92 protein-coding genes, 4 tRNA genes and 2 pseudogenes (1 of these 98 running past the window's edge) are annotated in these 115,343 nt (G+C 72.7%); 44 read left to right on the top strand and 54 right to left on the bottom strand.

Annotated features, from left to right (window positions below; translation table 11 throughout):
• Positions 1-1,802 carry the 5' portion of an AMP-dependent synthetase/ligase gene (locus ABZ851_RS04885; RefSeq protein WP_361122218.1) on the bottom strand. Its footprint begins 97 nt before the window's first position, so only the first 1,802 of its 1,899 coding nucleotides appear in the window; its start codon is at positions 1,800-1,802; its stop codon lies beyond the left edge, outside the window.
• Between the two features lie 160 nt (positions 1,803-1,962).
• Here ABZ851_RS04885 and ABZ851_RS04890 point away from each other — a divergent pair, with 160 nt between their 5' ends.
• From ABZ851_RS04890 to ABZ851_RS04900, 3 genes are all read left to right on the top strand, one after another.
• Positions 1,963-2,268, top strand: coding sequence for a DUF6412 domain-containing protein (locus ABZ851_RS04890; protein ID WP_088797820.1), 306 nt, complete (start codon positions 1,963-1,965; stop codon positions 2,266-2,268).
• Between the two features lie 201 nt (positions 2,269-2,469).
• Positions 2,470-3,585 (top strand): YidC/Oxa1 family membrane protein insertase, encoded by a 1,116-nt coding sequence (locus ABZ851_RS04895; RefSeq protein ID WP_361122221.1) that lies wholly within the window; start codon positions 2,470-2,472, stop codon positions 3,583-3,585.
• Between the two features lie 138 nt (positions 3,586-3,723).
• Complete coding sequence (locus ABZ851_RS04900) at positions 3,724-4,581, top strand: fumarylacetoacetate hydrolase family protein (RefSeq protein ID WP_361122224.1); 858 nt, start codon at positions 3,724-3,726, stop codon at positions 4,579-4,581.
• Between the two features lie 93 nt (positions 4,582-4,674).
• Here ABZ851_RS04900 and ABZ851_RS04905 read toward each other — a convergent pair whose 3' ends face one another.
• Both ABZ851_RS04905 and ABZ851_RS04910 read right to left on the bottom strand, forming a co-directional pair.
• Complete coding sequence (locus ABZ851_RS04905) at positions 4,675-5,166, bottom strand: heme-degrading domain-containing protein (protein ID WP_361122227.1); 492 nt, start codon at positions 5,164-5,166, stop codon at positions 4,675-4,677.
• 61 nt (positions 5,167-5,227) lie between these two features.
• Complete coding sequence (locus tag ABZ851_RS04910) at positions 5,228-6,349, bottom strand: Gfo/Idh/MocA family oxidoreductase (RefSeq protein ID WP_361122230.1); 1,122 nt, start codon at positions 6,347-6,349, stop codon at positions 5,228-5,230.
• A 56-nt stretch (positions 6,350-6,405) separates the two neighbouring features.
• On the opposite strand from ABZ851_RS04910, the gene ABZ851_RS04915 reads away from it, so the two are divergent.
• Positions 6,406-7,566, top strand: a complete 1,161-nt coding sequence (locus ABZ851_RS04915) for an ROK family transcriptional regulator (RefSeq protein ID WP_361122233.1) — start codon at positions 6,406-6,408, stop codon at positions 7,564-7,566.
• A gap of 112 nt (positions 7,567-7,678) precedes the next feature.
• Positions 7,679-7,771 (top strand): annotated as a pseudogene (locus tag ABZ851_RS04920) (GntR family transcriptional regulator); the annotation flags it as partial.
• A 79-nt stretch (positions 7,772-7,850) separates the two neighbouring features.
• Here ABZ851_RS04920 and ABZ851_RS04925 read toward each other — a convergent pair.
• The 4 genes and pseudogenes from ABZ851_RS04925 to ABZ851_RS04940 form a co-directional block, all read right to left on the bottom strand.
• Positions 7,851-9,190, bottom strand: a pseudogene (locus ABZ851_RS04925) (MFS transporter).
• A complete protein-coding gene (locus ABZ851_RS04930) occupies positions 9,187-9,870 on the bottom strand; it encodes a helix-turn-helix domain-containing protein (protein ID WP_361122236.1) in 684 nt (227 codons plus the stop codon). The pseudogene ABZ851_RS04925 and the gene ABZ851_RS04930 overlap by 4 nt, the downstream one beginning before the upstream one ends.
• Positions 9,871-10,095: 225 nt before the next feature.
• Positions 10,096-10,881, bottom strand: coding sequence for a GntR family transcriptional regulator (locus ABZ851_RS04935; RefSeq protein WP_361122239.1), 786 nt, complete (start codon positions 10,879-10,881; stop codon positions 10,096-10,098).
• Positions 10,878-11,420, bottom strand: a complete 543-nt coding sequence (locus ABZ851_RS04940) for a UTRA domain-containing protein (RefSeq protein ID WP_361122242.1) — start codon at positions 11,418-11,420, stop codon at positions 10,878-10,880. Before ABZ851_RS04940 ends, ABZ851_RS04935 begins: the two co-directional genes overlap by 4 nt.
• A gap of 596 nt (positions 11,421-12,016) precedes the next feature.
• On the opposite strand from ABZ851_RS04940, the gene ABZ851_RS04945 reads away from it, so the two are divergent.
• From ABZ851_RS04945 to ABZ851_RS04960, 4 genes are all read left to right on the top strand, one after another.
• A complete protein-coding gene (locus ABZ851_RS04945) occupies positions 12,017-12,796 on the top strand; it encodes an HAD-IIA family hydrolase (RefSeq protein ID WP_088797813.1) in 780 nt (259 codons plus the stop codon).
• Between the two features lie 156 nt (positions 12,797-12,952).
• A complete protein-coding gene (locus tag ABZ851_RS04950) occupies positions 12,953-13,357 on the top strand; it encodes a hypothetical protein (protein WP_361122245.1) in 405 nt (134 codons plus the stop codon).
• A gap of 388 nt (positions 13,358-13,745) precedes the next feature.
• Positions 13,746-14,438, top strand: a complete 693-nt coding sequence (locus ABZ851_RS04955) for a class F sortase (protein WP_361122248.1) — start codon at positions 13,746-13,748, stop codon at positions 14,436-14,438.
• Positions 14,439-14,580: 142 nt separating this feature from the next.
• A complete protein-coding gene (locus ABZ851_RS04960) occupies positions 14,581-15,660 on the top strand; it encodes a glycoside hydrolase family 6 protein (RefSeq protein ID WP_361122251.1) in 1,080 nt (359 codons plus the stop codon).
• A 70-nt stretch (positions 15,661-15,730) separates the two neighbouring features.
• Here the strand turns inward: ABZ851_RS04960 and ABZ851_RS04965 are convergent, their stop codons facing one another.
• The 3 genes from ABZ851_RS04965 to ABZ851_RS04975 form a co-directional block, all read right to left on the bottom strand.
• The gene (locus ABZ851_RS04965) at positions 15,731-17,686 is read right to left on the bottom strand and encodes a kelch motif-containing protein (RefSeq protein ID WP_361122253.1); all 1,956 of its coding nucleotides are present in this window, start codon (positions 17,684-17,686) and stop codon (positions 15,731-15,733) included.
• A complete protein-coding gene (locus ABZ851_RS04970; protein WP_361122256.1) occupies positions 17,683-19,761 on the bottom strand; it encodes a cellulose synthase catalytic subunit in 2,079 nt (692 codons plus the stop codon). The genes ABZ851_RS04965 and ABZ851_RS04970 overlap by 4 nt, the downstream gene beginning before the upstream one ends.
• Before the next feature lie 1,179 nt (positions 19,762-20,940).
• Positions 20,941-21,014, bottom strand: a tRNA-Lys gene (locus tag ABZ851_RS04975).
• Between the two features lie 455 nt (positions 21,015-21,469).
• Here ABZ851_RS04975 and ABZ851_RS04980 point away from each other — a divergent pair.
• The 4 genes from ABZ851_RS04980 to ABZ851_RS04995 all read left to right on the top strand — a co-directional run bounded on the left by ABZ851_RS04980 (position 21,470) and on the right by ABZ851_RS04995 (position 26,002).
• Positions 21,470-21,889, top strand: coding sequence for an SsgA family sporulation/cell division regulator (locus ABZ851_RS04980; RefSeq protein ID WP_336052432.1), 420 nt, complete (start codon positions 21,470-21,472; stop codon positions 21,887-21,889).
• A gap of 158 nt (positions 21,890-22,047) precedes the next feature.
• Entirely contained in the window at positions 22,048-23,208 is a 1,161-nt protein-coding gene (locus ABZ851_RS04985) for a hypothetical protein (protein WP_361122259.1), read from the top strand.
• A gap of 293 nt (positions 23,209-23,501) precedes the next feature.
• Positions 23,502-24,095, top strand: a complete 594-nt coding sequence (locus tag ABZ851_RS04990) for a lytic polysaccharide monooxygenase auxiliary activity family 9 protein (RefSeq protein WP_361122262.1) — start codon at positions 23,502-23,504, stop codon at positions 24,093-24,095.
• Positions 24,096-24,238: 143 nt separating this feature from the next.
• Positions 24,239-26,002, top strand: a complete 1,764-nt coding sequence (locus ABZ851_RS04995; RefSeq protein WP_361122265.1) for an AMP-binding protein — start codon at positions 24,239-24,241, stop codon at positions 26,000-26,002.
• Between the two features lie 80 nt (positions 26,003-26,082).
• Here the strand turns inward: ABZ851_RS04995 and ABZ851_RS05000 are convergent.
• The 6 genes from ABZ851_RS05000 to ehuB form a co-directional block, all read right to left on the bottom strand.
• Positions 26,083-26,156: transfer RNA gene (locus ABZ851_RS05000), tRNA-Lys, on the bottom strand.
• Positions 26,157-26,229: 73 nt separating this feature from the next.
• Entirely contained in the window at positions 26,230-26,988 is a 759-nt protein-coding gene (locus ABZ851_RS05005; RefSeq protein WP_361122268.1) for an IclR family transcriptional regulator C-terminal domain-containing protein, read from the bottom strand.
• 471 nt (positions 26,989-27,459) lie between these two features.
• Positions 27,460-28,215 (bottom strand): ectoine/hydroxyectoine ABC transporter ATP-binding protein EhuA, encoded by a 756-nt coding sequence (ehuA, locus tag ABZ851_RS05010; protein ID WP_361123720.1) that lies wholly within the window; start codon positions 28,213-28,215, stop codon positions 27,460-27,462.
• Between the two features lie 76 nt (positions 28,216-28,291).
• Positions 28,292-28,909 (bottom strand): ectoine/hydroxyectoine ABC transporter permease subunit EhuD, encoded by a 618-nt coding sequence (ehuD, locus tag ABZ851_RS05015; RefSeq protein ID WP_361123723.1) that lies wholly within the window; start codon positions 28,907-28,909, stop codon positions 28,292-28,294.
• A gap of 32 nt (positions 28,910-28,941) precedes the next feature.
• Complete coding sequence (gene ehuC / locus ABZ851_RS05020; protein ID WP_361122271.1) at positions 28,942-29,673, bottom strand: ectoine/hydroxyectoine ABC transporter permease subunit EhuC; 732 nt, start codon at positions 29,671-29,673, stop codon at positions 28,942-28,944.
• On the bottom strand, positions 29,670-30,608 hold the full coding sequence (gene ehuB / locus ABZ851_RS05025) for an ectoine/hydroxyectoine ABC transporter substrate-binding protein EhuB (RefSeq protein ID WP_361122274.1): 939 nt from the start codon (positions 30,606-30,608) through the stop codon (positions 29,670-29,672). Before ehuB ends, ehuC begins: the two co-directional genes overlap by 4 nt.
• 110 nt (positions 30,609-30,718) lie before the next feature.
• On the opposite strand from ehuB, the gene ABZ851_RS05030 reads away from it, so the two are divergent.
• On the top strand, positions 30,719-31,219 hold the full coding sequence (locus tag ABZ851_RS05030) for a DUF3830 family protein (protein ID WP_088802066.1): 501 nt from the start codon (positions 30,719-30,721) through the stop codon (positions 31,217-31,219).
• A gap of 65 nt (positions 31,220-31,284) precedes the next feature.
• On the opposite strand, the gene ABZ851_RS05035 is transcribed toward ABZ851_RS05030, so the two are convergent.
• Positions 31,285-32,706, bottom strand: a complete 1,422-nt coding sequence (locus ABZ851_RS05035; protein WP_361122278.1) for an amidase — start codon at positions 32,704-32,706, stop codon at positions 31,285-31,287.
• Between the two features lie 76 nt (positions 32,707-32,782).
• The gene (locus ABZ851_RS05040; protein ID WP_361122281.1) at positions 32,783-33,748 is read right to left on the bottom strand and encodes a D-2-hydroxyacid dehydrogenase; all 966 of its coding nucleotides are present in this window, start codon (positions 33,746-33,748) and stop codon (positions 32,783-32,785) included.
• A 208-nt stretch (positions 33,749-33,956) separates the two neighbouring features.
• Here ABZ851_RS05040 and ABZ851_RS05045 point away from each other — a divergent pair, with 208 nt between their 5' ends.
• The 3 genes from ABZ851_RS05045 (at position 33,957) to ABZ851_RS05055 (ending at position 37,161) form a co-directional block, all read left to right on the top strand.
• Complete coding sequence (locus ABZ851_RS05045) at positions 33,957-34,871, top strand: decarboxylase (protein WP_361122284.1); 915 nt, start codon at positions 33,957-33,959, stop codon at positions 34,869-34,871.
• 259 nt (positions 34,872-35,130) lie between these two features.
• On the top strand, positions 35,131-35,856 hold the full coding sequence (locus ABZ851_RS05050; protein ID WP_311627632.1) for a decarboxylase: 726 nt from the start codon (positions 35,131-35,133) through the stop codon (positions 35,854-35,856).
• A gap of 126 nt (positions 35,857-35,982) precedes the next feature.
• The gene (locus ABZ851_RS05055; protein ID WP_361122287.1) at positions 35,983-37,161 is read left to right on the top strand and encodes an LLM class flavin-dependent oxidoreductase; all 1,179 of its coding nucleotides are present in this window, start codon (positions 35,983-35,985) and stop codon (positions 37,159-37,161) included.
• Positions 37,162-37,210: 49 nt separating this feature from the next.
• Here ABZ851_RS05055 and ABZ851_RS05060 read toward each other — a convergent pair whose 3' ends face one another.
• Positions 37,211-39,025, bottom strand: coding sequence for an EAL domain-containing protein (locus tag ABZ851_RS05060; protein ID WP_361122290.1), 1,815 nt, complete (start codon positions 39,023-39,025; stop codon positions 37,211-37,213).
• A gap of 359 nt (positions 39,026-39,384) precedes the next feature.
• Between ABZ851_RS05060 and ABZ851_RS05065 the strand changes: the two genes are divergently transcribed.
• Positions 39,385-40,626 (top strand): M6 family metalloprotease domain-containing protein, encoded by a 1,242-nt coding sequence (locus tag ABZ851_RS05065; RefSeq protein ID WP_361123726.1) that lies wholly within the window; start codon positions 39,385-39,387, stop codon positions 40,624-40,626.
• 95 nt (positions 40,627-40,721) lie between these two features.
• On the opposite strand, the gene ABZ851_RS05070 is transcribed toward ABZ851_RS05065, so the two are convergent.
• The 6 genes from ABZ851_RS05070 to ABZ851_RS05095 form a co-directional block, all read right to left on the bottom strand.
• Positions 40,722-40,795: transfer RNA gene (locus ABZ851_RS05070), tRNA-Lys, on the bottom strand.
• A 56-nt stretch (positions 40,796-40,851) separates the two neighbouring features.
• Positions 40,852-41,490: a bifunctional DNA primase/polymerase gene (locus ABZ851_RS05075; protein ID WP_361122292.1), complete on the bottom strand. Its 639-nt coding sequence runs from the start codon at positions 41,488-41,490 to the stop codon at positions 40,852-40,854.
• 186 nt (positions 41,491-41,676) lie between these two features.
• Complete coding sequence (locus ABZ851_RS05080) at positions 41,677-42,060, bottom strand: hypothetical protein (protein WP_256331499.1); 384 nt, start codon at positions 42,058-42,060, stop codon at positions 41,677-41,679.
• A 173-nt stretch (positions 42,061-42,233) separates the two neighbouring features.
• Positions 42,234-43,628, bottom strand: coding sequence for an AAA domain-containing protein (locus ABZ851_RS05085; protein ID WP_361122295.1), 1,395 nt, complete (start codon positions 43,626-43,628; stop codon positions 42,234-42,236).
• Between the two features lie 40 nt (positions 43,629-43,668).
• The gene (locus tag ABZ851_RS05090) at positions 43,669-45,228 is read right to left on the bottom strand and encodes a hypothetical protein (RefSeq protein WP_361122298.1); all 1,560 of its coding nucleotides are present in this window, start codon (positions 45,226-45,228) and stop codon (positions 43,669-43,671) included.
• Positions 45,219-46,406, bottom strand: a complete 1,188-nt coding sequence (locus ABZ851_RS05095) for a hypothetical protein (RefSeq protein WP_361123729.1) — start codon at positions 46,404-46,406, stop codon at positions 45,219-45,221. The genes ABZ851_RS05090 and ABZ851_RS05095 overlap by 10 nt, the downstream gene beginning before the upstream one ends.
• Before the next feature lie 517 nt (positions 46,407-46,923).
• On the opposite strand from ABZ851_RS05095, the gene ABZ851_RS05100 reads away from it, so the two are divergent.
• A complete protein-coding gene (locus ABZ851_RS05100; protein WP_361122301.1) occupies positions 46,924-47,517 on the top strand; it encodes a histidine phosphatase family protein in 594 nt (197 codons plus the stop codon).
• A 238-nt stretch (positions 47,518-47,755) separates the two neighbouring features.
• Here ABZ851_RS05100 and ABZ851_RS05105 read toward each other — a convergent pair whose 3' ends face one another.
• Complete coding sequence (locus ABZ851_RS05105) at positions 47,756-49,207, bottom strand: tetratricopeptide repeat protein (RefSeq protein WP_361122304.1); 1,452 nt, start codon at positions 49,205-49,207, stop codon at positions 47,756-47,758.
• A 245-nt stretch (positions 49,208-49,452) separates the two neighbouring features.
• On the opposite strand from ABZ851_RS05105, the gene ABZ851_RS05110 reads away from it, so the two are divergent.
• Positions 49,453-49,899, top strand: a complete 447-nt coding sequence (locus tag ABZ851_RS05110; RefSeq protein ID WP_176956518.1) for a hypothetical protein — start codon at positions 49,453-49,455, stop codon at positions 49,897-49,899.
• 24 nt (positions 49,900-49,923) lie between these two features.
• On the opposite strand, the gene ABZ851_RS05115 is transcribed toward ABZ851_RS05110, so the two are convergent.
• The 5 genes from ABZ851_RS05115 to ABZ851_RS05135 all read right to left on the bottom strand — a co-directional run bounded on the left by ABZ851_RS05115 (position 49,924) and on the right by ABZ851_RS05135 (position 55,462).
• On the bottom strand, positions 49,924-51,183 hold the full coding sequence (locus tag ABZ851_RS05115; protein ID WP_361122307.1) for an NAD(P)-binding domain-containing protein: 1,260 nt from the start codon (positions 51,181-51,183) through the stop codon (positions 49,924-49,926).
• Positions 51,184-51,286: 103 nt separating this feature from the next.
• Positions 51,287-52,609, bottom strand: coding sequence for a glycosyltransferase (locus ABZ851_RS05120; protein WP_361122309.1), 1,323 nt, complete (start codon positions 52,607-52,609; stop codon positions 51,287-51,289).
• Entirely contained in the window at positions 52,606-52,785 is a 180-nt protein-coding gene (locus ABZ851_RS05125) for a hypothetical protein (RefSeq protein WP_361122312.1), read from the bottom strand. The genes ABZ851_RS05120 and ABZ851_RS05125 overlap by 4 nt, the downstream gene beginning before the upstream one ends.
• Positions 52,782-54,278 carry a sugar transferase gene (locus ABZ851_RS05130; RefSeq protein ID WP_361122315.1) on the bottom strand — a complete coding sequence of 499 codons (1,497 nt, stop codon included), beginning with the start codon at positions 54,276-54,278 and terminating at the stop codon, positions 52,782-52,784. Before ABZ851_RS05130 ends, ABZ851_RS05125 begins: the two co-directional genes overlap by 4 nt.
• Positions 54,275-55,462, bottom strand: coding sequence for a glycosyltransferase family 4 protein (locus tag ABZ851_RS05135; protein ID WP_361122318.1), 1,188 nt, complete (start codon positions 55,460-55,462; stop codon positions 54,275-54,277). The genes ABZ851_RS05130 and ABZ851_RS05135 overlap by 4 nt, the downstream gene beginning before the upstream one ends.
• 622 nt (positions 55,463-56,084) lie before the next feature.
• Here ABZ851_RS05135 and ABZ851_RS05140 point away from each other — a divergent pair.
• Both ABZ851_RS05140 and ABZ851_RS05145 read left to right on the top strand, forming a co-directional pair.
• Positions 56,085-56,402, top strand: a complete 318-nt coding sequence (locus ABZ851_RS05140) for a chaplin (RefSeq protein WP_361122321.1) — start codon at positions 56,085-56,087, stop codon at positions 56,400-56,402.
• Positions 56,403-56,590: 188 nt separating this feature from the next.
• Complete coding sequence (locus ABZ851_RS05145) at positions 56,591-57,451, top strand: fused MFS/spermidine synthase (protein ID WP_361122324.1); 861 nt, start codon at positions 56,591-56,593, stop codon at positions 57,449-57,451.
• A 40-nt stretch (positions 57,452-57,491) separates the two neighbouring features.
• On the opposite strand, the gene ABZ851_RS05150 is transcribed toward ABZ851_RS05145, so the two are convergent.
• A complete protein-coding gene (locus tag ABZ851_RS05150) occupies positions 57,492-58,052 on the bottom strand; it encodes a hypothetical protein (protein WP_361122327.1) in 561 nt (186 codons plus the stop codon).
• 118 nt (positions 58,053-58,170) lie between these two features.
• On the opposite strand from ABZ851_RS05150, the gene ABZ851_RS05155 reads away from it, so the two are divergent.
• The 3 genes from ABZ851_RS05155 (at position 58,171) to ABZ851_RS05165 (ending at position 61,611) form a co-directional block, all read left to right on the top strand.
• On the top strand, positions 58,171-58,863 hold the full coding sequence (locus tag ABZ851_RS05155) for a response regulator transcription factor (protein WP_361122330.1): 693 nt from the start codon (positions 58,171-58,173) through the stop codon (positions 58,861-58,863).
• 115 nt (positions 58,864-58,978) lie between these two features.
• Positions 58,979-60,382, top strand: a complete 1,404-nt coding sequence (locus ABZ851_RS05160) for a HAMP domain-containing sensor histidine kinase (protein WP_361122334.1) — start codon at positions 58,979-58,981, stop codon at positions 60,380-60,382.
• Between the two features lie 176 nt (positions 60,383-60,558).
• On the top strand, positions 60,559-61,611 hold the full coding sequence (locus tag ABZ851_RS05165) for a chitinase (RefSeq protein ID WP_361122336.1): 1,053 nt from the start codon (positions 60,559-60,561) through the stop codon (positions 61,609-61,611).
• A gap of 190 nt (positions 61,612-61,801) precedes the next feature.
• On the opposite strand, the gene ABZ851_RS05170 is transcribed toward ABZ851_RS05165, so the two are convergent.
• Positions 61,802-62,713 carry an AraC family transcriptional regulator gene (locus ABZ851_RS05170; RefSeq protein WP_361122339.1) on the bottom strand — a complete coding sequence of 304 codons (912 nt, stop codon included), beginning with the start codon at positions 62,711-62,713 and terminating at the stop codon, positions 61,802-61,804.
• A 130-nt stretch (positions 62,714-62,843) separates the two neighbouring features.
• Here ABZ851_RS05170 and ABZ851_RS05175 point away from each other — a divergent pair, with 130 nt between their 5' ends.
• Positions 62,844-63,494, top strand: coding sequence for an NAD(P)H-binding protein (locus tag ABZ851_RS05175; RefSeq protein WP_361122342.1), 651 nt, complete (start codon positions 62,844-62,846; stop codon positions 63,492-63,494).
• 111 nt (positions 63,495-63,605) lie between these two features.
• Here ABZ851_RS05175 and ABZ851_RS05180 read toward each other — a convergent pair.
• The 4 genes from ABZ851_RS05180 to ABZ851_RS05195 all read right to left on the bottom strand — a co-directional run bounded on the left by ABZ851_RS05180 (position 63,606) and on the right by ABZ851_RS05195 (position 66,411).
• A tRNA-His gene (locus ABZ851_RS05180) sits at positions 63,606-63,681 on the bottom strand.
• Positions 63,682-63,846: 165 nt separating this feature from the next.
• A complete protein-coding gene (gene orn / locus ABZ851_RS05185) occupies positions 63,847-64,464 on the bottom strand; it encodes an oligoribonuclease (RefSeq protein WP_361122345.1) in 618 nt (205 codons plus the stop codon).
• A 5-nt stretch (positions 64,465-64,469) separates the two neighbouring features.
• A complete protein-coding gene (locus tag ABZ851_RS05190; RefSeq protein ID WP_361122348.1) occupies positions 64,470-65,756 on the bottom strand; it encodes a helix-turn-helix domain-containing protein in 1,287 nt (428 codons plus the stop codon).
• Between the two features lie 349 nt (positions 65,757-66,105).
• On the bottom strand, positions 66,106-66,411 hold the full coding sequence (locus ABZ851_RS05195; protein WP_361122350.1) for a hypothetical protein: 306 nt from the start codon (positions 66,409-66,411) through the stop codon (positions 66,106-66,108).
• A gap of 367 nt (positions 66,412-66,778) precedes the next feature.
• Between ABZ851_RS05195 and ABZ851_RS05200 the strand changes: the two genes are divergently transcribed.
• A complete protein-coding gene (locus ABZ851_RS05200; protein ID WP_018093093.1) occupies positions 66,779-67,300 on the top strand; it encodes a universal stress protein in 522 nt (173 codons plus the stop codon).
• A 297-nt stretch (positions 67,301-67,597) separates the two neighbouring features.
• Here the strand turns inward: ABZ851_RS05200 and glmS are convergent, their stop codons facing one another.
• Together glmS and ABZ851_RS05210 are read right to left on the bottom strand one after the other, a co-directional pair.
• A complete protein-coding gene (glmS, locus tag ABZ851_RS05205; protein ID WP_361122354.1) occupies positions 67,598-69,427 on the bottom strand; it encodes a glutamine--fructose-6-phosphate transaminase (isomerizing) in 1,830 nt (609 codons plus the stop codon).
• A 66-nt stretch (positions 69,428-69,493) separates the two neighbouring features.
• The gene (locus ABZ851_RS05210; RefSeq protein ID WP_328386687.1) at positions 69,494-69,784 is read right to left on the bottom strand and encodes a hypothetical protein; all 291 of its coding nucleotides are present in this window, start codon (positions 69,782-69,784) and stop codon (positions 69,494-69,496) included.
• A gap of 189 nt (positions 69,785-69,973) precedes the next feature.
• Between ABZ851_RS05210 and ABZ851_RS05215 the strand changes: the two genes are divergently transcribed.
• Complete coding sequence (locus tag ABZ851_RS05215) at positions 69,974-71,578, top strand: beta-N-acetylhexosaminidase (RefSeq protein WP_361122357.1); 1,605 nt, start codon at positions 69,974-69,976, stop codon at positions 71,576-71,578.
• 165 nt (positions 71,579-71,743) lie between these two features.
• On the opposite strand, the gene ABZ851_RS05220 is transcribed toward ABZ851_RS05215, so the two are convergent.
• From ABZ851_RS05220 to ABZ851_RS05235, 4 genes are read right to left on the bottom strand one after another with little or no spacing between them, the layout of a single operon-like run.
• Positions 71,744-72,904 carry an acyl-CoA dehydrogenase family protein gene (locus ABZ851_RS05220; protein WP_336052384.1) on the bottom strand — a complete coding sequence of 387 codons (1,161 nt, stop codon included), beginning with the start codon at positions 72,902-72,904 and terminating at the stop codon, positions 71,744-71,746.
• Positions 72,905-72,909: 5 nt separating this feature from the next.
• Positions 72,910-73,851 carry a hydroxymethylglutaryl-CoA lyase gene (locus ABZ851_RS05225; RefSeq protein ID WP_361122361.1) on the bottom strand — a complete coding sequence of 314 codons (942 nt, stop codon included), beginning with the start codon at positions 73,849-73,851 and terminating at the stop codon, positions 72,910-72,912.
• Positions 73,848-75,863: an acetyl-CoA carboxylase biotin carboxylase subunit gene (locus ABZ851_RS05230; RefSeq protein WP_361122364.1), complete on the bottom strand. Its 2,016-nt coding sequence runs from the start codon at positions 75,861-75,863 to the stop codon at positions 73,848-73,850. The genes ABZ851_RS05225 and ABZ851_RS05230 overlap by 4 nt, the downstream gene beginning before the upstream one ends.
• Before the next feature lie 17 nt (positions 75,864-75,880).
• Positions 75,881-77,512, bottom strand: a complete 1,632-nt coding sequence (locus tag ABZ851_RS05235) for a carboxyl transferase domain-containing protein (protein WP_361122367.1) — start codon at positions 77,510-77,512, stop codon at positions 75,881-75,883.
• Positions 77,513-77,647: 135 nt separating this feature from the next.
• Here ABZ851_RS05235 and ABZ851_RS05240 point away from each other — a divergent pair, with 135 nt between their 5' ends.
• The 3 genes from ABZ851_RS05240 to ABZ851_RS05250 all read left to right on the top strand — a co-directional run bounded on the left by ABZ851_RS05240 (position 77,648) and on the right by ABZ851_RS05250 (position 80,636).
• Complete coding sequence (locus tag ABZ851_RS05240; protein WP_361122370.1) at positions 77,648-78,304, top strand: TetR/AcrR family transcriptional regulator; 657 nt, start codon at positions 77,648-77,650, stop codon at positions 78,302-78,304.
• Positions 78,305-78,487: 183 nt separating this feature from the next.
• Positions 78,488-79,645, top strand: a complete 1,158-nt coding sequence (locus ABZ851_RS05245; RefSeq protein ID WP_129296241.1) for an acyl-CoA dehydrogenase family protein — start codon at positions 78,488-78,490, stop codon at positions 79,643-79,645.
• Positions 79,646-79,664: 19 nt separating this feature from the next.
• Complete coding sequence (locus ABZ851_RS05250; protein ID WP_361122373.1) at positions 79,665-80,636, top strand: acyl-CoA thioesterase II; 972 nt, start codon at positions 79,665-79,667, stop codon at positions 80,634-80,636.
• 65 nt (positions 80,637-80,701) lie between these two features.
• Here the strand turns inward: ABZ851_RS05250 and ABZ851_RS05255 are convergent, their stop codons facing one another.
• Both ABZ851_RS05255 and ABZ851_RS05260 read right to left on the bottom strand, forming a co-directional pair.
• Entirely contained in the window at positions 80,702-81,562 is an 861-nt protein-coding gene (locus ABZ851_RS05255) for a hypothetical protein (RefSeq protein ID WP_361122376.1), read from the bottom strand.
• A gap of 168 nt (positions 81,563-81,730) precedes the next feature.
• Entirely contained in the window at positions 81,731-82,282 is a 552-nt protein-coding gene (locus ABZ851_RS05260) for a flavoprotein (protein ID WP_361123732.1), read from the bottom strand.
• Positions 82,283-82,400: 118 nt separating this feature from the next.
• On the opposite strand from ABZ851_RS05260, the gene ABZ851_RS05265 reads away from it, so the two are divergent.
• The 4 genes from ABZ851_RS05265 (at position 82,401) to ABZ851_RS05280 (ending at position 85,534) form a co-directional block, all read left to right on the top strand.
• Entirely contained in the window at positions 82,401-83,585 is a 1,185-nt protein-coding gene (locus ABZ851_RS05265) for a helix-turn-helix transcriptional regulator (RefSeq protein ID WP_361122378.1), read from the top strand.
• A 227-nt stretch (positions 83,586-83,812) separates the two neighbouring features.
• Positions 83,813-84,100, top strand: coding sequence for a hypothetical protein (locus ABZ851_RS05270; protein WP_361122381.1), 288 nt, complete (start codon positions 83,813-83,815; stop codon positions 84,098-84,100).
• Between the two features lie 112 nt (positions 84,101-84,212).
• A complete protein-coding gene (locus ABZ851_RS05275; RefSeq protein ID WP_361122384.1) occupies positions 84,213-84,365 on the top strand; it encodes a hypothetical protein in 153 nt (50 codons plus the stop codon).
• Complete coding sequence (locus ABZ851_RS05280) at positions 84,362-85,534, top strand: methyltransferase domain-containing protein (RefSeq protein WP_361122387.1); 1,173 nt, start codon at positions 84,362-84,364, stop codon at positions 85,532-85,534. The genes ABZ851_RS05275 and ABZ851_RS05280 overlap by 4 nt, the downstream gene beginning before the upstream one ends.
• 40 nt (positions 85,535-85,574) lie before the next feature.
• Here ABZ851_RS05280 and ABZ851_RS05285 read toward each other — a convergent pair whose 3' ends face one another.
• A complete protein-coding gene (locus ABZ851_RS05285; protein WP_361122390.1) occupies positions 85,575-86,141 on the bottom strand; it encodes a dihydrofolate reductase family protein in 567 nt (188 codons plus the stop codon).
• 311 nt (positions 86,142-86,452) lie between these two features.
• On the opposite strand from ABZ851_RS05285, the gene ABZ851_RS05290 reads away from it, so the two are divergent.
• A complete protein-coding gene (locus ABZ851_RS05290) occupies positions 86,453-87,370 on the top strand; it encodes an NADP-dependent oxidoreductase (RefSeq protein WP_361122393.1) in 918 nt (305 codons plus the stop codon).
• A gap of 185 nt (positions 87,371-87,555) precedes the next feature.
• On the opposite strand, the gene ABZ851_RS05295 is transcribed toward ABZ851_RS05290, so the two are convergent.
• Complete coding sequence (locus ABZ851_RS05295) at positions 87,556-88,356, bottom strand: phosphatase (protein WP_361122396.1); 801 nt, start codon at positions 88,354-88,356, stop codon at positions 87,556-87,558.
• Positions 88,357-88,616: 260 nt separating this feature from the next.
• Here ABZ851_RS05295 and speB point away from each other — a divergent pair, with 260 nt between their 5' ends.
• A complete protein-coding gene (speB, locus tag ABZ851_RS05300; protein WP_361122399.1) occupies positions 88,617-89,612 on the top strand; it encodes an agmatinase in 996 nt (331 codons plus the stop codon).
• Here the strand turns inward: speB and ABZ851_RS05305 are convergent.
• Complete coding sequence (locus ABZ851_RS05305; protein WP_361122402.1) at positions 89,563-91,035, bottom strand: MFS transporter; 1,473 nt, start codon at positions 91,033-91,035, stop codon at positions 89,563-89,565. The genes speB and ABZ851_RS05305 overlap by 50 nt on opposite strands.
• Before the next feature lie 118 nt (positions 91,036-91,153).
• Between ABZ851_RS05305 and ABZ851_RS05310 the strand changes: the two genes are divergently transcribed.
• Positions 91,154-91,606 carry a helix-turn-helix domain-containing protein gene (locus tag ABZ851_RS05310; protein ID WP_361122405.1) on the top strand — a complete coding sequence of 151 codons (453 nt, stop codon included), beginning with the start codon at positions 91,154-91,156 and terminating at the stop codon, positions 91,604-91,606.
• 61 nt (positions 91,607-91,667) lie between these two features.
• Here the strand turns inward: ABZ851_RS05310 and ABZ851_RS05315 are convergent, their stop codons facing one another.
• A complete protein-coding gene (locus ABZ851_RS05315; RefSeq protein WP_361122408.1) occupies positions 91,668-93,338 on the bottom strand; it encodes a helix-turn-helix domain-containing protein in 1,671 nt (556 codons plus the stop codon).
• A gap of 203 nt (positions 93,339-93,541) precedes the next feature.
• On the opposite strand from ABZ851_RS05315, the gene ABZ851_RS05320 reads away from it, so the two are divergent.
• The 3 genes from ABZ851_RS05320 (at position 93,542) to ABZ851_RS05330 (ending at position 98,916) form a co-directional block, all read left to right on the top strand.
• The gene (locus ABZ851_RS05320; RefSeq protein WP_361122411.1) at positions 93,542-95,203 is read left to right on the top strand and encodes a sodium:solute symporter; all 1,662 of its coding nucleotides are present in this window, start codon (positions 93,542-93,544) and stop codon (positions 95,201-95,203) included.
• 148 nt (positions 95,204-95,351) lie between these two features.
• The gene (locus ABZ851_RS05325) at positions 95,352-97,109 is read left to right on the top strand and encodes a thiamine pyrophosphate-binding protein (RefSeq protein ID WP_361122414.1); all 1,758 of its coding nucleotides are present in this window, start codon (positions 95,352-95,354) and stop codon (positions 97,107-97,109) included.
• A 253-nt stretch (positions 97,110-97,362) separates the two neighbouring features.
• Positions 97,363-98,916, top strand: coding sequence for an IPT/TIG domain-containing protein (locus ABZ851_RS05330; RefSeq protein ID WP_361122417.1), 1,554 nt, complete (start codon positions 97,363-97,365; stop codon positions 98,914-98,916).
• A 127-nt stretch (positions 98,917-99,043) separates the two neighbouring features.
• On the opposite strand, the gene ABZ851_RS05335 is transcribed toward ABZ851_RS05330, so the two are convergent.
• The 3 genes from ABZ851_RS05335 to ABZ851_RS05345 are packed head-to-tail and all read right to left on the bottom strand — an operon-like array spanning position 99,044 to position 102,661.
• Positions 99,044-99,703 carry a TetR/AcrR family transcriptional regulator gene (locus ABZ851_RS05335; protein WP_361122420.1) on the bottom strand — a complete coding sequence of 220 codons (660 nt, stop codon included), beginning with the start codon at positions 99,701-99,703 and terminating at the stop codon, positions 99,044-99,046.
• Positions 99,704-99,705: 2 nt separating this feature from the next.
• Entirely contained in the window at positions 99,706-101,826 is a 2,121-nt protein-coding gene (locus tag ABZ851_RS05340; protein ID WP_361122423.1) for a YhgE/Pip domain-containing protein, read from the bottom strand.
• Positions 101,798-102,661: an ATP-binding cassette domain-containing protein gene (locus ABZ851_RS05345; protein WP_361122426.1), complete on the bottom strand. Its 864-nt coding sequence runs from the start codon at positions 102,659-102,661 to the stop codon at positions 101,798-101,800. Before ABZ851_RS05345 ends, ABZ851_RS05340 begins: the two co-directional genes overlap by 29 nt.
• A gap of 235 nt (positions 102,662-102,896) precedes the next feature.
• Here ABZ851_RS05345 and ABZ851_RS05350 point away from each other — a divergent pair, with 235 nt between their 5' ends.
• From ABZ851_RS05350 to ABZ851_RS05360, 3 genes are all read left to right on the top strand, one after another.
• Positions 102,897-105,812 (top strand): discoidin domain-containing protein, encoded by a 2,916-nt coding sequence (locus ABZ851_RS05350; RefSeq protein ID WP_361122430.1) that lies wholly within the window; start codon positions 102,897-102,899, stop codon positions 105,810-105,812.
• 220 nt (positions 105,813-106,032) lie between these two features.
• Positions 106,033-110,034, top strand: a complete 4,002-nt coding sequence (locus ABZ851_RS05355; protein WP_361122433.1) for an ABC transporter ATP-binding protein — start codon at positions 106,033-106,035, stop codon at positions 110,032-110,034.
• Positions 110,035-110,219: 185 nt separating this feature from the next.
• Positions 110,220-111,638 carry a S28 family serine protease gene (locus ABZ851_RS05360; RefSeq protein WP_361122436.1) on the top strand — a complete coding sequence of 473 codons (1,419 nt, stop codon included), beginning with the start codon at positions 110,220-110,222 and terminating at the stop codon, positions 111,636-111,638.
• A gap of 236 nt (positions 111,639-111,874) precedes the next feature.
• On the opposite strand, the gene ABZ851_RS05365 is transcribed toward ABZ851_RS05360, so the two are convergent.
• Positions 111,875-113,719, bottom strand: a complete 1,845-nt coding sequence (locus ABZ851_RS05365) for a glycoside hydrolase family 3 protein (RefSeq protein ID WP_361122439.1) — start codon at positions 113,717-113,719, stop codon at positions 111,875-111,877.
• Positions 113,720-114,247: 528 nt separating this feature from the next.
• Entirely contained in the window at positions 114,248-115,111 is an 864-nt protein-coding gene (locus ABZ851_RS05370; protein WP_361123735.1) for a sugar phosphate isomerase/epimerase, read from the bottom strand.
• Positions 115,112-115,343: the final 232 nt, after the last annotated feature.

The following is a 115,343-nucleotide window of genomic DNA, read 5'->3' on the forward strand; positions in this document are numbered from 1 at the left end:
GCCGCGTAGGTGGTGACGATCGCCGCCCGGCGCAGCTTGAGCGACGGCGTCATCAGCCCGGACTCCTGGCTGAACTGGCCCGGCAGCACCCGGAAGGCGCGGATCGACTCGGCCCGCGACACCGACGCGTTGGCGCGCGCCACCGCCCGCCGCACCTCCGCCTGCAACTGCTCCTCCGGCGTCGGTGCCGTGCTGTCGGCGCTGGGCTCGTCCCGCAGCTTGCGCCAGTGCTCCAGCGCCTCGGGGTCCAGCGTGAGCAGCGCGGTGACATAGGGCCGGTTGTCGCCGACCACCACGGCCTGCGAGATCAGCGGATGGGAGCACAGCCGCTGCTCCAGCCCCTGCGGGGCCACACTCTTGCCGTTGCTGGTGATGAGCATGTCCTTCTTGCGGCCGGTGATGACGAGGTAGCCGTCGTCGTCCAGATGCCCCAGGTCGCCGGTCGGCAGCCAGCCGTCGTAGAGCCCGCTGCCCGTGGTGCCGTCCTCGTCGAGGTAGCCGGCGAACACCACCGGACCGCGCACCCACACCTCGCCGTCCAGCGCCAGATGCACCGCGCTGCCCGGCAGCGGGCGGCCCACCGTCCCGAACCGCACCTTGCCGGGCGGCTGGACGGTGATCGCGCCGCTGGTCTCCGTCAGGCCGTAGCCGTCGTAGACGGTGATGCCCATCCCGGCGAAGAGCAGGCCCAGTTCACGCAGGAGCGGTGAGCCGCCGGAGACCGCGGTGCGCACCCGGCCGCCCAGCGTCTGCCGGATGCGGGAGTAGACCAGCCGGTCGTAGAGCGCGTGCCGGGCCCGCAGGAAGGGGTCAGGTCCGCGCCCGGTGCCCCGCGCCTCCTCGGCCATCGCCTCCGCGTAGCGCACCGCCACCGTCATCGCCGCGTCGAACGTCCGCCGCCGGCCCGCCGCTTCGGCGGCCAGCCGGGCGCGGGCGCAGATCTTCTCGAAGACGTACGGCACCGCGAACAGGAACGTCGGACGGAACGAGGCCAGGGCCGGCAGCAGCTCCTCCGACGACACATCGGGCTGGTGGGCGAGCTTCACCCCGCCGCGCAGACATGCCACCTGCACCATCAGCCCGTAGATCTGCGCGAACGGCAGGAAGGCCAGCAGCGACGGGCGTTCGCCGGGCGCGGCCAGCAGTCCGCCCCAGCCCGCGTAGAGGGTGTCGCACTCGGCGGCGAGATTGGCATGGGTGATCACACAGCCGCGCGGGCGCCCGGTGGTCCCCGAGGTGTACACGATCGCCGCGATCCCCTCCGGGGAGACCATGTGGCGCAGCCGGTGCACCTCCGCCTCGGGCAGCCGGGTGCCCTCCTCCGTCAGCCGCCGGACGCAGTCCAGGTCCAGCTGCCACAGCCGGCGCAGTCTGGCCTCCTCGTTGCAGGCCTCGGCCACGGTCATGGCCTGCGCCTCGTTCTCGACGACGATCGCGGTGACCTTCGCCCCGGCGAGGATGCAGCGCACCTGCTCGGCCGATGCGGTCGGATAGACCGGTACGAGCTGTCCGCCGATCGCCCACAGCGCATAGGTGAACAGCGTCCACTCGTAGCGCGTACGGGACATCAGCGCGACCCGGGTGCCGGGCCGTACCCCGGCCGCCAGCAGCCCCCTGGCCAGGGCCATGACTTCGTCCCGGAATTCCGCCGCGGACACCTCCTGCCAACCATCGGACGCTCTGGCGTCGCGGCGGGCGAGCTGAGCGAAATCCGGCTGGTGGGTCGCGGTGTCGAAGACGGAATCGGCAAGACCGCCGGTCCGCAGTCGAGCCGCCACGGCCGGAACGCTGATGTCGCGCACAGCACCTCCTAGGTGTTCCCCCTTGGCCCCCTGGTCCTGCCGACGTCCCGACGGCAGGGGGGCAAGTTATCGGCCGGGCTCCCGGCTGCCCAGATCTGTGGCTACTCTTGAGCGGAAGCCGATAAGTCTTGACGACCGGACAACCCCAGGAGGCCGCCGGATGTACCGCATCCTCGATGTCTGGCGCCTGTACACCTCGGCACTCCTCTTCGTCCTGGCCGGCTTCCTGCTCACGCAGACCGGGCTCACCGCCGCCCTGACCGCGGCCGCGACCACCGGTGCGCTGCTGCTCCTGTGCCGCGCCTTCCTGATCGCGGCCTGCGCCCGGCCGCTGCCGCCGGGCCGGATCCGTACGGCCCTGCGCGACCGCGAGCGGCGCACGGCGTTCCTGCCCCAACGTGATCCCGACGCGGCCGGCCGCCCGCGCCCCCGAGCACCGGGCCGCGCCCTCCCGACGGCCGCGTAGACGCCCGGTCCGCTCACCGCACCGCATCCGGTCCGCACCACCGCACCGCAGGTCCGCAGCACCACATCCGGTCTGCACCACCGCACCGCAGGTCCGCGGCACCGCATCCGGTCCGGTCACCGCACCGCATTCCGCGTCCGCGCGGCTCGTCACGCCGAAATTCTCTTCCCGGCACGACGAAACCCCGTGGAGGGCTCACCCATGTCCTTGTTCGGCTTCCTCGGCGACGCGCTGGCGCACGGCGCCGCGGCGCTCGCCCCGCTCTTCGGCAGCGCGGCCATGGCCGCCACCATCGTTCTGTGCACCCTCGGCGTCCGCGCCGCGCTGCACCCGCTCGCCCGCGCCGCGGCCCGCGGCGAGCAGGCCCGTACGGCGCTCGCCCCGCAGCTCGCCGCACTGCAGCGCAAGCACAGGGGCCACCCCGAGCGCCTGCAGAAGGCGACGTCCGAGCTGTACGCCGAGACCGGCTCCTCGCCGCTGGCCGGCTGTCTGCCGACCCTGCTGCAACTGCCCGTCTTCTTCGTGATGTACCACCTGTTCTCCACCGGGGGCGGCGGCCTCCTGCACCACACACTGCTGGGCGCGCCGCTCGGCGGCCACTGGAGCCAGGCGCTGGCGGACGGCGGGCCCTTCGGACCGCAGGGACGGGTCTACCTCGCCCTGTTCGCGCTCATCGCGGCCGTCGCCACCTGGAACTTCCGCCGGGCCCGCGCCACGATGGCCAAGGCCCCGCAGCCGGCCGCGGGCGCCGGCGCGGCACTGCCCGGGATGGCCTCCATGGCCAAGGTGATGCCGCTGCTGTCCTTCGGCATGCTGATCACGGTGGCCGTGGTGCCGCTGGCCGCCGGGCTCTACACGGTCACGACGACGATCTGGACGGCCTGCGAGCGGGCGCTGCTGCACCGGGACCGGGAGCGGGAACGGGAGCGCGGCGAGGGGGACGCGGCCACCGCGGCGGTGCCGTCCGAGGGGAAGCCGGCCGAGGGGAAGCCGGCCGAGGGGAAAACGGCCCGCACCAAGGCGAAGACCGCCGTCCCGTCCGGGGACCAGGCACCCGCCCCGGCTGACGGCACCCCGGGCACGCGGACCCCGCAACAGGGTCCGTCGTCGCAGCGCCCGTCGCCGCAGCGAACGGACCGCAAGGGCGCGCCGAAGACCCGCGCGGCCCGGCAGCGCGCGGCCCGCGCGAGGGCCAACTCCCAGGCCGGGACCGGCGACCGGACACCCACCGGGAAGGCCGTCGGAAAGACCCTCGGAAAGCCCACCGGGACGACCGTCGGGAAGACCGTCGAGGAGGCCGCCACTACCACCCGGTAACGGTCCAGTCCGTGAACGGGGTCTTGCAGACCGGACCCCGTTCTTGGACGATCGGCCGCATCGCTCGATGGCCGTCCCCCATCGGACGGCCCGGAATTCCCTTTGCCGGGCCGACCTTCGACCTCGGGAGTGGAACCGATGAAGCTGATGCGTGTCGGAACGGTGGGGGCGGAACGCCCGGCGCTGCTCGATGAGGCCGGGGTCCTGCGGGACCTGTCCGGCCTGGTGCCGGACATCGACGGAGCGCTGCTCGCCGACGACGGAACACTGGCGCGCCTTGGCGCCGCCGCCGCGTCCGGTGAGCTGCCACCGCTCGATGCGGCCGGGCTGCGCACCGGTCCGCCGCTGGCCCGGATCGGCAAGATCGTGTGCATCGGGCTGAACTACCACGACCACGCCCGGGAGACGGGGGCCACGCCCCCCGAGGAGCCGATCCTCTTCATGAAGGCCCCCGACACGGTCGTCGGCCCCGAGGACACCGTGCTGGTCCCGCGCGGCAGCGTGAAGACCGACTGGGAGGTGGAGCTGGCGGTCGTCATCGGCCGCCGGGCCCGCTACCTGGAGAGCGACGCACAGGCACGGGCGGCGGTGGCCGGCTACGCCGTGGCACACGACGTCTCCGAGCGCGCCTTCCAGATCGAGCGCGGCGGCCAGTGGGACAAGGGCAAGAACTGCGAGACGTTCAACCCCCTGGGCCCCTGGCTGGTGACCGCCGACGAGGTCCCCGACCCGCAGGCCCTCGGCCTGCGGCTGTGGGTCAACGGCGACCTGAAACAGGACGGCACCACCGCCGAACAGATCTTCCCGGTGGCCGAAGTCGTCCGCTACGTCAGCCAGTTCATGACCCTCCACCCCGGCGACATCATCAACACCGGCACCCCGGCCGGCGTCGCCATGGGCCACCCGGACCCCAAGCCGTACCTGCGCCCCGGCGACATCGTGGAACTGGAAATCGACGGCCTGGGCCGGCAGCGCCAGCAGCTCAAGGGGGCCTGAGGGGGCGGTGGTACGACGGAACGGGGGCGGCTCCGGCCCGCCGCCGGGCCACCCCTCTTCCGTATGACGCCAGTTGGGGCCGGGGAGTCCCGCTCACCCCGCCGCCAGAAACCGCTCCAGGCCCTCCACCACCAGCGCATGGTCGTCGGCTTGGGGCAGGCCCGACACCGCGATGACGCCGACCACGCCGGTGCCGCGCAGCCGGACCGGGAAGGCTCCGCCGTGTGCCGCGTAGCGGTCCGGGTCGAGGCGGGAGGAGTCCTCGAAGGTGCGGCCCTTGGCGCGGAACCGGGCGCCTACCAGGTAGGAGGACTCGCCGTAGCGTTCGACGACGGCGGATTTGCGGGCGATCCAGGCGTCGTTGTCGGCGGAGGTGCCCGGCAGTGCGCAGTGGAACAGGTGCTGGGCGCCGCGCCGGATGCCGATCGTCACCGCGGCGCCGCGCTCCCGCGCCAGCTCCACCAGCAGGGAGCCCAGGTGCCAGGCCTCCTCGTTGCTGAAGGTGTCGAGGACCAGGCGGTCTTCCTGCGCCGCCAGTTCGCGGATCTCGTCGTTCGCCGCAGCCGGGGTGCCGGCCGCGCTCATGGGCGTGCCCCGATCCGTCCGTGCGTGCTCATGCGGGCTTCCCGACCCGGGCCGGCCGCGCTCATGCGGACGCTCCGAGGTGGACCGTACGGCCTTCGGCGGCGGAGAGCTTTGCGGCCTCCAGGGCGCGGAGGGCGGCCGCGGCCTCGGTGGCGGTCACCGGGGGGCGGCCGCCCTCGCGCAGTGCTCGTGCGATCGCGGCGTAGTAGGCGGGGTAGTCGCCCGGCAGCGTCGGTACCCGCTCGCCGCCACCGCTCTGCGGGGAGGACCCGGCACCGATCCTGCCCCAGCGGGACTCCGGCTCCACGCCCCAGTCACCGTCTCCGTCACCGGGCCGGCGGCCCTCGCGCAGTGCGGCCTCCTGCGGGTCCAGGCCGTGCTTCACATAGCCCGCCCGGCTGCCCAGCACCCGCAAGCGCGGGCCCAGCATGGCCGCGGTGGCGCTCATCCACAGGTGGGAGCGGACGCCGTTCGCGTGCGTGAGGGCGATGAAGGAGTCGTCGTCGGCCTCCGCGCCGGGGCGGCGGACCACGGACTCGGCGTAGACGGAGACGGCCGGGCCGAAGAGGACCAGCGCCTGGTCGACGAGGTGGCTGCCGAGGTCGTAGAGCAGTCCCCCGAGCTCCGCCGGGTCGCCGGACTCGCGCCAGCCGCCCTTGGGCTGCGGCCGCCAGCGCTCGAAGCGGGACTCGAAGCGGTAGACGTCGCCGAGCTCGCCCTGCTCGATCAGCGTGCGGGCGGTGCGGAAGTCGTTGTCCCAGCGGCGGTTCTGGAAGACGGAGAGCAGCAGGCCGCGGTCCTCGGCGAGCGCCGCCAGCTTCTCGGCCTCGGCGGCGGACGCGGCCAGCGGCTTGTCGACCACCACCGGCAGACCGGCCTCCAGGGCGGCGGTGGCGAGCGGCACATGCGTCTTGTTCGGCGTCGCCAGCACGATCAGATCGAGGTCCGCGGCACGGGCGAGCACCGCCTCGGGGGCGTCGACCGTACGGACCCCGGGGTGCTCGGCGCGGGCCTGCGCCTGCCGCTCCGGGTGGGTGGTCGAGACGGTGTCGAGCCGCAGGCCCTCGGTGGCCGCGATCAGCGGGGCGTGGAAGACCGAACCCGCCAGGCCGTAGCCGATGAGGCCGACGCGGAGCGGGTCGTGGGAGGCGGCGGTGCCGGTGGAGTCGCGCTTCTCGCTCATGGCTCCCACTTAAGCAACGCTGTTGCCAAAGTGCAAGCGATGCGGACAATGGGTGGGTGAGCAGCAACGACACCCCCCACGCCGGCCCCGCAGCCGCTCCGCCGGGCGCCAACCTCCCCGCCCTGCGCGGCCACAATGCCGCGCTGGTGCTCGGGCTGCTGCGCGCGGCCGGCGAGGAGGGCGTCAGCCGGCGGGAGCTCGCCGGCCGCACCGGGCTGACCCCGCAGGCCGTCAGCAAGATCACCGCCCGGCTGCGGGCCGAGGGCCTGGTCGCCGAGGCGGGCCGCCGCGCCTCCACGGGTGGTAAGCCCGCCACCGTCCTGCGGCTGGTCCCCGGCGCCCGGCACGCCGTCGGACTGCAGCTGGACCGCGATGAGCTCACCGCCGTCCTCGTCGACCTCGCGGGCGAAGCGGTCGGCGTACGGCGTGCCCCGCTCGCCTTCGAGGCGGGCGCCGGGCAGGTGCTCGCCACCGTCGGACGGGAGGTCGCCGCCTTGCGCGATGAGGCCGGCGGGCCGCCGGTGCTGGGCGCCGGGGTGGCCTGCCCCGGCCCCCTCGACCACACCGCCGGCGTCCTGCACCGGGTCACCGGCGCGCCCCGGTGGGACGGCTTCCCGCTGCGGGACGCGCTCGCCGAACGCCTCGGCCTGCCCGTCGTCCTCGACAAGGACACCAACGCGGCGGCACTGGGCCTGGCCGAGGGGATACCGTCGGGCGCCGGCTCCTTCGGATACCTCCACCTGGGCACCGGCCTCGGCGCCGGGCTCGTCCTGGGCGGCCGCCTCTACCGCGGCCCGCGCACCGGCGCCGGTGAATTCGGCCACCAGATCGTGCAGTGGGACGGTCCGCGCTGCGGCTGCGGACGGCGCGGCTGCATCGAGGCGCTGTGCCTGGCGGCGGTGGCCCGCGGCGATCTGCCGGGCGCCGCACGGGCGTTGGGTGTGGGCGCCGCCAACCTCGTCGAACTGCTGGACATCGACCGGGTGCTGCTCGGCGGCCGCACCGTACTGGACCACCCCGACGCGTTCCTCGCAGGCGTGACCACGGCACTCGCCGAGCAGGCGCGCACCCGCGGCAGGGCCGGGGCCGCGGAGGCGGTGCCGGTGGCACTCGCCCGCGGCGGTGCGCGGGTGGTCGCGGACGGCGCGGCGGAACTGGTGCTGGCGCCGCTGTTCGGGGGGCGGCAGTCCGGCCTGGGGGCCGGGCGGGCCTCCTGAGCCGGGCGGACCCCATGGGTGCCTCGCGGCCCTGGCCGCCCCGCACCGCCCCCGCCCGTAGTGCGAGGATCACCGCGGGGAGTTCCCGTACGGTCAGGATTCGGGCGCACCCATCCGGTCCGGCCTCCGCGAGCACGGACGCCTTCCCAAGTACTACGCGGCCAAGGTCGAGATCGCCGCGCTGCCGGCGGAGTGGGGCGAGGGCATCTGGGGATGGGGGCGGGGGCTGAGGTCCGGCGCACGGGGGCACCCCGGGGCCGTGCCCGTTCCGCCGTCCGCGGTGGTCACGCGACGGTGTCGCGGTGCGGTGTCCGCTCGTCCGCCGTGGGGCGGCGCTCGGGGACGCGGTGCTCGCGCGGAGTGCCCATCCCGCGCCATTCCGGCCGCAGCCCGGTCGCGTTCGTGGTGACGAAGTAGGCGGCCCCGCCGGCCAGCAGCACCGGCACGAGCCCGAAGGAGGCCACCGCCGCTCCGGCGATCAGTCCTCCGAGCGGAATACCGGCACAGGCGAGCGAATCCCCCAGCGCGTTGACCCGGCCCAGCAGCCGCCGCGGTATCCGTTCGAAGGTGACCGCCGCCAGCACCGGGTTGAGGAACCCCGCCCCGAACCCCCCGACGGCGAACACCGGGAGCACCGCCCCCATCGGGGCGTGGCAGGCAAGGATCAGGAACTTCGGCGCCCAGGCGAGCAGGAACCCGGTGAAGAACACCACGCGGCGCCGCAATCGGTGCGCGGCCGCCGCGGCGACCAGACTCCCGGCGATCGCGGCAACGCCCCCCACGCTGCTGGTCAGGCCGATCACGGCCGCTCCGCCACCGGACGTGCGGGCCCACACGGGCACGAGCACCGAACTGAACGCAGCTTCGAGGAGGTTGGTGATCCCGACCATGACGATGATGGTCAGGAGCAGCGGTTCGCCGCGCAGGAACGCGAACCCTTCGCCGAACCGCTTCCAGTAGCCCCACTCCGTCGTGCCGTGGGGCGACGGGACGTGCTCCGTCGCCCGCCCCATGCCGCGCGGCAGGGTCAGCAGCATGATCACCGGGCCGAGCAGGAAGCATCCCGCGTTGACGGCAAGGCCCGCCAGAGGGCCCAGCAGCGCCACCAGTACGCCGCCCGCGGCGGGACCCACAGTGGCGGCGAGCCGTTCGGTCACGCCGGCCAGTCCGGTGGGCACGCTCCAGGGGTACGCCGCTGCGGTCGGCCGCCTCCGGCACCATGACTTCCTTCGCCAGGTCCCCGGGCCCGCGGGCGGCGCCGATCAGGGCGACCAGCGGCAGCAGTAGCGGCAGCGAGAGCAGATGCAGGGCGTGCAGCAGGGGGAACGGTGCCGGCGGCGATCGCGCTGACCAGGTCGGTGGACCAGGAGACGACCCGCGCGCCGACCCGGTCCACCACCGGGCCGGAGAGGGCCTTGACCAGGACGTAGGGGGCCATCTCGCAGAAGGCCACCAGACCGGTCCGGGTGGGGCTGCCGGTGGTGGCGAGCACGAACCAGGGTAGTGCGATGGCCGAGATGCGGGTCCCGGTCAACGACACCGCCATCGCCGCGAGCAACCCGCCCAGTGTCCGCAGGGTCCGCCCGCCGGATAAGCCGTCGGTCGCCGGGGCGGCCCTCGTCACGACCCCTCCGTTCCCGGCCCGGCCCCCGGGCCGGACGAGTCCGCCGGTGCGGACGAGGCGGCCGGTGCGGACGAGGCGGCCGGCTCGGGCAGGAGGTGAGTGATCACGGAGACCCGCTCGGTGCCCTCGGGGGCCGCGGCGGCCCCCTCCGGGGTGTCCCGCCGGTATCGGGCGACGACCGCCCGCAACTCCTCCTGCAGGGCCGAGGCTTCCCCGGGGGTGAGGCGCAGGGGCCAGCCGCTCATGTCGAAGGTGTCCCGCCATGCGCGGGGCATGGTCTGCAGCTCGTTGAGCGCCCGTTGGACACGCAGGGTGTACGTGGCGGCGACGGACTGGAGGTAGGCCAGCGTGGCCTCCGGCTCCCGCTCCGCCAGCTCCGGATCGTCGAAGCATGTGGACTGGTGCACCGCGCGCCACCAGCGCTCTCGTGCGTTGCCGCGCTCGGCGTCCTCCGCGACGAACCCGGCCGCGCCCAGCTGGCGCAAGTGGTAGCTGGCCGTACCGGAGTTGACGCCCAGCCGCTCGGCGAGCCGGGTGGCGGTGGACGGGCCGTGCTTGCGCAGCAGCGCGACCAACTGCAGGCGCACCGGGTGCGCCAGGGCCCGCAGCCCCTTCGCGTCCAGGAAGGCCTCGTTCGTCTCGGCGCCCGGGCCGTACGGCCGCTCGCTCGATTCAGTCATGCCGCGCACGCTAGACCGCAAACACTTCTCCGCAAAGGCTTCTTCGCGAAGAAGTGTTTGCAATTCCGCTTGCGCGCTTCATGGGGTATCTGGAAGGCGTGAGGGCGAGTGAAGTGGCCTCGGGAAGCACTTCGAGGCGTGGCGCACGGCCACGGGGAGCTGACGCGACGGGCACGGACGCACCGGGCCCCGCGCACCCGCCCACGCGGCGGCCGGGCCTGCCGCTCACTCCGCCCTGAACTCGTACTGCATCTCGTAGAGATGACCTGCCTTGACCATCACGGTGACCTCGATGGGGCGGTCGGCGTCGTCGCCGTGGACGACGCGCAGGGTGCGCAGCACCGGGAGGTCCCCCGGCAGCCGGAGCGCGGTGAACTGCTCCTGCGTGGGCACCCGCGCCGAGAGCCGGTCCACGCTGACCCGGGGCGGATATCCCAGTTCGGCGAGGAGGGCGGGCGTACCGCCCCTGATCTTCCGGCGCTCCTCGATCGCCGTGCCGCGGGCGATCTCCGGCGGGTAGTAGGAGCTGACCAGCTCCACCGGCTCGTCGTCGATCAGCAGGAGCTGGTGACGGAGCAGGGCTGTCCCGCCGTCCCGGAGTCCGAGTGCCGCGGAGACATCCGCCGGCGGGGCGACTTCCGCGACCCGCAGCAGCTTGCTCCGCGCATGGGTACCCAGCTTCTCGGCCTCGGTCAGCCAGCGGTAGCGTTCGCCGTCCGCGGCCGGCGCCATGTACGAGGCCGGGCGCATGGTCCGCTGCCGGTGATCCCGCACGGTGACGGCGGCTCCGGCCCGTCCGACGACCAGCCGTTCGTCCTTCAGCAGGCCCAGCGCCTTCTGCACGGTGGCGTTCGAGGCGGCGAAGCGCTCCTTGAGCTGCGCCGTGGAGGGCACCTTGGCGCCGGGCGCCAGGTCGCCGTTCATGATCTCGTCGCGCAGATCGGCGGCGATCCTCTCGTGCAGCGGCCGGTGGTCGTAGGGGCCGGTCTCGTCGCCGGTCACTGGGGTCACCCGATTCTCATGTCGTAGCGCAGTTGCTGGAGTTGTGCGGGCATGACCATCCGGTCCGCCTGGACCGGGCGGTCCCGGGCGTCGAGCGACAGCCGGACCACCTGCAGCACGGGCTGCGTCACGTCCGACTCCAGTGCCTCAGCCTCCTCCTGACTGGGAAGCCGCGCGCTGACGTCCTCGCGGGCCCGGACCCCGGCGTATCCGAGCTCGGCGAGCAGCGTGATCGCCCCGCCCGGGATCTTCGCCGTCCCGGCGAGCCGGGTACCGCGGGCGATCGACAGCGGGTAGTAGGTGTCCGTCAGCTCACACGGCCGGCCGTCGAGGTACATGATGCGCCGCCGCGCGATGACCTCGGCACCCGGCTGCAGACCCAGCACCTCCGCGATCCCGGCGGGCGCGACGGTCTCTCCCGCCTGCACGATGCGCTGGCTGCCCCGGCGCCCTTTGGCTGCCGTCTCGGCGCTCCACGCGTCAGGCTGCCCCGGCTGACGCGCGGTCAGATACGGCACTGACGTGGTGATCCACTCGACGCTGCTCACGGCATCCTCCGGCACGGATATCTCCCGACCCAACTGTGCTGCCTTACCGGACAAGTGACAAGCCTCAGCGTACTGGCACCTTGCTGCAATTCGCGAATAGCGATACTGTCTCGAAGCGTGAACAGCCCCGAGAGCAGGCGGTGGTCCACCATGTATGTGCCTCAGCATCAGCAGCCTCGACTGCTTCCGTGGTCCGGCTCCGAGGGCAAACCCTGCTACCTCATAGGAGAAGGGGACGGCCCTGTCTCGCGCCTGGCCGACGAGGTGGAGGCGACGCAACTCGGGATGGGTGTCGAATTACTCGGGCATGCGCGCGCGATGCTCCATTCCCGCCGGGTATCGGATGGTGAGCTGCGCTTTCTCGCGGAGCGGCTCGCCGAGTCGCTCTCCGATGTGCTTCGGATCGCCGAGAGCCGGGGTGCGGAGGTGCCGACGGGAGCCGGAGATCAGGAGTCACCGCCGGGTCAGGGGTACCGCCCGCTGACTTAGGGTGGTGGCGTCGGCCGTACGTACGAGGCGTGGGTCACTCGCATGGCCCACGGCACGGGCGGAGACGGCCGGCGCCCCTGGTCAACACGCACGGCAGGAGTCCGGCAGTGGCAGAGCGCAAGCCGATCGAGTCATGGCTCACCGACATGGACGGCGTCCTGATGCACGAGGGCATTCCGGTTCCCGGGGCGGACGCCTTCATCAAGCGGCTGCGAGAGTCGGGCAAGCCCTTTCTCGTGCTGACCAACAATTCCATCTACACCCCGCGTGACCTGCACGCCCGCCTGAACCGCATCGGGCTGGAGGTGCCGTGGGAGTCCATCTGGACCTCCGCGCTGGCCACCGCCCAGTTCCTGGACGACCAGCGGCCCGGCGGCACCGCGTACGTCATCGGGGAGGCGGGCCTGACCACCGCCCTGCACGACATCGGCTACGTCCTGACCGACCACTCCCCGGACTATGTCGTCCTCGGTGAGACCCGCACCTACAGCTTCGAGGCGCTGACGAAGGCGATCCGGCTGATCAACGAGGGGGCGCGGTTCATCGCCACCAACCCCGACGAGACCGGCCCCTCCCCGCAGGGCGCGCTGCCCGCGACCGGCTCGGTGGCCGCGCTGATCACCAAGGCGACGGGCGTCGACCCGTACTTCGTCGGCAAGCCCAACCCGCTGATGATGCGGCACGGGCTCAACGTCATCGGCGCCCACTCCGAGACCTCCGCGATGATCGGCGACCGGATGGACACCGATGTGCTGGCCGGACTGGAGGCGGGCATGGAGACCTTCCTCGTACTGACCGGACTGACCCGTCCCGAGGAGGTCGACCGGCACCCGTTCCGGCCCTCCCGTGTGGTGGACTCGATCGCGGACCTCATCGACCTGGTGTGAGCGGCGCCGAGGGGGCGTGAGCCGGGGCGATCGGCGTCCGGCGGCCACGGGCGTCCTGCGCTGGTCCCGCAGCCCACCCGAACGGCGCAGCCCCGGCCGTTACCGGATGCGGCCGGGCTCGCACGGGCGGACCTTCGGAGGTATCGGAGGTTCACCATGCGCTCACGGCACCTTGCTCTCTGCGCCGCGGTCGCGGCCTGCGCGGTGATGACGTCGCCCGTGTACGGCGGGGACGCTCGCGCCACCGGGACCGGAACGGTCGCCGCGGCCCTTGCCCCGGCGGCCCTTGCCCCGGCGACGCCTGCCTCGGCGGCTCTTGTCCGGGCGAGCCCTGCCGCGGTCGCCCCCGTGCCGGCCGCCCACCCCGCTCCCACGGTCCGTCCCGCGCGGGCCCCCCGCACCGGCGTACCCGCCGAGGCCTCGCCGAGTCGCGAGCTGAGCAGCACCTCGGCCGTGGGCCTGGTGCTGGCCGGCGGCGCGGTCCTGGTCATCGCGGGCCAGCTGCTCCGGCTCCGGATGCGACTGCGCCGCGAGCGGCGGGGTGAGGCCGATGAGCACTGAGGAACGGGTGAGTAGTGACGGGCAAGTGAGTACTGAGGAGCAGGGGAGGGCCGAGGCCAGGGCTGGGGCAAGGGCCGGGGCAAGGGCCGGGGGGCCGGCCCTGTCGGGCACACGCGGCACCTCCACCCCTTCCGGCACCTTCACCCCGTCCGGCGCCCTCCGCGCCCATGCTCCTCACAGCCCCCACAGCCCCTTCGCCCCACCCGGCACCAACCTCGGCCTCGCCCCTGGCCACAGCCCCCACAGCCGCCGCCCCGGCCCCAACCCCAGCCTTAACACCGGCACCAGCTCCGCCCCCGCCCCCGCTCACACCCCCTGCCTCAACCGCCGCCCCAGCCGCCACCCCGGTCGCCATCCGGCCACCGCCCCCGGAAAGCTCCTCGCCGGTGTGGCCTGGGCCGTGCTGCTGCTGGGGCTGTGGCTGTGGGGGCGCGACCTGGCGGACGGGGTGGCCGCGCAGCTCGCCACGACGGGTGATGTCGCCGCCGTCGGGCGCCCGTTGGGCCGTCAGGCCCCTCCGCAGGCGCATGCGCCGCTGCCCGCCGCCGTGAAGGCGGAGCCCGTGGGCCTCACCATCGACGCCCTCGGTGTACGGGAGGGCGGCATCGTCGCACGGGGCCTCGACGCGCACGGCATCCTCACCCCGCCCCCGGACACCTCCCCGGCCCTCGTCGGCTGGTACGCCGACGGGCCGCGACCGGGCGAGGCGGGCGTGGCGCTGCTCGCGGGCCGGGGCGGCGCCGACCGCGACCCAGGTGCCCGGCACGCCCTCGTGCACCGCCTGACCGCCCTCAGGCCGGGGGAGCGGGTGGACATCCAGCGCTCCGACGGCAGTACCGCACGCTTCACCGTCGAGGACGTCCACCTCTACGACCGCGACCACTTCGACGCGCGCCGGACCTACGCCGCCCGCGACCGGGGCCGCTCCGAACTCCGGCTGATCGTCTTCGACGACGGCGGCGACGGCAACGGCGGTCATGGCCACGCCGCCCCGCCTGTTCGTGGCAGCGAGGCCTCGAACGTGGTCGTGGTGTCGGCCTATTTGACGTCCCTTCAGGCCGAGGGCACACGGGGCGGCTGAACCACCACGAGCGCCATTCGTCAAGCGTCTTAGCAGCCTGTGGACAGCCCGTCCACAGGCCGACCCCGGCGGATGCCCGTGTGCCACGATGGTGAGACCGGCGGTCCCCGCCGGCCCTGTTCGATGTTCCGAGGGGGAGTGGATGTACGGCGATCTGCGACGGACGGCCGGTGCCGGTCCGCCCGGCGGGCCCCGCGGCGGCCGGCGGCGGACCGCGCATGCCGGGGCGGCCTCGACGAGGACGGCGGTGGGGGCACTGGCCCTGCTGCTGCTCGCCGGCTGCTCCTCGTCCGGCGACAGTGACGACAGCGTTCCGGCCAGACCGGGCCAACGCCCCAAGGCCGTCGCCCCGTTCTGGGTCAACCCCGACAGCAAGGCGGCCCGTCAGGTAGCCGACTACGGCGACGAGGGCAAGGCCGCGGACGCCCGCCTGGCCAACAAGATCGCGGCGCAGCCGGTCGCGGAATGGATAGGTGTCGACGACCCCCAGGGGGAGGCGCGCGGCTTCACCCAGGCGGCCGCCAAGGCCGACCGCGAGGCGCTGCTCGTCCTCTACAACATCCCGCACCGCGATTGCGGCCGTTACTCCCAGGGCGGCGCGGCCGACGGCAACGCCTACCGGAGCTGGCTGGACGGCGTACTCAAAGGCATCGGCGACCGCGCGACCACCGTCATCCTGGAGCCCGACGCGCTGCCGCACATCGCGGACAAGTGCACACCGCAGCAGTTCCACGAGGAGCGCTACGCCCTGCTGACGGAGGCGGTCGGCAAGCTCAAGGCGCTGCCCCGCACCAAGGTCTATCTGGACGCCGGCAATCCCCACTGGATCAAGGACCCGGGCCAGATGGTCGAACCCCTCAAGCGGGCCGGCATCGACCGCGCCGACGGCTTCGCGCTGAACATTTCCAACTACCAGACCACAGCGGAGAACACGAAGTACGGCAAGCGGCTGTCCGCCATGGTCGGCGGCAAGCCCTTCGTCATCGACACCAGCCGCAACGGCAACGGCCCGGCCCCCGGCGGGGACGACCCGGAAAACTGGTGCAACCCGCCCGGCCGCGCCCTGGGCACCGCGCCGACCACCAAGACCGGCGACCCCCGAATAGCCGCCTACCTGTGGATCAAACGCCCGGGGGAGTCGGACGGCACCTGCAAGGGCGGCCCCAAGGCGGGCACCTGGTGGCCCCAGTACGCCCTCGGGCTGGCCCGGAGCGCCGAATAGCGGCCGCAGCGGGCGGCAGATGCCGCAGCAGGCCCGGCCGGGCCCCCTGCGGCATCTGCCGCCCTCACCCTCACCGACTCTGAGTCGCCGGCACCTTCACCCACACCGCCTTGGACGGCGTGCCGTGCCCGTCGACCGCGTTCAGCATGTACCACCCGGGCGGCACCAGCGACGGGTCCTTGGGCAGGGTGACCGTCACGCCGTCCCCGCCCTTGGCCACCGTGAAGTCCAGTGCGATCGAGCGCTGTTCGACATTGGTGACATGGGTGAACGAGCCGGGGCGCATCAGCCGCATCTTCTTGATGCCGTCGGCGTGCGGGGAGCCGAAGGTCGCGCTGCTGCCGAGCGAGACCGTCTTCGGCCCCTTCTCCGTCAGCTCGGGGCGCGACTTCCGGTAGAGGTACGGCGGGGTGTAGAGGTCGATCTGCTGCTGGAAGACGCCCGGCTTGGTGTTGTCCTTGTCGGCGTAGAGGGAGTCCGAGCCGAAGGTCATCACCCGGCCGTCGGGCAGCAGCAGCGCACCCGAGTGGTAGTTACGGCCCACCAGCGGGTCGGCCACCTGGCGGGCGGAGTTGGCCGCCGGGTCGTACAGCTCCGCCTTGAGGATGTTGGAGTCGCTGCGGCCGCGGTAGTCACCGGAGCCGTTCGTGGTCAGCACGGTGTCGTCCGGCATGATCACGCTGCTCGGGTAGCGGGCCTTCGCATACAGCGGAGGACCGTCCTTGAAGCGCGGCGACGGGGCGTGCAGATCCACGATGCGGGTCTTGTCCGTGGACTTCGGGTCCTCGCCGACCCCGCCTCCGCCCAGCACCATGTACCGCTGCTCCTGGGCCGGCGGCAGCAGCACCGACATCGAGGTCTCCAGGATCTTCGGATCGCTCATCCCGGGCACGACCTGGAACTTGTTGGACTTCAGGTCCCAGATGCCGGGGGTGCGGCCGATGTTGTCCGGGCCGTAGCCGGCGTTGGAGCCGGTGTAGAAGATCCGGCCCTGGTCGGTGAGGAAGAGCGCCGGGTAGGTCGGGAAGAAGCGCCGCTTGGGCAGGTAGGTCCACTCCTTAGTCTTCGGGTCGTAGACCTCCTGCTTGCCGGGGACGACCTGCCCGATCTCGTCCAGCCCGGAGACGGAGAGGACCTTGCCGTCCTGCAGCGTGGTGAGCGTCGGGTACCAGCGGGCCTCGTTCATCGGGTCCACGGGTACGTAGCGCTCGGCCACCGGGTCGAACTCGAAGGAGTCCTTGATCCCCTGGAAGTCCTTCTTGTCGAAGGACAACTTCTGCGCGATGCCGTAGAAGTTGTGGGCGGCCGCGCCGGTCAGGCCGTGGATGCGGTAGTTGTCCTGGGAGCCGGTGGAGTAGCCGCGGCCGTCCTTGAGGGCTTCGACATAGACCCGCGCCTCGCTGTGCACCACCGTGACCTTGCCGGTCTTCGGGTCGGTCTTCTTCTTCGCCCGCGGCACCACGACCGGGTCCTTGGAGGCGAAGGTCTTGCCGTTCTTCTTGCCGGTGAAGAGCGTGCCGGCCGGGAAGGTCCTCGGGGCGTCCGGGTCCTCGTTGTAGACGATCATGAGGCCGCCGGCCTTCTTCACATCGCCGTTCAGCTTCTCGTAGCGCTGGGTCCCGCCGGCCACCAGCAGCTTGCCGTCGGGCAGCTGGGTGTGCCCGGAGCAGAAGAGGTCCTTGGGCGTGGGGATGTTCTTGAAGGTGTTCTTCTCCGGATCCCACAGGACCGTACGGAACGACTTGGCCTTGAAGTTGGCCGCGTTGTTGCCGGAGCCGGCGACCAGCAGCACCTTCCCGGTGTGCAGCAGGGCCGCGTGGATGGTGTTGATGCGGTACTTGTCGGGGACGTTGACGACGTCCCAGTGGCCGTTCGCCGCCTTGTAGCCGGGCTCGTTGATCTTGTACTGGTGGTACTGCTCCGAGGCGAAGCCGTAGAGGGCCGGCCCGTTCATCGCGGCGAGCGCGAGCACCACCGCCGCCGCTATCGCCACTCGGCGGGTGCGACGGTTCGGACGGTACTTCATGTGTGACGTCCCCCAAGGGCGATCTGCAGGGTTTGTTCGGAGCTGACGGCCGGGGCGTCGGCCTGCTCAGTGGTCTGACCATGGCCCTGGTCAGGGGCCTGGCCGGGAGCCTGGTCGGGGCCCACGGACGGGCCCACGGACGGGCCGGCGGAAGGGCCGGTGGAAGGAGCGGCCGACCGGCCGGCGTCCGGAGCGGCGGAAGGCACCGCACCGTCCGTGGCACCACCGGCGGCTCCGTCGGCACCCACGCCCTCGGCACCCCCGGGAGCAGCCGCCGCCCTCCGCTTCCGCTCCTCACCCCGTACGGACACCCGCCAGGCGATGATCGGCGCGGCGGTGATCAGCATCGCGAGCGTGGCCCAGGTGACCATCGCCGGGTGGCTGTGCCCCAGCACGAACGACGCGACCAGCGAGCCCCCGAAGACGAGCAGGAAGAACAGGTGCACCCGGAACGTCCCGAAGAGCGTGTCCGGGCTGGACGAGTCGCCCTTCGGCGTGACCACGAACTTGCTCTTGCGGCGCAGCACCGTATCGAACAGCGACCGGGCGTAGATCGGCGCGGACAGCGCGGACATCACCATGCCGGCGACCCCGCCGGAGCCCTCCGGCTCGTGCGGCGAGACATTGTGCCGCCGGTTCCAGATGTACAGGCCGATCTGCAGCGCCGAGGCATTGCCGTAGAGCATCATCCACACCGCGGGATCGATCTGCACGCCCGAGGCCCCCAGGCCCAGGAACAGCGCACAACTGAGCGCCGCCAGGATCCAGTTCAGCGCCGACATCGGGTAGAAGATCACCATCATGGTGTAGTTGAAGAGCCGGCCCGCGGGCAGCGTGAACGGCGCCTTCCAGAACTGCTTGAGGATCGTTTCGTACGTCCCGCGCGACCAGCGCAGCTGCTGGGTGAAGAAGTCCGTCCAGGCCGTGGGCCCCTCGCCGACCGCGAGCACGTCGGGCGTGTAGACCGAGCGCCACTTCTTCCCGGTCTGCGGGTTGCTGTGCCGGTGCATCTCGAAGCCGGTCGCCATGTCCTCGGTGATCGAGTCGTACAGCCCGCCGATCTGCTTCAGCGCGCTGATGCGCACGGCGTTGGACGTGCCGACGAACATCGGGGCGCCATAGCGGTTGCCGGCCCGCTGGACCAGCGCATGGAAGAGGAACTGCTGCGACTCGGCGGCCTTGGTGACGAAGGTGTCGTAATTGCCGTACACCTGCGGGCCGATGACGAAGCCGACGTCCGGGTCGCGGAAGAAGCCCAGCATCCGCTCCAGGTAGTTGGGCAGCGGCACATGGTCGGTGTCGACGGAGGCGAAGTAGTCATAGGCGTCGCCGTGCGCCTGCAGCCAGGCGTTGTAGTTGCCGTGCTTGGTCTTGGCGCGGTGCGGGCCCTTGGCCTGGTTCCACTCCGGGACGCCCTTGCGGCTGAAGTGGTGGACGCCCAGGCGCCGGCAGACCTCCTTGACCTCGGGGTCGTCGCCCTCGTCCAGCAGCCAGACGTGCAGCAGACCGCGGTGGCGGATCTTGACCGCCGCCTCCAGCGTCTTCGTCACCATGGCGAGGGGTTCCTTGCCCGGTACGAACGAGGTGAGGAAGGCGACCCGGGTGCCGCTCTCGGGTATGACCGGGACGGGGTCGCGGGCGACCAGGGTGGCATGCGCGTTGGACAGCACATTCATGCACCGGAACAGCTCGATCAGCCCGATCGAGACCAGCATGACGACGTCCAGCGCCGGCAGGAAGTCGTAGGCGGGGTAGTCGCGTTCTGTCCAGTGGTTCGGCTGCATCAGCCAGACCAGCAGCCCGAACGAGACCAGCGGCGCGGCGCCGAGCAGCAGGGCTGCCCGTATGCGGTGCGGTTCGTCCGCGAGCAGCGAGCGGTAGCGGACCTTGTAGGGCTTGTCCGGGTCGGGCCGGGTGAGCGGCCCGGCCAGCCGGCTGTAGTGCTCGTAGTCATAGCGCGGCAGCGGTTTGCGCTGGGTCCGCCGCTGCCGCTGCTGGCGTGGCACGCGCAGGCGCGTCGTGGCCGACGGGTCGTACGGGCGCTGCGGCCGGGAGCCGTCAGGCGGCGACGTCATGAGTCCATCCCCCCGCACGCAACACTGGCTGCGTGCCGTCTGTACTGATGGCCCGAGTCCGCGGTCCCCCGCGACCGACTCGGGCGCTTTGCTGTCGGCCGCCTGCACCGTCGAACGGTTGGCAGCCGTCCTCCGGTTGCGTTTGCAACGCTGCCGCGATCCTGCCAAGCGGCGATTTCCCCGTGTTCACATCACGCCATCCGGCGTTCCCGACTGGTCCCACTCGGCTGGATGCGGCCCTCATTTCGCCGAGTGATCAGGTCAGGTTCCCTAACCGCCGTCGTGATGGCAAGAGTTGTCCAGGGAATTGTGTACAAGAGTGCGCAAGACGGGGCCGGGGGTGGCACGTGGCACGTCACTTTGATACGGGACTGGCGTCAATTCTCCCGCTGTCAACGGTTATCGGGGCAATTGCCGACGCCTCATCGCTCTGAGTGTTCGGGGGAACCCCGTGCGTAAAGAGAGTACTCCGGACCGGTAATTCCCCGGCCGATCCGCCATCAACCGGTAAAGGCGGCCGGCGCACCGAGGGATTCCCGGGTGGGGTACGGAGGAGGGTGCGGAGGTCGCCATCTCCTGAACAAACCTCCTGCTCAAAGGACTTGACGGGTCGGAGGTGCGGTGCGGGCCGGCGGCTGCGGGAATGCGCCGGCCGGGCGGGCGAGGGGCAGTTCCATGGCGCGTTGGGCCCGTTTGTCGACTCTGGTGAAGTTACCTCCGAGTATGCCGATTTGGCCGAAGGTGTGGCCACTTCCCGGGAGGGGGCGAGGAAAACTCCGCTTGCCCGGCCTATTGGCGACCGTCGTCGGGGGGAGTGCCGGAAGCGCCTTCCGTGGGTGAGGGTGCCGCGATTTCCGGAGTCCTGTTGCTATGACTTCGTCGCCGCCGCCTCGGTCCGGCTCGTCCGCCGTGGTCGCCGGGATCGCGGCCGTCGGCCGAGGGCGGGGCCGGGGGTGAGGGCGGAAAGGCGTGGGCGGTGGAGCGGTGAGTCCGAGTGAAAGTGAGGGTGTCGCCGACGGGTGAATCTGTGCGCGATCGGGTCATTACCGTTTGTGATCGCAAGGAAGCCGACTGCCGCCGTCCGGGGTGGGGGAGGGCGGGAGGAGGGGCGGGGCGGGCGTCCGTCCGGTCGGCCCCATGACTGAGGCCCCCCGCATGGCGAGGGGCCTCAGTCTTACGTGCGCCGCCAGGGACTCGAACCCCGGACCCGCTGATTAAGAGTCAGCTGCTCTAACCAACTGAGCTAGCGGCGCGCGCTGACCTGAAGAACTTTACACGAACGCGAGGGGTGCTCCGTACCCCCGGCCGCCGCACTCACGCGCTCGTCCCATGTGATCCCCGCCACTCGCCCTGACGTCCGGCCGTCCCCCTGCCTCATCGGACAGTCGCCCCATAGCGGGCAAAAGACTCTTGGTGCGAGGACCTTCGTCCCATGGTCCGCCCGCCTTGCTCCACGAAGATCGATTTCGTGGGCTCCATGGCGGTAAGCCATCAGTTGCCCCGTCAACATGCGATATCTCCTGCCGGTTGAGAGGCTGAAGCGACCGTCGGGACAAAAGAACGGAGCGCGCCCGGAGGGCGTCGGCCATGGCGTCCGTCACTCCTCCTCTCCCCTTTGCAACCCCATCCTCCACAGCAACGTCTGCCAGGACGCGCGCCCCGGACCGGGTCCCCGGGACTCGCCCCTCCGTCGGAAAGGTTGATCGTCGTGGTGTCGACAGCCAAGCGCACCCTTGAGATGCAGCTCCTCCTCGGGCCGGACGAAGCGGTTCCGGTGGCCGGCCGGTTCAGCTATCGCAGTGACCGCCCCTACGAGGTCGAGGTCGCGTTCATCAGTCGTGGCCAGAAGGTGGCCACCTGGCTGTTCGCCCGTGATCTGCTGCTGGCGGGGCTGTACGACGAAGCAGGTGAGGGGGACGTACGGGTGTGGTCCTTCCGCCGGCCGGGCGCATCCCGTCGGGTGCACATCGAGCTCTCCACCGATGACAGCGTGTGTGAGCTGTCGGTGCGTGCGGTCGAGCTGACCGCCTGGCTGGAGCAGACCACGGCGATCGTCCCGCCCGGCCACGAGGACCGCTATCTCGACATGGACACTCACCTGGCCCGGCTGTTCGCCGGGAAGTGCTGAGGGGGGACAGGGCGATCATGATCACGACTACGACTACGACTGCGACTGCCACCACGGCTGCGGCCACGGCCGGGACTGCGGCGGGTGCCGTGAGCCCCACCGGGGCTGCGGGTGTGCCCGCGGCCCGGTCCGCGGGCACGGCTACGGGCGGGGGCAGGGTGTCGACGGGACCTGCGGGCGTGGCGGCGACCGCTCCCGGCGCCGGCATACCGTCGGCCACCCAGGCCACCCAGGGCGCCCCCGCCTCTTCTGCCGCGTCCGCCGAACCTGCCTCCGTCTCCCCGCACGACCCCTGTGCCCACGGCTTTCTGCCCGAGCGGCCGCCCGTCCGTTCCATGATCGGGACCTGGACCCGGCTGGACGCCATGGCACGCGCGGCCGCGGTCGCGCCCGACCGTGAGGCCGCCATCGCGCTCGTCGAACGAGCTCGCCGTGCCGGGGAGTTGTCCGCCCTGCGGCAACGCGTCTCCCGCCTCTCCCTACGCAACGCGGAGGCCGCCGCCCTGCGGATCGCGGTGATCGCGGTCTCCTGCGGCTGGGGTGGACTCGACCCGCAGGCTCCGGCCGCTCGCGAGGTCGCCGACGAGGCGTTTCTCGACCTGTGGGCGGCGATCGCCCACCGCATCGACCACGATCAGTTCGTCGCCCTGCCCACTCTCGCGCTCCACAACTGGGTCCCCGAACGCAAGCCCCGCCGCCATATCCCCATAGACCAACTGGCCCGCACCGAAGTGCTCGTGCCGATCGTCCGCTGGGCGCCGGAGGGCCAGCCGCTCAGCCGTCTGGACCGGCTGATGCTGGCCGCGACCCGTCTGGAGGCGCACGGGATCTGGCTCTTCCGGCTCGCCGAAACCCTTGCGGGCCGGTCACCCGACGATTCCTCCACCCCGACGGCGCTGCGCCGCCTGGTCCGTGTCCAGCATGCGCTGCGCGCCCAGCTCCTCGCCGAAGCGGCGGAACTGACGGCCGCGCCGGCCACACCGCAGCAGCGTGCGGTGCTCGGCGCGCTCGCCGAACAGGGTGCCCTGGAGCCGCCGGTCCTCCAGGCGGCCGAAGCGGTGCTGGGTATCGGCGGACGCCGTATGGGCGAGGGCAGGCGCCAGTTGCTGCGGCGCCATCTCCCGGCGCAGCACCGTGCCTGGCTCAGCGCGATGGACCGCCACTGTGCACCCGTACGGACCCTCGCCCACCGCGGCGGTCCCGACGCCGCCGTCTACCGTGAGGCCCAGGAGTCCCTGATCGCCCTCCGCCGCACCTATACGGCCCTCGTCCAGGCCGCCGCCCGCCCCACCACGGCCCCGCTCACGACGGCAGCCTGACCTGGCCAGCATCGGCTGGGTCTGGCTTCACCTTGACCCGACCCGACCCGACCCGACCTGACCCGACCCGGCCTGACGTGACCTGACCGGACGCGGCCGGGGGTCGCTCCGCGCCCACACGGATCCTCCCCACCCCCGGCACGGAACCGCGCCATACCGCGCGCGGTGATTGGTCTGGACATGCCAATGCCCCAGTCCTACTCTGCTACTTGGTCTAGACCGCACGGTTCGGCATCGCAGTGCACTGCATTTCTCCCGGCACGGAACTCCCCCACGTTCTTCAGGAGCGAAGCATGCGCAAAAAGATCAGTGCGGCCGTGATCGGCCTCGGCGTCCTCGGTGTCTCCCTCCTCTCGACGGGCAGCGCCTCCAGCCACGGCTACAGTGACGCGCCGCCCAGCCGGCAGGCGCTCTGCGCCAAGGGCACCGTCAAGGATTGCGGCGCGATCCAGTACGAACCGCAGAGCGTCGAGGGCCCCAAGGGCTTCCCGTCCGCCGGCCCGGCGGACGGCAGGATCTGTTCCGGCGGGCAGCGGAACTTCGCCCAGCTGGACGACCCGCGCGGCGGAAGGTGGCCCGGCACCAAGCTCTCGTCGGGGCAGGGCTACACCTTCACCTGGCGGCTGACGGCGCGCCATGCCACCACGGACTTCAAGTACTTCATCACCAAGGACGGCTACGACCCCGGCAAGCCGCTCACCCGCGCCGACCTGGAGCCCCAGCCGTTCATGACGGTCCCCATGGGCGGAGCCCGGCCGGGCGAAACCGTCCAGCACCAGGGCACCGTCCCCGCCCGGAAATCCGGCCGCCACATCATCCTCGGCATCTGGAACATCGCCGACACGGGCAACGCCTTCTACGCCTGCTCGGATGTCGACCTCTCCTGACGCCCACGACGCCCACGACGCCACGGCGGGGGACACGGCACCGCACCCCCGCCGGGCCACCCCGGCTCCCCCCCGGCCAGGCTCCGGGAAGGCGGGGCCTCACCCCTCCCCACCTGACGCAACGTCAGCTACCCTCCGACGCCATGGCAGCCAACGGCACCAGCGGTCAGGAACGTTCCGGCGCCGCCACCGTCGCGGGGCTCGTCCGGGCGCAGTGGGGTGATCACCGGGTGGGAGCGAAGTACGAGGACCTGGTGCTCACCCATCACCAGCTGGCGGGCGGCGCCGCGGCGCGGGCGGCACTGCTGGAGGAGCTGCTGCCGCGCGGTGCCGAGCCGCATCTCGGGGTGTTGCTGGGCAATGTGCCCGAGTACCCGCTGTGGCTGAGCGCGGCGGCACTCGCCGGGGCCGCGGTCGCCGGGATCAACCCCACCCGCCGCGGGCCGGAACTCGCCCGCGACATCAGTCATACCGACTGCGCGCTGCTGATCACCGAACGCGCCCAGCTGCCCCTGCTCGCGGGCCTGGACCTCCCGATCCCGCCCCGGCGGATCCTCGTCGTGGACGACCCGGCCTACCGGGACCTGCTCGGGCCGTACGAGGGCGCGACACCCGACGGGATCACGGCCGGCGGACGCGGACACGGCGCCACCCGCACCCCGGGCCCCGCCTCCCGGATGCTGCTCTACTTCACCTCCGGCTCCACCGGCGCGCCCAAGGCCGCCCTGTGCACCCAGGGCCGGCTGGCCGCCGCCGGACACTCGCTGGCCAGGTACTTCGGGGTGCGCCGGGATGACGTCCACTACCTCTGCATGCCGATGTTCCACGGCAATGCCGTGATCGCCGGCTGGGCCCCGGCGCTGGCCGGAGGGGCCGCGGTGGCGCTGCGCCGCCGCTTCTCGGCCTCCGCCTTCCTCCCCGATGTGCGCCGCTACGGGGCCACCTACTTCACCTACGTCGGCCGGGCCGTGCAGTACCTGCTCGCCACCCCGCCCGCCCCCGACGACCGGGACCACACGCTGCGCTGCGGCTTCGGCACCGAGGCGGGCGCCGTCGACGCCGCCCGCTTCGCCGAACGGTTCGGCGTCCGCCTGACCGAGGGATACGGCTCCTCCGAGGGCGGCGCCTCGATCCAGCGCACCCCGGACACCCCGCCCGGCGCCATCGGCCGGGCGGCCCCCGGGGACGATCTCGCCGTCGTCGATCCGGAGACCGGCGTGGAGCTGCCGCGCGCCCGCCTCGACCCGGCGGGCCGGCTGCTGAACGGGGGCGAGGCGACAGGTGAGCTGGTCAACCGCGGCCGCAGCTCCTTCGAGGGCTACTGGCGCAACCCCGAGGCGACCGCCGCCCGCACCCGCGGCCGGGGCGAAGGCCGGGCCGGCGCGGGCTGGTACTGGACCGGCGACCTCTTCTTCCGGGACACCGAGGGGTTCTTCCACTTCGCCGGGCGGACGGATGACCGGCTGCGGGTCGACAGCGAGAACCTGGCCGCCGCGGTGATCGAGAACATCCTCGCCCGGTACGCCCCGGCGGCCGGTGCGGCCGTGTACGCGGTCCCCGACCCGGTCGCGGGGGACCAGGTCATGGCGGCCCTGGCGCTGCGGGACGGCGCGGCGTTCGACCCGGACGGCTTCGTGGCCTTCCTCGCCGCCCAGCCCGATCTCGGGACGAAGATGGCTCCCCGGTTCGTACGGACCCTGGACGCGCTGCCGGTGACCGCCACCCACAAGGTGCACCGGGCCGCCCTGCGCCGGACCGGATTCCGGTGCCCGGAGCCGGTCTGGTGGTCCCCGGTCACCTCCGCCGGCCCGGCCGGCAGCACCTATCGCCGCTTCACCGCCGCGGACCGCGCCGCACTGCTGGCGCTGTACCGCGACCACGACCGGGCCCACCTCCTGGACCGGTGACCCACGACGGACGGCCCGCCCGACGGCCCGGCACAACGAAGTGGGCGTCCCCGGAGAACCGGAAACGCCCACTTCATACGTGCGCCGCCAGGGACTCGAACCCCGGACCCGCTGATTAAGAGTCAGCTGCTCTAACCAACTGAGCTAGCGGCGCGCGCTGACGAAAGAAATACTACCTGGTCGAGAAGGGTGCTCATGACCACGGAAGCGGGTCGGGGCGAAGGACCTCAGATCGCCAGCGACAGCAGTACCGGCGCGGCCTGGCGGTTGAGGGTGTCGGCGGCCTGGCGCAGGCGGTGGGCGTGCTCCAGCGGCATGGAGAGGGCGAGGCAGCCGACCGTCGCACCGGCGGTGATCGGTACGGCCGCGCAGACCGTGCCGACGGCGTACTCCTGGAGGTCGAGGACCGGGACCGTGGGCGGCTGGCTGTCGAGCTTGTGGAACAGGACCTTCTCGTTGGTGATCGTCCGGGAGGTGAGCCGGGCGGTCTTGTGGCGCGAGAGGTGATCCTTGCGGCCGTCGTGGTCGAGCTGCGCCAGCAGGCACTTGCCGACCGCGCTGGCGTGCGCCGTGCGGTGGAATTCGGCCCACTCGTTGACCTTGGGGGCCAGCGGTCCGTCGGCGTAGTGGAGGATCTTCACCTCGCCGTCGATGTACCGGCTGATGTAGACCGCCGCGCCGACCGAGTCGCGCAGGTGGTCGAGGGTGAGCTGGAGCTTGTCGTGCAGCGCCTGGTCGTGGTCGCCGCCCGCGCCCAGGAGCAGGAGCGATTCCCCTACGACGTACGCGCCGTCGGTGGTCTGCTCGACGTAGCCCTCGCGCCGGAGCATCGAGAGCATGTGGGTGAGCTGGCCCGGGGACAATCCCGTCTCGCGGGCGATCTGCGCATCGGTCACACCGTTGGTGTGCCTGGAGACCGTTTCGAGCACGCGAAGGGCGTACTGCACCGAATGGAACGGCGCGGTCGGCTCGGGCTTCAGCGCCACGGTGTCCCCCCAGCAGGTTGTTACCGCTTGCGGCATGACGGTCGTTGGCGGTCTCGGCCGGCGCTTGTGCGGCCGGTCCCGGACAACGGCGTTGTCCTCACGATAGCGGTCAACGGCCCTCGGGGGAGGGGGTCTTGACTGAAAAGAAGCGTGCTTGCCGTTTCTGTACCGGGGCTTGAGACTTCGGCATATGCCAAGGTCAAGGTGCCCCCGGTGTCCTGGTGCTTTGCGCCCCACGGCACCCGTATACCCCGGGACGGGGGAGGGGGAGCGCCCCGGAAGGGTACGGAACCGGCCACATCTGTGGCCGGTTCCGTGAGTCGGTCCGAAAGCCGGACGCCCGGTCCCCCGAAACCCGGGGAGCCAAATCCGGCCGTACGACTCCGGCCGTACGACGCCGGGTCAGCTCACGACACCGGACCCGGCGCCCGGCGGGGCTGCCCTGCTCCGGCGCCGTTCTCCGGCACCGCGCTACAGCACCGCGCTCAGGAATTCCCGGGTGCGCTCGTGCTCCGGCTCGCTGAAGATCTTCTCCGGCGGTCCGAATTCGATCACCCGCCCCTGGTCGAACATCATCACGCAGTCGGAGATGTCCCGGGCGAAGTTCATCTCGTGGGTGACGCACAGCATGGTGATGTCCGTGGTGTGCGCGATGTCCCGCAGGACGTCCAGCACCCCGGCCACCAGCTCCGGGTCGAGCGCGGAGGTCACCTCGTCCAGCAGCAGCACCTGCGGGCGCATCGCCAGCGCCCGGGCGATGGCGACCCGCTGCTGCTGGCCGCCGGAGAGCTGGGTGGGGTACTTGTCGAGGTGCGCGGTCAGGCCCACCAGTTCGAGGAGGTCGCGGGCCCGCTCCTCGGCGGCGTCCTTGTCCAGCCCGAGGACGTGTACCGGCGCCTCGGTGATGTTCCGCAGCACCTTCATGTTCGGGAAGAGGTTGAACTGCTGGAACACCATGCCGATGTTCTTGCGGACCTCGCGGCAGTGCTTCTCCCCGGCCGGTACGAGCTTGCCCCCCTTCTCCTCGTGGGTCAGGTACTTGCCGCCGACCTGGATGGTGCCCTCGTCCGGCTTCAGCAGCGTCATCAGCAGCCGCAGGATGGTGGTCTTGCCGGAACCGGACGGGCCGATGAGGGTGACGTGCTTGCCCGAGTAGACCTTCAGATCCAGCGAGTCCAGGACCGTGTGGGCCCCGAACCGCTTGGTGACCTTGTCGAAGCGGATCAGCTCGGTGCCTTCCCCGGACTCCGTCCGGGGGGAGGTCCCGTCCGCCGGGGTGGCCGGGTCTTTCGAGGGGGTGTGGTCAGCGGACAAGGCGACGCTCCAGGGCTCGCAGGAGGAGGGAGGTGGGGTAGGAGATGACCACGAAGAGGATGCCGACGACGGTGATCGGCTCCAGGTAGTCGAAGGTGGTGGCGCTGATGCTGTTCGCCTCGAAGAGCATGTCGGCGACGGTGATACCGGCCAGCAGCGGCGTGTCCTTGAACATCGCGATGACGTAGTTGCCCAGCGCGGGCACCACCCGGCGGAACGCCTGCGGAAGGATCACCGCGGTCCAGGTGCGCCGGCGCGGCAGGCTCAGCGCCGTGGCGGCCTCCCACTGGCCGGGCGGCACCCCGTCGATACCTGCGCGGTAGACCTCGGAGGTGTACGTCGAGTAGTGCAGGCCCAGGCCGATGACACCGGTGGTCAGCGGCGCGAAGGCCAGACCCCAGGTCGGCAGGACGAAGAACAGGAAGAACAGCTGTACCAGCAGCGGGGTGTTGCGGATGAACTCGACGAAGATGCTGACCGGCCAGGTCACCCAGCGGCTCGGTGCCCGCAGGGCCAGCGCCCACACCAGCCCGAGCGCGAAGGACACCAGCGAGCCGTAGATCGTCGCCTGGACGGTGATCCACAGGCCCTTGAGGATGTCGGGCATGATCTCGCCGACGTAGCTCCATGACCAGTTGTTCACGGCTTTCCTCCGGTGGCCAGCGCCTCGGGGCCCTGCTTCTCGACGGGCAGTTTGCGGGAGAACCAGCCCTCACCCTTGGGCACCGCCCGGCCGACCGAGGCCTTGGCGCGGCGCTCCAGCACCCGCATGATCCGGGTCAGCACGAACGCGACCGCGAAGTACAGGACGAGGATGATGCCGTAGATCTGGGCGCTCTGGCCCGTCGACAGCCGGGCGAGCTTGGCCTGGAAGGTGAGTTCACCGATGGACAGCAGCGAGGCCAGCGCGGTGCCCTTGAGCAGTTCGATCAGCAGGTTGTTGAAGGGCGGCATCATCTCGGGGACGGCCTGCGGCAGTATCACCTTCCGCAGCCGCTGCCAGGGCGTGAAGCTCAGTGCGATGGCCGCCTCGCGCTGGGCGGGGGCCACCGCCTGGACGGCGCCGCGGACGATCTCGGAGCCGTACGCGCCGTACGACAGGCCGAGCGCCAGGGTGCCCGCCCAGATACCGACCAACTGCCAGCCCAGCAGCGGCAGCGCGAAGAACAGCCAGAACATCAGCACCAGGGCCGAGGTGCCGCGGAAGAACTCCACATAGACCCCGGACAGGAAGCGGACGATCCAGAACCGTGAGGTGCGGGCCAGGCCGACGCCGAAGGCGACGACCGCGGCCAGGGCGGCGCTGTAGACCATCAGCTGGACGGTGATCCACAGACCTTCGAAGAAGAGTTGCCATAGGGCGCCGGTCACTTTTTGCAGAGCTCCTTCGCCGTGAGGTCGGTCTGGAACTCCTTGGTGAAGCCGTACGGCCGGGCGATGCGCAGGAGTTCGCCGCTCTTCTTCATCTTCTGCAGCTCGCGGTTGAAGGCGTCGCGCAGGCTGGTCTCGCCGATCCGGAAGCCGTAGCCGCCGCCGTCGCGCTGGGGCTTGCCGTCGACCTCCGGCGTGAACGGCCGGGTCATCTCGACCTTGGGGTGGGCGCCGGTCTTCAGCGCCTCGATCATGGTCAGCGCGGTGCCGGCGAAGACGTCGATCCGGCCGGCCTCCAGGGCCTCCATCCCGGCGATCTGGTCGCCGTAGGTCTGGATGGCGCTCTTCTTGACGCCGTTGCCGACCGCGTAGTCGATCTCGGCATAACCGATACCGGAGCCCATCCGGAGGTGCTTCTTGGCGATATCCGCATAGGTGTGGATATTTTTCGGGTTGCCCTTGGGTACGAGGAAAGCGTCCTTGCTCTCGTAATCCGGGTCGGAGAAGAGGACGGCCGCACAGCGGGCCTTGTTGATGAACATGCCGGCGACGATCACGTCGTACTGGAAGGAGTGCAGTCCCGGCACCAGTGCGCCGAATTCGACCGGTACCGGCTCGAAATTCTTGATGCCCAGCCGCCGGAAGATCGTCTTGGCCACCGCGGGGGCCTCGCCGGTCAGCTCGCCCTTGTTGTTGATGGAGGCATAGGGCGGCTCGCTGGCGATGCCCATACGGACGGTGCCCTTTTTCCGCAGGTCTTCCAGCTGGTGTCCGCCCCCGGTCGCCCCCGAGACATCCACGCGGGAGCAGCCCGTGCCCGCTCCCATCGCACCCGCCGCGCCGAGCGCCGCCACCCCCGCGAGCAGCGTTCGCCGCCGGATGTCTCCGGCCAATTTTCTCTTGATCATTTTGGTGTTCTCCTGTGGTGGAGCCATGGGCGCGCGGCTACCCGAACGCCTGGCATATATGCCGATCGTTTCCAGCCCTTGATGCAAGCGCCCCGGAGTTGTTCCGTACGCCGGTATTGCCCACCTACGATCGGGGCATGACCGATCGCTTCATCGAAGTCTCCCTGGACAAGCGCGGCGTGAGCTGCACGGCCAAGTTGCTCGACGACCGCGCGCCGATCACCTGCAATGCCGTATGGGACGCGCTCCCGCTGGGCGGCGACGTCTATCACGCCAAATACGCCCGCAACGAGATCTACGCCCTGCTCGCGCCGTTCGCCCCGGAGGAGCCGCCGCTGGAGAACCCGACGATCACCCCGATCCCCGGCGATCTGTGCTACTTCACCTTCACCGACACCCAACTGGGGACGAAGTCCTACGGTTACGAGACCCAGGCAAAACACCAGGGCCGCGCCACCGTGGTGGACCTCGCGCTGTTCTACGAGCGCAACAATCTGCTGATCAACGGTGACGCGGGCTGGGTGCCGGGCATCGTGTGGGGCAGTGTCGTCGACGGCCTGGACCGGATGGCCGACGCCTGCCAGGACCTGTGGCGGGCCGGAGCCCTGGGGGAGACCCTCAACTTCCGGCGGGCGTAGGGCCTGTCGTCAAGAGTCCCGCCGTCGTCCGCCCCCGGAGGGAGGCGGACGACGGGACGCCGCGGTCAGCCCCTGGGGGCAGGAGGCGCGGGGATCTCCGCGGTCCCCGCTTCGTAGAGGGCGTGGGCGGCGCGCAGGACCAGCGCGTCCGCGTGCCGCGCGCCGACCAGCTGGACGCCGATCGGCATCCCCTCGCCGTCCACCCCGCAGGGCAGCGTCGCGGCCGGCTGCTGGGTGAGGTTGAAGGGGTAGGTGAACGGCGTCCAGCCCGTCCAGCGGGTGTGGCCGGATCCGGGCGGTACCTCGACGCCCGCCTCGAAGGCGGTGATCGGTTCGGTCGGGGTCACCAGCAGGTCGTAGGCGCTGTGGAAGCGTCCCATGGCCTGACCGAGCGCCATCCGCGTATCGACCGCGGCCAGGTAGTCCAGCGCGCTGTAGCGGGCGCCCTGCTCGCAGATCTCCCGGAGCCCCGGGTCGAGCAGCGCCCGCTGAGCGTCGTCCAGATGCTCCACCACCCGGGCCGCGCCGCTGAACCACAGCGTGTGGAAGGCCTCCACCGGGTCCGCGATGCCCGGGTCGATCTCCTCGACGGACGCGCCGAGCCCGGCCAGCGTGTCGACGGCCCCCCGGACCGCCGCGGCGACCTCCGGGGCCACCGGCACCTCCCAGCCGAGTGACGGGCTGTAGGCCACCCGCAGCCCGGAGACCGGACCCGCCAGCGCCTCCCGGAACGACCCGCCGGCCGGGCCGAGCTGGGACCAGTCCCGCCAGTCCGCGCCGCAGATCACCTCCATCATCAGCGCCGCGTCCGCCGCGTCCCGGGTCATCGGCCCGACGTGCGCCAGCGTCCCGAACGGGCTCGCCGGATACAGCGGCACCCGCCCGTAGGTCGCCTTGAGCGCGAAGATCCCGCAGAACGACGCCGGGATACGCACCGAACCGCCGCCGTCGGTACCCAGACTCAGCGGCCCGGCGCCCAGCGCCACCGCCGCCGCGCTGCCGCCGCTGGAGCCGCCCGCGGTGCGCCCCGGGTCGTACGGATTGCCCGTCACCCCGTGCCGCGGACTGTCGGTGACGCCCTTCCAGCCGAATTCCGGGGTGGTCGTCTTGCCGACGAACACCGCCCCCGACTCCCGCAGCCGGGCGACCGACGGGGCGTCCTCCTCCCACGGGCCCTCGGCCCGTACCGTCCGCGAACCGCGCAGCGTCGGCACGCCCCGGGTGAGGATCAGGTCCTTCACGGTGACCGGCACCCCGTCCACCGGCCCGGCAGGGGTACCGGCCCGCCAGCGCTCCTCCGCTTCCTTCGCGGCCGACAGCGCCTCGTCCGGGTCAATCCGGGTGAAGCAGTTCGTCGCGGCCTGTGCGGCCTCGGCGCGCTCCAGCACCGCCCGGGCCGCCTCGACGGGAGAGAACTCGCCGGCCGCGTACCCGGCCGCCAGGCGGGTGGCCGTCAGGTCGGCGAGGTGGGTCGGTTCGGTGGTCATGCGTCCTCCGAGCGTTGGCCGCCCCGGGCGGGACGGTGGCGGGGGCGGGTGGCGCCCGGTCCGGCAGCCGGCGCCGTCACCGCACCGGTACGTACCCGAGCCGCTTGTCGACGAGGTTGTGCAGCGGCTTGCCGGCCGACCACTGGTCGAAGTTGTCCTGGAACTGCTCGGCGAGGGCGTCCCGCCAGCCCAGGGTGTCGCCACTCATATGGGGCGAGACGATCAGATGCGGCACGTCCCACAGCGGGCTGTTGGACGGCAGCGGCTCCTGCTCGAAGACGTCCAGCGCCGCCGCCGCGATCCGCCACTCGCGCAGCGCCGCGACCAGAGCGTCCTCGACGACCAGCGGCCCGCGCCCGATGTTGATGAACCGGGCCCGCGGCGGCATCCGGGAGAACGCCGCCTTGTCGAACAGGCCGCGGGTGGCCTCGGTCAGGGGCGCCGCGCAAACCACCCAATCCGCCTGGGGCAGGAGGCCGTTCAGGGCGTCACTCGCATGGACGAGGCCGAATTCCGGGTCGTCCCGGCGCTCCCGGCGGCCGACCAGATCGACCTTGACACCCAGTGCCAGGAGGGTGGTGCCGATGGCCCGGCCGATCGGCCCGGAGCCGACCACCACCGCCCGGCTGCCGGCCAGCCGCAGGGTCTCGCGGTGCTGCCAGCGCCGCTGCCGCTGCAGCTCCCAACTTCCGTAGAAGTCCTTGGCCATGGCGATCACCAGCCCGGCCACGTACTCGGCGATCGGCTGCTCGAAGACCCCCCGGGCGTTGGTCACCAGGGTGTCGTCGGCGATCAGCGCCGGGCACAGCAGCTGGTCCACACCCGCGCTCGCGGTGTGCACCCACCGGGGCCTGGGGCCCTTCTCCGGCCAGGCTCTGCGGATCGCATCGGAGGTGAAATCCCAGGCCAACAGGACGTCGGCGGTGGGGAGTCGGTCGGCGAGCGAGTCCTCATCGGTGAAGATCACCCGGGCCCGGCCGGCGAGCCGGTCGAGCTTCGGCGGCGGGTCGGAACCGAGGACGAGGACGGTGCTTTCGGACATGGGCCAGAAACCGTTCTGAAACGTGTGCCCCTTTCCCTGGAAAGGGGCGCCGACAGATGCCTGGGATGCGAGGATTGACCACGCTAAGAAGTCGTATCTACCGTGTCAACAACGGCTCTGTTCCGACGTCCCGGCTTGATCCGGCTGCACTTCCTCCCCGGCCACTGGCCTGGCCATTCCAGCCCTTCGCTTTGTTCTAGGGGCCTTCATGGACGTCTCTTTTCTGGGTGGCCCACAGCCGCAGCTCGGCGTGGGCGTCGTCGCTCCCTTCGACTTCGCTCTCGACAGAGAGCTGTGGCGCTGGGTCCCCGACGACGTGTCCCTCCACCTCACCCGCACCCCTTTTGTGCCCGTCGAGGTCAGCCTGGATCTGGCCCGTCTGGTCAGCGAGCACGAAACGCTGCAGTCCGCCGTTCAGGCACTGTGCGCGGTATCACCGCAGGTCATCTCGTATGCCTGCACGTCCGGCAGCTTTGTCGCCGGGGTGGCGGGCGAGCGGGCCATGTGCGCCGCCATGGCCCAGGCGGGGGAGGTCGTCTCCCTCACGACATCGGGCGCACTGATCGAAGCGCTGCGCGAGATCGGCGCACGGCGCATCGCCGTGGTCACGCCCTACACGAAATCGGTCACCGACTCCCTGGAGGACTACCTCGGTGAAGCAGGCATCACGGTCACCGGCCGCGCCTACCTCGGGCTGACGCGGCACATCTGGAAGGTGCCCTACCGCGATGTCGTCGACATGGCCCGCGCGGCCGTCGTCGGCTCCGCCGATGCCCTCTTCATCAGCTGTACGAATCTGCCGACCTACGACGTCATCCCGCAGCTGGAGGCCGAGCTGCGGATGCCGGTGCTGTCCGCCAACCAGGTCACGATGTGGGCGGCGCTGCGCGCCATCGGCGTCCAGGCGGTCGGCCCGTACCAGGCGCTGCTCGATCCGGTGGCGCGCCGCGGCCCGGCCGCGATGACCGGATCGGAGCAGGCGGGACCGGGCGAAGGGCTGACGGGGGCGACCCCCGAGGCGGCCTTCGCCGGATCCGCCCCGGCGCCGGACGGGGAAGTCCTCGACGGACTGGAACCCCCGTACTGTCCACCCGAGGACACGGGAGGTCTGCCCCCGGTGTGAGGCGGGTGGGCACCTGCCCGTACCACCACGGATGCTGCCGGTGCGGCCCCACCCGCCGGCAGCGCCCCTCCGCCCCCTTCCGCGCCCCTTCCGCACCTCGCACCACCCGGTGGACGCACCCGTATGGAAGGTCCCTCCGCATCGGTGCATGCACCCGCGCGGACGAAGGGATCCGTCTCCGGGAACCACCGGCACCCACGAACCACCCGTCTCCACGAAAGCCCCTGCACCCGCAGCCGTACACGCAAGGGAGAACTGCATGGCATCGGTCGGCTTCCTCTACCCCGGCTACTCCGCGGAGGATGACTACCCCCGGCTCGAATCGCTCCTGGGCGGCGTGGTCCGTCTGCCGCTGGTCCACACCGACATCGGCGAGGACGCCCACCGGGTCGACGCGCTGCTGGAGATGGGCTCCGCCGGGCGGCTGGCGGCCGGTGTCGACGAGCTCAAGGAGCGCGGCGCCGAGGCGGTCGTCTGGGCCTGTACGAGCGCCAGCTTCGTCTTCGGCTGGGAGGGCGCGCACGAACAGGTCCGGGAGCTGTCCGTCACCGCCGGCCTGCCCGCCTCCAGCACCTCCTTCGCCTTCGCCCATGCCGTCCAGGCGCTCGGGGCCCGGCGGGTGGCGATCGCCGCCACCTACCCCGACGACGTGGCCGAGCGCTTCCACGCGTTCTTGAAGTCCGCCGGCACGGAGGTCGTCTCGACCCGCGGGAGCGGCATCATCACCGCCGCCGAGGTCGGCACCTGGGGCAGCGAGGAGGTGCTGGCGCTGGCCCGGGCGGGCGACCATCCCGACGCCGAGGTGGTGCTGCTGCCGGACACCGCCCTGCACACCGCGGAGCATCTGCCGGCCCTCGAAGCGGAGCTGCGCAAGCCGGTGCTCACCGCCAATCAGGTGACGGTCTGGGAAGGGCTGCGGCTGCTCGACCGCACGGTGTCCTGCCCGGTGCTGGGCACCCTCTTCTCGCGGACGGCGCACGTCTAGGAGACACGCCCGATCCGACCCGGCGCTCCACCGGGCGTTCCGGCCCGGCGAGCTGACCCGGGAATAAGTGGAGAACGGCTCCGGTTGTCCTCCTCGCAGACCACCGACGCGAGGAGGACCCGCACCGTGAGCGGCGAGCGAGACAAGGCCCGGGACAGCGACGAGGCGATCCGCGACAGCGGCGACGGGATACGGGGCGCGGCACCGGGCACCGCTCCGGTCCCCCTCTCGGTGCTCGACCTGGTGACGGTCGGCGCCGGCCACACCGCCTCCGACGCCGTCCGTACGGCCGTCGGCATCGCCCGGACGGCCGAACGCCGCGGCTTTCACCGCTACTGGGTCGCCGAGCACCACTCCATGCCCGGCGTCGCCTCCTCCTCGCCCGCGGTGCTGCTCGCCCACCTCGCCGCCCACACCGAGCGCATCCGTCTCGGCTCCGGCGGCGTCATGCTCCCCAACCACGCCCCGCTGGTGATCGCCGAGCAGTTCGGCACCCTGGAGGCGATGGCCCCCGGCCGGATCGATCTGGGCCTGGGCCGCGCACCGGGCACGGACGGGGCCACCGCCGCGGCGCTGCGGCGCAGCGAACTGCACGAGGGGGCGGAAGACTTCCCCCGGCAGCTGGCCGAGTTGACCCGCTTCCTCGACGACTCCTTCCCCGACGGCCACCCCTACGCCAGGATCCACGCGGTCCCGGGACCGGTGCAGGCCACCTCGCCCGGCGGCGTCCAGTCCCGGCACCGGCCGCCCCTGTGGCTGCTGGGATCCTCCGGCTTCAGCGCGCGGCTCGCCGGCTCCCTCGGTCTGCCGTTCGCCTTCGCGCACCACTTCTCCGCGGCCAACACCCTCCCCGCGCTGGACCTCTACCGCGCGTCCTTCCGCCCCTCCGAGGTGCTGTCCGAGCCGTACGCCCTGATCGGCGTCGCGGCGCTGGCCGCCGAGGAGGAGCGGGAGGCCCGCCGCCAGGTCATGACCGGCGCGCTGTCCATGGTCCGGCTGCGCACCGGCCGCCCCGGCCTGGTCCCCAGCCCCGAGGAAGCCGAGGCGTACGGCTTCAGCGACATGGAGCGGGACTTCGTCGACACCTGGCTCGGCAATGTCATCCACGGCACCCCGGACGCCGTCCGCCAGGGCCTGGACGATCTCGCCAAGCGCACCGGCGCCGACGAACTGATGATCGCCGCCAATGCCCACGGCGGCCCGGCCCGGCTGCGCTCGTACGAACTGATCGCGGACGCGTACGGGATGCAGGCGTCGGACGTGGTGGCCGGGGCCGGCGGGGACGTGGCCGGACCCTGGCCGTGAGGGGCGCGCGCCGTCGCGGCGGGACTCCTCCGCGGTGTGCGGAGCTTCCTCAGGCGCCCGTGTGCCGGCCCGCGTCGAGCAGGGCCTCGACCCGGTCGGGGGCGACGGGGCGGGAGTAGAGCCAGCCCTGCCCGGTGTCGCAGCCGATCCGGCGGAGCCGTTCGGCCTGCTCGGCGCTCTCCACGCACTCGGCGGTGACCGTGAGGCCGAGCCGGTGCGCCAGCGCCACCAGCGCCTCCACGATCGTCTCGTCCGCCGGGTTGGGGTGCTCCTGCGAGCGGAAGCCGCGGACGAAGGAGCCGTCCAGCTTCAGTACGGACACCGGGAGGCGGCTGAGGTAGGCGAGGTTGGAGTAGCCGGTGCCGAAGTCGTCGATGGCGATCCGTACGCCCATGTCGCTGAGCGCCTGCAGGGCCTGCAGCGGGCGGCCGGCCGAGCCCATCACGGCCGACTCGGTCAGCTCCAGCTGCAGCAGCCGCGGCGGCAGCCCGGTCTCGGCGAGGATCCCGGCGACATCCGCGACCAGGTCGGAGTCCCACACCTGACGTACGGCCACATTGACGCTGACGAACAGCGGCTGGCCGGGGTGCGCCAGCTGCCAGGCCCGTGCCTGGTGGCAGGCGCGCTCCAGGACCCAGCGGCCCAGCTCGACGATCGCGCCGTTCTCCTCCGCCAGGGCGATGAACCGATTCGGCGACAGCGTCCCGAACTGCGGGTGCCGCCAGCGCACCAGCGCCTCCACCCCCTGCGCCCGGCCGTCGTCCAGTCCGACCAGCGGCTGGTACTCCAGGGTGAATTCGCCGCGGTCCACGGCGGGGCGCAGGGTGCTGGAGAGCGCCTGCCGGGTCATCCGGTGGGCGTTGCGCTCCGGGTCGAAGAGCGTCCAGCGGGCCTTGCCGTCCTCCTTGGCCCAGTACAGCGTGGTGTCCGCGGCCTGCATCAGGCCGGTCGCGGTGGTGCCGGTGGCGGTCCGCTCCACGACACCGATGCTGGCCGACACCGAGAGCCGCTGCCCGGCCAGGTCGAACGGGCGCTGCAGGGCGTCCAGGACGCACTGGGCCAGCTCGGCCAGCTGCTCGGTGCCGGTGGAGCCCTCCACCAGAAGAGCGAACTCGTCACCGCCCAGCCGCGCGACGAGGTGCCCCGTCCGGCCCGGCCCGCGCTCCGCCGCGCTCTCCGCGATGCGGGTCAGCCGCTGGGCCACCGCACTCAGCAGCCGGTCGCCGACGCGGTGCCCGAGGGTGTCGTTGACGGCCTTGAAGCCGTCCAGGTCGAGGTAGCACAGCCCGATCCGGCCGGTGCCGGACGGGGCGATGGAGGCGGTCTCCAGCGCGGCGGAAAGCCGCTCGAAGAACAGCGCCCGGTTGGGCAGCCGGGTCACCGGGTCGTGCATCTGCAGATGCCGCAGCCGGGCCAGCAGATCGTGCCGGTCGCTGATGTCCGCCACCGACAGCAGCATCCGCTCCTCGCCGCTGAGCGGTTCCGGCGTCAGCGGCTCGACGGTGACCTCCACCCAGACGGAGTGCCCCTCGGGATGTTTGAGGCGGCGGGTGCAGCGCAGCCGGTCGCTGCGGCCGCACAGCACCTCGCGGTAGGCGGTCCACACCAGCGGGTCGGCGCCGAGGTCGGTGAGGTCCGCCGCGGTCGCGGCGACCAGCTCGGCCGGGTCGGCGCCGACCAGCTCCCCGAAGGCGGAGTTGGCCGCGAGGACCAGGCCGTCGCGGTTGAGGACGGCCATCGCCAGCCGCGCGGCGTGGAAGGTGGCGCGGTAGTCGCCGAGCGAGGCCGCGGTGTCGTCGCAGCGGCCGGCGGGGGCACGCCGGGCATCGGCGGATGCATTGGTCGTACCGTTACGCTCCGTCACTGAGGGGAGCGTCGCTCCGGGCGTGCGGCCCGGACTGTCGGGGTGTCCGCTCACTGCTCGCTCCCGCATGGCGCTGTCTCGTGATGGAGGGGGGTCTCGCGCTGGAAAGTGTGGCGATCATAGAGGCTGGCGCAACGGCCGATCCAGCGACGCAGCCGTGATCATCCGCTCGCATGACGGATCTTCGGCCATTTCTGCCCGGCTCTGTTCGTACCGAATGCCCCATTGGCTGTTTGTGACTTTCCGTTACGAACCGATGAAGGCACGCCGGTCACTCGTCCGGGTACGTAAAACAGGACGAATAGCATTAAATCGCCACAGGGTAGATGAGGTCTCCGAATCCGTCCCTGGAGGTAGATGTGCCGCGCGCCCGGACACCCCACGGGGTGGATCGCCGCCGTCTGCGGCGCGTCGCGGCCGTCGCCACCTCTCTGAGCGCGCTCATCGCGACCTCCATCGTCGCCGGACCCGCCACCGCCTCCGAGGCCGCCCTCTCCTGCGCCCTGGGGCGCACGGACGCGCACCACTCCGAGGGCCTGGACACCTGGAACGGCGCCTACCCGCGCCCGGACCGTCCGCTCAACGCCGTCATGATCTTCCTGTCCTTTCCGGACGCCCGGCCGTCCGCCACCCCGCAGGAGCTCTCCCGCGCCTACTTCCCCGCCACCTCCGGCTTCTTCGACCGTGCCTCGTACGGGAAGTTCCGGCTGCGTCCGCACATCCAGCGCCACTGGGTCCGGATGCCCCGCCCGTCCGCCTCCTACGGGATACGGCGCGACTGGGACGCCGGCCGGCGCTCCGACTATCTGCGCGACGCGGTCGCCGCCGCCGACCCTTCGGTGGACTTCGGCCGCTATGACGTGGTCTATTTCGTCGCCGACCCGGACGCGCCCGGCGTCGATTCGGACGCCACCAAGGTCGTCAACCTCCAACAGCCGATGCACGCCGACGACCGCGATCTGCGCCGGTTCGTCACCGTCTTCGAGCAGAGCCCGCCGGACCGCAATGTCCTCGCGCACGAGACCGGGCACGTCTTCGACCTGCCGGACCTCTATCACCGGCCGCAGAGCGGCAAGGGCGACTGGGACACCTACGTCGGTGACTGGGACCTCATGGGCAGCCAGTTCGGTCTGGCGCCCGACCCCTTCGCCTGGCACAAGTGGAAGCTGGGCTGGATCGCCGACAGCCAGGTGGACTGCGTCGACCTGACCAGCCCCGCCCCGCACTCGCTGCGTACCCTGTCCGCCCCCGAGGAGCCCCGGTCCCAGCGCCGGCCGAGGCTCCTGGTGGTCCGTACGGGGCCGGACAGCGCACTGGCCATCGAGGCGCGCGGTGCCCTGGGCAACGACCGCTCCCTGTGCACCGAAGGCGTCCTGGTCTACCGCGTGCGCAGCGGGACACCTTCCGGATCGGGGCCCGTGCAGGTCCTCGACGGGCACCCGGGCACCTCGGCCTGCGGGGGCACCTCCGTCTACCCGCCGCTCGCGGACGCACCGCTGGGCGTGGGGGAGAGCATGGACGACGCCCGGGACGGCGTGCGCATCCAGGTCGCGGGACGGACGACCGACGGGGACTGGGCGGTCAAGGTCGGCCGCGGCTGACGCCCGCCGGTGGCCCGGGCGAGGGGCCCGGTCGGGAGCGAGTCCGCCGGCACACGACGAAGGCCCCCACCGGAGTGGAGGCCTTCGACTGTCTGTGCGCCGCCAGGGACTCGAACCCCGGACCCGCTGATTAAGAGTCAGCTGCTCTAACCAACTGAGCTAGCGGCGCCTGCTGACGGGGAAAACATTAGCATCATGGCCGGGGAGGGCAAAAATCGGTTTGTCTCAGCCCGCGCTCAGCGCCGGAACGCGGTGCTGAGCTGTGGTTTCCCGTCCGGGACCGGCCAGGGAGCGGGCGGCGCGCAGACAGGCCCACAGCAGCACGTCCGGACCGGGCAGCCAGGGGCTGCGGACGTCCGGCGCCACCAGCCAGCGGGAGACGGACGGGCCGGCCAGGTCCTCGGCGGCCGGGAGAGGGGCGGCGTCGGCGGGCCCGTCCCCGGCGGCCGTCCGGCGGGGGTGCAGGGGCGGGACGGTCACCGCATCGCCAGTGCCGTGGCACAGCAGCGGGGGGACGGCGGCGGCCCACTCCTCCCAGACGAGCAGCGCCGGCAGCCGCTGGGCCGTCCCCGGGGCGGCGAACAGCAGGATGCGGCCGCGGTGTGCCGCCACCGGGCCCGAGCCGGGGCCGCCGGACCACAACCGGTCGACCATGCGCCGTCCGAAGAGCGCCGGGGCGTTGATCACGTCGAAGGCGGTGCCGCACGGCAGCGCGCTGGGGGCGGCCGGGCGGGTGGCCCACAGGGTGTGCATCTCGTCCGGGCGGGGGCTGGCGGAGGCGAGCCAGTCGGCGCCCGCGAGGGTGACGTACGCCGCGGTGGGGAAGGCCAGGGTGCGGGGTGTCTCAGGCAGCCAGTCGGTCATGGGGGACAGGTCTACCGATGCGGCGGGTGCCCACTGAGCTGATTGGGGGAAAACGGGACGGGGCGCCGCGGGAGCCGGTATCTTGCGCCTCTCGCATATGCCAGCGGCTCATGATCATGGACCATGAGCCGTGGTGAGGCGGGTGGTGCGGAGGGGGTTCCCGGGGCGGCCGCAGGGCCGGGGCGCTCAGTCCGTCTCGCCCGGCAGGGTGCTGCCGCTGCGCATCAGGCCGCGGCCGAACTCGATCATTTTCCGGGCGTAGTCCTCGGTCCACTCCGCCTGCTCGGCGAGCGCGGCCAGCGGCATCCGGTCGAACCGGCTGGGGTCGGCGAGCTGGGCGGCGGCCAGTGCCTGGAACTCCGTGGCGCGGTCGGCCGCGGCGCGGAAGGCGAGCGCCAGCTCCGTGGCGCGGCCGAGCAGCTCGCGCGGGTCCTCCATCGACTCCAGGCCGAAGAAGTGCTCGGGGTCGGTGACGGCCTCGGGCGGCTCGAAGAGCAGCTGCGCGGGCTTCATCCGCCGTGGTCCCGGCGCCGTACCACGCGGGTCGGGAGCCGGTCGCGGCTCGGACATGTACCTACCTCCCAGATCGTGTGCCGCATTCCATTGTCCCGCCCCGCGCAAGGGGGCAGGCGCGGGTGTCCGCCGCCGCCGTTCCCCGGGCCGTCGAGGGGAGGCTGACACCACGCCCCTCGGTACGCCACGCCTCTCGGTAGCCACGCCCCTCCCCGGACGTCACGGCCTCCTCAAGGACGCCATGCCACCCGGTGTTCCGCCAGGTGGGCGAGGACGGCGTGGTTGGCCTCCCAGCCGTCCGGGAACTTGACCGTGACGCCGAGGCGGACCGGCTCGGTCGAGGGGTGCTCGTCCAGCAGGTCGGCGACGCCCGCCCGGCAGACCACGATGCAGGCGTGCCGGTGGCGGGAGGCGAGCACGCACAGGCGGCCGGTCTCCAGATGGAACGCGGTGGCGTCGGGGCGGCCGGAGAGCGGGTGCAGGACGACCGTGACATCGAACTCGCGGCCCTGGAGGCGGTTGGCGGTGTCCACCGCGACCCCCGAAACCCCCAGCTCGGCGAGCGCGGCGCGGACGGCCGCCGCCTGGTCGCGGTGGGCCGTGCCGACCGCGATCCGGGCCGCCGTGAGCGGCACCGGGACGGCGCCGCCGTCCGGGTCCCGCCGGGCCTCGCTGGTCGCGGCGCCCCCGCGGTCCAGGAGCCGGCGCACCACCTGCGCCACCGCGCGGACCGCCTCCGGGTCCGTACGCGGCGTACGGCGGGCGGGGAGTTCCAGCAGGCCCCAGCCCGACTCCGCGGCCTCGTCCAGGACCCGGTCCACCCCCGAGCCGTCGCCCGGCACCCCGAACGCCAGCCGGCGGTCGCCGTGGCCGGTACCGCTGCGGAACGGGGTGTACGGGTAGAACGCGGCGGAGACCAGCGGCGCGGCCGAGGCGGGCAGCCGCCAGGAGACCGGCAGCCGGTGCTGCGGCAGATCGGGGTTGTGGGCCAGGAGGGTGGAGACCGCGCTCGCGGACGGGTCGTACGCCAGCCCCGCCCACTGCTCCGCGCCGACCACGCTGAACGGGTCCAGCTGACCCGGGTCGCCGACGAACAGTGCCCGCTCGAAGAGCCCGGCGACGCTCAGCAGCGCGTCGGAGCGCATCTGGTAGGCCTCGTCCACGATGGCGTGCCGCCAGGGCTCGTCGACCTTGGTGTAGGCCCATTTCGCGGCCGTCGACACGACGATGTCCATCCCGGCCAGATCGGCGGCCTTCGCGGACGTACGGACCGAGGGCAGTCCGGCCAGCGCCGGGTCGAACGCGCCGGGCTCGCTGCTGTGCAGCCGGCCGACCGGCAGCTGGGGGTCCTTCTCGGCGAGCCGCAGCACGAGGTCGTCGACCTGGGCGTTGGTCTGCGCGACCACCATCAGCGGGCGTCCGGCGGCGGCCAGTTCGCGGGCCGCCCGCACCACGAGGGTGGACTTGCCGGCGCCGGGCGGGGAGTCGACGACCACCCCGCGCCGGGAGCCGTGCAGGGTGTCGCGCAGGATCGCTTCGGTGGCCGCCGCGGCCGCCGCGGCCGGGTCGAAGCTCTTGGCCGCGGGGGCGGGCACGGGTGCGGGGGAGTCCTGAGGGGCCGTCATACGGCAATGCTCCCCGGGGCGGCCGGGTGCCGGGCGCGGTTCACAGGAAGTCCTCCGTGGTCACGGGGTCGGGGGTCTCGTACGGCGCCTGCGCGGGGCCGGTGGGGCCGGGCGGGGGGCCGCCGTGGGTCCACGGGGTGTCCTCGGGGTCCGGGAGCTCCGGGCCGCCGCGCGGGGCGTGTTCGAACAGCGTCCAGCACACCGTGTCGTCCGGCTCCGGCACCGAACCGGGCTCGGGGGTCTTCCCGCGCCCCATCCCGCCCGTCAGCCGCACCACCAGGGCGCCCGGCTCCCCGGCCACGGGCGCGACGTAGGCAGCGGTCTGCGCCCTGCCGTCCGCGAGGGGGCGGTAGAGCTTGCCACCCTCGGACAGCTGCGGGCGGTCGGCCGTCCACAGCGTCACCAGCGGGCGCGGCATCGGCCGCTTGCCCTCGGAGAAGGCCATCTCGACGGCGGTGACCGTGCCCTGGAACGCCTCGCCGGCCAGCCGCCGCCCCGCCATCACCAGCGGATCGTCCAGGGCTTCCTGGGCGTCCAGCTGGGCCTGGGCCGTCTCCCGGGCGGACAGTTTCTGCGCGGCGGTGACCGCGTCGTCCTGCCGGGGCTGCGGGGGCTCCCCGGCGCGCACCCGGTCGCGGTGCGCCGTGTACGACCAGCGGTCGCGCTTCCAGCGGTCGGCGACGTGGGCGCCCTCGGGGAGCGCCCGCAGCAGGTCGAGGCCGTGCCAGACGGCGTCCCAGGCCGGCCGCAACTGCCCCTCGACCAGGGCGCGGAGCGCGTCCTCGGCGCCCGGCAGCCCGGCGTCGTAACGGGCCATCGCGGGGGCCAGCAGCCGGTTGTCGAACGCCGGGTCGGTGGCCGGGCCGGCCGGCGGGCACAGCAGCTGCCCCGCCGCGTCGCGCGCCGACTCCGCACGCTCGGCCGCCTCCCGGCCCGACATCCCCGGCGGCGGGTCGATCCAGGAGAGCAGGGCGCCCAGGTGCTGGTCCTCCAGCACGCTCTGGCCGGTCGCCCAGTGGCGGGTCAGCAGGCCCGTCATGGACAGCAGCAGGCTCGCGCCCGGAACCCGTGCCCGCTCGCCGAAATGGGTCAGCCAGCGGCCCAGCAGCGGGACGTGCGGCGGCGCGGGGTACGGCGTCTCCGGCTCCTGCTCGGCCGTGCGCCGGAACCGCATCGAGCGTCCCAGCAGCCGGACGAACTCGATCCCCGCGGCGCTCGGCACGATCAACTGCGGCGCGTCCGCACACAGTTCGACCTGCACCGGGACCTTCTTGCCGGTCTCCGGATCGGTCTCCTTGCGCTCCTCCCACCCGATGGCGTCCGCGTAGCCGTCCACATACGGCAGCACCGTCTCCGCCAGCTCGGCGAGGAAGGCGAACCGCAGATCGCGGTCGCGCGGCTGCGGAACGGCCAGCAGCACCGGCTTCTCGCGGTCCGTGCCGACCAGCGCGCCCAGCGGGGCGCCGGCCTCGCCCGCGGTCGTCAGCGGGACGAAGACCAAAGGGCGCTCGGACAGATGGCGGTGCAGGGCCGTGCAGCGCGGCTGCGCCCGGCCCGCGGCGACCGCCTCCATCCGGGCCAGCGTCTCGATCAGTGACATCCCATCTCCTCCGTCCGCGGCGTCGGCACGGCGGCGCCGGCCAGCGCCTCGGCGCGCAGCGCGGCGGCCCGGCGCAGCGCCACCACGGCCGGGTCCTCCTCCTCGTCCGGGTCCGCGGGGCCCGCCCCGTCCGGGCCGGCCGCCGTCAGCACCTCCTCGATGGTGCGCAGGCCGCCCAACTCGCCCCGTACACCGCGCCCCAGCGTCTCCACCGCGCCGTCCTGGCGGGCGCGCGTACGGCAGTGGAAGGCCAGCTCGCAGGCGGCCAGGCACTCGGGGGCGTAGGCCGCGCCGACCGCCTCGACGGCCTCGGCCAGCTCCTCGGGCGGGCGGGTCGCCGTCTTCCCGTCGTCCGCGAGCCGCAGGTCGAAGGTGGTCTTCGCGGGCAGGGCGGCGGCGATCTCCTCGACCCGGGTCAGACGGGCCAGCTGCCGCCGGGTGGTGGCCAGTTGCTTGCGGACGTCGACGGCGGCGGCCGTGGGGAGGTTGGAGAAGTCCTTCGGGCACACCAGCAGCACCCGGTCGCGGACGTGGACCGTGCGGCCGGTGCGGGCGCCGGCGTGCCGGGCCACCGGCTCCAGGGCGAGGACGTACACCGCCGCCTGCCGCGCCGCGGCGCCCACCTTGGCGGCGTCCGCCGAACCGTCGATCATCGGGAAGGACTTGATCTCGACGACCGTCCAGCTGCCGTCCGGATGCACCACCACCGCGTCCGGCTCCACGTAGGCGGGCGAGCCGGCCACTTCGACGGCCAGCATCGGGTGGTCGAGCAGGGCCCAGCCGCCGGTCGCGGTCGCGTCGCGCAGCGCCAGCGCCGTGCGCGCCGCCCGGCCCGCGGGCCCGGCCGCGGACAGATCCGGGGTGGCGACCTCCTCGGGCCCGGGCGCCGGGGTGCCGGGCGCCAGCCGCTCGTGCACCAGCCGCAGCAGTTCCGTGCCGCCGTCGGCCTTCACCCGGGCCTCGAAGGAGGTGCCGCGGACGAGCGCGAACTGGGACTGGCCGTACGCCGCGGGCGAGCCCAGCGCCCTGGCCAGCGCGCCCTTGTCGATGCCCGCGCCGTCCAGCAGCGCACGGCGGTGGCAGCCGGGGTTGGCGGCGAGCGCGGCCAGTGCGCGGGCGTCGAGGGGACGGGGGTGTACGCCGGGGCCGCGCAGCTCGGTGAGCCTGGCCCGGCCCACGCGGGGAGCTGCCTCCGGCGGCAGACTCGGTGCCGCCGTCGGCGACCCGGCCGAGGAGGCGGCCGGCGCGGGGCGGCTGTCGCGGAAAACGTTCACCCGCGGAAGTCTCGCATCCGGCACTGACACGCGGGGGGACCACCCACGGACCGGCCGGCGGCGGAGACGGCTCCCGGTGGCGGCCGTACGGTGTACGGCGGCGTCGTCCCGACGGGTTCCCGGCACGTCCGGGCACATCCCGGCCGAGTGCCCCGTAAGTCCCGGGCAGGCCCCGGACGGGCTCCGGGCAGGCCTCGGGCGGCCCCCCTCACAGACCTCGGGCAGCTCCCGGGCGCGGACCGCGGCACGCCCCGCGCCCGGACCGCGCGCCCGGCAGGGAACAGGCCCCGCCACCGGGTCGGCGGCAGGGCGGCCGCCCCGGCCGGGGACAAAACGACCCGGTGCGCGATGATGGAAAGCCCGCGGTCAACGCCGCCCGCACCGAGAACGACCAGCCGGGAAGCCGGCGAGAGGTACGACCATGGCACCGCGCATTTTCCTGGCCAGGCACGGGCAGACCGAGTGGTCCCTGTCCGGCAGGCACACCGGCCGTACGGACGTCCCGCTGCTGGACGAGGGCCGGCGCGGCGCCAAGCTGCTGGGCGAGCGGCTGCACCGCGCCCCCTGGAACGGCCTCCCGGGCGTCGAGGTCCGTACCAGCCCCCTGGTGCGCGCCAAGGAGACCTGCGAGCTGGCCGGTTTCGGCGACCGGGCGCAGCAGTGGGACGCGCTGATGGAGTTCGACTACGGCGCGTACGAGGGCCTGACGCCGGCCGAGATCAAGTCGGGGCGGCCGGACTGGCTGATCTGGCGCGACGGTGTGCCGGAGGGCGAGACGCTCGCCGAGGTCGCCGCGCGGGCGGACGAGGTCGTCGACTGGGCGCGGTCGGCCGACCGTGACGTGCTGGTCTTCGCGCACGGCCACATCCTGCGCTCCCTGGGCGCCCGCTGGCTGGGCCTGGACATCTCCTTCGCCGCCCGGATCCGGCTGGAACCGACCTCCCTGTCGGTGCTCGGCTGGGCCTACGGCGACCCGGCCATCGAGCGGTGGAACGACACGGGGCACCTCGGCTGAGCGACGTGGCGGGAGCCGTGGGGGAGGAGGCGGGGGGAGCGTGCGGCCGTCGGCCGTGCGTTGACCGTGCTCGGGCGTCGGCCGTGCCGTGACCGTGCCGTGTGGTGCTTCCCCGCCCCGCCGTGGCGCTTCCCCCGCCCCCTCCCCCCTCCTCCCCCTTCGGGGGAGGGGGCGGGGGTGGGTTCGGGGGTGGGGGGAGCTGCACGGCCTGGCGCCCCCAGCCCCCAGCCCCCAGCCCTCAGCCGTCTGAGGCCGCCCCCCGTGTCCCGTCCTCCTCCGGCGCGGCCGATGCCGCGTGCCGCTCCAGGAAGCCGGTGACCGCGCCGCGGTCGCGATGCGCCCGCAGCGTCCGGGCCGTGCCGTCCAGCATCGACCGGATCCGGGCCGAGCGGACCTGCTCCAGCAGCGCCAGCACCCGGACCCCGGCCGCGGCGGCCTCCTCGGGCTGCCCGCTGTCCGCGAGATCGCCCGCGAGCTCCGCGGTGAACAGGGCGATATTGCGGGTGAAGTGGGGGTCCTGCAGCGCCACCGCCCGGCGCGCGTGCTCCACCGCGCGCCCGGCCTCACCCAAGGCCGACCAGCACTGCGCCTCCAAGCCCGCCAGTTCGGCCTCGCCGTAGAACGACATCCACTCCGGGTCGCCGTCCCGCGGCCCGCCCGCGAAGTGCCGCTCCGCCCGGGCCAGCGCCTGCTCGCAGCCGGAGCGGTCCGCCAGCACCGCCCAGCCGCCCGCCTCGCGCAGCGCCAGCAGCGACAGCAGCCGCGGCGAGGCCAGATGCCGGGCGGCCTGCTGGGCCGCCTGCGCGGCGCGCACGGCCTCGCGCGGACGCCCGGCATCGCGGGCGAGGAAGGCCGTATTGCAGAAGGCGTGCGCCTCCAGGGCCGCGTCGCCGCAGACCCGGGCGGTGGCCAGCGCCTCCGCGTAGTGCGAGCGGGCGTCGCCGAAGCGGCCCGAGTCATGCGCCAGCCAGCCGACCGTGATGGCGAGTTCCCCCGCCCCGGCGTGCAGCCGGTCGGACACCGAGCGGCGCTGGACGCCCGCGTCCAGCAACTCGTAGGCGGCGCGCAGCGGCTGGGTGGCGCGGCGGTAGATGCCCTCCGCGCCGTGCCGGTCGTCCAGCAGCCGGATCTGCCGGACCGCCTCCTCGACGGCGGTGGCCTCGGCGGCACCGGCGCGGCCGCCGGCCGCGGCGCGCGGGCCCGGCACATGGGCGGATGCGGCGGCGGCAGCGGCCTCGATGGGGTGCAGTGCGGCAAAGCCCAGGGCTGCCGCCGGGCCGCCGGTGATGAACGCGCGACGCAGCACGTCGCTCTCCTCGTGGATCTGGATACAGGTATCGCGGTGGTCGGGGTCGGTTGCCAGGGGCGCGGCGCCGGCCGCCGCGGTACGCGCCCCCCGTCCGCGTACCGCCTCGCGCGGCGCGAACCCCATGTCGGGCAGCGTGAGCCCGGGGAACATGTGCCGGAACACCCGCTCGTAGGCGTAGTTCGGACACCGGATCTCCCCGGACTCGACGCGGCCCACATAGCGGGCGTCGCACGAGACCTGTTCACCGATCTCACGGGCGGACCGTCGGACCGCCGCCGCGAACTCGCCCGGTGACAGCCGGCCGCGCAGCTGTCGGAAAGCGAGGTTCGGGCGGGCGGGTACGGTGCGGGACGACGCTGAACTTGCTGGTGGCGACGCCATGGCGGACCCTCTCCGTGCCCTCTCCGTGCCATCAGGTGACGATGCCGCCTCCTGGCGGTGCGGCGGGTTGACCGTACCGGCTGTGATGGCTCCGATACGCAGAGTTTGGCCACAAATCGGATATCTCGCGCACGATCTGCCATGAACTGCCATCCTTTGCAGCGTTACGCCGCCGTAGCTGTTGACACGCCTGACCGTTGAAGTCGGTGTAAAGGGTCGGGTGTGTGCAGGAGGAGGGGTTCTCCGTGTGGGAGACCGGCGTGAGCAGGGGCGGCAACGGGTCCGCGGGCCAGGCCGTCGCAGACGGGGCACCGGCCGTACCGGCGCAGGCGTGCGACCTCGTGACGGTGCCCGCCCGGCAGGGGCTGGAGGCCGTGGACATCCTCCGGCTGCGGGACGGTGTCGGCCCGGTCCTGCACGACGGGGTCTGCGACACCCTCGGCTTTCTGGTGCCCGCGGGTACCGCGGCGGGCTGGGACGTGCCGGGCAGCGCGTGTACCCAGACCTCCGGGAGGGGCATCGCGCTGGGGGCGCTGTGCGGGGAAGGGGCCGCGGCACACCCGCCGGTGACCGGCAGCGGCTGGCTGGTGTCCCCGGAGGGTGCGGGCGCCGAGGCCACCGACCCGGCCGTGCTGCGGGCGGCACTCGGCGAGGCGGCCCGCACCATCGAGGCCGTCGACCGCTGTCAGTGAGGCCGGCCGCCGGCCGGGCGCGCCTTACGTCCCGTGCGCGGCCGGTGCGCCGTCCCGCGCCGGGCGGGGGATGGTGGTGGCGCCGCGCCGGTCACCGAGTCGGCGCTGTACGCCGCGCAGCAGCCGCGTCGCGGTGAAGGCCGCGCCGTGGACGAAGCGCATCGACGGGCCGAACGACGGGGCGGTCAGCAGTCCCGCGAAGAACAGGCCGGGCCAGGACGACTCGAAGCAGCAGCTCAGTTCGGGCGCCCGGCTGCCGCCCACCGTCCGCAGCATGGTGCGCACAGGGGGGACGAGCAGCCGCAGCCGCCCGAGGTCGGGGCGGAATCCGGTGGCCGCCACCACGTGCTGGGTGTCCAGGGTCTCGGTACCGCCCTCCGCATGGGTGAGGTGGAGGCGCACCCCGTCGTGGTGAGCGGTCGCCGCCCGGATCCGGTGGTTCAGCAAGGTGGGCACCGTCTGCTCGAAGCGCTCCCGCAGCCACCAAGCGCCGGCCGGGCCCGGCCTCGTCTCGGCGATCCGCAGCCGGGTCGCGGCGGGCAGCCGGCGCACCGCCCAGGGGGCCTGTGACCACAGCCGGTTCGGCCAGCCGGTGCCCAGCGCGGAGTGCGGGTCGCGCAGCGCGCGCAGCCGGCCGCGCTCCAGCGGCTGCGGCGGGGCGTTCCAGCGCAGCCGGTCGGTGCGGGCCACGAGGCGGGGCCGGGCGCCCTGTTCGGCGAGCAGGGCCGCGGTCTCCAGCGCGGACTGGCCGGCGCCGATCACGGTGACGTCCTGACCACAGAAGCGGCGCAGGTCGCGGTGGTCGCTGCTGTGCGAGGCGAGGTGCGGGGGGAGTTCGAGCAGCGGCCAGGGCCGGTGGACGAACGGCATCACGCCGACGGCGAGCGCGACGGCCTTGGCCGCGATCCGCTCGCCGGTGTCCGTGCCGACGTGGAAGCCGTCGCCGTCCGGGCGTACGGAGGTGACGGTGACCTCCTCGATCTGCGGTACCGCCCGTTCGCCGAACCATCTGCCGTACGCGGTGAAGGTGCCGAGCGGCAGCGGGACGCCGTGCTCGGTGGTCAGGTCGTGGGCGGCGCCGTACGCGGCCGGGGTGTGGCTGCCGTCCGGGTCGGAGAGGGGGGAGGCCCAGGGCTCGGAGGTGAGGAACATGCCGTCGGGCATGTGGTCGCGCCACGTGGCCATCGGCCGGCCCAGGACCCGCAGCCGCAGCCCGGCCGCCGCCGCATGCGCGGCGACCGAGAGTCCGTAGGGGCCGGCGCCCACCACCACGAGGTCGTACATGGAAGCTCCCTGCTCTTTCTCTTGGTGCGGTACGGACGGAAGCGACCGCGGGGGCGGAGCGGGCACACCGCCGGGCGGAGGGGCGCGGCCGGGCCGGGCGTGGCTATCTGTTCGAGAGCGGGGACGGGGCGGGCGGCCGGGCCGGATCCGGCAGGGAGACGGCCGCCGCGGACAGCGCCGCCGGGCGGCCCTGCGGCAGGGGCACCGCCGCCGGGTTCCGGCGCCGGGCCGGGGCGACGGCCACCGCCTGCTCGTACACGGACATCAGTGCCTCGGCGCTGCGGGTGATGTCGTAGCGCCGCACCACCGGCGGAACCGGCAGCCGGCCCGGCCCGTGGCGCCTCAGCTCCCGCAGTGCGGTGGCGAGTTCGTGGACGCCGGGGCTGAAGCGCCGGGCGCCGGGGGCCTGGTCGGCGGGGAGTTCGTCGACCGCCGGACAGCTGCCGTAGAGCACATGCAGCCCGGACCCGAGCGCTTCCAGGACGGCCAGGCCGAACGCCTCGTCCGGGGAGGGCGAGACGAAGACGTCGATGGCCGAGAGCAGGCCGGGGATGTCGGGGCCTTCGGGGCCCTGGGGAGGGGCTGACCGGGCGTGGGTTCCCCGTCCGCCCCCGGTTCCCCACGCGGCGGCTCCCCGCCCGTCGGACGCGGCGTCGACCGCCCCGTCGCGCTCGCCCAGCAGATGGATGCGGTCGCCCGAGCCGAACTGCTCCGCCATCCGGCGCAGCGTCTCCCGCTCCGGCCCCGCGCCCGCCAACAGCAGATGTACGCCCGGCAGTTGGGTCACCGCCCGGACCAGCACACCGAACCGCTTGCCGGGCACCAGCCGGCCGGCCCCGCCGACCACGAACGCGTCCAGCGGCAGTCCCAGCCGGGTGCGGACCAGGGCCCGGGCGGCCGGATCGAAGGCGAAACGGTGCGCCTCGATGCCGCCCGGCACCACATGGATGCGCTGCTCCGGTACGCCCCAGCGGCGCAGCCGGGCGGCGACGGTGTCCGAGACGGCGACCGTGGCCGTCCCCAGCCGTTCGGTGGCCCGGTAGAGCGTACGGACGCCCCGGGTCAGCCGGCGGCCCTCGATGACCGCATCGCCGAGTGAGTGCTCGGTGGCCACCACCGCCCGTACGCCGGCCATCCGGGCGGCGACCCGGCCGTAGACGCAGGCCCGGTAGAGGTGGGTGTGCACCAGGTCGTAGCCGCCGTCGCGGATCAGTCCGGCGAGGCGGGGGAGCGCGGTCAGGTCCCGGTTGCCGGTCATTTTGAGGTGGGTGACGGGGGTGCCGTCGGCCTCGATGCCCTCGGCGACCGGGCCCGGACGGGTCAGGGTGACGACCTCGCAGTGCGCGGGCAGCCGGCGCAGCAGCAATCGCAGCTGCTGCTCGGCGCCGCCCACGTCGAGGCCCGTAATGACGTGCAGAACCTTCACCGGATGCCTCCTGGGGTAGCGGCCGGGGTGGTGGTCTCGTAGGGGGCGGCGCACGGGGGTGTGGCGGGTGCGGAAGGTGCTTGCGGTGCGGCGCCGGTGTGCGGTGCGGCGCCGGTGTGCGATGCCGCCGCGATCGCCCGGCCACCGGCGGCGCGGGCCGGCGCGCCCGTGCTCATCCGCGCTCCCGCCGCCACGGCGAGGCCGCGGTGCGCAGCAGGATCCGGATGTCCTGCCACGGCGACCAGCTGTCGATGTAGAGGTTGTCGAAGCGGGCCAGGTCCTCGGCGCTGGCGCCGCCGCGCAGCCCGTGCACCTGCGCGAGTCCCGTCAGGCCCGGCCGCATCCGGTGCCGGGCGTCGTACTCCGGGCAGGCCTCGGTGCGACGCTGGACGACGCGGGGGTGCTCCGGGCGGGGACCCACCAGACTCATGTCGCCGCGCAGCACGTTCCACAGCTGCGGCAGCCCCGCCGGCGCGGTGCGCCGCAGCAGCCGGCCGGCCCGGCTCGTCGGGCGCTCGTCCGCCACGCCCCGCCGGCTCGTCTCCTCCTGCGCCGCGGGCCCGCGCACGGTGCGGAACGTCAGCAGGGTGAAGCCGCGCCCGTCCCGGCCGGTCCGTTCCTGCCGGCACAGCACGCCGGGCCCGTCGGCGAGCCGTACCGCGAGCGCACAGCCCAGCAGCACCGGGGCCGCGACCACCAGCGCCGGAGCGGCCAGCGCGAGATCCAGCGCCCGCTTGCGCCGGCCGCCGTGCCGCGGCGGGGCGGTGTCCAGGCGGCGGCAGGCGAAGCCCCACAGATGGTCGGTGCCCGGACGCGGCGGGCGGCCCTCGCGGGCGGCTGCCGGACCGGCCAGCCAGATCGCGGAGCCCTGGTCGACGAAGCGGCGCAGCAGCGCGGCGGTGTGCGGATCGCCGTACGGCGGCAGCGTGAACACCACGTCCCGCACGGTGTGCTGGATGACAGCCCGGGCGAGGTCCGGCACCGAGGTGAGCCGCGGCAGCCCTCCGCGGGCCGGGGGAGCGGCGGGGCCGCCGGGCAGCAGCGGGGCCGGCGGGACCAGGCCCACCGGGCGCATGCCGTACTCGGGGCGGGCGTCCAGCACGGCGGCCAGCTGCCGGGCTGCCGGGTCGCTGCCCACGATCAGGGCGGCGCGCGGCCGGCGGCGGGCGGCGTTGCGGCGCGCCCGGTAGACCGTGGCCCGGCCGCCGCAGACCAGCAGGGTGTGTGCCGCCACCGCGCCCGACAGCACGACCGGTGGCAGCGCCCGCCCGGGGTGGACGGCGGCGAGCACCGCGGCCGCCGCGCACCACAGGACGGCGGCCCGGCCCAGCACCCTCGGCAGGTCGTTCAGCGCGCGCGGGGCGGGGCCGGGACGGTAGAGACCGGCCCGGCAGTGGAGCAGCAGCGCGGCCGGCACCAGGGCGGTGAGCGCCGCCGGCGGCGCGGCGGTGCCCAGGGCGGGCAGCGCGGCGCCCGCGGTGGCCAGGCAGTCGGCGGCCAGCAGCGAGGCGACGGTCCGCCGCCGCAGGCCGCGGCCGGGCCGGGGCGGGGGCAGCGTCTTCGGGACCGGGCCGCGGGGCGGGCGGCCCGTGGCGGCCGTCGGCCGGGGCACCGCCGACGGGGGCAGGGCCCGGCCGGCAAGGGGGGCGTCCGCGCGGTCCGTCGTCATCGGCTGACCCGCTCCCTGCTCTCCCCGCACGCCGCGCCGAGCAGTTCGCGGTACAGCCCGAGGACGGCCGCCGCGGTGTCCCGCACGTCGTACTCCGCCCGCATGTGCTCCAGGGCCCGCCGGCCCAGCGCGCCGCGCAGCTGAGGGCGGGTCAGCAGCCCGCATACGGCCCCTGCCAGGGCGGCCGGGTCCGCGGCCGGCACCAGACAGTGCGGTGCGGCCCCGGGCGGCAGGCTCTCGCGGGCCCCGCCCACATCGGTGACCACCACGGGGCGGCCGCAGGCCATCGCCTCCAGAGGGGCCAGCGCCATGCTCTCCCGGTGGGAGGGGAGGACGACCAGATCCGCCGCCCGGTACCAGGGGACGGCGTCCCGCGCCGCGCCCGCGAACCGGACACCGGGGGGTGCGGCGGCATGCAGCAGCTCCCGGTCCGGGCCGTCGCCGACCAGCACCAGCCGGGCGTCGGGGACGACGGCGCGGACCGCGGGCCAGGCCCGCAACAGCGACAGCTGGCCCTTTCGCGGACACAGCCGCCCCACGCACACCACCAGCGGCGCGTCCGGCGGCAGATCACCGAGTGCGGGCAGGTCCCGGCGCAGCGCCCGCCGCACCGCGTCCTCACGGTAGGCGGGGGCGCAACGGTCCAGGTCCACGCCGTTGCGGATCACCGCCCACCGGGCCGGCACCCCGGCTTCGGCGCCCCGCAGCCGCTCCGCCTCGCTCACACACAGCACCCGGTCCGCCCAGCGCGCGGTGTACCGCTCACAGCCGAGTGCCGGCCACGACGCCGTCCCGTCGGCCGACTCGAAGGACCAGGTGTGCGGCTGATGGACCGTCGGGATCCGGCCCCGGACGGCCAGGCGGGCGGCGAGCCCGGCCTTGGCGCCGTGCGTATGGACGAGGTCCGGGCCGAGCCGCCGGATCAGCCGGGCCAGCCGTCCCCTCTCCCCGGCGAGTGCCGGGCCCGGGACACGGCGGGCCGGCCACGGCAGCACCTCGGCGCCCGCCGCGGCGGCGTCCCGGTGCAGCACCCCTCCGGGCGGTGCGGCGACCACGGCCCGCAGCCCCGCCGCCGCCTGGGCGCGCACCAGGTCGGTGACGACCCGGGCGACCCCGCCGTCGACGGGACGGGAGACATGGAGAACCGTTGGCCGCTCTTGGCACTGCGGGTCTTGCGGCAGCACGCACTGCTCCCCTGATGACCGAGCTGACAGAAATCTCTGCGGGAATTGCCGGGGTGCCGCTCAGCGCCTGGTACCGGTCCGCAGGAAGCGCGAGCCGAGCAGATTTCCCCGAGGGCGGGTGGTGAAGCGGAAAGCGCGCCGATAGTCTCCGGGCCGCGGTTCCGGCGTCCTCTCGAATGCGCCGGAATCACCTCCGGGAGTGCTGCGGCAGGCGGGCAGCCGAGGCGCCTGCCGGCCGGATTCGGTGACCGCCGGAACCGTGATGACCGCGGGTTTCCCGGTGACCGCCGGGCTTCTCACGTCGGAGGTCGGTGCGCATACGACGCCGCGCGTGGTGCGGTCCATCGATTTCCGCATGTCTTCCTCTCCGACTTCAATCAGTCAAACTGCAGAGCACTCTGACAGAAATCATGCTGGAATCCGCGGCAGGCACGCCGGACCCCCTCGGGGATTCCGATGAACGGAATACCGGACTTCACCGAGAGTGCGCCTTTCCGCCGGACGGGCTAATAGTTACTGCCATAAGAGCTAATATCGTCCCGGACGGGGGAACGCCCGTACCCCTGACTCTTTTCGTTCGTTGTGACCGGTTGCCCCATTCACGAACTGAAAGGAGAATGGGATGAAGCGCTTTGTCAAGGCCGCCGCGGTGAGTGCGGCCAGCTGCGCCGTAGTGCTCAGTGGCGCAGGAATTGCCTCAGCCAGCGGGGACGGTCACCACGGCGGTCGTGGTCACAACCACTTCCGCAGTGACCACCGTGCCCTCTACAACCACCGTTCCGGTGCCAACGCGGCGGGCTTTGCCGCAGGCTCCCCGGGCATCCTCAGCGGCAACAATGTCCAGGTTCCGATCAACATCCCGATCAACATCTGCGGCAACAGCATCAGCCCCCTCTCGCTGCTGAACCCGGCGTTCGGGAACATCTGCATCAACCGGTGACCCCACGCCGGTCCGCCAGCGATGTCGGGCCGGCGCGGGTCGTGATGTGCAGTCGGCGGATCACCCCGGCCTCGGCCGCGGGTGGTCCGCCACTCTGCCCGGCGCGGCCGGGCGCCCCGCCGTACCCGCCGGCAGCACCTCGCTGACCAGCGGATACGGCCTCCGGGGCAGGGCCCATACTGGAGGGCATGGCGAAGAGCAGACGCGGGCGCGGCGGACCGGAGTCCGTCACCGAAACGGTGGACGGCGGGCTTGCCGAGCTACGGCCCGACCGGGACCGGACGCGCGGCTGGACGCTGCTGATCGACGGTGCCCCGCAGTCGCATGTGGACCTCGATGACCCGGCATATCTGGACTTCTCCTATCAGCGGCGGCTCGGGCACGTCGCCGACCTGGCCGGACCCGCGGGCAAACCGCTGCGCGCCGTCCATCTCGGCGGCGGCGCCCTGACCCTGGCCCGCTATGTCGCGGCCACCCGCCCGCGGTCCACCCAGCAGGTGGTGGAGATCGACGCACCGCTCGTCGACCTCGTGCGCCGGCAGCTGCCGTGGGACAGCGGCTGGCGGATACGGGTGCGCGGCGGTGACGCCCGGGCCGGCCTGGCGAAGGTCCCGGACGGCTGGGCGGACCTGATCATCGCCGATGTCTTCGGCGGTGCGCGCACGCCCGCGCACCTGACCAGCACCGAATTCCTGACGGAGGTCCACCGGGCGCTGCGGCCCGGCGGGTTCTACGCGGCGAACCTCGCGGACGGGCCGCCGCTGCGGTTCCTGCGCGGCCAGATCGCCACGGCCCACACGGTCTTCCCCGAGCTGTGCCTGACCGCCGACCCGGCCGTACTGCGCGGCAAACGCTTCGGCAACGCGGTCCTGCTGGCCGCCGACGGGCCGCTGCCGGTCGCCGAGCTGACCCGGCGGGCGGCCACCGATCCGCAGGCCGGCCGGGTCGAACACGGCCGGGCGCTGCTGGACTTCACCGGCGGTGCGGCACCGGTGACCGACGCCACGGCCCTCGCCTCGCCCGCCCCGCCGGCCGCGGCCTTCGACTAGGGCGCGTCGTCCGGCCCACCTCCGGGAGCGCCGCGCGCCGCTACGCCGTGGGCCCTGTGGTCTGCACGGCCGGCGGATGGCCGTTCCAGGTGCAGAACACGGACGTATGGCCGCCGCCGGAGAAGTCGACCCGGATCCACCCGTCCTGCTTCCACACCTGCATCTCCCAGCCCGGGTTCGGCGTCGCCGACACCAACTCGGCGGCCCGGCTGCCCATGTCGAAGACCACCCGCCCGCCCGCCGTGGAATAGCTCCTGACCCGGCCGTCGGTGTCCGGTACGGAGCCGCCCGGTGAGGTGGCGTGCGGGTACCCCGACCGGGGGGTGGCGCTGTGGGACGGGGCGGACGGGCGGGACGGTCCGCCGGTGGGCGCCGGGGTGGGGGCGGGTGAACGGGACGGCTTGGCGCGGTGGGTGGAGGAGACGCGCGGTGCGGCGTCGTCCTTCCCCGCCTGCGCGGCCACCTGGTCGGAGATCGGCAGTGCGCGCGGTGCGTCGTACGCCGTGGCGGACAGCACGGTATGCACGCCGAACCACGACAGGGTGACCGCGGCGCCGGTCGCCAGCGTCCAGGCCGCCGCATGAACCAGTCCTCGTTGCATCCGGCTCATACTGCCCCACCCGACCGCCCCGTTGCAGCCCGTCCCGCACGCCGGAGTGGGCCGTCCCGCTGTCAACTTCGGGCAAAGGACCCCGCCCGAATGGCGTACGGTGCCGCCCATGGCACGTGTGCTCGTCGTCGAGGACGACCAGTTCGTACGCTCGGCTCTGATCCGGCATCTGACCGAGGCCGCCCACACGGTACGCAGCGTCGGTACCGCTCTGGAGGCCCTCCGCGAGGTGGCGCACGTCGGCTTCGACGTCGTCATCCTCGACCTCGGCCTGCCCGATCTCGACGGGGGCGAGGCGCTGAAGATGCTCCGCGGCATCACCGATGTCCCTGTGATCATCGCCACCGCCCGCGACGACGAGGCCGACATCGTCCGGCTGCTGAACGACGGTGCGGACGACTACCTCACCAAGCCGTTCTCCGTCGAGCACCTGTCGGCCCGGATGGCGGCCGTACTGCGCCGCTCCCGGGCCGCGGCGGCCGGTGCGGAGGCGCCCTCACGAGTGATCCGGGTCGGCGGCCTGTCCATCGACCCGCTGCGCCGGCAGGCCGAACTGGACGGTGTCACCCTCGATCTGACCCGCAGGGAGTTCGACCTGCTGGCCTTCCTCGCCGGGCGTCCCGGCGTCGTCGTCCCCCGCAAGGAACTCCTCGCCGAGGTCTGGCAGCAGTCCTACGGCGACGACCAGACCATCGACGTCCATCTGTCCTGGCTGCGCCGCAAGCTGGGCGAAACCGCGGCGCGGCCCCGGTACCTGCACACCCTGCGGGGCGTCGGGGTGAAGCTGGAGCCGCCGCGGTGAGTGTCGCGCGCGAGGCCGCCGGGCCGCAGACAACAGGGAAAGCCGCACCTCTGCGCCTCGCGGGCGGAGATGGGGGTGCCCCCGGACGGAGTCCGGGGGAGAAGGATGAGACGCAGTGAGATGGGCCCTGGTCAAGGTGGCGCTGGCCGTCACCACCATGGTCGTCGTCGCGTTCGCCGTCCCCCTCGGACTGGTCGTCAGGGAACTGGCCCGCGACCGCGCCTACTCCAATGCCGAACGGCAGGCCGCCACCATCGGCCCGGTCCTCGCCATCACCACCGACCGCACCCAGCTCGAACGCGCCGTCGCCAGCGCCGAGACCGGCCCCGGCGGCCGGATCGGCGTGCACGTCCCGGCGAGCGGCCGGAACGGCAAGCCCGCCGAGATCGGCTCCCGGCGCGCGGCGGCAGCGGATGTGGCGGCCGCCGCCAAGCTCGGCCGGGCCTCCATCTCCCCGGTCCCCGGCGGCTCCTCGCTGCTCCAGCCGACCGCCGTCGCATCCGGTATCGCCGTCGTCGAGGTCTTCGTCCCCGACACGGCGCTCACCAAGGGCGTCGCCACCTCCTGGGTAGTGCTCGCCGGGGTCGGCCTCGCGCTGATCATCGGCTCGGTCGCCGTCGCCGACCGGCTCGGCACCCGCATGGTGCGGCCCGCGAAGCGGCTGGCCGGCGCCGCGCACGACCTCGGCACGGGCAAGCTCGGCGTCCGCGTTCCGGAGGACGGTCCCCACGAACTGCGGTCCGCGGCCAGCGCCTTCAACGCCATGGCCGACCAGGTCGTCCAACTGCTCGCCAACGAACGCGAACTGGCCGCCGACCTCTCGCACCGGCTCCGTACCCCGCTGACCGTCCTGCGGCTCAACGCCGCCTCGCTCGGCGACACCCCGGCCGCCGAGCAGACCCGGGCCGCCGTCGAACAGCTGGAGCGCGAGGTCGACCAGATCATCCGCACCGCCCGTGAGCAGAAGGCCCAGACCCGGCAGGCCGCCGCCGCGGCGGGCTGTGACGCCGCCGAGGTGATCCGCGAGCGGATGGAGTTCTGGTCGGCGCTCGCCGAGGACGAGGGCCGCACCGTCCGCGTCGCCGGCGCGGACCACCCCGTACGCGTCCCCGTCGCCCGCCCCGAACTCGCCGCCGCCCTGGACGCGATGCTCGGCAACGTCTTCCGCCACACCCCTGAGGGCACCGCCTTCGCGGTCGATGTCCACAACGCCGAGGACGCGGTGATCGTGCTGGTCTCGGACGCCGGCGGCGGTATCGACGACCCGGACGCGGCACTGCGCCGCGGGCACGGCGGCGGAGGGGCCGGCTCCACCGGCCTCGGCCTGGACATCGTGCGACGGCTGGCCGAGTCCACCGGCGGCGATGTGCGCATCGGCCGCTCCGTCCTCGGCGGCACCGAGGTCCGGGTCTGGCTGGCGCTGGACGACCGCCGCGCCCGCACCGGCGCCCGCCGCGGCCACCGGCTGCGCCGCACGCTCGGCGTCCGGCGCCGGCGGACCGCGCGCACCGGCTCCTGAACGTCCCCCCGCGGGGGCATCCGCCCCTGCTTCTTAACCACCCCCTTCCGCTTCCTTAAGGCGCTCCTAAGTCCCCCGACCTCCGTGCCATTACCGCCATTTGTCCGTTTCCCCTCCGCTAGCGTGCGGGACGCACCACGGTGCACCCCCTCCATGTGACGACAGGCAGGCACGAGATGAGTTCTTCGGCACACCGCCGGCGCAAGAGCCGCACCACCCAGCTGATCGTGAGCGGCGCCGCCGTCCTGGTCGCGGCCGGCGGCGCCTTCGCCGTCGCCGGGTCCGCCCTGGCCGCCAAGGCACCGCGGACCACTGCCGGCGCGCGGGCCCCGAAGGCCGCCGGCTTCGCCCCGTACGTCGACACCTCGCTCGCCCCCGCCCACGACCTGGCCGGCACCGCCCGGAAGACCGGGGTCAAGGACTTCCACCTCGCCTTCGTCACCTCCGGCGGCGGCTGCACGCCCAAGTGGGGCGGCTCCGGCGAGCTCGGCAACGACCAGGTGGCCCGGCAGATACCCGCCCTGCGCAAGGCCGGCGGCGACGTCCGGGTCTCCTTCGGCGGTGCCACCGGCACCGAGCTCGGGGCGGCCTGCGGCTCCGTGGACGAACTGGCCGCCGCCTACGGCAAGGTCATCGACCAGTTCAAGCTCACCAAGGCCGACTTCGACATCGAGGGCGGCGCCCTGCCCGACACCGCCGCCAACACCCGCCGCGCCCGCGCCATCACCCAGCTCCAGAAGAAGCACCCCGGTCTGGACGTCTCTTTCACCCTGCCGGTGATGCCCGAGGGCCTGACCCAGGACGGGGTGAACCTGGTCGCCGACGCCAAGAAGAACGGCGTCGAGATCTCCGCCGTGAACATCATGGCGATGGACTACGGCGCCTCCTACCGCGGCGACATGGGCACCTACGCGATCCAGGCCGCCACCGCCACCCAGGGCCGGCTGAAGAAGGCGCTCGGCCTGAGCGAGGCGGCCGCCTGGCGGACCGTGGCCGTGACCCCGATGATCGGCGTCAACGACGTGCAGAACGAGGTCTTCCGGGCCGACGACGCCACCCAGCTGGTGAAGTTCGCCAAGAAGAAGCACCTGGCCTGGCTGTCGATGTGGTCCGCCACCCGCGACCAGGCCTGCCCCGGCGGCGCCGCCACCTCGGCGCAGCCCACCTGCAGCTCCGTCCAGCAGAAGCCGCTGGACTTCACCAAGGCCTTCGCCAAGTACACCGGCTGACCCCCACCGGCGGCCCGGCCCCCACCGGACCGCTCGCCCGGGAGGCGGGGCGCGGCGGGCCCCCACCGCTGCGCCCCGCCGCCCGCCTGCCCCGGCACGGGCCGGCGCCCGCCGTCCGCTGCCGGAGCTGTCCGTGGGCCCCGGGAGCCCGCCGCCCCGCCCGCTCAACTCCCGTACGCCACCCGCGCCCTCAGGCCGCCCCGCCGCGTACCGCCGTGCGGAACGCGATCGGGGTGGTGCCCGTCTGCCGCTGGAAGAACTTGCTGAAGTTGGGGGCGTCGGCGAAGCCCAGCCGGTCCGCGATCCGGGCCGCGGAACGGTCGCCGTGCGCCAGCAGCCGCTTGGCCTCCAGCACCACCCGCCGGTCGATGAACTCCTTGGCCCCCACCCCGGCGACGGCCTCGGTGGCCCGGGAGAGGGTGCGCGGGGCGTAGCCCAGCGCGCGGGCGTAGTCGGCGACCCGCCGACTGCGGGTGAAGTCCCGCTCCACCGCGTCCCGGAAGCGCAGATAGGTCGCGCTCGCCGCACAGGACCCGTCCCCGGCCCCGTCCGCCGCCCCGCCCGGATGCGCGGCCCGGAGCACCAGGACGGCCAGCAGATGCCGCAGCACCTCGAGATGGATCTCCAGCGGCAGCCCGCCCAGCGACCCGAACTCCCCGTGCAGCTGCCGCATCGCCGCGTCCACGCCCCGGGCCGCGGCGCCCTCCGGATGCCGTACGGCCGGCCCGTACCAGTCCTCGACCCGGGCCGCGGCCGCGGTCGCCGGATCCAGGAAGCCGGCCTCGAAGAGCACCAGCCGCCCCTCCGCGCCCGTCAGATCACCGAAGTGCTGGACCTGCCCGGGGCGTGACCACAGCAGATCGCCCGGCGCGAGGACGTGCTCGCGGAAGTCGACGCTGTGCACCAGCCGGCCGCCGTCCAGGACCAGCAGATGGTGGAAGCCGGGGCGGTGCGGGACGGACAGCTGACAGGCGTCCGCGCGCGCCCGCAGCTCCGCGAGCGTCAGCACCTCCACTCCGGTCGGCCGCCCGGCCGGTGCCGAGAACGCCACCTCCGGGATCTCCGGCGACGGCCCCCGGCTCTCCTGTCGCTTTTTCACCATCGCCGGTCCCCTCAGCACCCCGAAATGCCCTGTTGGTCCCCCTAGCGTAGAAGACGTCAGCGGGACCGCTGACGGAAAACGGAAGTCCACATCCGGACGTCCGGACGTACACAGCAGCTGGGAGACCACCATGTCCACGATCGCGCTCTTCGGGGCCAACGGCACCATCGGAAGCCGCATCCTCCACGAGGCCCTGCGGCGTGGCCACCGGGTCACCGCGGTCGTCCGCGACCCCGCGAAGATCACCGTCGGCCACCCGGACCTGACCGTGACCGCCGGCGACGCCCTCGACCCGGCGTCCGTCGCCGCCGCGGCCCGGGGCCGGGACGTCCTGGTCAGCGCGGTCGGCGGCGGCGACGGACCGGGCCACACCGCCACGATCAGGCCGGCCGCCGAGTCCCTTGTCGCCGGGCTGCGCACCCTCGGCGACGCGGCACCCCGGCTGATCTCCGTCGGCGGCGCCGGCTCGCTGCGCACGCCGGACGGCGCACGGGTCTGGGACGCGGAGGGCCTGCCCGCCTTCCTGCTGGAGATCATGCACGCCCACGGCGATGCGCTGGACTTCTACCGCTCCGTCGTCGATGTGCGCTGGACCAGCCTCAGCCCGGCAGCCACCATCGAGCCCGGCGAGCGCACCGGCAGCTACCGCACCGCCCTCGACGACCTGATCACCGATGCCGGGGGTACCAGCCGGATCACCGCCGAGGACTATGCCGTCGCCGTGGTCGACGAAATAGAGCAGCCCCGCCACGTCGGCGAGCGCTTCACCGTCGGCTACTGAGCCGGGGCCCCCGCGCAGCGGCACCCGGCCCCTCGACGGAACGCACCCGCTCCCGCTCACCACGCCCGGAGAAACGCCAAGGCCCCCGACCAGAGGTCGGGGGCCTTGATGTGGGGTGAGTAACGGGACTTGAACCCGCGACATCCTGGACCACAACCAGGTGCTCTACCAGCTGAGCTATACCCACCATGACCGGTGCTGTGTGGTTCTTTTTCCCCACCGGCTGAGAAAAAGTGTACAGGGTCCGAAGGGGTGCTCGCGCCCAGGTTTCGTGTCCCGGGTCCGAGGGCGTGTCGTGCGGGTCACGGCGCACCCGCCGGGTCCCGCACGACACGCGCCCTGCCGCGCCGCACTACGGCGTGGACTGCGGCTCAGCGGAAAGGACGTGCTTGGCGGCAATGGCCTTCGCGGTGTCCGAGTCGGGGCCGGGCTGCGGCACGAAGACCGCTTCCCGGTAGTAGCGCAGTTCCGCGATGGATTCACGGATGTCCGCCAGCGCCCGGTGGTTGCCGCTCTTGTCCGGGCTGTTGAAGTAGGCCCGCGGATACCAGCGCCGGGCCAGCTCCTTCACGGACGAGACATCGACGATCCGGTAGTGGAGGTAGTCCTCCAGCGTCGGCATGTCCCGCAGCAGGAAGCCGCGGTCGGTGCCGACGGAGTTGCCGCACAGCGGCGCCTTCCGCGGCTCCGGCACATGCTGCTTGATGTACGCAAGCACCTGTGCCTCGGCCGCCTCCAGCGTCGTGCCGCCGTCCAGTTCCTCCAGCAGCCCGGAGGCGGTGTGCATCTGGCGCACCACCTCCGGCATGGTGCCGAGTGCTTCGGCCGGGGGGCGGATCACCACATCCACCCCGTCGCCCAGCACATTCAGCTCCGAGTCGGTGACCAGAGCGGCCACCTCGATGAGCGCGTCATTCGCCAGCGAGAGGCCGGTCATCTCGCAGTCGATCCACACCATGCGATCGTTCATACATCTCACCCTACGGGGCGCTCGCGCTGTCCGGGCAGCACGGGGCGGACGGTTCCCCTCCCCACCGCGGTCTCCGGCAGCCGGGAGGCGTACACCTCCGACTGCGGTTTGCCCGCTTCGCCCGTTTCGGCGGAGGCCAGGCCGTGGCCGGCCAGCGCGGCGGCGGTGAACCGCTCCGCGCCCGCCCCCAGGGCCGCCCGCTCACGCTCCGGCCGCTCGGCGCGCTCGGCCCGCTCCGGTCTGAGCGCGGGCTCGGGTGCTCCGTTCTGCGGCCGCCGTGCGCGGTAGGCCGCCCGGTAGGCGGCGGGCGAGGCGCCCAGCTGCCTGCGGAAGTGGCCGCGCAGGGCGACCGGGGAGCGGAAGCAGCAGCGCCCCGCGACCTCGTCCACCGAATAGTCGGAGGTCTCCAGCAGCCGCTGGGCCTGCAGCACCCGCTGGGTGATCAGCCACTGCAGCGGAGCGCTCCCCGTCAGGGACCTGAAGCGCCGGTCGAAGGTGCGGCGGCTCATGTACGCGCGCGCGGCCAGCGTCTCCACGTCGAACTGCTCGTGGAGGTGTTCCAGCGCCCAGGCGACGACCTCGGCCAGCGGGTCGGCGCCGATCTCTTCAGGTAATGACCTGTCGAGGTAGCGCTGGTGCCCCATATCGGAGGCGGTGCGGCGCGGCGGCACGACGAGCCGGCGGGCCAGCGCGTTGGCGGCGTCCGCGCCGTGGTCGGTGCGCACGATGTGCAGACACAGGTCGATGCCGGCCGCCGTTCCCGCGGACGTGAGCACATCGCCGTCGTCGACGAAGAGCTCGCGGGGATCCACATGGACGGACGGATAACGCTTGGCGAGCGTCGGCGCGTACATCCAGTGGGTCGTGGCCGGACGGCCGTCCAGCAGTCCGGCCGCGGCGAGGACGAACGCCCCCGTGCACAACCCGACGATTCTGGCCCCTTCTTCATGCGCGCGGCGCAGCGCGTCGAGCGCCGCGGGCGGCGGCGCCTGGGTGATGGAGCGCCAGGCCGGTACGACGACCGTCCCGGCACGGGAGATCGCCTCCAGCCCGTAGGGGGCTGACAGTTCGAGCCCCCCGGTCGTGCGCAAAGGCGCATCTTCGCCCGCGCACACAAGCAGCCGGTACCGCGGAACGCCTGCGTCCTGTCGGTCGATGCCGAAGACCGAGAGCGGAATGGAGCTCTCGAAAATGGGGCCGCCGCTGAAGAGGAGCACCGCGACTATTTCGCGGCGTCGTCGGGCGGCGAGCTTGCGTGCGGCATCTGGTACGGCAGCGGAGTCCTGGCTCATGGCACTTAAGCCCCCCTCGGTCGTCTCGCCCTCTCGGTCCTGCACAGTTCCCCCGCCGTTACTACCAAGATCGAATCTACTGTGTTCCGTGAGGATGGAGTGCCAAGTTCACCACCCGCTGGTATGTCGATATGGCAACTTGGCGCGAAGCATTCGATCACGAAGCGTTCCACTCGTCGGGCCTACATGGGAAGTACGCGTCTCGGCTCTGCCCGTTCGCAGTAGGGCACAACCATGCCCAGCGGTCCTTTCCTCCCTGCTCACACCAGGGTTGAGGGGGGTCCGGGGCAAGGTGCGGACCTCGGCCGGAAGTTGGCTGAAAACGGTCGCGCGCAGACTTGCAAGCGCCTCAGTCGACCGGCGTACGCCCTCCGGAGTGCCGTCCGCCGCCCTGCGCTGTCGTCCCCACATATGCCCTTTGGTCCCGGTGTCTTCCGGTCTCACGCACGCGGATCCGCGCCGCGGTCCGTTCGGATTGCCGCAGCAGGGCGCGGCAGGCGCAGGTCACCGCGGCCAGACCGGCGGCGGTGCCGGCCGCGCCGGCCCAGGAGACGCCGCTGATGATCAGTACGAAGGGCACCAGGGCACAACTGAAGGCGCCCCAGCGCATGACATCGCTCACCGGGTCGGGTGATCTGTCGGACGACAACGGCACCGTGTGCTCCCCTCGGATCGGGCTGCTACTACAACGCCGGCGCCGATCATGGGTCACCGTGAGGGGTACGTACGGGGGCAGGCCGGGGCATTGCCATCCGGGCCACGCTCCGGCATGCTCCGGGGAACGTTCGAGGCCCCACCCCACCTCGCACGGGCGCCCCGCGTCCGCGGCGGGCTCTGGGCAGCGGGGGAGTGGCGCCGTACTCTTGGGGTATCGGGTTGGGAAGATGATTCCCAGTCGTATCGTTCCTCTTTGAACTATGGCTCCCGCGCCTCGATCGAGCCAGCTCAGTCAACTGCCGGATCAAGTCAATCGCCGTTCCCCGTTCGCCCCTCCGCAAGAGGACGCCCTCGCCGAGACACCAATGGCCGGTCACGAAATCCCCGAACCCGCGGACCGCAAGCAGGTCGCCGATCCGATGGCGGACCTCGAAGCGGCGGAAAAGACGCGCCACTCCTGCGACCCCGCGTTCCGGCACGGCGTCGTGGTCGGCTTCGACGGCTCCATGTCGAGCGAGCGGGCATTGGCGTATGCAATCGGTATGGCCCGGCGCCTCGGCTCCGGGCTGATCATCGTCCATGTGGCCAACCGGCTGCCGACGACCGTCTGGGCGGGCTGTGAGCCCCCGGTCTTCGTGGACGTGCCGGATCACCGCACCGAAGTGCTCGGTCTGGAGCTGGCCTGCGCCGATCACCTCACCGAGGTCCCCTGGATCCTCGTCGAGCGCGGTGGCGACATCTGCCACGAGCTGGAGGAGGTCGGCCGGGAGTACGAGGCCGACGCGATCGTGGTCGGCTCCACCCACGGCATCGTCGGCCGGATCTTCGGCTCGGTGGCCGGCCGGCTCGCCCGCCGGGCGCAGCGCCCGGTGATAGTGATCCCCTGACGCGCCTGTCGCGCGCCGTCTCCTCACCCCGTCGTGCGCCGCCCTGGCGCGCCACCTTGGCGCGCGGTCCCGCGCCCCCCGGCATGATCAATTCCCCGCGGCCTGCGCACAGTTGAGGGGGCGTCATGAGGGTGCTGTGCGGCCGCGTTTCCGGGCCTTTTTACGCCTGAGCCGGCGCCGCTCTCGCGGAGGTGGCTGCCCGCCGCGGGGGGCGCTCAATTGTCGCTTCGGTGGGTGGGGTGGGGTGGGGGTGCGCCACGGTGGCCCCGGGGCGCGCCCCCCCCGCGTGCGCGGCTGCTACTCCACCGTGACGGACTTGGCGAGGTTGCGGGGCTTGTCGATGTCCCGGCCCAGGGCCAACGCCGTGTGGTAGGCGAGCAGTTGCAGCGGGATGCCCATCAGGATCGGGTCCAGCTCGGGCTCGTTCTTCGGCACGACGATGGTGTGGTCGGCCTTCTCCTGCTCCTGGTGCGCGACGGCCAGGATGCGGCCGCTGCGGGCCTTGATCTCCTCCAGCGCGGCGCGGTTCTTCTCCAGCAGGTCGTCGTCCGGGACGATCGCCACGGTCGGCATCGCGGGCTCGATGAGGGCCAGCGGGCCGTGCTTGAGCTCGGAGGCCGGGTAGGCCTCGGCGTGGATGTAGGAGACCTCCTTGAGCTTCAGGGAGGCCTCGCGGGCCACCGGGTAGCCGCGCACCCGGCCGATGAACATCATCGACTTGGCGTCCGCGTAGGCGGCCGACAGCTGCTTGATGTCCTCCTCGCTTTTGAGGATCTCGTCGATCTGCGCGGGCAGCTTGCGCAGGCCCTCGATGATCCGCTTGCCGTCCGCGACGGACAGGTCCCGGATCCGGCCGAGGTGCAGGGCGAGCAGCGCGAAGGAGACCACCATGTTGGTGAAGCACTTGGTGGAGACCACGCAGACCTCGGGGCCCGCGTGCACGTAGATGCCGCCGTCGGTCTCCCGGGCGATCGCCGAGCCGACCACGTTGACCAGGCCCAGCACCCGTGCGCCCTTGCGCTTGAGCTCCTGGACGGCCGCCAGCACGTCGTAGGTCTCACCGGACTGGGAGACCGCCACGTAGAGGGTGTCGGGGTCCACGACCGGGTCGCGGTAGCGGAACTCGGAGGCCGGCTCGGCGTCCGAGGGGATACGGGCCAGCTCCTCGATCATCTGGGCGCCGATCTGGCCCGCGTGGTACGAGGTGCCGCAGCCCAGGATCTTCACCCGGCGCACCCCGCGCGCCTCACGGGGGTCGAGGTTCAGGCCGCCGAGGTGCACGGTGGAGAAGCGGTCGTCGATCCGCCCGCGCAGCGCGCGGTCCACCGCGTCCGCCTGCTCGGAGATCTCCTTGTGCATGTAGGTGTCGTGGCCGCCCAGGTCGTACGACTCGGCCGCGTACTCGACGGTCTCCGGGGCGGACGTGGTCCGCGAGCCCTCGGTGGTGTACGTGCGGTAGTCGTCGGCCTTGAGGGTGGCCATCTCGCCGTCGTCGAGGGTGACGACCTGGCGGGTGTGCGAGACCAGCGCGGCGACGTCCGAGGAGACGAACATCTCGTGCTCGCCGATGCCCAGGACGACCGGGGAGCCGTTGCGGGCGACGACGATCCGGTCGGGGAAGTCGGTGTGCAGCACGGCGATGCCGTAGGTGCCCTCGATGTGCCGCAGCGCCTCGCGGACCCGCTCCTCCAGCTTCTCGGCCTGCGAGCGGCCGATCAGGTGGGCCAGCACCTCGGTGTCGGTCTCGGAGGCGAACTCGACGCCCTCGGCGGTCAGCCGGGCGCGCAGGTCGGCGGCGTTGTCGATGATGCCGTTGTGGACGACGGCGACCTTGCCCTCGGTGTCGAGGTGCGGGTGGGCGTTCTCGTCGGTGGGCGCGCCGTGGGTGGCCCAGCGGGTGTGCGCGATGCCCGTGGTGCCGGCGAACCGCTTCGGCACCCGTGACTCCAGCTCCCGGACCCGGCCCTTGGCCTTGGCGGTCTTCAGGCCGCCCGAGGCCTTGCCGGTGCCCTTGGCGTGGATGGCGATGCCCGCCGAGTCGTAGCCGCGGTACTCCAGGCGCTGCAGGCCCTCCAGAAGCAGCGGAGCTACATCACGTTTGCCGATATAGCCGACGATCCCGCACATACAGTGACCCTCCGAGAAGAACGTTGTGGCAATTATTCGTGCCGCCCGGCGCCCCGGGCGTGGCCGTCAGCCGTAGACGAGGCGGCGCAGCTGGCGGGTCGAGAGATCGGGCGGGGCCACGGCGCGGTGCGGCATCTCGTGGCGGATCCGGTCGAAGATCTCCTCGTTGCGCAGTCCGTGGGACTGCAGCTCCCGGTGGCGCCGGCGGACGAATTCCTCCGTCGTCTCGTCGAAGTACGCCAGCACATCGAGCACCACCCGGGCGGCCTCACCGCGCTGCAGCGGTGTGCTGCGCACCAGGTGGTCCACCAGGTCATCGTGCGGCGCCTCGGCGCTGCGGTTACGGCGTTCGAGCACCTGTCGATATTGCGGGGCGCCGCGCGGATACGCAAGAAATCTGCCCGATATCGGGCACGTCACTGAATCGGCGGCCGGAGAGTGGTCTACACCTTGACCGGAATCGAGGCTCACGGTACGCATGGTCACCGTTCGGTCGCTCCATGCCATGCACGACGTCATGCACAAGGTTCGCCGAAGGGACCGTCGATGAGACGACGCAGACTGCTGTTCTCGCTGCTGCTGGTCGCGGCGGCGGGGCTGGGAACCGCCGCCGTGCCGCCACCGGGCGCCGCGCACGCCGACGCCCCGGCCGCCACCCCACTGGACCGGGTGATCCCCGCGCCCGCGTCCGTGCACAGCACCGGGGACGCGTACACCCTCGGTGACCGCACCCGGATCCGCGTGCCCGGCGGCTCCGGCGAGGCCAGGAGGGTGGCCGGCTATCTGGCGGGGCTGCTGCGGCCCGCCACCGGCTTCGGCCTCCCGGTGACCACCAAGGACGGCCGGGACGGCATCGTCCTCCGGCTCGGCGGCAGCGGCACCAAGGGGCTGGGGGCCGAGGGCTACCGGCTCACCTCGGGCGCCCGTGCGGTCACGATCAGCGCCGCCCGCCCGGCCGGCCTCTTCCACGGCGTGCAGACCCTCCGGCAGCTGCTGCCGGCCGACGTGGAGCGGGCGGGCGCCCGGCGCGGGACCTGGCGGATCGCCGGGGGCACCATCGCCGACTCCCCGCGCTACGCCTACCGCGGCGCGATGCTCGACGTCTCCCGGCACTTCTTCACCGTCGCGCAGGTCAAGCGGTACATCGACCAGCTCGCCATGTACAAGATCAACAAGCTGCATCTGCACCTCTCCGACGACCAGGGCTGGCGGATCGCCATCAAGTCCTGGCCGCGGCTGGCGACGTACGGCGGCTCCACCCAGGTCGGCGGCGGGCCCGGCGGCTACTACACCAAGGACGACTACCGCGAGATCATCCGCTATGCCGCGGCCCGCTATCTGACCGTCGTTCCCGAGATCGACATGCCGGGCCACACCAACGCCGCGCTGGCCTCCTACGCCCCGCTCAACTGCAACGGCCAGGCGCCGCCGCTCTACACCGGCACCCAGGTCGGCTTCAGCTCGCTGTGCGTCCCCAAGAAGGAGACGTACGACTTCGTGGACGATGTCCTGCGCGAACTCGCCGCCATGACTCCCGGCCGCTACCTGCACATCGGCGGTGACGAGGCGCACTCCACCAGCCATGCGGACTACGTGACCTTCATGGACAAGGTGCAGCCGGTGGTCGCCAAGTACGGCAAGACCGCGATCGGCTGGCACCAGCTGACCGGAGCGCACCCGGCGAAGGGCGCCGTCGCCCAGTACTGGGGCTATGACAAGACGGGCACGGCCGAGCGCCAACAGGTCGCCGACGCCGCCAGGAACGGCACCCGGCTGATCCTCTCGCCCGCCGACCGCGCCTATCTCGACATGAAGTACGACAAGAACACGCCGCTGGGCCTGGCCTGGGCCGGCTACGTCGGCGTCCAGCGCTCCTACGACTGGGACCCCGGCAGCTACCTCAAGGACGCGCCCACGGACTCCGTCCTGGGTGTCGAGGCGCCCCTGTGGTCGGAGACGCTCTCCACCACCGCCCACATCGAGTACATGGCCTTCCCGCGGCTGCCGGGCATCGCCGAGCTGGGCTGGTCGCCGGCGTCCACGCACGACTGGGACGACTACAAGGCGCGGCTCGCTGCCCAGGGGCCCCGCTGGGACGCGCTCGGCATCGGCTACTACCGCTCGCCGGAGGTGCCGTGGCCCGCGAAGTGAGCGGGTGAGCGGGGGAGGGACGGCACCTTCTCGGCACCGTTCCCGCACGCCTGTGGCCGGCCCCGCCGCGCGGGGCCGGGCGCAGGACCGGCGCTGCGGCCGGCTGCCGGGCCGGCTGCCGGGCCGGCCGCGGGTGCCCTGCGGACCCGGCCGCAGGGCGTCCGGTCAGGCGCTCAGCCCCAGCTCCCGGGCGATCAGCATCCGCTGGACCTCGCTGGTGCCCTCGCCGATCTCCAGGATCTTGGCGTCGCGCCACATCCGGGCGACCGGGTACTCGTTCATGAAGCCGTACCCGCCGTGGATCTGGGTGGCCTCACGGGCGTTGTCCACCGCGATCTCGGAGGAGTAGAGCTTGGCGAGCGCGGCCTCCTTCTTGAAGGGCTCGCCGTGCACCAGCCGGGACGCGGCATCGCGCCAGGCCAGACGGGAGGTGTGCGCGCGCATCTCCATGTCGGCGAGCTTGAACTGGACGGCCTGGTTGGTGCCGATCGCGCGGCCGAAGGCCTTCCGCTCCTTGGCGTAGCGCACCGACTCGTCCACACAGCCCTGGGCGAGGCCGGTGGCGAGCGCCGCGATGGCGATCCGGCCCTCGTCGAGGATGCGCAGGAACTGGGCGTAGCCGCGGCCCTCCTCGCCCAGCAGGTTGGCGGCCGGGACCCGGACGTCGGAGAAGGACAGCTCGCGGGTGTCCGAAGCGCTCCAGCCGACCTTGGAGTACGGGGCACCGACCGTGAAGCCCGGGGTGCCGGACGGCACGATGATCGAGGAGATCAGCGGGGCGCCATTGTCCTTGCGGCCGGTGACCGCGGTGACCGTGACCAGGCCGGTGATGTCCGTACCGGAGTTGGTGATGAAGCACTTGCTGCCGTTGATCACCCAGTCCCCTCCGTCCCGAACGGCGGTGGTCCGGGTCGCGCCGGCGTCCGAGCCGCCGTCCGGCTCGGTGAGGCCGAACGCGCCCAGCACCTCACCGCTGCACAGCTTGGGCAGCCACTCGCGCTTCTGCTCCTCCGTACCGAAGTGGTAGAGGGGCATGGCGCCCAGCGAGACGCCGGCCTCCAGGGTGATGGCCACCGAGGAGTCGACCCGGGCCAGCTCCTCCAGGGCGATGCCGAGCGCGAGGTAGTCGCCGCCCATACCGCCGTACTCCTCGGGGAACGGCAGGCCGAACAGGCCCATCCGGCCCATCTCCTGCACGATCTCGTACGGGAACGCATGCTGCTCGTAGTACTCGCCGATCTTCGGGGCGACGACGTCGTGCGCGAACGCCTCGACGGTGCGCCGGAGTTCTTCCAGCTCGGCGGGCAGACGGTGGTCCAGGGACATGAGGGTCACTCCTTGTGGGAGAGGGCGCGAAGGGTGCGGGAAGGGCTCGGCCGTCCCAGGACGTCCGCCATCCACACGCTGGTGGCGGCCAGTCGGTCCAGGTCGACCCCGGTCTCGATGCCGAGGCCGTGCAGCATCCACACCAGGTCTTCGGTGGCGAGGTTGCCGGTGGCGCTCTTGGCGTAGGGGCAGCCGCCGAGGCCGCCCGCCGAGGCGTCGACGGTGGTGACGCCGTGCTGCAGCGCGGCGAAGGTGTTGGCGAGGGCCTGCCCGTAGGTGTCGTGGAAGTGCACGCCGATCCGGGAGGTGGCCACGCCGGCCTCGTTGAGGGAGGCCAGCAGGGTCTGCACATGACCGGGGGTGGCCACGCCGATGGTGTCGCCCAGGCTGAGCTCGTCGCAGCCCAGGTCGAGCAGCGCCCGGCAGACCCGGACGGTCTGCGCGACGGGCACCGGGCCCTCCCAGGGGTCGCCGAAGCACATCGAGAGGTAGCCCCGGACCTGCACCCCGGCGTCCTTGGCGCGCGCGATGACCGGCGCGAACATCGCCAGCGCCTCGTCGACCGTGCGGTTGAGGTTGGCCTTGGCGAAGGACTCGGTGGCGCTGCCGAACACCGCGATCCGGCGGGCGCCCAGGGCCAGCGCACGGTCCAGACCGCGTTCGTTGGGCACCAGGACGGGCAGCCGGTGCGGGTCGACGCCGTCCAGCTGCAAGAACAGCTGCTCGGCGTCGGCGAGCTGGGGCACCCACTTGGGGTGGACGAAGCTGGTGGCCTCGACGGTGGGCAGGCCCGCGTCGGCGAGCCGGCGGATGAACTCCGCCTTGATCTCCGTGGGGACGACGGTCTGTTCGTTCTGCAGGCCGTCGCGCGCGCCGACCTCATGGATCCGTACGCGGCTGGGCAGCCCCTCCGCGGTGACCTCCATCGGCAGTCCGGGCGCGGTCATCGGACGCCCCCCTGCTCGTCCCCGGACGCCGCCGCGGGCGCGTCGGCCCCGTCGGGGTCCTCGTGCGGGGTGATCACGGCCAGGATCTGGTCCATGGCGACGGTGCTGCCCGCGGTGACGTCGAGTTCGGTGACGGTGCCGGCGTGCGGCGCGGAGATGACGTGCTCCATCTTCATCGCCTCGACCACCAGCAGGCCCTGTCCCGCGGCCACCTCGTCGCCGACGGCCACCTTGACGACGGTGACGGTGCCGGGCATCGGGGCGGCCAGGGTGTCCGCGCCATGGGCCCCGGCGGCGCCGCGGAGCGCGGCGGCCACCGGGTCGTACGAGGTCACCTGCCAGGAGTCGCCGTCCCGGCCGAGCCAGTCGCCGCTGCGGTGGAAGGTGTGCAGCACCCCGTCGACGGTGACCCGGACGTGGTCCGGTGTGACCTGCCGGGACGCTCCCGGGCCCGGCCGTACGTCGTGGGCGACCGGGTCGTGGCCGGGGACGCGCAGCCAGTGGCGGACCGGGGCGGGCTCGCCGCCGAGGCGGAAACCGTTCGGCGCGGCGAACGGGTCGCGCCAGCCGCCCCCGTCCCCGACCGGTTCCAGGGCGGCCTGCCGCACCGCCGCGGCCGCCGCGTACACCTCGTCCGGCACCCCGCCGTCGACCAGCCCGGCCGCCTCGCGCTCCACCAGCCCGGTGTCCAGCTCGCCGGAGACCACGTCCGGATGGGCCAGCAGCCGCCGCAGGAAACCGGCGTTGGTGGTCACGCCGAGGGTGACCGTCCCGGCCAGCGCGGCCCGCAGCCGGCGCAGCGCACTCGCCCGGTCCGGGCCGTGGGCGATGACCTTGGACAGCATCGGGTCGTAGCGGCTGCCGACCTCCACGCCCTGGGACAGGCCGGAGTCCGTGCGCAGCCCGTCGCCCTGCACCTCGTGCAGCGCCAGCACCGTGCCGCCGGTCGGCAGGAAGTCACGGGCCGGGTCCTCGGCGCAGATCCGGGCCTCGATGGCGTGCCCGGTGAGGGTGATGTCGTCCTGGGTGTGGCGCAGGTGCTCGCCGGCCGCGACCCGCAGCTGCCACTCGACCAGGTCGATGCCGGTGACCAGCTCGGTGACCGGGTGCTCGACCTGGAGGCGGGTGTTCATCTCCATGAAGTAGTAGGAGGCCGGGTCCTTGCCCGGGACGATGAACTCGACGGTGCCGGCGCCGCGGTAGCCGCAGGAGCGGGCCGCCTGCACTGCCGCCTCGCCCATCGCGGCGCGGGTCGCCTCGTCCAGCAGAACCGAGGGGGCCTCCTCGATGACCTTCTGGTGGCGGCGCTGCAGGGAGCACTCGCGCTCGCCGAGGTGGATGACGTTGCCGTGGCCGTCCGCCAGCACCTGGATCTCGATGTGCCGGGGCCGGTCGATCCACCGCTCGACGAGGAGGGTGTCGTCGCCGAAGGAGGAGCGGGCCTCGCGGCGGGCGGCGGCGATCTCGTCGGCCAGCAGCGCCTCCTCGCGGACCAGCCGCATGCCCTTGCCGCCGCCGCCCGCGGACGGCTTGAGCAGCACCGGCATGCCGATCTCCCGGGCCGCGGCGGCCAGTTGGCCGTCGTCCAGCCCGCTGCCCGAGGAGCCGGGGACGACCGGGACGCCGGCCTCCCGCACCGTCTCCTTGGCCCGGATCTTGTCGCCCATCAGCTCGATGGCGTCGGCGGACGGGCCGATGAAGACCAGCCCGGCGTCCGCGCAGGCACGGGCGAAGGCGGCGTTCTCGGCGAGGAAGCCGTAGCCCGGGTGGACCGCCTGGGCGCCGGTCCGGGCGGCCGCGTCCAGCAGCCGTTCCACGGACAGATAGCTCTCGGCGGCCGGGGCCGGGCCGATCCGGACGGCGGTGTCGGCCTCGCGGACGTGGCGGGCGCCGGCGTCCGCGTCGCTGAAGACCGCGACCGAGCGGATGCCGAGGGTGCGCAGCGTACGGATGACGCGGACCGCGATCTCGCCGCGGTTGGCGATCAGCACGGTGTCGAAATTGGTGGCCATTGCTGGGGACATCCCTCTCACATCCGGAAGACGCCGTAGCCGGGCGCGGTGCGGTCCTTCTCGGGCAGTGGCGCATTGGCGCAGGCGGTCAGCGCCAGGCCCAGCACCTGCCGGGTCTCCAGCGGGTCGATCACGCCGTCGTCCCACAGCCGCGCGGTCGCGTAGTAGGCGTTGCCCTGGGTCTCGTACTGCTCGCGGACCGGCGCCTTGAAGGCGGCCTCCTCCTCGGCGCTCCACTGTTCGCCCTGCGCCTGAAGCTGGTCGCGCTTGACGGTGGCGAGGACGGAGGCGGCCTGCTCGCCGCCCATCACCGAGATCTTGGCGTTCGGCCACATCCACAGGAAGCGGGGGGAGTAGGCCCGGCCGCACATGGAGTAGTTGCCCGCCCCGTAGGAGCCGCCGATGACGACGGTCAGCTTGGGCACGCGGGTGCAGGCCACCGCCGTCACCATCTTCGCGCCGTGCTTGGCGATCCCGCCGGCTTCGTAGCTGCGGCCCACCATGAAGCCGGAGATGTTCTGCAGGAACAGCAGCGGGATGCCGCGCTGGTCGCACAGCTCGATGAAGTGGGCGCCCTTCTGGGCGGACTCGGAGAACAGGATGCCGTTGTTGGCGACGATGCCGACCGGGTGGCCGTGGATATGGGCGAAGCCGGTGACCAGCGTCGTGCCGTACTCCGCCTTGAACTCGGCGAAGCGCGAGCCGTCCACCAGCCGGGCGATCACCTCCCGGACGTCATAGGGCGTACGGGAGTCCGCGGGCACCGCCCCGTACAGCCCGGCCGGGTCGGCCTTGGGCTCCTCGACCGTCCGTACGGTCCACGGGAGGGGGTCGCGCTCGCCGAGGGTGCCGACGATGCCGCGCACCAGGCGCAGCGCATGGGCGTCGTCCTCGGCGAGATGGTCGGTGACCCCGGAGGTCTTGGCGTGCACCTCGCCGCCGCCCAGCTCCTCGGCGGTGACCACCTCGCCGGTGGCGGCCTTCACCAGCGGCGGGCCGCCGAGGAAGATCGTGCCCTGGTTGCGGACGATCACGGCCTCGTCGCTCATGGCGGGGACGTAGGCGCCACCGGCCGTGCAGGAACCGAGGACGGCGGCGATCTGCGGGATGCCGGCCCCCGACATCCGCGCCTGGTTGTAGAAGATCCGCCCGAAGTGCTCCCGGTCGGGGAAGACCTCGTCCTGCATCGGGAGGAAGGCGCCGCCGGAGTCCACCAGGTAGAGACAGGGCAGCCGGTTCTCCAGGGCGATCTCCTGCGCCCGCAGGTGCTTCTTGACCGTCATCGGGTAGTAGGTGCCGCCCTTGACCGTGGCGTCATTGGCGACGATCACCGTCTCGCGGCCGGAGACCCGGCCGATGCCGGCGATCACGCCCGCGGCCGGCGCGGCCCCGCCGTACATCCCGTCCGCGGCCAGCGGCGCCAGCTCCAGGAACGGCGAGCCCGGGTCCAGCAGGGCGTCCACCCGGTCGCGGGGCAGCAGTTTGCCGCGCGCGGTGTGCCGCGCCCTGGCCTTCTCGCCGCCGCCCAGCCGGGCCGCGGCGAGCTTTTCGCGCAGCTCGGCGGCCAGCTCGCGGTGCGCGGCCTCATTGGCCCGCCAGGAGTCGGACGCCGGATCGGCGGTACTCCCCAGCACCGGTGCCTGCTCCATCAGTACGAGCCCCCTTGCTCGGTCGACCGTCCCGGTGCCGCGGTCCGCGGCGGCCGGGCCATCCGGGTTAATGGGCGTTAACCACATCTGCTGTCAGGTTAACGACCACTAACCCGGCTGTCTACAATCGACGGCATGAGTAATGCGCAGGCCTCCGCCCCGACCAGCCGCCGCGAGCAGATCCTCAAGGAGGCGGCCCGGCTCTTCGCGGAGCGCGGCTTCCACGGCGTCGGCGTGGACGAGATAGGGGCGGCCGTGGGCATCTCGGGGCCCGGCCTCTACCGGCACTTCGCCGGCAAGGACGCGATGCTCGCCGAGCTGCTGGTCGGCATCAGCGAGCGGCTGCTGGAGGGCGGCCGGATGCGGGTGGCCGAGGGCGGCGGGAGCCCGGAGGCGGTGCTGGACGCGCTGATCGAGGGCCATATCGACTTCGCGCTGGACGACCGGCCGCTGATCACCCTGCACGACCGCGAGCTGGACCGGCTGCGCGAGGCCGACCGCAAGCGGGTCCGCCGGCTCCAGCGGGAGTATGTGGAGCTGTGGGTGGAGGTCGTCCGCCGGGTCCACCCGCTCCCCTCCGAATCCCGGGCCCGCGCCGCGGTGCACGCCGTCTTCGGCCTGCTCAACTCCACCCCGCACCTCGGCCGCCCGGGTGCCCTCCCGGGCCGCACGGAGACGGCGGAGTTGCTGCACCGGCTGGCGCTGGGGGCGTTCGGCGCGGCGGCCGGGGGGCCGGCGGGCGGGGAGCCGGCGGCGGGGGAGTCGGTCGCGGCGGGTGTGCCGGGGGCGTAGTGCGCACGGGGCGGGGCGTGGCGCTCACCGGACGGGGCTGTGGCGCGCACGGGGCGGGGTGTGGCGTCGCCCACCGGGCGCCGTTCTCCTCTGGACAGCTTTAGTGACTGGCGGGTAGCTTTCGCTTCGGAGAGAAGCTGAGCAAGCGCTTAGCCAGACGCGGCGGTCTAAGGAGGCCATGGCATGCGCCGTACGGTGTTCAACGAGGATCACGAGGCGTTCCGGGAGACCCTGCGGGCCTTCATCGAGGCCGAGGTCGTGCCGGTGTACGACGAGTGGTTCGCCGCGGGCCAGGCGCCGCGCGACTTCTACTACAAGCTCGCCGAGCTGGGCATATTCGGCATCCGCGTGGACGAGGAGTACGGCGGCGCGGGCATCGACTCGTACAAGTTCGAGGCCGTGATGTACGAGGAGACCGCCCGCGCGGGTGTCACCTTCGGCGGCTCCGGCGTGCATGTGCTGCTCGGCCTGCCGTACATCAAGATGCTCGCCACCGACGAGCAGAAGAAGCGCTTCCTGCCGAAGTTCGTCTCCGGTGAGGAGATGTGGGCCCTCGCGATGACCGAGCCGGGCACCGGCTCCGACCTCGCGGGCATGAAGACCACCGCGAAGCTCTCCGAGGACGGCACGCACTACGTCCTCAACGGCGCCAAGACCTTCATCACCGGCGGCGTGCACGCCGACCGCGTGATCGTCTGCGCCCGCACCGCCGCGCCGAAGGAGGACGACCGCCGCTTCGGCATCTCCCTCTTCGCCGTCGACACCAAGGCCGAGGGCTACTCCGTCGGCCGCAAGCTGGACAAGCTCGGCCTGAAGACCTCCGACACCGCCGAGCTCGCCTTCGTCGACGTCAAGGTCCCCGTCGAGGACCTGCTGGGCGAGGAGAACAAGGGCTTCTCCTACCTCGGTCTGAACCTCGCCTCGGAGCGCTGGGGCATCGCCTTCGGTGCCTACGCGCAGGCCGCGGCGGCCGTCCGGTTCGCCAAGGAGTACGTGCAGGACCGCACGATCTTCGGCAAGACCGTCGCCTCATTCCAGAACACCAAGTTCGAGCTGGCCGCCTGCCAGGCCGAGGTGGACGCCGCGCAGGCCGTCGCCGACCGCACCCTGGAGGCCCTGGACGCGGGCGAGCTGTCCCCGGCCGAGGCCGCGAGCGCCAAGCTGTTCTGCACCGAGGTCGCGCACCGCGTGATCGACCGGTGCCTCCAGCTGCACGGCGGCTACGGCTACATGAACGAGTACCCGATCGCCCGCCTCTACGCCGACAACCGCGTCAACCGCATCTACGGCGGCACCAGCGAGGTCATGAAGTCCATCATCGCCAAGTCCATGGGCCTCTAGGCCGTAAGGCACCGTGCACGTGAACGACGCACTGAAGTCCCTGCTCGATCTGCTCGCCCTGGAGCGGATCGAGCGGGACATCTTCCGCGGCGAGAGCCGCGCCTCGGTCGTGCCCCGGGTCTTCGGCGGCCAGGTCGCCGCCCAGGCCCTGGTCGCGGCGGGCCGCACGGTCCCCGAGGACCTTCCCCAAGCTCTCGGCTCCGCTCGAGCAGGGGAGACCCCAATGCCGCACTCCCTGCACGCGTACTTCCTGCGCCCCGGTGACCCCGGCGCGCCCATCGTCTACACCGTCGACCGGATCCGCGACGGCCGGTCCTTCACCACCAGGCGGGTCGTCGCCGTCCAGCACGGCCAGCCGATCTTCCACCTCTCGGCCTCCTTCCAGGTCCACGAGGAGGGCCTGGAACACCAGGAGCCGATGCCGCCGGCCCCGGACCCGCTGACCCTGCCCAGCCCGGCCGAGATCCTGCCGCGGCACGCCGGCCGGTACCTCACCCCGGCCGTCGCCGACCGGCTGCTGGAGGCCCGCGCCGCGATCGACCTGCGCTACGTCGACGAGCCGCCGTACGCCACCGTCGGCGAGGTACGCGAGCCCCGCTCCCAGGTCTGGTTCCGCACCAACGGCGACCTGGACAAGGCCCTCGCCGACGGCGCCGGCTGCGGCGACACCGTCACCCGGCCCCTGCTCGACATCTGCCTGGTCACCTATGTCTCCGACATGACCCTGCTGGACTCGATCCTGCTCGCGCACGGCCGCGGCGGCTGGGCGGTCGGCGACGTCGTCGGCGCCAGCCTGGACCACGCCATGTGGTTCCACCGCCCCCTGCGCGCCGACGACTGGCTCCTCTACGACCAGGAATCCCCCACCGCCCAGGCCGGCCGGGGGCTGGGCCAGGGCCGGATCTTCACGGCGGACGGGCAGCTGGCGGTGTCGGTGATCCAGGAGGGGGTCATCCGGGTGCCGCGGGAGCGCGGCGGCTCCGGGGGGTGAGAGTGGCGGCTCCCGCCGCGGCGCGGGGTGCCTCCGGCCGGCCGGGGAGGGCTCCCGCAGCTCGATCACGTGACCACCTCCGCCAGGGCGTCGGCCAGTTCGGCGGCCGTCGGCCGGTCGTCCGCCCTGCCGAGGAGGACCGGCCGCAGGACCTCCTGGAGCGCCGGCCAGGGGGCCGCGGTGTCGAGGGGGATGCGGCCCGCGGCGATACGGGCGCGGAGTTGTTCCGGGGTCAGGGGGACGGGGTCGATCCCCACCGCCGCGTAGTCCAGTGGCCAGCGGCCGGTGGCGCAGGCCCACAGCGAGCCGGCCAGGGCGTACACGTCGGTGGCGGTACCGGGGGTGACCGGCCGGGTGCCGAGGTTGACGGACGCGGCCAGTTCCGGTGCCACGAGGTGGGTGATGCCGCCGCGGAATCCGTCGGCCGCTTCGGTGCCGTGGCGCCAGGACCAGGAACAGTCGATCAGCCGTACGCCGTGCTCGGTGTGGATCCCGTGGGAGGGCTGGAGATCGGAGTGGACCCAGCCGGAGGCATGGAGTTCCGCCACGGCCCGGCACAGGTCGAGCGAGGCTGACAGGGCATCAGCTCTCCCGTCCTGGCCGGACCGCGCCGGTGCGAACACCTGCCAGGTCGAAGGCCCCCTGAACCAGCGGGTCACCAACCAGGCCGTGCCTTCGCCTTCGCCGTCGCCGGAGTCCAGCAGGTAGTCGGGCCAACCGATCGCCTCGAGGACCGCCGCCTCCCGCCGGGTGACCGCCGCCCCCTTGCCGTCCCCGGCTTTGACCGCCACGGTCCCGTCCGGACCGGCCGCCTTCCATACCGCCGCTCCACGCCGGTAGGAGACCTCCGTCAGCTCGACCGGAATGCCGCAGGCCGACTCGGCGGTGGCAACGGCGGCTGCGGGGAGAGGAGGGAACTCGCCCATTTCTTCACTGCCTTCCACTCGTACGGGAGACCCGGAAACACAGTGCGCCCGTCGTCCACGGCTGTCGACAGCGACCGGGCGAGGCCGGGGGTGTCGGTGAGGAAGTGGGGCGCAGGGCAGCGGGAGACCACGAACCCCACGGTCGTCGGGACCCGGTTCCGTGAAGCGTTACGGCGTGACGCGGACGACTCGCGTCGCTTCAGCCAGCGCCAGTTGCCACGGATAGCCTTCCGGCCGCCCATCGCCCGGCTCGTTGGGTTCAAAGCCGCCGGGCCCGTACAGCACCGACACGCCCGCGCCGCGCAGTGTCGCCACTGACCGGTCGAACTGCGGATGGTGCACATATGCGGTGTTCACGCAGGGCATCGCCACCGTGGGAATGCCCTTGCCGATGCCCTCGGCAACCACCCCGACCACGAAGTGGTGCGTCAGTCCAAGCGCCCAGGCGTTGAGGGAATTGAAGGTGACCGGTGCGAACACGATGGCGTCGGCCGGGGGCCACACATCAGGGGCAGCCGGTTCCTTGTACTCGGACCGGATCGGGTGCCCCGTCAGCTCTTCCAGTAGCGGCACCTCTCCGCCGAGCCACCGGGCCGCTGTGGGTGTCAAACCGATGCACACGTCGAATCCAGCGGTGCGGGCGCTGCGTGCCACGTCGGCGAACTGCTGGACGGGCGGCGCGGCGGAACCGAACAGGTACAGCACGGGACGACGATTCATCACGCCATCCCACCACAGGCCGTCGGCGTGCACCGGGTGTGCCAGGGGCAAGAGCGGTCACGGGGCCGGTTGTGGGGGTACTAACGTTCCGCACGACCGCACGGGATGGGAGAGCGATATGCCTTCACTTCGCGACGACCACACGGGTGCCCGCATCGCGCACGCCCGAAAGGTCCGACGGCTGACGCAACGGGAGTTGGCCGACCTTTCCCACGTCTCGTACAGCACGCTGACCAAAGTGGAGCAAGGAGTCCTGCCCGCAAGCCCTTCGGTCCTCGGGGCGCTGGCCCGGGCCCTTTCGGTAGCGGTGACGGAACTGACCGGACAGCCCTACCTCGGAGAACTCCGCCAGGATCAGCTGGACGGCCTGATCAACCCGATTCGCGAAGCACTCAACATCTACGACCTCGGTCCTGATGAGGACGTATCCCCTCGCAGGGCGCCGGAGTTGACTGTCCATGCCGATCGGCTGTGCGCCATGATGCGGGCCACGAACCTCAAGCAGGTTGCCGCCGAGCTCCCCGGCTTGATCCACGAGGCCACGACGACGGCGCACCGGCACCCCACGGGCGGGAACTGGCGGCTGCTGGCGAGCACGTACCGCACCGCGTATGACGTGACGGCGAAACTGGGGTTCGCCGACCTTGGCATGGTGGCGCTCGACCGGATGGGCTGGGCGGCCGAGCGGGCCTCGGATGCAGTGCTCAGTGGAGTGCGTCAGTACATGCGCGGTGTGGCGTACCTGCGGGCGGGCGACTACCGCACCGGGAAGCGTCTGGTGCGGCTCGGCCTGACAGACCTGGAGCAGGCTGCGCCCGGCCGGGTGCTTGACGCCGTCACGGGACAACTGCACCTGGGCGCCGCAGTTCTGGCGGGCCGCGACAAGGACAGGGAGACCGCAGAGGGGCACCTCGGTGAGGCTCAGCGCATCGCGGAGCGGACCGGTCCTGCGGAGAAGGTGCACTGGCTGTCCTTCGGGCCGGCCAACGTCGGTGTCCACCGGGTCAGTGTGCTCGCGGAGCTGGACCTCTACCCGGAGGCCGTCCGGTCCGCGCAGGAGCTGGTGATTGCGGACGGGTGGCCGCCGTCCCGGCTGGCGCACCACCATGCCGAGGTGGCGCGGGCGCTGATGTGGACGGGGCGTACCGATGCGGCATTCAAGAGCCTGCTGAAGGCCCGTAAGGTCGCCCCGCAACAGACGCGGTACCACCCGACCGTGCGGGAGACGTACGCCGGCCTGGACTCGGCCAGGCGCAGGATGCCGGACACCTTCAGCAACTACGGCTCATGGCTCCGCATGTGACGTTCCGATAGCCCATAGCCGGAGCTATCAGCGAGGACTGATAGTTCCGGCCTTCTGCGGTCGGCACGCTGAGAGGGTCAGAAAACCCCCGCGACCGTGTTGGGACGGCCCGGGGGCGTGGCCAACCTGAGGAAAGCAGGTCGACATGTCGAACGGTATCGCCTGGATCTTCGAGTCGCCGCCGCGGCTGTTAGCCCCCCGGCAGCCCGTCCGGAGGTGCCCGGGCGATGAGTGAGCCACCGACCACGCGCCTGTTGCCATGGGCGAGCCCCGACGGCAAGACCTGCATCCTGCTGAGCGACGGCAGAGGCGAGAGCGGCTTCTCCCGTGTCGCGGACCGGATGGAAGACGTGCAGCTGGAGATGGCGGACGGCCTCCTGGCGCACGCGGCCGACATGTTGGGGGACGAAGCAGCGACGGATCGGCAACTCCGATATCTCGGCCAGCAGTTGAGTGCGGCGCTGCGGGATGTGCGTCGTGTCGCGGAGAGCAGGGGGGAGCGGACCGGCCGGTGAGGCACGGCAGCCGGCCAGGCGGGAATCAATCCGGCCATCAAGGGAGAAACTGACCGGTCGGCGGGTAGCAAGTACAAGGCACCACACACGGAATGAAGGAGAGGTACACGGGATGCGCCTGCAGATCACCACCGCTGCCGACGGCGGGCGGCAAAGCACAGGAGGAGACGGTGGGGACGGGCACCCCGGCCAGCCCTGGACGCCGCCCCCGCCGCCGCCCCCGGACGGCGACATGCCGCCCGGCGACGGGACGCGCCGCAAGTGAGCCTCAAGCCTGAACAGGGGCACCGCGCCAGTGACGAACTGGCGCGGTCCCTCCTCGAAGCGGGAGACCTGACCCCGGATTGGGCGGAGACGTTCAGAGCCGTTCCACGAGCGCTGTTCCTGCCGGATCTCGTCTGGGCGCACGACATGGCGACCGGTCGAAGCGTGCCCGTCTCCCGGAGCGACGACCCCGCCGGGTGGGAACTGGCCGCGTACGCGAACGTTCCGCTCGTCACCCAATGGGACGACGGAGCGCACACCGGCAGCGAGCCCGGGACCGTGCCGACCAGTTCGGCGAGCATGCCGTCAGTCGTGGCCGCGATGCTGCGCGACCTGGACGTGAGCGACGGAATGCGGGTGCTCGAAATCGGCACCGGCACGGGATGGAACGCCGGACTCCTCGCTCACCGGTTGGGGAGCGGGAACGTGATCAGCGTCGAGATCGACGAGGCGGTGACCGATCAGGCGCGAGGAGCGTTGCTGCGCGCCGGACTCCACCCCGAGACGGTCCACGGGGACGGTGGGGACGGGTGGCCGGGCGGGGCGCCGTATGACCGGGTGACGGTCACGGCAGGGGCGCGAGCCATTCCGCCGCGCTGGCTGGAGCAGTCAGCACCGGGCGCGGTCATCCTTGCCCCCTGGGGCACCCACTACAGCGATCAGGACGCACTCGTCCGGTTGACCGTGCGGGAGGACGGCTCCGCGTCGGGCCCGTTCCTGCGCATGGTCGAGTTCATGAAGCTGCGGGATCAGCGCTTGGACTGGAACCGTTTCAGGGAGCACGTTCCGGATTTCCCTGGCGACGCCGACGTCTCCAGTACGACGGTCGCTCTGACGGACCTGGGGGACCGCTATGAGCCCGCACGGTTCGTCATGGGGCTGTGTGTGCCCGACTGTGCCCATGTCATCAACAGGTCGGACGGGGGGACTGCGAGGGCGTGGTTCTTCGACCTGACGAGCCGGTCATGGGCCGCCGCTGTTTTCCGCAGCGGCGAACCGGAGGCCACGGTCTACCAGTCGGGGCCGCGTCGCCTGTGGGACGAAGTAGAGGCGGCCCTCCGATGGTGGGTCGGCCAGGGCGAGCCGAGCCACACCCGGTTCGGTCTCACCGTCGCCGCGGAGGGGCAGAGGGTGTGGCTGGACGACCCGGCCGACTCCTGGGCCGTGTGAGTGTGGCGCCCATCCAAGCCGTGAGACAGCGGGAAGCTGCTCAGCGTCTCGTCTCGTACCTGGTCAGGACCACGCCGCCGGGAAACGTCCGCGTCTCCACCAGGTTCAGGTTCACCCAGCTGTCCAGCGCGGTGAAGAACGGTGTGCCGCCGCCCACCAGGACCGGATGGGCGGCGATCACGTACTCGTCGATCAGCCCGGCGCGCATGGCCGCCCCGGCGAGCGTTGCGCCGCCGATGTTCATTGGGCCGCCGTCCTCGGCCTTGAGCCGGGTGATCTCGGCGATCGCGTCGCCGGTGACCAGGCGGGTGTTCCAGTCGACCTTGTCGATCGTCGAGGAGAACACCACCTTCGGCGTGTCCCGCCAGTTCCGCGCGAACTCGATCTCCGCCGGGGTGGCGTGGGGCTGCTGGTCTCCGGTCGGCCAGTAGGAGCTCATCGTCTCCCATAGCTTGCGCCCGTACAGCGACAGGCCACTCGCCTGCTCGTGGTCGAGCCACCACTGGAACAGCTCGTGGCTCGGCGGTCCGCTCCAGCCGATGTCGTCGCCGGCCGCGGCGATGTAGCCGTCCAGAGTCAGGTTCATGCCGTAGATCAGTTTCCGCATGGCCCAGCCTTCCGTCCGTGGGTGTCCGGCGTATGGACCAGCGCGGCTCCACCCGGGGGCTGATGCCGTAATCGCACGAGCCGTGTCGTACCGATGTCGTATACGACATCGCCGTGAGACTAGCGCGTGGGTGGGTGTTGCTGCCCTGGGTGTGTGGTGCTTGTCGAGCTCCGGGTTGGACTCGACGCGTTTCAGTGGTCCATCCGTCTGTGGTGCCGAATCTTGTTGCCGTTCCTCTGTGGGCCAATCAGCCCACTCCATGGCTTGGGCGGCGCACAGAGCCGGCGAGCACGAGATATACGGAGGTACCAGTGAAGGCAATCGTCGCGACGGATCCGGCCGCGGAAGCAGCCGGGATCACACTCGCGGAGCGGCCTGAGCCGACGCCGGCGATCAACGACGTCGTCGTTGAAGTCCATGCGTCGGGCTTCGTCCCCGCGGCGTGGGAGTGGCCCTCGACGTGGGTCGATCGCGCCGGTCGCGATCGAGCCCAGGCGATCATCGGCCACGAGTTCGCCGGAGTGGTCACCTCCCTCGGCTACGGCACGACGGGGCTCTCGCTGGGACAGCGGGTGTTCGGGGTCACGGACTGGCACCGCGATGGAACCCTGGCCGAGTACGCGGCCGTGGAGGCACGCAACCTGGCGCCGCTGCCGGGGAACGTCGACTTCACGGTCGGTGCGAGCCTGCCGATCTCCGGCCTGACCGCGTGGCAAGGTCTGTTCCAGCACGGTCGTCTTCAGGCGGGGCAGAGCGTCCTCGCACACGGCGCCGCCGGCGCGGTCGGGTCTGTGGTTACGCAGCTCGCCCGGGAGTTCGGCGCCTACGTCATCGGTACCGGGCGGGCGGCGGACCGCCAGGCGGCGCTCGACTTCGGCGCGAACGAGTTTCTCGACCTCGCCACCGAGGACCTCGACGACATCGGCGGGGTCGACGTGGTCTTTGATGTCATCGGCGCTGACATCCAAAGGCGCTCGGCGAGAATCATCCGGCCTGGCGGGACGCTGGTGTCGGTGGTCGGGCCTGTTGAGGCTCGCCCAGTCGACGGCTTGGCGGTCGACTTCGTCGTCGAGTCCGTTCCGAGTCAGCTGGTGGAGATCGTCGACCGGGTGCGGGACGGGCGCCTTCGCACGCACATCGGAACCGTCGCGACCCTCGACGACGCCGTCCCTGCGCTCAACCCGACCGAGCGGCGCAAGGGCAAGACCGTCATTCGCGTGCGCCCCTGAGCGCCCTGGAATGGGCCAACAGCGGTGGTGGGCTGGACGACCGCCGACCTTCCCGGTGTCGGACGAGGAAATGCCGCCCTCACCGGTCCTGAGGGCGATGGTCGAGTCCGTTCGCTGAGTCCGAGCCCACCGGACCGGTTCCGCTTCAGGGGGCTTTGCCGGCCGGCCCGCTCAGCCGGATCCCCTCAGCCCACCAACCCCGCCGCGTCCAGCAGGTAAGCCGTCAGCGGGTCGTAATGCCGAGGGCTCAGGACGTGGTCGTCCAGGGGGATGGTCACCTGGACGGTGCCCTCGGACTCGGCCAGGAACAGGGCCGGGTCGTTGGAGTCCGCGAAGCCGACCGCGTCGATGCCGCGCTGGCCGGCGCAGCCCGCCCAGCCGTGGTCGGCCATCACCAGATCCGGCAGCGGCCGGCCGTCGCGCTCCAGGCCGTCGAGGATCGCGGCCATCGGCTCGGGGGAGTGGGTATGCCACAGCGTCGCGCCGCGCTCCAGCATCGCCACGTCGCCGAACTGGAAGACCATGCCGTCGTCCGCCCGCAGCCCGTCCGGGATGACGACGATCTCGCAGCCCGCCGCGCGCAGCGCCTCGGCCGTCGCCCGGTGCACATCGAGCAGCCCGCCCGGGTGGCCGGTCGCGAACAGCACCCGCTGCCCGTCGGCCGCCGCCTTGCGCAGCACCGCGGCCGCCCGGTCCAGTGCGTCCACGGTCAGCTCGGGGTCGATGGTGTCCTGCCCCTGCCGGTGGTGCGGGTCGTCGACCACCCCGCAGCGCTCCGCCATCACGGCCAGCACATCCTGCTCGTCCGTCCAGCGGTCGCCGAACTCCAGGCCGAACCAGTAGTGGCGCTCGCCGTTGGCGAGTCTGCGGTAGTGGGAGAGGTTGTTCTCGCGGGGAGTGGCGACCTCACCGGCGATCCTGGTGCGTACGAGATGGTCGACGAGTTCGGCGCGGGAGGGGGCGGCGGCTGCGGAGGCTATCGGCATAGCGCCCATTGTGCCCGTACACCTGTTCCGGGGCGGCGGAGTTCCGCAGCCCGGACACGGGGGGTGTCGTGGGGGTGTCCGGGGGCGTCCGGGGGGCGTGGGCGCCGCGGCCCCTGCGCGCGGCACGGGGGCAGGGTGCCCAGCCCCGCTACCGAGGCGCACTCGGAGCCCGGCCGACTGGCCAAAACGTCCAACAGTCGCGTCCTCGACCACGCAAATGTCCATGGGCCAGGCCGCCCGGTGCTCCCTACTCTCGGCTCATGACCACCGCAGCCAGCGCATCCAACGGGCCCGTGGGCCCCGTCGACTCCTCCCGTATTCCGCGTTACGCCGGGCCCGCGACCTTCGCCCGGCTGCCCCGCCTCGACGAGGTCGGCGGCCGGACCGACGTGGCCGTCGTCGGTGTCCCCTTCGACACCGGTGTCTCCTACCGCCCCGGCGCCCGCTTCGGCGGCAACGCCATCCGCGAGGCGTCCCGCCTCCTGCGCCCCTACAACCCGGCCCAGGACGCGTCCCCCTTCGCGCTGGCGCAGGTCGCCGACGCCGGTGACATCGCCGCCAACCCCTTCAACATCAACGAGGCCGTGGAGACGGTCGAGGCCGCGGCCGACGACCTGCTCGCCTCCGGCGCCCGCATGATGACCCTCGGCGGCGACCACACCATCGCCCTCCCGCTCCTGCGCTCGGTCGCCAAGAAGCACGGCCCGGTCGCGCTGCTGCACTTCGACGCCCACCTGGACACCTGGGACACCTACTTCGGCGCCGAGTACACCCACGGCACCCCGTTCCGCCGCGCCGTCGAGGAGGGCATCCTCGACACCTCCGCGCTCTCCCACGTCGGCACCCGCGGTCCGCTCTACGGCAAGAAGGACCTCGACGAGGACGAGAAGATGGGCTTCGGCATCGTCACGTCCGCGGATGTCATGCGGCGCGGGGTGGACGAGGTCGCCGACCAGCTGCGCCAGCGCATCGGCGACCGTCCGCTCTACATCTCCATCGACATCGATGTCCTGGACCCGGCCCACGCGCCCGGCACCGGCACCCCCGAGGCCGGCGGGCTCACCTCCCGCGAGCTGCTGGAGATCGTGCGCGGGCTGTCCTCCTGCAACCTGGTCTCGGCGGACGTCGTCGAGGTCGCCCCGGCGTACGACCACGCGGAGATCACCTGCGTGGCCGCCTCCCACACGGCGTACGAGCTGACGACGATCATGTCGCGGCAGATCGCGGCGGGGCGGGAGGGGCAGGAGGGGAAGTAGGCGCGGCAGGGGGAGCAGAGGCCGGCCCCGCTGTCCCGGCAACGGGCGACGGCGCCCGGTCCGGCACGGACTCCGTGGCGGGCCGGGCGGCGTTGCTCACGTTCGTGAGTGCGGCTGGCGCCGTGCACGCCCACAGCGCCAGCCCGAGGCAGCTGAAGGCGGCCCCCAGTGCGCAGACGGCGCCCCAGCCGGCCACCGTGTAGAGGGAGGTCGCGGCGAGGGCGCCGGTGGCGCTGCCGAGGGAGTAGAAGACCATGTAGCCGCCGATCAGCCGGCTGCCCGCTTCCGGGTGCAGCGCGTGGATCAGGGTCTGGTTGGTGACATGGACCGCCTGCACGGCGAGGTCGAGCAGGATCACCCCGACGACCAGGGCCCACAGGGAGCTGCGGGTGAAGGCCAGGGGCAGCCACGAGGCGGCGAGCAGGGCCAGGGCGATGCCGGTGGTCCGCCGGGAGAGTCCGCGGTCGTTCAGGCGGCCCGCCGCGGTCGCGGCCAGGGCGCCCGCGACACCGATCAGCCCCAGCGCCCCGATCGCGCTGTGGGACAGGAAGTACGGGGCCTCGCTGAGCGGCAGCGCGACGCTGCTCCACAGGGTGCTGAAGGCGGCGAAGACCAGCAGGCCGAACAGGGCACGGAGCCGCAGCAGTGGTTCCCGCGCGAACAGGGTGATCGTGGAGCGCAGGAGCTCTCCGTAGCGCAGGGGTGCCGGCGGAGCGGCACGGTGGCGCGGCAGCACCCGGTACAGGACCAGGGCGAGCAGCGCGGTGAGCGACGCCGAGACGAGGTAGACGGAGCGCCAGCCCGCGAGATCGGCCAGCAGGCCGGACGCGGTGCGGGCGAGCAGGATGCCGGTCACCACGCCGCTGGTGACCAGACCGACGACCCGGCCGCGCCCGGCGGGAGGGGCCAGTGAGGCCGCGAAGGCCACCAGCGTCTGCGTGACGACCGCGAGCAGCCCGGTTGCCGCCATGCCCGTGAGCAGGACCGCAGCCGTGGGGGCGGCGGCCACCACGGCCAGCGCCGCCACCAGGAGCAGTAACTGGGCCACGATCAGCCGTCTGCGGACGGTCATGTCGCCCAGCGGCACGAGGAAGAAGAGCCCGAGCCCGTATCCGACGTGCGTGAGGGTGACCACGCTGCCGACGAGTGCCGGGCTCATGGCGAGATCGTGGCCCATGGTCACCAGGAGCGGCTGGGAGAAGTACACATTGGCCACCACCGTCCCGCAGGCGACGGCGAACAGGATGACGAGGCCGCGGGAGAGGGAGGACGGGCCCGAAGCGGAGCCCTCCTCGGCGCTTCGGGCCTCGGTGCGAGGTGGGCGGCGCCGAGGTCGGTGCCGGTGCCGGGTCACCGCCTCGCCGTTGCCGGGACCGTCGCCTGGCCCCTTGCCGGTTCGGTTGTCGGTTCGGTTGGCGGACATCGGCACCCCTCGGAAGTCTGGTTTCAACTTGCCACCAATGGCGACGGGGAGACGGTAGGCCGGTTTGGTAGCATGTTGCAACCATTTTCGGCGGGGGAAGGGGAGGGTGAGGGGCGCCATGGTGACCAGGACGCGTTTCGATGACAGTGAATGTCCCGTCGCCCGGTCGGTGGACGCGATCGGCGACTGGTGGTCCCTGCTGATCGTGCGGGACGCCTTCGACGGGAGCCGGCGCTTCGGGGAGTTCCAGCGCAGCCTGGGCGTGGCGAAGAACATCCTCACCGCGCGACTGCGCACCCTGGTCGCCGGTGGCGTCCTCGAATCCGTCCCCGCCTCCGACGGCAGCGCCTACCGCGAGTACGTACTGACGCCGAAGGGCAAGGCGCTCTTCCCCGTCATCGTGGCGCTGCGGCAGTGGGGCGAAGAGCACTTCTTCGGGCCTGGCGAAGCGCATTCCCGGCTGGTCGACCGCCGGGAGGGGCAGCGCCTTCGCGCCCTGGAAGTGCTCTCCGCCGACGGGCGGCGGCTGGAGCCGGACGACACCGCCGTCCACAAGGTCTCCGCCCGGTGAGGTGAGCCGGAGGCTCCTTGGACCCCGGTCGCTGCCGGAGCCCCGCCGCTGCGGTCGGTCGTCAGCCCGGTGCCGCGCCCCGGTCGAGCGAGCGGAGGGCGAACCACAGTTCCATGCGGACGTCGGGGTCGTCCAGATCGGTGTCGAGGAGGCCGGTGATACGGGTGATGCGCTGGCGGACGGTGTTGCGGTGGATGCCGAGGGCGGTTGCGGTGCGGTCCCAACTTCCGTGCAAGGAGAGCCAGTTGTGGAGGGTGGAGAGGAGCGGCGGGGAGCCGGCCAGTGGGGCGAGCAGGGCTTGGGCGTGCTGCTGGGCCTCCGTGGGGGCGACGAGCGAGGTGATGCTGTGGGGGCCGGGGGTGCGATGGCGGACCAGGGCGGCGCGGCCCGCGAGGGCGCGGCGCAGGGCGGAGGCGGCATGCCGGTCGGCGGCCGGCAGCTCCGCGACGGGGACGGGCTCGCTGACGCCGAGTGTCCAGCCGGGGTGCGCGGTGACCTCCTGGCCGGCGGGGACCAGGGCGCGCAGGGCGGGCGCGGCGCCGGGGGCGGCCGCCGCCTCGGGGCCGGGGCGCGGCTCAGGGGGCGCGGCCGGCCCGCCTCCGGAGTCCGGGTCGACGAGCGGGGTGCCCAGGGCTGCGGCCAGCGAGGCCGCCGACTCCGTGGTGTCACGGCGGCGTTCGGCGTGGACGACGGTCCAGAGGGGAGAGCCGAGGAGCGGGGCGACGTCGGCCGGACGGGCGCCGAGGAGCAGCCGGACCAGGGCCGCCGCGTGCCCCGCGGCGGCCGGCGCGTGGTCGGTGGGCGGGCCGGTGATCAGTGAGAGGAGTACGGCGGCGACGCCCGCGATGGTGTGCGCGGGCGGGTCGTGCGGATCCGCGGCGACCACCAGGGCGAGCGCCCGGCTGCCGCGGGCGCGTCCCGTCAGGGCGTAGGCGGACAGCGAGCTGCCGGGGACGGCGTCGGTCGCCGAGGACCGGCCGCCGGTGCCGACGACCTGCGCGAGACGGCGGGCCGCGGCCCGGGCGGCGGTGGTGGGGCGGGGGCCGGCAAAGCCGGCTTCCGTGCCGTCCGGGGCGAACAGTGCGGTCCAGCCGTGCACATGGCGGGCCAGTGCGCGCAGCACGGCGCTCGCCGGATCGGGGCGGGCGGCGGCCGCGGCCAGCGCGCGCTGCGCCTCACTGAGCCGGGTCAGCTCGCGGTGCCGGGCCTCCGTGACCGCCTGCCACACGGCGCTCTCGACGGCGGTGAACGGGGTGTCCGCCGGAACCTCGACCAGCGGCAGGCCGTGCCGGTCGCAGGCGGCCACCAGAGCCCGGGGGACGGTGTCGTGCACCGGCGCGATCCCGAAGCCGAGGGCGGCGGCACCGGCCGCGACGGTCCGGGCGGCATAACCGTCGAGGTAGGCGTCGAGGGCGGGACGGTCGCGGGCGGGAGGGGCGAGCGCAGGGTGGCCGGGGGTGGGGTGGCCCGGGGTGGCGCCTGCCCCCGCCGCACCTGCCCCCGCCGCGCCCGCCTCCCCCGTCACCTCCGTCAGGTGCAGGCCCGCCGTCAGCAGCATCTCGCCGCCCAGGAGGTACGGCACCGGGTCGGCCATTTCGGACGTGTGCACCCAGTGGATCGCGACGCCCTCGCGCGGGCCGGCGATCTGGCGCAGGCCCAGATCCGTGCGGGCAAGGAGCTCCGTCAGTGGCACCGGTGGGGTGGACGGCGGGGGGAGGGGGCGCGGCGGCATGTGCGGACCATCCACATCGGAGGTGGCGAATGGTTGAAACGTACACTTCAGCGTGGCCTTCGCGCCTTCTAGGGTCAACCACCGAGGCGAGGCGCTTGGACGGGACCCCCGCTCGCCAAGCGCCCGCCGCCTCGACGCCACCCCCCGCATCCCCACACCCTCGCTTCTCCCCTCTCCCCAGGCGCAGTTGGAAGGGATGGCCCATGGCTGTCGACTATGCGGTGATCGTGCTCTATTTGGCCGGAATGCTCGCCATGGGCTGGTGGGGGATGCGGCGCGCCACATCCAAGAGCGACTTCCTGGTCGCGGGCCGCCGCCTCGGGCCCGTGATGTACTCCGGCACCATGGCGGCGATCGTCCTCGGCGGCGCCTCCACCATCGGCGGTGTGGGACTGGGCTACCAATACGGCCTGTCCGGCGCCTGGATGGTCTTCACCATCGGCCTGGGACTCCTCGCGCTGAGTGTCTTCTTCTCGGCCCGGATCGCCCGGCTGAAGGTCTACACGGTCTCCGAGATGCTGGACCTGCGCTACGGCGGCTCCGCCGGGATCATCTCCGGCGTGGTGATGTGGGCCTACACGCTGATGCTGGCGGTGACCTCGACCATCGCCTACGCGACCATCTTCGATGTGCTCTTCGGCATGGACCGCACGCTGTCGATCATCCTCGGCGGGGCGATCGTCGTCGCCTACTCGACGCTCGGCGGCATGTGGTCGATCACCCTCACCGACATGGTCCAGTTCGTCGTCAAGACGATCGGTGTGCTCCTGCTCCTGCTGCCCATCGCCGTCATCAAGGCGGGCGGTTTCGCGGCGATGAAGGCGCAGCTGCCGGACGACTACTTCGCCCCGCTCGGCATCGGCGGGCAGACGGTCTTCACCTACGTCCTGATCTATTCGTTCGGCATGCTGATCGGGCAGGACATCTGGCAGCGGGTGTTCACCGCGCGCGGCGACAAGGTGGCGCGCCTCGGCGGCACCGCGGCCGGTACGTACTGTCTGGCCTACGCGCTGGCCGGTGCGGTGATCGGCACCGCGGCCAAGGTGCTCTACCCCCGTCTGGGCAGCCCGGATGACGCTTTCGCGACGATCGTCAAGGATGCGCTGCCGGTGGGGGTGCGCGGGCTGGTGCTGGCGGCGGCGCTGTCCGCGGTGATGTCCACGTCCTCGGGCGCGCTGATCGCCTGCGCCACGGTCGCCAACAACGACATCTGGGCGCGGGTGAAGCGTGCCGCCGCGGTGCGGCGCCGGCCGGCGCCGGGGGAGTTCGCCGGCGCCGGCCGGGCGCCCGGGGCGGAGCGCACCGGGAACGGGACCGGGGCACACAGCGACAGGAGCGGGACCGAGGCACACCACGCGGCGCACGACGAGCCGCACGACGAGGTGCGGGGCAACCGCGTCTTCATCCTCCTCATGGGCCTCGCGGTCATCGTCATCGCGATCGCGCTGAACGACGTCGTCGAAGCGCTCACCCTCGCCTACAACGTCCTCGTCGGCGGCCTGCTGGTGCCCATCCTCGGCGGACTGCTGTGGAAGCGGGGCAACGCCGCCGGCGCGCTCGCCTCGGTCGCGGTCGGCGGCCTGACCGTCATCGGCCTGATGGTCTGGCTCGGTGTCCTCGCCAACGAGCCGATCTACTACGGGCTGATCGCCTCGCTCGTGGCGTATGTGGCGGTCAGCCTGGCCACCGAGCCGACGGACCCGCAGGTGCTGACGGCCTGGCGGGCCCGGCTGGCCGGACGGCCGGACGGCGCCGCGGACGGGGACGATCCGGAGAGTGAGGACCCGGAGGACGACGAGGCCGGCGACACCTCCGTGGCGGTGGCCCGGGTACTGACCTTCTTCCCCGTCACCGGGCGAGCCTGACCCGGACCCCGGCCCGTCCGCACCCGGGCCCCGGCCCCTCCGCACCCGGGCCCCGGCCCGTCCGCCCGTCCGCCCGTACGCACCCCCCGCGGCTCCCGTATCCCCTGCAGCTCCCGCAGATGCCCCACCCAGGAAGGCACGCATCCCCATGAGCACCGCCACCCCCACGCCCCCGCCCGCGCAACACCGGCGCAACGGCGGTGACCTGGTCGTCGAGTCGCTGGCCGCGCTCGGCGCCGACACCGTCTTCGGGCTGCCGGGGCAGCACGCGCTCGGGGTGTTCGACGCGCTGCGCCGCTCCGCGCTGCGCTACGTGGGGCTGCGGGTGGAGAACAACGCGGGCTTCGCCGCCGATGCGTACGCCAGGACCACGCACGGGGTCGCTCCGCTGCTGGTGTCCACCGGGCCGGGCGCGCTGATGACGCTGGCCGCGCTGCAGGAGGCGGCGGCCGGGTCCGCCGCCGTACTGGCCATCGGCAGTCAGGTGCCGCTGGCCGGGATCGGCGGCGGCCGCCATGGCTACCTCCATGAACTCACCGATCAGAGTGCTTCGTTCCGCGGCGTGGTCAAGTCCGTCCACACGGCGCGTACGGCCTCGCAGATCCCCTCGGCGGTGGCCGCCGCCTGGGAGTCGGCGCTGGGCACCCCGCACGGACCGGTGTGGCTGGAGATCCCGCAGGATGTCCTGCTGGCGGCGGCCGACGTACCGCCGGTGGACCGGCTCGTCGCCGCCCCGAAGGAGTTGCTGCCGCGGCCCGAGCTGATCGCGGCGGCGGCGGACCGGCTCACCGGGGCCCGGCGGCCGGTGATCCTGGCGGGCGGCGGAGTCGTACGGGCCGGGGCCGAGGCGGAGCTGCTGGCGCTGGCCGAGCGGCTGCGGGCACCGGTGGCCACCACCTTCGGCGGCAAGGGCGCCTTCCCGTGGGAGCACCCGCTCTCCCTCCAGTCCTGGCTGGAGGACCGCCACACCACGGCCTTCCTGGAGGACGCGGACACCCTCCTGGTCGTCGGCTCGGGACTGGGCGAACTCTCCTCGAACTACCACACGTTCCGGCCGCTCGGCCGCGTCGTACAGATCGAGGCGGACCTCGGCAAGCTGGAGTCGAACCACGCCGCGCTGGGCATCCACGCGGATGCCAGGGCGGCGCTGGCCGCGCTGGTCAAGGAGGTGGGGGAGCGGGAGGCCGGGGCGGCCGGCCGCCCCGGGAACGCCACAGCGCCCACCCCGGCAGGAGCCGGGGCAGCCGCGCCCGGGACCGGTGCGGGCGCGCCCGGAAACGGCCATGAGCCCTCCCCCGAGGCCGCCGTGTCCGGCCTCCTGGCCCGCGTCCGCGACCGGCTCGCCGGACAGCATCTGGACCTGGAGCAGCAGGTGCTGGCCTCGGTGCGGGGCGCGCTTCCCGACGGCGCGGTCAGCTGCTGGGACATGACGATCCTCGCCTACTGGGCCTGGTCCGCCTTCGACCCGCGGGGCACCAACGCGCTGCATTCCGCCCAGGGCGCCGGCGGACTGGGCTACGGCTTCCCGGCGGCGCTGGGCGCGGCCGTCGCCGACCCGGCGCGGCCGGTCCTGGCGGTGTCCGGCGACGGCGGCGCGATGTACTCGATCGCCGAACTGGCCACCGCCCGGCAGTACGACCTGCCGGTGACCTGGCTCATCGTGGACGACGGCGGGTACGGCATCCTGCGCGAGTACATGACCGACGCCTTCGGCGCGCCCACCGCGACCGAACTCACCCGGCCGGACTTCGTGGCGCTGGCCGAGTCGTTCGGCGTCCCCGCGGTCCGTACGGCCCCGGACCGGCTCCGTACGGACCTGGCGGCGGCGCTGGCCGCCCCCGGCCCCTCGGTCGTCGTCCTCCCGGCGCATCTGCGGATGTTCGCGCCGACGCATCAGGGCTCCTGACCGCCTGACGACACCCGCGGGGAGGTTTCATCGCCCGTCCCGAGGGGGAGGAGGCCTCTACCGAACCAACGGGCTGCCCATCCCTCCTCGGGGTGCGCAGCCCGCCGTGTTGTGGTGACTGATCTGCGGTCTGTGGCCATAGCTGTGGTCGTGCTGTGGCGTGCGCTGCCCGGTCAGGGATCGCCGGACCTGAGCTGCTCCCCGCGCGGCGGGGGTTGCCGGTCCGGTTGCGGCCCCCTCCGAAGGGGTCCACATGAGTAGTAGCGTTCAGTCACCGCAGCAGGAACTGCTGCGGACAGCTCTCCTCGCCGGACAGGTGCCGGCGGCCGCCACGGCGCGGGAGGCGAGCCGGACGGCGGCGGCACCTGCCCTGGCGGTCACGACCATCCCCGTCGGCTCCAACCCGGTCGGGCTGGCGTTCATCCCCAACGGCGACCTCTACGTCGCCAACTCCGGGTCGAACAACGTGTTCACCATCGACACCGCCACGGACACCGTCATCGGCGCCGCGATCCCCACCGGCACCACGCCGGCCTGGCTGACCGTCGCCCCCAACGGCAACGCCTACGTTCCCAACAACATCTCCAACAACGTGACGGTGATCGACACCGCCACCAGCACCGTCCTCACCACGATCCCCCTCAGCGGCGGCCCCTCCGCCGCGGTGGTCATCCCGAGCGGCAACGTCTACGTCAGCCGCTTCTCGGCGAGCAGCGTGCAGCAGATCGACACCACCACCAACACCACCGTCGGCGCCGCGATCCCCACCGGCAGCGGCCCGGTCGGGATCGCGGTCGCCCCCAACGGCAAGGCCTATGTCGCCAACCGGAACGGGAACAGCGTGACGGTGATCGACACCGCCACCGCCACCGTCGTCACCACGATCCCCGGCTTCAACCAGCCGAACTTCGTGGCGATCGGCCCCAGCGGGGATGCCTACGTCGCCAACATCGGGTCGAACAGCGTGTCGTTGGTCAACACCACCACGGACACGGTCGCGACCACGATCCCCGTCGGCACCAACCCCTGGGGCATCACGGTCGGCCCCGACGGCAACGCCTACACGGCCAACCGCGGGTCGAACAACGTGTCGGTGATCGACACCACCACCAACACCACCATCGGCGCCCCGATTCCCGTCGGCAGCCAGCCGATCGCCCTGGTGGTCGCGCCCGACAACAAGGTCTACGTCACCAACATCGCCGGGGGCAGTGTCAGCGTCATCCAGTTCGACCCGACGATCAGCAGCATCACCCCCAACTCGGGGCCCGTCACGGGCGGCACGGTGGTGACGATCACCGGCACCAACCTGACCGGGGCGAGCGTCGACATCGGCGGTAACCCCGCCACCGGCGTGACCGTCAACTCCACCGGTACGCAGCTCACCGCCACCACTCCGCCCGGGGCGGCGGGCCCGGCGGACGTCACCGTCACCACCCCCGGTGGCAGCGTCACCGTGGTGGGCGGCTTCACCTACGTCGTCCCCGTCCACGCCACCTCGCTGACCGCGACCCCGGCGCTGACGAAGCTGTTCCCGCCGCACGTGTACTTCCCGTTCCTGACGGCCACGCTGACCGACCAGGTCACCGGCCTTCCGGTGCCGGGCCAGCCGATCCTGTTCAAGGCCGGCAGCAACGTCCTGGGCATCGCCAACACCGACGCCCAGGGCGTCGCCCGGGTGAACGAGACGCTCACCCTGACGCTCATCCTCCTCAACCACGGCTACGAGGTCAGCTTCGCCGGCGCGGTCACCCCGACGGCGGTCCTGTCACCGTCCAGCGACCAGGCAGGAGTCGTCGAGCCCTGACCTCCCGTCCGGTCACCGGCCGGCGAGTCCGCGGGAACGGGGCCGGCCCGGTCGTGGGCAGTTGTCCACGACCGGGCCGGTGTCCGTGCGGCAGCCGTGCCGCGGGGGGGAGGGGAGAAGGAGCGAGCTAGCGCCCGGCCGCCCCCACCCGCCCCTGCAGCAGCCGCGACAGCGCGGCATGCACGTCCTCGACCGAGCGGTCCGGCTGGAAGGACTGCCAGTCCAGGGCGGCCACCAGCACCATGCCGAGGAGGGCGGAGGCGGTGAGGGGGATGTCGAGCTCGTCGGAGAGTTCGCCGGTCTCCACGGCGTCGCGCAGGACGGCCTCGACGACGGACTGGGCACGGCCGCGTACGGAGGTGAGGGTGGCGCGCCAGGTGCGGTTGGTGCGCCAGAGTTCGGCGACGTAGAGCTGGATGAGGGCGGGGGAGCAGGCGATGAAGTCCAGGCCCGCGCGGATCATGGCGTCCAGGGCGTCGACCCGGGTGCCGCCGCGGGCGGCCGTGGTGTCGGCGGCCCGGCGCAGCGAGTCGGCGAGCAGGTCGATGCCGTCCCGCAGCAGCTCCTCGTAGAGGACGCTCTTGCTGGCGAAGTTGTAGTAGACGGTGCCCTTGGCGACGCCCGCCCGGTCGGCGATCTCGTCGACGGTGGTGGCGGAGAAGCCCTGTTCCGCGATGAGGGTCACGGCGGCGTCGAAGAGCCGGCGGCGGGTCGAGGTGCGGCGGGTGACGGGGGAAGCCCCCGGGGCGGTGCCGTCGACGGCACCGCCCCGGGGCCCCGGGAGCACGCTCACAGGCTGAGTTCCGGGTGCAGGTCCTTCATCCGTACGACCTGCCGGCTGCGCGCCGCGAGGGCGGTGAGCGCCAGCGCGCCGACGGTGAAGACCACCAGGACCACACAGCCCTGCTGGACGATGGCCAGGTCGCCACCGGTGATCAGCCGGCGCAGGCCGTCGACCACGTAACTCATCGGCAGGAACGGGTGGATGGCGGCGAAGAACCCGGGGCTGGTCTGCACCGGGTAGGTGCCGCCCGCCGAGGTCAGCTGGAGCATCAGCACGACCAGGGTCAGCACCCGGCCGGCCGGGCCGAAGAAGGCGCCCAGCAGCTGGATGATGGCGGTGAAGCAGGCCGTGGCCAGCAGCAGGAAGCCGACGGTGCCGGCCGAGCGGGCCATCTCCAGGCCGAGGCCCCAGTGCAGGACGGCCATCAGGGCCAGTACCTGCACCACGCCGATGGCGTAGGCCGGCAGCCAGGAGCCGAGGGCGATCCGCCAGCCCGGGGCGCCCGCGGCCAGTGCGCGCTTGCCCAGCGGCTGGAGCAGCATGAACGCGACCATCGCGCCGACCCAGAGGGAGAGCGGGATGAAGTACGGCGCCAGGCCGGTGCCGTAGTTGGGCGCCTTGTGCATCGACTTGGCGGCCAGCTCGACCGGGTCGGCCATCACCTTGGTGCGGTCGTCGCGGTCCTTCTTGTTGTAGTCGGGGATCTTGGCGACGCCGTCGTGCAGGCCGTCGGCCAGCTGGTTGGTGCCGTCCTTGAGCTTGAAGAGGCCGCCGGTGAGTTTGACGGCGCCGTCCTTGGCGGCGCCGACGCCGCTGTGGACCTTGCCGGCGCCGTCGGCGACCTTGCCCGCGCCGTCGGCCAGGGTGCCGATGCCGTTCGCGAACAGACCCGCGCCCTCGGAGACCTTGTGGGCCCCGGCGTTGAGCGCGTTGATCTGACGGATCGCGGTGTCCGCGCGCTGCCCGATGCCCGGTGCCTGCTCGGCGACCATCTCCGCGCCCTGGTGGATCTCGCGCAGCTTGCCGCGCAGCTGCCCGAAGTCGGCCCCGGCGATGGCGTCGTTGACCTTCTCCGCCGCGTCGGCGGCCACCTTGCTGCCGTCCGCGAGCGCCTTCAGCTTGGTGCAGTCGGCGTCGGTGTCCAGCAGCCCGCCGCAGCGGTCCTGGTAGATCTCCGCGGCGTTGTCGGCGTTCTTGCGGGCCTGCGTGGCGGCCTTGGCGGAGTCGTTCGGCAGGGTGTCGAGGACGTCGCCGATGGTCTCGGTGGCGTCGGCGACGAACTGCGCGCCCCGGCCGATCTCCTTGCCGTGCTCACGCAGGAAGGGCAGGTCCTTCTTGGCGAGGCCGTGGACCTTCTCGGCGAGCTGCTGGGTGCCGTCGGCGACCCGGCCCGCGCCGGCGCTGAGCTCCCGGGCCTTGGCGACGGCCGTGGCGGCGCCCTTGCTCAGGTCACCGGCGCCCTGACTGACCTTGCCGGCGCCGTCGTTGAGCTTGCCGAGGCCGTCCGCGAGGTCACCGGAGCCCTTCTTGGCCGAGCCGACCCCCTTGTCCACCTTCCCGGCCCCGTCCGCCGCCTCGGCGGTCTTGTCGTGCAGATCGGAGAACGAGATGAAGATCTTGTCCAGCATGGCCCGCGCCGAGGTGGCCGAGGTCTTGGCACGCACCTCGGAGAAGACCGTCTTGGAGATCGAGCCGACGACGTAGTTGTTGGCGTCGTTCGTACGGACCTTGAGTGCGCCCGTCTGCGGGGTGTCCCCGGAGCTGGAGGCGATCCGCTCGCTGAAGTCCTCGGGGACGGTCAGCGAGAGGTAGTACGTGCCGTTCTCGACGCCCTTGGCGGCGTCCGCTGCGCTGACATCCTCCCAGTGGAACTTCTTGCTGTCCTTGAGGTTTTCGGCCAGGTCGTCGCCCGCGGTGATCTTCTTGCCGCCGGTGGTGGCGCCCTTGTCGTCGTTGACGAGGGCCACCGGGATCTTGTCCAGGCGGCTGTAGGGGTCCCAGAAGGAGCACAGGTACAGGGCGCCGTAGAGCAGCGGGATCAGCATCAGGGCGACCAGGCCCAGGCGGGGAAGCTTTCCCCTGCCGAACCGCTTGAGCTCAAGCGCGGCCAGTCTCGGCGAACGCATGCGCTGCTTCCTCCTCTGTGGTGTGGGGCGCGTCCTGGACGGGGGCCGACGGCTCGTCCTGCTCGGCGGTGCGGGGTTCGCCCTTGGCGGGGGCGGAGGGTTCGTCCTTGGCGGGGGCCGCGGCCGCGGCTGCGGGCTTCGTCCGCGTGGTGCGGACCACCAGGGCGTCCGCCGGTGCGTCGCTGCCGGCCGCCACGACGGTGGTGCCCTCCAGCGCGAGGTCCCGCAGCATCTGCCAGGCCTGGGCGCGTTCGGCCTCGGAGAGCTTGAGGTCCACATCGTCGACGGCCAGCAGGCGCGGGCCGTGCATGACCCCGAGCGCGACGGAGAGCCGCAGCGCCTCGATCCGCTCCAGATCGCGTACGGCCGTCCGCAGCCCCTTGGGCAGGGTGCCCGGGTCGAGCCGGACGGCGGCGAGCGCGGCGTCGATCCGGGCCCGGGTGGCCTCCTTGTGGCGCTTGCTCCAGGGGAGCGAGGCGCCGAGGCCCTGGAAACGGTGGCCCAGCAGGGCCTGTTCCCTGAGGTGTTCGCCGACCGTGAGGGCCGGTTCGAGGTCGACGACGCCCGGGACGTGGGCGATGGCGGTACGGCTGCGCACCGTACCCATCCGCTGGGGCAGCGGGAGCCCGGCGACCGTCGCCGTGCCCTCGGTGATCCGCATCCGGCCGGTGAGGGCCAGCAGCAGGCAGGTGCGGCCGGAGCCCGAGGAGCCCTCGACCGCGATCAGGGTGCCCGGTTCCGCGGAGATGTCGATGCCCCGGAAGGCCCACCCTCTCGGGCCCTCCACTCCGATCCCCCTGGCGTCGACCGCCGCCCCCTGGCGGGTGGTGTTCACAAACACCCCTCCCCTTTTGATCTGACTGGTCAGTCTAAAAGTGTAGCCGCAGTCCGGATCCGCGTGATCCACGGGGTGGTGCTCGGTGGGCGCCCGGACAATTTCGTGGCCGGAAGGCCGTGACCCGAACGGGGGAACCGGCCTAGGGTGCCGTGCAGGCGGGGGCCTGATGATGTTCAAGGTGATGTCCGTGTCGCGGTAGTGCGGCACGGGCGCGCACATACGACGGAGAACCATGGAACATTCGGCACAGCACACCGTGGACCCGCCCCCGCAGCCCCCGGCGGAGCACCCCGCGGCCGGGCAACCGTCCGGGCCGGTGGCGCCTCGCTCCCGCAAGCTGGTCGCCCCGCTGCTCGCCACGGCCCTGGTCGCGATCCTCGCGCCGGTCTCGGCCTCCGCCTCCGCACCGGCGCCCGCGCCCCGGCGGGCCGACGGCGCCCAGGGCCCTTGCATGAAGGGCGACGGCAGCGACGGCTGGACCGCCACCAGCAGCAAGATCGACCCCAAGGACAGCCACCACGCCTTCGTCGGCAACGGCTACCTCGGACAGCGGGTGCCGCCCAACGGCACCGGCTACGCCGCGCCCGGCGGCACGACCGGCTGGCCGCTGAAGACGCCGGAGTACGACGGCTCCTTCGTCTCCGGCCTGTACGCCAAGGGACCCAAGAGCGTGCAGGGCCGGCAGGCCATCGCCGCCCTCCCCACCTGGACCGCCCTCGATGTCACCACCGGCGGCGCGCACCCCGACACCTTCTCCTCCGCCACCCCACCCGGCCGGATCTCGCACTACCGCCAGACGCTCTCGCTGCGCTGCGGATTCGTCCGTACCTCGCTGACCTGGACGGCCGCCGACGGCCGCGCCACCGACCTGGTCTACGACGTGCTCGCCGACCGCAACGACGCCCACACCGGCGCCGTACGCCTGCGGATGACGCCCCACTGGAGCGGCGACGCCACCGTCACCGACCGCCTCGACGGCCGCGGCGCCCGCCGGATGACGGCGTCCGGCGCCGGGTCCGCCACCGGCGGCGAGGAAGCCGGCGGGCAGGGCGCTGCCGGTAAGGAATCCGGGGGCAAGGAGCCCCGCGCCAAGGAGTCCGGCGGCGGCCGGGATTCCGGCCGCACCATGGACGTCGGGTTCCGCACCGACGGGACGAAGACCGAGGGCGCGGTGGCCTCGACCCTGCGCACCGGGCCCGGGGTGCGCGCGGGCCGCCCCGGACCGGCGCCGCGGGCGGACCGGCTCAGCAACCGGCAGCGGGTCTCCTTCCCGGTCCGCAGCGGCCGCTCGTACGAGCTGACGAAGTACGTCGGCGTGGACACCGCCCTCACCTCCCGCTCCCCGCGCGCCGCCGCCGACGCGGCCTCGCGCCGGGCCGCCGACCGCGGCTGGGACGCCCTCTTCGCCCGGCACGCCGCCGCCTGGCAGCGGCTGTGGCGCAGCGACATCGAGGTGAAGGGCAAGCGCGATCTGCAGTCCTGGGTGCGCTCGGCGCAGTACGGCCTGCTCTCCTCCACCCGCGCCGGCAGCGGCAACAGCATCGGCCCCACCGGCCTGACCAGCGACAACTACGCCGGTGAGGTCTTCTGGGACGCCGAGACCTGGATGTACCCGGGCCTGCTCGCCGCCCACCCCGACCTCGCCAAGTCGATCGTCGACTACCGCTACAAGACCCGGGCCGGGGCCCGCGCCAACGCCGCGAAGCTGGGCTACAAGGGGCTGTTCTACCCCTGGACCAGCGGCAGCAAGGGCGACCTGTGGAACGAGTGCCACAGCTGGGACCCGCCGCACTGCAAGACCCAGAACCACCTCATGGGCGACATCTCCCTCGCCACCTGGCAGTACTACCTCGCCACCAAGGACACCGCCTGGCTGAAGTCCCGCGGCTGGCCGGTCCTCAAGGGCATCGCCGAATTCTGGGCCTCACGGGCCACCCGCAACGCCGACGGCAGCTACTCCGTCAAGAACGTCGCCGGACCGGACGAGTACAGCAACGGCGTCAACGACGGTGTCTTCACCAACGCCGGCGCCGCCACCGCGCTGCGCCACGCCACCCGGGTCGCCGCGATCCTCGGCCGGCAGGCACCGGCCTCCTGGAACACCATCGCCGACAAGCTGCGCATCCCCTACGACAGCAAGAAGAAGATCTTCGAGCAGTACGCCGGATACCAGGGCACGACCATCAAGCAGGCCGACACCGTGCTGCTGATGTACCCGCTGGAATGGCCGATGTCGCAGAACCGGGCGGCCCGCACGCTGGACTTCTACGCCGGGCACACCGACCCGGACGGCCCGGCCATGACGGACTCGGTGCACGCCATCGACGCGGCCGGGATCGGCGAACCCGGCTGCTCGACGTACACCTACCTGAGGCGGTCCATCCAGCCGTTCGTCCGCGGGCCGTTCGACCAGTTCTCCGAGGCGCGCGGCGAGAAGGCCGGCGCCGAGGACCCGCACGCCGGCAAGCCCGCACAGGACTTCCTCACCGGCAAGGGCGGTTTCCTGCAGACCTTCACCCACGGGCTGACGGGGCTGCGGCTGCGGGAGAACGCGGTACACCTCGACCCGATGCTGCCGCCGCAGCTCGCCCAGGGCGTCACCCTGCGCGGCCTGCACTGGCAGGGACGGACCTACGACATCGCCCTCGGCGCCCACCAGACCACCGTGCGGCTGACCGCCGGTGCGCCGATGCGGATCGAGACCCCGGAGGGCGACAAGATCGTCAGCCGGGGGGCGCCGGCCGTCCTGAAGACCCGCCGCCCGGACCTGGCGGCCACCTCGAACGCGGCCCGCTGCACGTCCGCCAGGGCGACGTCCGAGGAGCCCGGTCTGTACGCGGCCGCCGCGGTGGACGGCAACGGCACCACCGCCTGGGTGCCCGACTCCGCGGACGGCACCCTCACCGTCGACCTCGGCCGCACCACCCGCGTCGGGCAGATCACCCCGCACTGGAACACGACCCGGCCCAAGGACTACAACGTCCAGGTCTCCCGGGACGGAAAGCACTGGTCGGGGACCGGATACGCGGGAAAGACGCCGGCCCGGTACGTACGGGTCGTGGTGCACGGTGACCAGGGCAAGGGGAAGGACGGCAAGCCGAAGCCGCATCCGGGGATCGCGGAGCTGACGGTGCAGCGGGTGAAGTAGCCCGCTCGGCACACGCGTCCGCCCTGCCGTGGCCGTCCCGGAAGGAGACGGTCCCCCCGCTGGAGACGGCCCCCTCCCGGACCACCCGGGAGGGGGCCGTCCCGCGTGCGCGGGTGTACGGGATGACCCGCTCCGTCCGGAGAATGGTTGCGGCGGGATGAAATCCGCCGCCCGCGGTGTTGGTGCCAGGCGTCAGGAGTCGAGGCGCGGGAGGCACCGGGTGGCGGGGACGGATACGAGACGAGCGGGCTGGGCGCGGCGGCTGATCCGCGACTGCTGGCAGTACAAAAAGGACGTGCTGCTCGCCCTCGGCTCCTCGCTCGCCGGGATGGCCGTGCTGGCCCTGGTCCCGCTCGTCCCGAAGCTGATCATCGACGACGTCATCGTCAAGCACGAGCGCGCCCTCGCCCCCTGGGCCGCCCTGCTGGTCGTCGCCGCCGTCGCGGTCTACGTCCTCACCTACATCCGCCGCTTCTACGGCGGCCGGCTCGCCCTGGACGCCCAGCACGACCTGCGGACCCGGATGTTCGGCGCGATCTCCCGGCTCGACGGCCGGCGGCAGGACGAGCTGAGCACCGGCCAGGTCGTCGGCCGCGCCACCAGCGACCTCCAGCTGATCCAGGGCCTGCTGTTCATGCTCCCGATGATGATCGGGAACGTCCTGCTCTTCCTGATCTCGCTGGTCGTGATGGCGGTGCTCTCGCCGCTGCTCACCGTCATCGCGCTGGCCGTCGCCCCCGCCCTGTGGTTCATCGCCCAGCGCAGCCGCGCCCGCCTCTTCCCCGCCACCTGGTACGCCCAGGGGCAGGCCGCCGCCGTCGCCGGGGTCGTGGACGGCGCGGTCTCCGGCGTGCGGGTCGTCAAGGGCTTCGGGCAGGAGGAGCAGGAGACCGGCAAGCTGCGCGAGGTCAGCCGCCGGCTGTTCGCCGGACGCCTGCGCACGGTCCGGCTCAACGCCCGCTACACCCCCGCCCTGCAGGCCGTACCGGCGCTCGGCCAGGTCGCGATGCTGGCCCTCGGCGGCTGGATGGCCACCCAGGGCCAGGTCACCCTCGGCACCTTCGTCGCCTTCTCCACCTACCTCGCCCAGCTGGTCGGACCGGTCCGGATGCTGGCGATGATGCTGACCGTCGGCCAGCAGGCGCGGGCCGGCGTGGAGCGGGTCTACGAGCTGATCGACACCGAGCCGTCGATCGAGGAGCGGGCCGGCGCGCACGAACTGCCCGCCGACGCCCCGGCCACGGTCGTCTTCGACCGGGTCACCTTCGGCTACGCGCGACCACGGGACGGCAAGGGCGAGGGTGACGGCGAGGGCAAGGGTGAGGGCGGCGGCGGGGGCGTGCGCGGGGCCGGGACCCTCCGCCCCGTCCTCGACGACCTCTCGCTGCGCATCGAGGCCGGTGAGACGGTCGCCGTGGTCGGCACGTCCGGCAGCGGCAAATCCACCCTCTCGCTGCTGCTGCCCCGCTTCTACGACGTCTCGGCCGGCCGGGTCCTGGTCGGCGGCCACGATGTGCGCGACCTGACCCTGCCGTCCCTGCGGGCCGCCATCGGCCTGGTACCCGAGAGCAGCTTCCTGTTCTCGGACTCCGTACGCGACAACATCGCCTACGGGCAGCCGGACGCCACCGACGAGCAGGTGCGCACCGCGGCCCGCGCCGCCCAGGCCGACGGCTTCATAGCGGAGCTTCCCCAGGGCTATGACACCAAGGTCGGCGAGCAGGGCCTGACCCTGTCCGGCGGCCAGCGGCAGCGCGTCGCCCTGGCCCGCGCCATCCTCACCGACCCCCGGCTGCTGGTGCTGGACGACGCGACCTCGGCGGTCGACGCCCGGGTCGAGCACGAGATCCATGAGGCCCTGCGCGGCGTCATGGCGGGCCGGACCACACTGCTCATCGCCCACCGCGCCTCCACCCTGGCGCTCGCCGACCGGGTCGCCGTCCTGGACGACGGACGGCTGGTCGACATCGGCACCACCGAGGAGCTGGAAGACCGCTGTCCGCTCTACCGCAGGCTGCTGGCCGACCCGGAGGAGCTGGGCGGCACCGGGTGGGACCCGGCGGGTGAGCCGTCCGGGATCTTCGACGGAGAGTTCGCCGACGGCCGGCTGCCGGCCCAGGACCGGGCGGCGGACGCCACCGAACCCGAGCCCGAGCCCGAGCCCGGGATCGAGGCCGGGAGGGAGACGGATCCCGAGGGCGACGGCGCGGCGGCCCGCCCCGGGGCGGCCGGCGCCATCACCCCCGAGCTGTGGGTCCGCCGTGAACAGGAGGCCGAGGCGGGCGGGGCCGGGATGGCGGCCCGCGCGGCCGTCGCCGCCGGGCCCGGCATCGGCGCCGCGATGGCCGGGCTCCCCGCGACCCCCGAACTCCTCGCCCAGGTCGCGGCGCTACCGCCCGCCACGGAGACCCCGGACGTCGACGAGGACCGGGCCGTGCGCCCCGAGCGCTCCTACGGTCTGCGCCGGCTGCTGCACGGCTTCGGCGGGCCGCTGGCCTTCGCGCTGGGGCTGGTCGCCCTGGACGCCCTGGCCGGGCTGCTGCTGCCGGTCCTGATCCGGCAGGGCATCGACGAGGGCGTCCGGCGCGGTGCGCTGGCCGGTGTCTGGACCGCCGCCGGGATCGCCCTGCTCGTCGTCCTGGCGCAGTGGGCCGCGCAGGTCGGCGGCAACCGCATGACCGGACGGATCGGCGAGCGGGTCCTCTACTCCCTCCGCCTCAAGATCTTCGCGCAGCTCCAGCGCCTCGGGCTCGACTACTACGAGCGCGAACTGTCCGGCAAGATCATGACCAGGATGACCACGGACGTGGACGCGTTGTCGACGTTCCTGCAGACCGGCCTGGTCACCGCCCTGGTCTCGATGCTCACCTTCTTCGGCATACTCGTCGCCCTGCTGGCCATCGACCTCCAGCTGGCCCTGGTCGTCTTCGCCACCCTGCCACCGCTGATCATCGGCACGTACTTCTTCCGCAAGCAGAGCGTGAAGGCGTACGAGCTGGCCCGTGAGCGGATCAGCGTCGTCAACGGCGACCTCCAGGAGAGCGTGGCCGGGCTGCGGATCGTCCAGGCGTTCCGGCGCGAGCGGCGCGGCGCGGAGCGGTTCGCCGCCCGCAGCGACGCCTACCGTCAGGCGCGGGTCCGCGGCCAGTTCCTGATATCCGTCTACTTCCCGTTCGTCCAGCTGCTGTCGTCCGTGGCGGCCGCGCTGGTGCTGATCGTCGGCGCCGACCGGGTCGGCTCCCACACCCTCACCGCCGGCGCGCTGGTCGCCTACCTGCTCTACATCGACCTGTTCTTCGCCCCCGTCCAGCAGCTCTCCCAGGTCTTCGACGGCTACCAGCAGGCATCCGTCTCCCTGGGCCGGATACAGGAACTGCTGCGCGAGCCGACCACCACCCCGGCCGCCGAACGGCCCCGCGAGGTGCCCGCGCTGCGGGGCGACATCGCCTTCGACGCGGTGCACTTCCACTACGGCAAGGGCGACGAGCCGGCGCTGGCCGGCATCGACCTGACCATCCCGGCCGGACAGACCGTGGCCTTCGTCGGCGAGACCGGCGCCGGCAAGTCCACCCTGGTCAAGCTGGTCGCACGGTTCTACGACCCGTCAGCGGGCGCCGTCCGGATCGACGGCACCGACCTGCGCGAGCTGGACCTGACGGGCTACCGCCGCCGCCTCGGCGTGGTCCCCCAGGAGTCCTACCTCTTCGCCGGCACCGTCCGCGACGCCATCGCCTACGGCCGCCCGGATGCCACCGATGCCGAGGTGGAGGCCGCCGCGCGGGCCGTCGGCGCCCATGCGATGATCGCGACCCTCGACGGCGGCTACCTCCACGAGATCGCCGAGCGCGGCCGTAACCTCTCGGCCGGGCAGCGGCAGCTGCTGGCGCTGGCCCGCGCCGAACTCGTCGACCCGGACGTGCTGTTGCTGGACGAGGCCACCGCCGCCCTGGACCTGGCCACCGAAGCCGTCGTCAACCGGGCCACCGCCCGCCCCCAGGCCTTCGGCTCCCCCCGTGCGGACCAGGCCCCGCCCGTCCGCCGCCGCACCACCCTGATCGTCGCCCACCGTCTGACCACCGCGGCCCGCGCGGACCGCGTGGTGGTGCTCGACCGCGGACGGATCGCGGAGGACGGCAGCCATGCCCAACTCCTGGCCCGCGACGGCCGCTACGCGGAGCTGTGGCGCACGTTCACGGGCGAGGAGGAGGAACTGGCGGCGTGAGGTCTGAGGCATGAGGGCTGGGGCTGATGGTTTCTGAGGCCTGAGTGGCCTGAGTGGTCTGAGGTACCTCCCCCACACCGGCGGTGCGCCGTTCGGCTGATCCGCCGAACGGCGCCAGGGGCTGGTGGCACCCCCGTCGCGCCGATAGGTTCAGCCCGACCTTTGCTATCCCAAGGGGAGGGTGCATGCGCAAGGCCACCAGATGGCTGCTGTCACTCGCGGTGCTCATAGGCACGGCGGGAGCCGGCAGCGCGCCGGCCGGAGCGGCCACCGCCGCCGAGCCGAAGACCGGGGACATCAAGGACCGGATCCTCGCGATCCCGGGAATGAGCCTCGTCGAGGAGAAGCCGGTAGACGGCTACCGCTACTTCGTACTGAATTACACCCAGCCGGTTGACCACCGGCACCCCGCCAAGGGGACCTTCCAGCAGCGGCTGACGCTGCTGCACAAGTCGGTGGACCGGCCGACGGTGTTCTTCACCTCCGGGTACAACGTCAACACCACGCCGTCCCGCAGTGAACCCACCAAGATCATCGACGGTAACCAGGTCTCCCTGGAATACCGCTACTTCACCCCGTCGCGGCCCACGCCCACCGATTGGAAGAAGCTGGACATCCGGCAGGCCGCCGACGACCAGCACCGCATCTTCCAGGCGCTGCACCGGATCTACGACAAGAACTGGATCGACACCGGCGGCAGCAAGGGCGGCATGACGGCGACGTACTACCGCCGCTTCTTCCCGCACGACATGAACGGCACCGTCGCCTACGTCGCGCCCAACGACGTACGCAACGACGAGGACTCCGCCTACGACCGGTTCTTCAAGACCGTCGGCACCGCGCAGTGCCGTGGCGACCTCGCCGCCATCGAGCGCGAGGCCCTGGTGCGCCGCAAGGAGATGGTCGCCCGGTTCGAGGCCTGGGCCGACAAGGAGAAGCAGACCTTCAAGACCGTCGGCAGCGCCGACCGGGCCTATGAAGTCATGGTCACGGACCTGGTGTTCGGGTTCTGGCAGTACCAGCCGGCCGAGACCGCCTGTGCCGAGGTGCCCGAGCCGACCGTCTCCACGGACGACCTGTGGAAGTGGATGGACAAGGTCGGCGGCTTCGACAGCTACACCGACCAGGGCATGGAGCCGTACACGCCGTACTACTACCAGGCGGGCACCCAGCTCGGTGAGCCCGGCTACCGCTATCCGCAGCTGGCCGGCCTGCTGAAGTACCCCGGGATCAACAACTCCCGGTCGTTCGTGCCGAAGGACATCCCGATGCGCTTCGACAAGCGCGCGATGCCCGACGTCGACCACTGGGTGCGGCACCACGCCGAACGGATGATGTTCGTCAACGGCCAGTACGACCCGTGGAGTTCGGAGCACTTCGAGGTCGGCAAGGGGGCCCGGGACTCGTACGTCTTCACCGTGCCCGGCGGCAACCACGGCTCGAACATCGCGAGGCTGGCGGAGGCCGACCGCACCAAGGCCACCGCCGAGCTGCTCGACTGGGCCGGTGTCCAGGCCCCGGCCGGCGAGGCCGCACCGCTGGCGCCGTACGACAGGCAGCTGGACAAGCAGGAGCTCCGGCGGATGCCGATGCTGAGGCCGTGAGGCCGTGAGGCCGTGAGGCCGTGAGGCCGTGAGGCCGTGGGGCCTCGGGGCTGTGGGGCCGTGGGGCCTCGGGGCTGGGGGGCTTGAGGCCCGCAGGCCCGCAGGCCCGCCGGACGGCAGGTGGTGAGGGTCTGAGGCCGCATGCCGCCGCGTCAAAGCGCCCGGCGACCGCGGCGCGATGACCGGAACGGCGCGTTCCCCGGGGACAGGGGGAGCGCGCCGAGTCCGTCTCCCGGTCAGTACGTCAGGCCGTGGCCGATCCGGTAGAGCTCCTGGGCCGGGGCGTCGGCGCGCATTATCGCGACAGGCAGCCGGCCGGCCGGGTCCCGCCGGCCGGCGATCACCCGGGCCGCCGCCCGGAGCTCCACATCCGTCCAGGAGTAGCTGGCCAGCGCCGCCCGGACGCCGTCCAGCCAGGCGATGTCATAAGGGTTGCGGACCGCCAGCTGCACCACCGGCTTGCCCGTGGCCAGCAGCGCGGCCACCAGCTTCCGCTGGCGGGAGTCCGCGGTCACGTTGTACGTCGCCACCACCACCGCGTCCCGCTCCCCGAGCGCCGCCACCGCCTCGTCGATCTGCCGCTGGGTCGGCGCCATGCCCGTGGAGAGCGCGGTGGCGGTGAAGCCCAGCTCGGTGAGGGTCCTCGCCAGGACCGTGGTGGGCGGCCCGCCGGTGCCGGACGGCGCGGCGGCGTCGACACCCGCCACCAGCACCCGCCGCTCCCGTCGCCGGGAGAGCGGCAGGATGCCGGCATCGTTGCGCAGCAGCGTGGTGGTGCGGTCCGCGATCCGGTCCGCGGCGGCCAGATGACTGCGGGTGCCCACCGCCCGGTCCACCGCGCGGTGGGTGGTGTACGGGTCCTTGAACAGTCCGCGCCGCTCCTTGAGCAGCAGGATGCGCATCAGCTTGGCGTCGAGCTCCCGCTCGGTCAGCTCGCCGTCCTGGAGCGCCTTGAGGACGGCGGCATGCGCCACGGCGAGGTCCGGAGGGTTCAGCAGCTGGTCGACACCGGCCTTGAGGGCGAGCACCGGCACCCGGGCGTCGCCGTACTTCTTCCGTACGCCCTCCATACCGAGCGAGTCCGTCACCACCACACCGTCGTAGCCCAGGCGTTCGCGCAGGATGCCGGTGAGGATCGGCCGGGAGAGGGTGGCCGGGTCCTCACCCGGGTCGAAGGCGGGCACGACGATGTGCGCCGTCATGATCGAATCGATCCCGGCGGCGATCGCGGCCTTGAACGGCGGCGCGTCCAGCCGCTCCCACTCCTCGGCCGTGTGGTGGATGTAGGGCAGCCCGATATGACTGTCGGTGTCGGTGTCGCCGTGCCCGGGGAAGTGCTTGGCGCAGGAGGCGATCCCGGCGCCCTGATAGCCCTTCACCTCGGCGGCGACCATACGGGCCACGGCCTGCGGGTCCGCGCCGAAGGACCGTACGCCGATGACCGGGTTGGCGGGGTTGATGTTGACATCGGCGTCCGGCGCGTAGTCCTGCCGGATGCCCATGGCGTACAGCTCCGCGCCGGCGATCCTGGCCGCCGTGTGCGCATCGCCGCGGGAGCCGCCCCCGCCGAGCGCCATCGCCCCGGGGAAGAGCGTCGCGGGCGCGCCGACACGCGCCACTATGCCGTGTTCCTGGTCCGTGGAGATCAGCAGCGGGACGGGGACGCGCTGGGCGGCGGCGGCTTTCTGGATGCCGTTGGACAGGTCGGCGATCTGGTGCGGCTCACGGGTGTTGTGCGCCCAGCCGAAGTAGATGATGCCGCCGACGTGGTACTTGGCGATCAGCTCGGCGGCGTTGGAGACCCCGATCTCCTGCCGGTTCGCGGCGGCGTCGGCCGGATCGGGGTCGGTGGCGGAGTGCCCGTAGACCCGCATGACGAAGAGCTGGCCGGCCTTCTCCTCCGGTGTCATACGGGAGATGAGGCGGCGCAACCGGGCCCGGGTGGCGGCGGAGGGGGCGGGGGCGGATACGGGAGCGGATGCGGGGGAGGGGGGCTGGTGTCCGATGGAGGGCTTCGCGCCGCCCACGACAGCGGCGGCCGCTGCTGCCGCGGTGGTCAGGACGGTACGTCTGGAGTGCATGTGCGCTCCTTCCGGAGGGCTTCCTCGGCTCATTGAAGGAAACTTCCAAAAGGCCACGGATAGCCGGAAAACTATTGTCGGTCAATGACTCGATTCGTGATGGCGCCCAGGTATTGCGGGGTGGGCGCGAATATGTGATGGGGCGTCGGCCGGAGGGAGGGGGAGAGGAGGACGGATAGCAGGCGGGAAGGGGCGGCGGAGGGCTGGCAGGGTGGGTGGTCAGGCGGGCGGGGCCGGTGGGCCGGTGGGTGGGCGGACCGGAGGGCAGGACGGGCGGACGGGGCAGGAGGGCAGGCGGGCAGGCGGTCGGAACCGGCGGACGAGCTGACAGGACGGGCGGCGGCGTCGCCGCAGGGCAGGGCAGGGCAGGGCCGGGCAGGGCCGGGCAGGGCCCTCGGGCAGGCGGTCAGCGGGCAGGGCGGATGGACGGGCTGACGGAACCGGCCGGCTGGCGGGCCGCCGGACGAGCTGACAGGGCGGGCAACGCGGGCAGGACCGGGGCGGGCGGGCCAGGCTGACCGTGCGGGGTCAGGACGGGGCGGCTTCGCCGAGGAGTCGCTGGAGGTACGCGCGGCCCGGCGCCAGCAGGGCGGGGAGGTCGGCCGCTTCCGGATACCAGCGCTTCTCGTACTCCCAGCAGAGCCAGCCGCCCGACCCCTGGTCGTAGGTGCCCTCGGGGGCCGGTACGGGGCCGTGGGCGCCTTCGGGCTCCCGGGCGAGAGTGCCCAGGGCGGCCGCCAGCGGGAGGGTGCCGGCGCCGAGCGGGAGGGGGGTGCGCTCCTCGGCCGAGGCGACGTCCTTGACCTGCACATAGCCCAGATGAGGGGCGAGCGCGGCATGGGTGTCGACGGGTTCCTCGCCGCCGAGCCAGCTGTGCTGCACATCCCACAGCGCCCCGATCCGGCGATGCCCCACCAGGCCCAGCACCCGGGCGGCGGCCGCACCGGTCCGGTGCGAGTCGTGGGTCTCCAGCAGGACCCGGACGCCGCGCTCGGCCGCGAGCGGCGCCACCGCCGCGAGCCGGCGGGCGGCATCCGCGTCCGCCTCGGCCGCCGGCCGGTCGCCACCGCCGGGGAAGACCCGGACGTACGGCGCCCCCAGATCGGCGGCGAGGAGCACCAGCTCGGTCAGCTCGTGCGCCAGCTCCTCCTCGCCCGCGGTATCGCGGGCGGCGGCGACCTGGGCGTATCCGGCAACGGCCAGGACCTCCACACCGGCGTCCGCGAACTGGCCCCGCACCGCGGCCCGTTCCCGCGCCCCGATCAGCGGATGCACCGGCTCCTCCGGATGGGCCCGCAGTTCGACCCCCTGATACCCGGCATCCGTGGCCAGCCGCAGCACCTCGGCCACCGGCATCCCCGGCACACCAAGGGTCGAAAACGCATAGCGCATCGCGGGGATCCTGCCGCCCATACGCCCGCCGCCGTCCGTGTGCTTGTTGTCCGCGGGCCTGTCGTCCGCCCGCCCGCTCTCCATGCGCTTGCCGTCCGTGCGATCCGTGGGGGCCATGCCTGCGCTCCTTCGCGTCGCTTACGCCGTCATCGCTGTCCTTCCCGTCCTTCCCACCCTCCCCTCCTCCATCGCCCGCCTGCCCGCTCCGTCACCCGTGGACGCACGGCGTCAT

The organism is Streptomyces sp. NPDC047049, from assembly GCF_040643995.1.
In the GTDB taxonomy this organism is placed as follows: Bacteria; Actinomycetota; Actinomycetes; order Streptomycetales; family Streptomycetaceae; genus Streptomyces; species Streptomyces mooreae.

Coding starts and splice junctions, on each gene's coding strand:
- ABZ851_RS05360 (WP_361122436.1), top strand. CDS start 110,220: ATGCGCAAGGCCACCAGATGGCTGCTGTCACTCGCGGTGCTCATAGGC.
- ABZ851_RS05040 (WP_361122281.1), bottom strand. CDS start 33,748: ATGTCCGAAAGCACCGTCCTCGTCCTCGGTTCCGACCCGCCGCCGAAG.
- ABZ851_RS05035 (WP_361122278.1), bottom strand. CDS start 32,706: ATGACCACCGAACCGACCCACCTCGCCGACCTGACGGCCACCCGCCTG.
- ABZ851_RS05305 (WP_361122402.1), bottom strand. CDS start 91,035: ATGTCCGCCAACCGAACCGACAACCGAACCGGCAAGGGGCCAGGCGAC.
- ABZ851_RS05125 (WP_361122312.1), bottom strand. CDS start 52,785: ATGAGCACGGGCGCGCCGGCCCGCGCCGCCGGTGGCCGGGCGATCGCG.
- ABZ851_RS04970 (WP_361122256.1), bottom strand. CDS start 19,761: ATGACGTCGCCGCCTGACGGCTCCCGGCCGCAGCGCCCGTACGACCCG.
- ABZ851_RS05320 (WP_361122411.1), top strand. CDS start 93,542: ATGGCTGTCGACTATGCGGTGATCGTGCTCTATTTGGCCGGAATGCTC.
- ABZ851_RS05030 (WP_088802066.1), top strand. CDS start 30,719: ATGACCGATCGCTTCATCGAAGTCTCCCTGGACAAGCGCGGCGTGAGC.
- ABZ851_RS05075 (WP_361122292.1), bottom strand. CDS start 41,490: ATGACCGACTGGCTGCCTGAGACACCCCGCACCCTGGCCTTCCCCACC.
- ABZ851_RS04930 (WP_361122236.1), bottom strand. CDS start 9,870: ATGACTGAATCGAGCGAGCGGCCGTACGGCCCGGGCGCCGAGACGAAC.
- orn (WP_361122345.1), bottom strand. CDS start 64,464: ATGAACGATCGCATGGTGTGGATCGACTGCGAGATGACCGGCCTCTCG.
- ABZ851_RS05365 (WP_361122439.1), bottom strand. CDS start 113,719: ATGCACTCCAGACGTACCGTCCTGACCACCGCGGCAGCAGCGGCCGCC.
- ABZ851_RS04960 (WP_361122251.1), top strand. CDS start 14,581: ATGTACGGCGATCTGCGACGGACGGCCGGTGCCGGTCCGCCCGGCGGG.
- ABZ851_RS05370 (WP_361123735.1), bottom strand. CDS start 115,111: ATGCGCTATGCGTTTTCGACCCTTGGTGTGCCGGGGATGCCGGTGGCC.
- ABZ851_RS05080 (WP_256331499.1), bottom strand. CDS start 42,060: ATGTCCGAGCCGCGACCGGCTCCCGACCCGCGTGGTACGGCGCCGGGA.
- ABZ851_RS05145 (WP_361122324.1), top strand. CDS start 56,591: ATGGCGAAGAGCAGACGCGGGCGCGGCGGACCGGAGTCCGTCACCGAA.
- ehuB (WP_361122274.1), bottom strand. CDS start 30,608: ATGGCTCCACCACAGGAGAACACCAAAATGATCAAGAGAAAATTGGCC.
- ABZ851_RS04910 (WP_361122230.1), bottom strand. CDS start 6,349: ATGAGCGAGAAGCGCGACTCCACCGGCACCGCCGCCTCCCACGACCCG.
- ABZ851_RS05170 (WP_361122339.1), bottom strand. CDS start 62,713: ATGGTGAAAAAGCGACAGGAGAGCCGGGGGCCGTCGCCGGAGATCCCG.
- ABZ851_RS05175 (WP_361122342.1), top strand. CDS start 62,844: ATGTCCACGATCGCGCTCTTCGGGGCCAACGGCACCATCGGAAGCCGC.
- ABZ851_RS04950 (WP_361122245.1), top strand. CDS start 12,953: ATGCGCTCACGGCACCTTGCTCTCTGCGCCGCGGTCGCGGCCTGCGCG.
- ABZ851_RS04965 (WP_361122253.1), bottom strand. CDS start 17,686: ATGAAGTACCGTCCGAACCGTCGCACCCGCCGAGTGGCGATAGCGGCG.
- ABZ851_RS05350 (WP_361122430.1), top strand. CDS start 102,897: ATGGAACATTCGGCACAGCACACCGTGGACCCGCCCCCGCAGCCCCCG.
- ABZ851_RS05200 (WP_018093093.1), top strand. CDS start 66,779: ATGGCCGGTCACGAAATCCCCGAACCCGCGGACCGCAAGCAGGTCGCC.
- ABZ851_RS05260 (WP_361123732.1), bottom strand. CDS start 82,282: ATGAATCGTCGTCCCGTGCTGTACCTGTTCGGTTCCGCCGCGCCGCCC.
- ABZ851_RS05215 (WP_361122357.1), top strand. CDS start 69,974: ATGAGACGACGCAGACTGCTGTTCTCGCTGCTGCTGGTCGCGGCGGCG.
- ABZ851_RS05115 (WP_361122307.1), bottom strand. CDS start 51,183: ATGTACGACCTCGTGGTGGTGGGCGCCGGCCCCTACGGACTCTCGGTC.
- ABZ851_RS05270 (WP_361122381.1), top strand. CDS start 83,813: ATGAGTGAGCCACCGACCACGCGCCTGTTGCCATGGGCGAGCCCCGAC.
- ABZ851_RS04995 (WP_361122265.1), top strand. CDS start 24,239: ATGGCAGCCAACGGCACCAGCGGTCAGGAACGTTCCGGCGCCGCCACC.
- ABZ851_RS05225 (WP_361122361.1), bottom strand. CDS start 73,851: ATGACCGCGCCCGGACTGCCGATGGAGGTCACCGCGGAGGGGCTGCCC.
- ABZ851_RS05220 (WP_336052384.1), bottom strand. CDS start 72,904: ATGTCCCTGGACCACCGTCTGCCCGCCGAGCTGGAAGAACTCCGGCGC.
- ABZ851_RS05085 (WP_361122295.1), bottom strand. CDS start 43,628: ATGACGGCCCCTCAGGACTCCCCCGCACCCGTGCCCGCCCCCGCGGCC.
- ABZ851_RS04990 (WP_361122262.1), top strand. CDS start 23,502: ATGCGCAAAAAGATCAGTGCGGCCGTGATCGGCCTCGGCGTCCTCGGT.
- ABZ851_RS05230 (WP_361122364.1), bottom strand. CDS start 75,863: ATGGCCACCAATTTCGACACCGTGCTGATCGCCAACCGCGGCGAGATC.
- ABZ851_RS05140 (WP_361122321.1), top strand. CDS start 56,085: ATGAAGCGCTTTGTCAAGGCCGCCGCGGTGAGTGCGGCCAGCTGCGCC.
- ABZ851_RS05165 (WP_361122336.1), top strand. CDS start 60,559: ATGAGTTCTTCGGCACACCGCCGGCGCAAGAGCCGCACCACCCAGCTG.
- ABZ851_RS05045 (WP_361122284.1), top strand. CDS start 33,957: ATGGACGTCTCTTTTCTGGGTGGCCCACAGCCGCAGCTCGGCGTGGGC.
- ABZ851_RS05100 (WP_361122301.1), top strand. CDS start 46,924: ATGGCACCGCGCATTTTCCTGGCCAGGCACGGGCAGACCGAGTGGTCC.
- ABZ851_RS05150 (WP_361122327.1), bottom strand. CDS start 58,052: ATGCAACGAGGACTGGTTCATGCGGCGGCCTGGACGCTGGCGACCGGC.
- ABZ851_RS05050 (WP_311627632.1), top strand. CDS start 35,131: ATGGCATCGGTCGGCTTCCTCTACCCCGGCTACTCCGCGGAGGATGAC.
- ABZ851_RS05340 (WP_361122423.1), bottom strand. CDS start 101,826: ATGCGTTCGCCGAGACTGGCCGCGCTTGAGCTCAAGCGGTTCGGCAGG.
- ABZ851_RS05285 (WP_361122390.1), bottom strand. CDS start 86,141: ATGCGGAAACTGATCTACGGCATGAACCTGACTCTGGACGGCTACATC.
- ABZ851_RS05090 (WP_361122298.1), bottom strand. CDS start 45,228: ATGTCACTGATCGAGACGCTGGCCCGGATGGAGGCGGTCGCCGCGGGC.
- ABZ851_RS05190 (WP_361122348.1), bottom strand. CDS start 65,756: ATGAGCCAGGACTCCGCTGCCGTACCAGATGCCGCACGCAAGCTCGCC.
- ABZ851_RS05255 (WP_361122376.1), bottom strand. CDS start 81,562: ATGGGCGAGTTCCCTCCTCTCCCCGCAGCCGCCGTTGCCACCGCCGAG.
- ABZ851_RS05310 (WP_361122405.1), top strand. CDS start 91,154: ATGGTGACCAGGACGCGTTTCGATGACAGTGAATGTCCCGTCGCCCGG.
- ABZ851_RS05235 (WP_361122367.1), bottom strand. CDS start 77,512: ATGGAGCAGGCACCGGTGCTGGGGAGTACCGCCGATCCGGCGTCCGAC.
- ABZ851_RS04905 (WP_361122227.1), bottom strand. CDS start 5,166: ATGAGCGCGGCCGGCACCCCGGCTGCGGCGAACGACGAGATCCGCGAA.
- ABZ851_RS05240 (WP_361122370.1), top strand. CDS start 77,648: ATGAGTAATGCGCAGGCCTCCGCCCCGACCAGCCGCCGCGAGCAGATC.
- ABZ851_RS05265 (WP_361122378.1), top strand. CDS start 82,401: ATGCCTTCACTTCGCGACGACCACACGGGTGCCCGCATCGCGCACGCC.
- ABZ851_RS04900 (WP_361122224.1), top strand. CDS start 3,724: ATGAAGCTGATGCGTGTCGGAACGGTGGGGGCGGAACGCCCGGCGCTG.
- ABZ851_RS04890 (WP_088797820.1), top strand. CDS start 1,963: ATGTACCGCATCCTCGATGTCTGGCGCCTGTACACCTCGGCACTCCTC.
- ABZ851_RS05130 (WP_361122315.1), bottom strand. CDS start 54,278: ATGACGACGGACCGCGCGGACGCCCCCCTTGCCGGCCGGGCCCTGCCC.
- ABZ851_RS05155 (WP_361122330.1), top strand. CDS start 58,171: ATGGCACGTGTGCTCGTCGTCGAGGACGACCAGTTCGTACGCTCGGCT.
- ABZ851_RS05245 (WP_129296241.1), top strand. CDS start 78,488: ATGCGCCGTACGGTGTTCAACGAGGATCACGAGGCGTTCCGGGAGACC.
- ABZ851_RS05295 (WP_361122396.1), bottom strand. CDS start 88,356: ATGCCGATAGCCTCCGCAGCCGCCGCCCCCTCCCGCGCCGAACTCGTC.
- ABZ851_RS05325 (WP_361122414.1), top strand. CDS start 95,352: ATGAGCACCGCCACCCCCACGCCCCCGCCCGCGCAACACCGGCGCAAC.
- ABZ851_RS05315 (WP_361122408.1), bottom strand. CDS start 93,338: ATGCCGCCGCGCCCCCTCCCCCCGCCGTCCACCCCACCGGTGCCACTG.
- speB (WP_361122399.1), top strand. CDS start 88,617: ATGACCACCGCAGCCAGCGCATCCAACGGGCCCGTGGGCCCCGTCGAC.
- glmS (WP_361122354.1), bottom strand. CDS start 69,427: ATGTGCGGGATCGTCGGCTATATCGGCAAACGTGATGTAGCTCCGCTG.
- ABZ851_RS05330 (WP_361122417.1), top strand. CDS start 97,363: ATGAGTAGTAGCGTTCAGTCACCGCAGCAGGAACTGCTGCGGACAGCT.
- ehuD (WP_361123723.1), bottom strand. CDS start 28,909: ATGCCCGACATCCTCAAGGGCCTGTGGATCACCGTCCAGGCGACGATC.
- ABZ851_RS04895 (WP_361122221.1), top strand. CDS start 2,470: ATGTCCTTGTTCGGCTTCCTCGGCGACGCGCTGGCGCACGGCGCCGCG.
- ABZ851_RS05275 (WP_361122384.1), top strand. CDS start 84,213: ATGCGCCTGCAGATCACCACCGCTGCCGACGGCGGGCGGCAAAGCACA.
- ABZ851_RS05105 (WP_361122304.1), bottom strand. CDS start 49,207: ATGGCGTCGCCACCAGCAAGTTCAGCGTCGTCCCGCACCGTACCCGCC.